The sequence below is a fragment of the Paenibacillus sp. 102 genome (assembly GCF_039549175.1).
In the GTDB taxonomy this organism is placed as follows: domain Bacteria; phylum Bacillota; class Bacilli; order Bacillales; family Bacillaceae_G; genus Bacillus_A.
Window position 1 is genome coordinate 115343 of the sequence record NZ_JBCGHT010000007.1, and the last position, 87033, is coordinate 202375.

The 87033-nt window shown below is 36.3% G+C and carries 74 protein-coding genes, 3 pseudogenes and 1 riboswitch (1 of these 78 running past the window's edge); of the genes and pseudogenes, 60 read left to right on the forward strand and 17 right to left on the reverse strand.

Going from position 1 to position 87033, the window contains the following annotated elements:
• From AAIE21_RS17080 to tagU, 32 genes and pseudogenes are all read left to right on the forward strand, one after another.
• Window positions 1-82, forward strand: the 3' portion of a protein-coding gene (locus tag AAIE21_RS17080; RefSeq protein ID WP_343267851.1) for a glycosyltransferase family 2 protein. 800 nt of this gene lie to the left of the window's left edge; 82 of the gene's 882 nt are visible here — the last part of the coding sequence; its start codon lies beyond the left edge, outside the window; its stop codon occupies window positions 80-82.
• A 1-nt stretch (window position 83) separates the two neighbouring features.
• Complete coding sequence (locus AAIE21_RS17085; RefSeq protein WP_343267852.1) at window positions 84-1631, forward strand: lipopolysaccharide biosynthesis protein; 1548 nt, start codon at window positions 84-86, stop codon at window positions 1629-1631.
• Between the two features lie 163 nt (window positions 1632-1794).
• Window positions 1795-4215 carry a right-handed parallel beta-helix repeat-containing protein gene (locus AAIE21_RS17090; protein WP_343267853.1) on the forward strand — a complete coding sequence of 807 codons (2421 nt, stop codon included), beginning with the start codon at window positions 1795-1797 and terminating at the stop codon, window positions 4213-4215.
• Window positions 4216-4474: 259 nt separating this feature from the next.
• Entirely contained in the window at window positions 4475-5071 is a 597-nt protein-coding gene (locus AAIE21_RS17095; RefSeq protein ID WP_343267854.1) for a sugar transferase, read from the forward strand.
• Window positions 5072-5084: 13 nt separating this feature from the next.
• Entirely contained in the window at window positions 5085-5720 is a 636-nt protein-coding gene (locus tag AAIE21_RS17100; RefSeq protein WP_343267855.1) for an acetyltransferase, read from the forward strand.
• A 13-nt stretch (window positions 5721-5733) separates the two neighbouring features.
• Window positions 5734-6903, forward strand: a complete 1170-nt coding sequence (locus AAIE21_RS17105) for a DegT/DnrJ/EryC1/StrS family aminotransferase (protein WP_343267856.1) — start codon at window positions 5734-5736, stop codon at window positions 6901-6903.
• A gap of 891 nt (window positions 6904-7794) precedes the next feature.
• Complete coding sequence (locus tag AAIE21_RS17110) at window positions 7795-9732, forward strand: lasso peptide isopeptide bond-forming cyclase (protein WP_343267857.1); 1938 nt, start codon at window positions 7795-7797, stop codon at window positions 9730-9732.
• Window positions 9733-9746: 14 nt separating this feature from the next.
• Window positions 9747-9878, forward strand: a complete 132-nt coding sequence (locus tag AAIE21_RS17115; protein ID WP_000808480.1) for a paeninodin family lasso peptide — start codon at window positions 9747-9749, stop codon at window positions 9876-9878.
• 110 nt (window positions 9879-9988) lie between these two features.
• The gene (locus AAIE21_RS17120; RefSeq protein WP_343267858.1) at window positions 9989-10918 is read left to right on the forward strand and encodes an aldolase; all 930 of its coding nucleotides are present in this window, start codon (window positions 9989-9991) and stop codon (window positions 10916-10918) included.
• Window positions 10918-11217: a lasso peptide biosynthesis PqqD family chaperone gene (locus AAIE21_RS17125; RefSeq protein WP_343267859.1), complete on the forward strand. Its 300-nt coding sequence runs from the start codon at window positions 10918-10920 to the stop codon at window positions 11215-11217. Before AAIE21_RS17120 ends, AAIE21_RS17125 begins: the two co-directional genes overlap by 1 nt.
• Before the next feature lie 45 nt (window positions 11218-11262).
• Window positions 11263-11727, forward strand: a complete 465-nt coding sequence (locus AAIE21_RS17130; protein WP_343267860.1) for a lasso peptide biosynthesis B2 protein — start codon at window positions 11263-11265, stop codon at window positions 11725-11727.
• An 11-nt stretch (window positions 11728-11738) separates the two neighbouring features.
• Window positions 11739-12923, forward strand: coding sequence for a nucleotidyltransferase domain-containing protein (locus tag AAIE21_RS17135; protein ID WP_343267861.1), 1185 nt, complete (start codon window positions 11739-11741; stop codon window positions 12921-12923).
• A 2-nt stretch (window positions 12924-12925) separates the two neighbouring features.
• A complete protein-coding gene (locus tag AAIE21_RS17140) occupies window positions 12926-14728 on the forward strand; it encodes an ABC transporter ATP-binding protein (RefSeq protein ID WP_343267862.1) in 1803 nt (600 codons plus the stop codon).
• A gap of 1389 nt (window positions 14729-16117) precedes the next feature.
• The gene (fabZ, locus tag AAIE21_RS17145) at window positions 16118-16552 is read left to right on the forward strand and encodes a 3-hydroxyacyl-ACP dehydratase FabZ (RefSeq protein WP_026591926.1); all 435 of its coding nucleotides are present in this window, start codon (window positions 16118-16120) and stop codon (window positions 16550-16552) included.
• A gap of 187 nt (window positions 16553-16739) precedes the next feature.
• Window positions 16740-17624, forward strand: a complete 885-nt coding sequence (galU, locus tag AAIE21_RS17150) for a UTP--glucose-1-phosphate uridylyltransferase GalU (protein WP_343267863.1) — start codon at window positions 16740-16742, stop codon at window positions 17622-17624.
• Window positions 17625-18088: 464 nt separating this feature from the next.
• Window positions 18089-18826 carry a YveK family protein gene (locus AAIE21_RS17155; RefSeq protein ID WP_343267864.1) on the forward strand — a complete coding sequence of 246 codons (738 nt, stop codon included), beginning with the start codon at window positions 18089-18091 and terminating at the stop codon, window positions 18824-18826.
• Complete coding sequence (locus AAIE21_RS17160) at window positions 18816-19505, forward strand: CpsD/CapB family tyrosine-protein kinase (protein ID WP_343267865.1); 690 nt, start codon at window positions 18816-18818, stop codon at window positions 19503-19505. Before AAIE21_RS17155 ends, AAIE21_RS17160 begins: the two co-directional genes overlap by 11 nt.
• Before the next feature lie 91 nt (window positions 19506-19596).
• On the forward strand, window positions 19597-20364 hold the full coding sequence (locus AAIE21_RS17165; protein WP_343267925.1) for a tyrosine-protein phosphatase: 768 nt from the start codon (window positions 19597-19599) through the stop codon (window positions 20362-20364).
• Between the two features lie 246 nt (window positions 20365-20610).
• Entirely contained in the window at window positions 20611-21492 is an 882-nt protein-coding gene (galU, locus tag AAIE21_RS17170) for a UTP--glucose-1-phosphate uridylyltransferase GalU (RefSeq protein WP_343267866.1), read from the forward strand.
• 126 nt (window positions 21493-21618) lie between these two features.
• Window positions 21619-23430 (forward strand): polysaccharide biosynthesis protein, encoded by a 1812-nt coding sequence (locus tag AAIE21_RS17175; RefSeq protein WP_343267867.1) that lies wholly within the window; start codon window positions 21619-21621, stop codon window positions 23428-23430.
• A 24-nt stretch (window positions 23431-23454) separates the two neighbouring features.
• Window positions 23455-24570: a DegT/DnrJ/EryC1/StrS family aminotransferase gene (locus AAIE21_RS17180; RefSeq protein ID WP_343267926.1), complete on the forward strand. Its 1116-nt coding sequence runs from the start codon at window positions 23455-23457 to the stop codon at window positions 24568-24570.
• Complete coding sequence (locus AAIE21_RS17185) at window positions 24570-25214, forward strand: sugar transferase (RefSeq protein ID WP_343267868.1); 645 nt, start codon at window positions 24570-24572, stop codon at window positions 25212-25214. Before AAIE21_RS17180 ends, AAIE21_RS17185 begins: the two co-directional genes overlap by 1 nt.
• Window positions 25211-25837: an acetyltransferase gene (locus AAIE21_RS17190; protein WP_343267869.1), complete on the forward strand. Its 627-nt coding sequence runs from the start codon at window positions 25211-25213 to the stop codon at window positions 25835-25837. Before AAIE21_RS17185 ends, AAIE21_RS17190 begins: the two co-directional genes overlap by 4 nt.
• An 81-nt stretch (window positions 25838-25918) precedes the next feature.
• The gene (locus tag AAIE21_RS17195) at window positions 25919-26740 is read left to right on the forward strand and encodes an aldolase/citrate lyase family protein (RefSeq protein ID WP_343267870.1); all 822 of its coding nucleotides are present in this window, start codon (window positions 25919-25921) and stop codon (window positions 26738-26740) included.
• Between the two features lie 3 nt (window positions 26741-26743).
• Window positions 26744-27889, forward strand: coding sequence for a glycosyltransferase (locus AAIE21_RS17200; RefSeq protein WP_343267871.1), 1146 nt, complete (start codon window positions 26744-26746; stop codon window positions 27887-27889).
• A 514-nt stretch (window positions 27890-28403) separates the two neighbouring features.
• On the forward strand, window positions 28404-29705 hold the full coding sequence (locus tag AAIE21_RS17205) for a hypothetical protein (RefSeq protein ID WP_343267872.1): 1302 nt from the start codon (window positions 28404-28406) through the stop codon (window positions 29703-29705).
• 54 nt (window positions 29706-29759) lie between these two features.
• Entirely contained in the window at window positions 29760-31283 is a 1524-nt protein-coding gene (gene murJ / locus AAIE21_RS17210; RefSeq protein ID WP_343267873.1) for a murein biosynthesis integral membrane protein MurJ, read from the forward strand.
• An 18-nt stretch (window positions 31284-31301) separates the two neighbouring features.
• Window positions 31302-31561 (forward strand): annotated as a pseudogene (locus AAIE21_RS17215) (NAD-dependent epimerase/dehydratase family protein); the annotation flags it as partial.
• Window positions 31562-31732: 171 nt separating this feature from the next.
• Window positions 31733-32434, forward strand: coding sequence for a cell wall anchor protein (locus tag AAIE21_RS17220; protein ID WP_343267875.1), 702 nt, complete (start codon window positions 31733-31735; stop codon window positions 32432-32434).
• 8 nt (window positions 32435-32442) lie between these two features.
• Window positions 32443-33078, forward strand: coding sequence for a class D sortase (locus AAIE21_RS17225; RefSeq protein ID WP_343267876.1), 636 nt, complete (start codon window positions 32443-32445; stop codon window positions 33076-33078).
• A gap of 98 nt (window positions 33079-33176) precedes the next feature.
• Window positions 33177-34205: a UDP-glucose 4-epimerase GalE gene (gene galE / locus AAIE21_RS17230; RefSeq protein WP_343267877.1), complete on the forward strand. Its 1029-nt coding sequence runs from the start codon at window positions 33177-33179 to the stop codon at window positions 34203-34205.
• Window positions 34206-34595: 390 nt separating this feature from the next.
• Window positions 34596-35504 (forward strand): polyisoprenyl-teichoic acid--peptidoglycan teichoic acid transferase TagU, encoded by a 909-nt coding sequence (gene tagU / locus AAIE21_RS17235; RefSeq protein ID WP_343267878.1) that lies wholly within the window; start codon window positions 34596-34598, stop codon window positions 35502-35504.
• 290 nt (window positions 35505-35794) lie between these two features.
• Here the strand turns inward: tagU and AAIE21_RS17240 are convergent, their stop codons facing one another.
• Window positions 35795-36556: a LicD family protein gene (locus AAIE21_RS17240; protein ID WP_343267879.1), complete on the reverse strand. Its 762-nt coding sequence runs from the start codon at window positions 36554-36556 to the stop codon at window positions 35795-35797.
• A gap of 271 nt (window positions 36557-36827) precedes the next feature.
• On the opposite strand from AAIE21_RS17240, the gene AAIE21_RS17245 reads away from it, so the two are divergent.
• From AAIE21_RS17245 to AAIE21_RS17295, 11 genes are all read left to right on the forward strand, one after another.
• Window positions 36828-38675 carry an NTP transferase domain-containing protein gene (locus AAIE21_RS17245; protein ID WP_343267880.1) on the forward strand — a complete coding sequence of 616 codons (1848 nt, stop codon included), beginning with the start codon at window positions 36828-36830 and terminating at the stop codon, window positions 38673-38675.
• Between the two features lie 14 nt (window positions 38676-38689).
• A complete protein-coding gene (locus AAIE21_RS17250; RefSeq protein ID WP_343267881.1) occupies window positions 38690-39664 on the forward strand; it encodes a DMT family transporter in 975 nt (324 codons plus the stop codon).
• Window positions 39661-40356, forward strand: coding sequence for a sugar phosphate nucleotidyltransferase (locus AAIE21_RS17255; RefSeq protein WP_343267882.1), 696 nt, complete (start codon window positions 39661-39663; stop codon window positions 40354-40356). The genes AAIE21_RS17250 and AAIE21_RS17255 overlap by 4 nt, the downstream gene beginning before the upstream one ends.
• 124 nt (window positions 40357-40480) lie before the next feature.
• Window positions 40481-41473: a UDP-glucose 4-epimerase GalE gene (gene galE / locus AAIE21_RS17260; RefSeq protein WP_343267883.1), complete on the forward strand. Its 993-nt coding sequence runs from the start codon at window positions 40481-40483 to the stop codon at window positions 41471-41473.
• Window positions 41474-41584: 111 nt separating this feature from the next.
• Window positions 41585-42256: a response regulator transcription factor gene (locus tag AAIE21_RS17265; protein WP_343267884.1), complete on the forward strand. Its 672-nt coding sequence runs from the start codon at window positions 41585-41587 to the stop codon at window positions 42254-42256.
• A gap of 8 nt (window positions 42257-42264) precedes the next feature.
• Window positions 42265-43695 carry a HAMP domain-containing sensor histidine kinase gene (locus AAIE21_RS17270; protein ID WP_343267885.1) on the forward strand — a complete coding sequence of 477 codons (1431 nt, stop codon included), beginning with the start codon at window positions 42265-42267 and terminating at the stop codon, window positions 43693-43695.
• A gap of 66 nt (window positions 43696-43761) precedes the next feature.
• The gene (locus AAIE21_RS17275; protein ID WP_343267886.1) at window positions 43762-44544 is read left to right on the forward strand and encodes a DUF3919 family protein; all 783 of its coding nucleotides are present in this window, start codon (window positions 43762-43764) and stop codon (window positions 44542-44544) included.
• Window positions 44541-45575, forward strand: a complete 1035-nt coding sequence (locus tag AAIE21_RS17280; protein WP_343267887.1) for an ABC transporter substrate-binding protein — start codon at window positions 44541-44543, stop codon at window positions 45573-45575. Before AAIE21_RS17275 ends, AAIE21_RS17280 begins: the two co-directional genes overlap by 4 nt.
• A gap of 19 nt (window positions 45576-45594) precedes the next feature.
• Entirely contained in the window at window positions 45595-46935 is a 1341-nt protein-coding gene (pgtP, locus tag AAIE21_RS17285; protein ID WP_343267888.1) for an MFS transporter, read from the forward strand.
• A 504-nt stretch (window positions 46936-47439) separates the two neighbouring features.
• Window positions 47440-47637: a DUF3311 domain-containing protein gene (locus AAIE21_RS17290; protein WP_343267889.1), complete on the forward strand. Its 198-nt coding sequence runs from the start codon at window positions 47440-47442 to the stop codon at window positions 47635-47637.
• Window positions 47637-49136, forward strand: a complete 1500-nt coding sequence (locus tag AAIE21_RS17295) for a sodium:solute symporter family protein (protein ID WP_343267890.1) — start codon at window positions 47637-47639, stop codon at window positions 49134-49136. Before AAIE21_RS17290 ends, AAIE21_RS17295 begins: the two co-directional genes overlap by 1 nt.
• Before the next feature lie 215 nt (window positions 49137-49351).
• Here the strand turns inward: AAIE21_RS17295 and AAIE21_RS17300 are convergent, their stop codons facing one another.
• Window positions 49352-49747 carry a hypothetical protein gene (locus AAIE21_RS17300; RefSeq protein ID WP_343267891.1) on the reverse strand — a complete coding sequence of 132 codons (396 nt, stop codon included), beginning with the start codon at window positions 49745-49747 and terminating at the stop codon, window positions 49352-49354.
• Window positions 49748-50135: 388 nt separating this feature from the next.
• On the opposite strand from AAIE21_RS17300, the gene AAIE21_RS17305 reads away from it, so the two are divergent.
• The 5 genes from AAIE21_RS17305 to AAIE21_RS17325 all read left to right on the forward strand — a co-directional run bounded on the left by AAIE21_RS17305 (window position 50136) and on the right by AAIE21_RS17325 (window position 54697).
• Complete coding sequence (locus tag AAIE21_RS17305) at window positions 50136-51329, forward strand: efflux RND transporter periplasmic adaptor subunit (protein ID WP_343267892.1); 1194 nt, start codon at window positions 50136-50138, stop codon at window positions 51327-51329.
• Window positions 51326-52006, forward strand: a complete 681-nt coding sequence (locus tag AAIE21_RS17310) for an ABC transporter ATP-binding protein (protein ID WP_343267893.1) — start codon at window positions 51326-51328, stop codon at window positions 52004-52006. The genes AAIE21_RS17305 and AAIE21_RS17310 overlap by 4 nt, the downstream gene beginning before the upstream one ends.
• A complete protein-coding gene (locus AAIE21_RS17315; RefSeq protein WP_343267894.1) occupies window positions 52003-53202 on the forward strand; it encodes an ABC transporter permease in 1200 nt (399 codons plus the stop codon). The genes AAIE21_RS17310 and AAIE21_RS17315 overlap by 4 nt, the downstream gene beginning before the upstream one ends.
• 133 nt (window positions 53203-53335) lie before the next feature.
• Window positions 53336-54010: a YknW family membrane protein gene (gene yknW / locus AAIE21_RS17320; RefSeq protein ID WP_343267895.1), complete on the forward strand. Its 675-nt coding sequence runs from the start codon at window positions 53336-53338 to the stop codon at window positions 54008-54010.
• Between the two features lie 219 nt (window positions 54011-54229).
• Window positions 54230-54697, forward strand: a complete 468-nt coding sequence (locus tag AAIE21_RS17325) for a sigma-70 family RNA polymerase sigma factor (protein WP_343267896.1) — start codon at window positions 54230-54232, stop codon at window positions 54695-54697.
• A gap of 49 nt (window positions 54698-54746) precedes the next feature.
• On the opposite strand, the gene AAIE21_RS17330 is transcribed toward AAIE21_RS17325, so the two are convergent.
• Window positions 54747-55226: a competence protein ComK gene (locus AAIE21_RS17330; RefSeq protein WP_343267897.1), complete on the reverse strand. Its 480-nt coding sequence runs from the start codon at window positions 55224-55226 to the stop codon at window positions 54747-54749.
• A gap of 192 nt (window positions 55227-55418) precedes the next feature.
• Here AAIE21_RS17330 and AAIE21_RS17335 point away from each other — a divergent pair, with 192 nt between their 5' ends.
• On the forward strand, window positions 55419-55817 hold the full coding sequence (locus AAIE21_RS17335; RefSeq protein WP_343267898.1) for a DUF4359 domain-containing protein: 399 nt from the start codon (window positions 55419-55421) through the stop codon (window positions 55815-55817).
• Between the two features lie 20 nt (window positions 55818-55837).
• Here AAIE21_RS17335 and AAIE21_RS17340 read toward each other — a convergent pair whose 3' ends face one another.
• Entirely contained in the window at window positions 55838-56053 is a 216-nt protein-coding gene (locus tag AAIE21_RS17340; RefSeq protein WP_243525195.1) for a DUF2922 domain-containing protein, read from the reverse strand.
• A gap of 27 nt (window positions 56054-56080) precedes the next feature.
• A complete protein-coding gene (locus AAIE21_RS17345) occupies window positions 56081-56305 on the reverse strand; it encodes a DUF1659 domain-containing protein (protein WP_343267899.1) in 225 nt (74 codons plus the stop codon).
• A gap of 110 nt (window positions 56306-56415) precedes the next feature.
• Here AAIE21_RS17345 and AAIE21_RS17350 point away from each other — a divergent pair, with 110 nt between their 5' ends.
• The gene (locus AAIE21_RS17350) at window positions 56416-56901 is read left to right on the forward strand and encodes a VanZ family protein (protein WP_343267900.1); all 486 of its coding nucleotides are present in this window, start codon (window positions 56416-56418) and stop codon (window positions 56899-56901) included.
• A gap of 291 nt (window positions 56902-57192) precedes the next feature.
• On the opposite strand, the gene AAIE21_RS17355 is transcribed toward AAIE21_RS17350, so the two are convergent.
• The 4 genes from AAIE21_RS17355 to AAIE21_RS17370 all read right to left on the reverse strand — a co-directional run bounded on the left by AAIE21_RS17355 (window position 57193) and on the right by AAIE21_RS17370 (window position 63138).
• Window positions 57193-59949 carry a DEAD/DEAH box helicase gene (locus AAIE21_RS17355; protein WP_343267901.1) on the reverse strand — a complete coding sequence of 919 codons (2757 nt, stop codon included), beginning with the start codon at window positions 59947-59949 and terminating at the stop codon, window positions 57193-57195.
• A complete protein-coding gene (locus tag AAIE21_RS17360) occupies window positions 59933-61552 on the reverse strand; it encodes an SWIM zinc finger family protein (protein ID WP_343267902.1) in 1620 nt (539 codons plus the stop codon). The genes AAIE21_RS17355 and AAIE21_RS17360 overlap by 17 nt, the downstream gene beginning before the upstream one ends.
• Window positions 61553-61704: 152 nt before the next feature.
• Window positions 61705-61977 carry a DUF3910 family protein gene (locus AAIE21_RS17365; RefSeq protein ID WP_343267903.1) on the reverse strand — a complete coding sequence of 91 codons (273 nt, stop codon included), beginning with the start codon at window positions 61975-61977 and terminating at the stop codon, window positions 61705-61707.
• Window positions 61978-62253: 276 nt separating this feature from the next.
• Window positions 62254-63138, reverse strand: coding sequence for a cell wall-binding protein EntA (locus tag AAIE21_RS17370; RefSeq protein WP_343267904.1), 885 nt, complete (start codon window positions 63136-63138; stop codon window positions 62254-62256).
• Between the two features lie 667 nt (window positions 63139-63805).
• Here AAIE21_RS17370 and opuD point away from each other — a divergent pair.
• Window positions 63806-65323, forward strand: coding sequence for a glycine betaine transporter OpuD (gene opuD / locus AAIE21_RS17375; protein WP_343267905.1), 1518 nt, complete (start codon window positions 63806-63808; stop codon window positions 65321-65323).
• A gap of 306 nt (window positions 65324-65629) precedes the next feature.
• On the forward strand, window positions 65630-65764 hold the full coding sequence (locus AAIE21_RS17380) for a hypothetical protein (protein WP_003205060.1): 135 nt from the start codon (window positions 65630-65632) through the stop codon (window positions 65762-65764).
• 690 nt (window positions 65765-66454) lie between these two features.
• Here AAIE21_RS17380 and AAIE21_RS17385 read toward each other — a convergent pair.
• The 6 genes from AAIE21_RS17385 to AAIE21_RS17410 form a co-directional block, all read right to left on the reverse strand.
• Window positions 66455-67750 carry a glycosyltransferase family 2 protein gene (locus AAIE21_RS17385; RefSeq protein ID WP_343267906.1) on the reverse strand — a complete coding sequence of 432 codons (1296 nt, stop codon included), beginning with the start codon at window positions 67748-67750 and terminating at the stop codon, window positions 66455-66457.
• Complete coding sequence (locus AAIE21_RS17390) at window positions 67747-68499, reverse strand: dGTP triphosphohydrolase (protein ID WP_343267907.1); 753 nt, start codon at window positions 68497-68499, stop codon at window positions 67747-67749. The genes AAIE21_RS17385 and AAIE21_RS17390 overlap by 4 nt, the downstream gene beginning before the upstream one ends.
• 107 nt (window positions 68500-68606) lie before the next feature.
• Window positions 68607-69818 carry a NupC/NupG family nucleoside CNT transporter gene (locus tag AAIE21_RS17395; RefSeq protein WP_343267908.1) on the reverse strand — a complete coding sequence of 404 codons (1212 nt, stop codon included), beginning with the start codon at window positions 69816-69818 and terminating at the stop codon, window positions 68607-68609.
• 507 nt (window positions 69819-70325) lie between these two features.
• Entirely contained in the window at window positions 70326-72011 is a 1686-nt protein-coding gene (locus AAIE21_RS17400) for a C40 family peptidase (protein ID WP_343267909.1), read from the reverse strand.
• Between the two features lie 210 nt (window positions 72012-72221).
• Window positions 72222-73106 carry a D-amino-acid transaminase gene (locus AAIE21_RS17405; protein WP_343267910.1) on the reverse strand — a complete coding sequence of 295 codons (885 nt, stop codon included), beginning with the start codon at window positions 73104-73106 and terminating at the stop codon, window positions 72222-72224.
• Between the two features lie 473 nt (window positions 73107-73579).
• Complete coding sequence (locus AAIE21_RS17410) at window positions 73580-75508, reverse strand: LTA synthase family protein (protein WP_343267911.1); 1929 nt, start codon at window positions 75506-75508, stop codon at window positions 73580-73582.
• A 721-nt stretch (window positions 75509-76229) separates the two neighbouring features.
• Here AAIE21_RS17410 and AAIE21_RS17415 point away from each other — a divergent pair.
• The 4 genes from AAIE21_RS17415 to thiC all read left to right on the forward strand — a co-directional run bounded on the left by AAIE21_RS17415 (window position 76230) and on the right by thiC (window position 81664).
• Window positions 76230-76595 carry a YkvA family protein gene (locus AAIE21_RS17415; protein WP_343267912.1) on the forward strand — a complete coding sequence of 122 codons (366 nt, stop codon included), beginning with the start codon at window positions 76230-76232 and terminating at the stop codon, window positions 76593-76595.
• Window positions 76596-76644: 49 nt separating this feature from the next.
• Window positions 76645-77139: a metal-binding protein gene (locus tag AAIE21_RS17420; RefSeq protein ID WP_343267913.1), complete on the forward strand. Its 495-nt coding sequence runs from the start codon at window positions 76645-76647 to the stop codon at window positions 77137-77139.
• A 389-nt stretch (window positions 77140-77528) separates the two neighbouring features.
• Window positions 77529-79190: an L-lactate permease gene (gene lldP / locus AAIE21_RS17425; protein WP_343267914.1), complete on the forward strand. Its 1662-nt coding sequence runs from the start codon at window positions 77529-77531 to the stop codon at window positions 79188-79190.
• 380 nt (window positions 79191-79570) lie between these two features.
• A riboswitch (TPP riboswitch) is annotated at window positions 79571-79685 on the forward strand.
• 218 nt (window positions 79686-79903) lie between these two features.
• Entirely contained in the window at window positions 79904-81664 is a 1761-nt protein-coding gene (thiC, locus tag AAIE21_RS17430) for a phosphomethylpyrimidine synthase ThiC (protein WP_343267915.1), read from the forward strand.
• 192 nt (window positions 81665-81856) lie between these two features.
• Here the strand turns inward: thiC and AAIE21_RS17435 are convergent, their stop codons facing one another.
• Both AAIE21_RS17435 and AAIE21_RS17440 read right to left on the reverse strand, forming a co-directional pair.
• Window positions 81857-82882 (reverse strand): cytochrome d ubiquinol oxidase subunit II, encoded by a 1026-nt coding sequence (locus tag AAIE21_RS17435; protein WP_343267916.1) that lies wholly within the window; start codon window positions 82880-82882, stop codon window positions 81857-81859.
• On the reverse strand, window positions 82875-84230 hold the full coding sequence (locus AAIE21_RS17440; protein WP_343267917.1) for a cytochrome ubiquinol oxidase subunit I: 1356 nt from the start codon (window positions 84228-84230) through the stop codon (window positions 82875-82877). The genes AAIE21_RS17435 and AAIE21_RS17440 overlap by 8 nt, the downstream gene beginning before the upstream one ends.
• 254 nt (window positions 84231-84484) lie before the next feature.
• On the opposite strand from AAIE21_RS17440, the gene AAIE21_RS17445 reads away from it, so the two are divergent.
• The 4 genes and pseudogenes from AAIE21_RS17445 to AAIE21_RS17460 all read left to right on the forward strand — a co-directional run.
• A complete protein-coding gene (locus tag AAIE21_RS17445) occupies window positions 84485-84628 on the forward strand; it encodes a hypothetical protein (RefSeq protein WP_033664840.1) in 144 nt (47 codons plus the stop codon).
• A 107-nt stretch (window positions 84629-84735) separates the two neighbouring features.
• Window positions 84736-85821: a transcriptional regulator gene (locus tag AAIE21_RS17450; RefSeq protein WP_343267918.1), complete on the forward strand. Its 1086-nt coding sequence runs from the start codon at window positions 84736-84738 to the stop codon at window positions 85819-85821.
• Window positions 85822-85951: 130 nt separating this feature from the next.
• A pseudogene (locus tag AAIE21_RS17455) lies at window positions 85952-86173 on the forward strand (hypothetical protein); the annotation flags it as partial.
• Window positions 86174-86263: 90 nt separating this feature from the next.
• A pseudogene (locus AAIE21_RS17460) lies at window positions 86264-86911 on the forward strand (class C sortase); the annotation flags it as partial.
• Window positions 86912-87033 lie beyond the last annotated feature (122 nt).

The following is an 87033-nucleotide window of genomic DNA, read 5'->3' on the forward strand; positions in this document are numbered from 1 at the left end:
GTATTTGGGGATTCATTCGTTTACTTTAATATCAGCTATCTTGTTGGCTACATGTAAAAAATTTATATCAAGAAGGTTTTAATATGAGAGTAAAAAATTCCATAATTAATATATCTGCTGGAATCGGAAATCAAATCATTGTCACATCTTTAAGCTTTATTTCACGAACCGTATTTATCAATACTCTGGGCATTGAATATCTAGGTATAAATGGATTTCTTACTAATATATTGTCTATGCTTTCGTTAGCGGAGGCAGGAATAGGCGCTAGTATAATGTACAGTCTTTATAAGCCAGTCGCAGAAAATGATCAAGAAAAAATTAACATACTTATGAGATTGTATCGGAAAGCATATATGGTAATCGCCTTGATTGTTTTGTTACTCGGGTTATCCTTGATGCCATTTCTTGGATACTTTATTAAAGATTCAAATGTTGAAAATATTCATTGGATTTACCTTATATTTTTATTCAATACAGTTGCACCCTATTTGTACATGCATAAGAATTCGTTTTTAAGTGTTTCTCAGAAGGGTTATATCGTAACGGGAATATATTCCATATCTTCAATTACATCTACTTGTCTCAAAATTGGAATACTTCACTTTACAAAAAATTATATTTTATATTTAGTTATCGACAGTATGATAACAGTTACGACTAGCATTGCTTTGGCAATCATAGTCAACAGGATGTACCCGTTTTTAAAAAATAAAGTTTCGGGTGTATTAGATGCTGAAACTAAAGAGAAAATTGTTAAGAATGTGAAAGCAATTGTGTTGCAAAACATAGGAAATTACCTAGTATTAGGTACCGATAACATTATCATATCTTCATTTATTAGTGTAGCGGCAGTTGGACTGTATTCTAACTACAATATGTTAATAGACATTTGTAGGAATTTTACTTATCAAATTTTTAATAATACATACCATAGTGTAGGGAATTTAGTAGCAGAAGAAAGTATAGAGAGGGTTTATAGTGTGTATAAAGTCTATATGCTTTTGAATTTTTGGTTATACTCATTCTTCTCTATATTGTTATGTATTATAATGGAGCCCTTTATCACTTTATGGATTGGATCAGATTATCTTATGAGTAAAAGTGTGTTGTTTGTATTAGTAATTATTTTTTATGAAAGAGGTATGAGGAACTCCATAACAACTGTGAAAACTACAGCGGGTGTTTTCCATGAGGATAGATATGCACCTTTGGTTCAAGCTGCTGTCAACCTAGCTGTTTCTATTGTGCTAGTTAAATATATGGGGATAATGGGTGTATTTCTTGGTACCCTTGTAAGTGTGATTACTGTTCCTTTCTGGCTTACTCCTTATTTAGTATACAAAAATGTATTTAATAGGCCTGTAATGGATTATTTCTTAAAATACTCCTACTACGCAGCAATAGGTATAGGAACGTATTTTATTACAAGTTTTGTGAGCAATTTCACGTTATCAAGTAATTTCTTGGAGTTATTATTAAAGGGAATCATATGTATCATAGTTCCTAATGTGATTTATATATTGATTTTCCATAAAACAACTGAATTTAAATATTTATTTGGGATTATTAGAGGGATTTCACAAAAGTTATTAAAAAAATTTAAGTTAAATAAGGGGATTCCCTACTAATTCGAATCAAAGTGTTGTTACATGCTAATAACACGTGTTTTAAGGAAAAAATTCAAGAGCTATAAGCTATGGAATGAAAGACTCCGTTTTATTGTTAGAGTTCATATACCCAATCTATTCAATCTATAGAAGCATAATATATAGAAAAAAAGGAAGTGGGAATATGGACGTAAACTTAAATGCGAATCTTGGGGACCTTAATGATGTGGATGTAACAACAGCATCACCTACTCATGGTGATGTATTAACTTATGATGGCCCCACAGCGCACTGGTCTCCAAAAAAGGTGCCGGTTTCAAATGTAAAGGACGTTTCAAATTCATATATATTAGAATTGGTTAGATGGAATATTAAAAATGATGGTACCAATTCTGTTGCTACTACAAAGGGGATAAGTGATGCTTTAGTTTGGGCTAAGTCCCAAGGATACAATCATGTTATACTACCGAGCGGCATATATAAGTTGAAAATTGACAATACATCGTTTTCATGTATTGCCATACCAAGCGGCCTACATTTTGAAATGTCAGGGGAGTGTGTCTTACAACTGGAAACTAATTCGTCACCTTGGTATCGAGTATTTGATATTAAGGGAGTCAAAAATGTGAAAATTTCTGGTGGGAAAATAGTCGGAGATAAAAAAACACATATTTACGAAATAGGTGTGAAGTTTGTAAGAGGAGGAGTCAATACTGACGGTTCATTGAATAATAATCCTAATTTTATCCGTAGTGAAATAGTAGACAGATATGAGAATCCTGGGCTCCTTAAAGCTTTTAGACTGTGGTCTATTCCTGGAATAAACACCACAGCATACAGTTTTTATCAATATAAAGATACTGTTGCAGTTGGCACGCTAGTCGGTTCTAGAACAAATGGTCAATTTGCTCCGGCGTCTTCGACTGGAAGGGGTTGGTTCGCGCCAATAGAAGATGCTAATAAAATGATTTTTGTTATTGATATTACGTCTTCGCCTTTAAGTGATGCCCAAATTGCAAAAATAAATGCAAAAGTGGACAGCCAGAATTACACCCATGAGTGGGGACAAGGAATAGAAATAAGGGGCTCAAACTTTGTGGAGATAGATTGTGTAGAAATAAGCAATTGTACAGGGGATGCTATTTCAACAGGTTGGTTAGAATATAAGATTAATCCAGCTGATTATACACAGGAACAGATGGGATCGCATATTTACATTCATAACTGTGATATTCATCACTGCAGAAGGCAAGGGATTACTCTCGGTAGTTCAAATGACACTTATATTTTTGAAAATAAAATTTATTCGATTGGTAAAGCTGATGACGGCGTTACAACCGATGGCATCGCCCCGATGTTCGGAATAGACATCGAATCCATGTGGTCTGAAAGTAACATACCGACATGGCGACCTGAACTGAATCAATCGGGGTTTGAACTGAATACTAGAATTTATATATATAATAACTATATTTCTAATAATGCTCGCGGACATTTTGTAAATGCAGACGGCATTCATATAGTTTTGGAAAATAATATATTTGAAGGATATAACATAGGGGGAATTAGTTCTTATCAGAATAACTGGTATGTCAAATACATTAACAACACTTTCATTGGATGTGAACTCGTTGTTAAAGGAGACAATTTTGTCAACGGGGCAATATGTAATAACGGTAATATCAAACTGCAGGATATCCGAGGGGCTGTCATTCAAAATTGCCAGATAAAAAATGGTTTATTTTACGGTTCGAGCATCTATGGATACTTTGGCAGCCCTACTGTAAATGTCGCCAGTGGAATGTTTTCCTATAGTACTCCACATGGAATGGGAAATGGTGCGAAAATATGTTTTGAACAATGGGTTGGCAAAGTGCCTACTGGAATTAGTGTGGATAAACTCTACTATACGATTAACGTAACGGCAACAAGTTTTCGAGTATCTGAAACATTGAATGGACCACCAGTGGTGATAACTGACGCTGGAAAAGTCGGATTTAATATAAGCAGGTATGATTATGGCAGATGCTATATTTCGGACATCACAGTTGAAAGAGAGTGGCGAAGTGATAATACGGTAACACAAAACTTTTCAGTGCTTTTAACAGGTGGAGTCATTAAGAATATTACCGTCAAGAATTATGATATTAATATTAAGCCACCTGCTAATTATGGTGGTCGCCCCATTGCTATAGAAGGCCTCATTTTAATAGAGGGGGCCGCAGATTTGGAATGTTGTAACCTTAGTAACAGTAAATTTATAAGAGCAAAAACAAGCAGAATAGGTGGGGATATATCTTTTGGTTCCAATAACACCCAATATACGAGAAAAATTAATGCGGATAATTGTTTGTTTCAAAATGTTGGTATAAATTTCGAAGGGAATATTGTTCATAGTTGTAACACATTCCTAAATTCTATTATTAGGAAGACGGATAATCCTGCTGTTTCTATCATTACGCACAGCTATTTAGAAGACACTCTTCTTAGTTTACATTGGTTAACTAGGGAAAAGGCGATGACTGTAGTCAAATGTGTATTCAATAATGTATCTACTGATATAAGCACAGCCACTAGATTGATAGATAATACTATCATTAACTGAATATGGAAAGAAAAAACCGCTATATTTTTATAAAAATATAGCGGTTTTATTATTGAGTTTAGGCGCCTGATCTTCAGGGAACGAGGAAATGTATTTATAACATACTGAATGAAATTTATAGCAGAATGTAAGTTGCGAATTGATTTCATTTTATGCGAGAGTATGGTTGAATTGGAACCCCCCTAAAGGTGGTTGGAAGATTATAACCTCGTTCTGTGGGAAGCGCCTCAAAAAATTTTCGATTGGAGTATAATTACTTATGAAAAGGCTTTTTGATTTGTTCATTTCTTTGTCATTATCGGTGTTGTTTTCATTTCTTATTATAATAGTAGCAGTTTTAGTTAGATTTAAGTTAGGTTCCCCTATCCTATTTAAGCAGCAACGTCCAGGATTACATGGTAAACCTTTTTTTCTATATAAGTTTAGAACTATGACTGATGAGACAGATAGCGAGGGGAATATGCTTCCTGATAATGTAAGACTTACTAAGTTCGGTAAATTTCTTAGAAAATATAGTTTGGATGAATTGCCACAGTTAGTTAATGTTATAAAAGGGGATTTAAGTTTGGTGGGTCCTAGACCATTATTGATGGAATATTTGGAGTTATATACAGAAGAACAGGCTAAGCGGCACAATGTAAGACCAGGAATTACAGGGTGGGCTCAAGTGAATGGAAGAAACGCAATCTCATGGGAAGAAAAATTCGATTTTGATGTGTGGTATGTGAAAAATCGGACTTTTTTTCTTGATATGAAAATTTTGTTATTGACAGTGAAGAAAGTATTTAAATCGGAAGGCATTAACCAAGTTGGGCATGCAACTATTGAGAAATTTACTGGTACCAAGGGCTTTTGAGGAGGTGAAATGAATGCAAATAATCATGATTGGGGCAGGTGGCCATAGTAAGGTTATCCGCGATATTATACTATCATCATATGGGGATTATGAAATTATAGGTCGATTAGATGATATGTATGAACAATTAAGAGTTGAGGATGGCGTTTATTTTGGACCTATTTCTGCAGCTGAAAAGTTAATGAGTGAACATACAGATGTAAGGTTCGTGGTAGCTATAGGAAATAACAGAACACGAAAACTAATTATGGAGCAGTTAGAGATTCCCAGTCATCGTTATGTAACGCTTATACATAAACAAGCTATCGTTAGTTTAAGTGCAAAGATTGGAACTGGTACGGTTATTATGCCAGGTGCAATTGTTAATGCAGATGTTGAAATTGGGAATCACGTTATTGTCAATTCAGGTGCTATTATTGAACATGATAATAAGGTAAAAGATTTTGCACATATTTCCCCCAATGCTGTGCTTACGGGATCTGTTACTGTGGGGCCAGGCGTACATATAGGAGCAGGAGCTAATGTAATTCCCAATATTACAATTGGTGCTTGGTCCGTTATCGGTGCCGGAGCAACAGTGATCGGTGATATTGCAGCAAATTGTACAGCAGTGGGCGTTCCAGCCAGAGTAATAAAAAAAGAAATGTAGGATGGTGTTTAAAGTGGTATATTCACAGGGAAAAACAAGAATCTATCTCTCCGCCCCACATATGAGCGGTAATGAACAAAAATATATAAAAGAAGCATTTGATATGAATTGGATCGCTCCACTTGGTCCGAATGTGGATGCATTTGAAAGCGAGATTTCATCCCACGTGGGAGTTCGTGATGCAGCTGCAGTTAGTTCAGGAACCTCTGCTATTCATTTAGCGCTGAGTTTACTGGATGTAAAAGATGGCGATACGGTATTTTGTTCAAGTCTTACTTTTATAGCAAGCGCAAATCCAATTTTATATTTAGGGGCTACACCGGTGTTCATTGATTCAGAGCCTGAAACATGGAATATGTCACCACAAGCTTTAGAATGTGCATTGCATGATGCAGACGAAAAGGGAATGCTGCCAAAAGCAGTAATTGTTGTAAATCTATATGGACAAAGTGCTAAAATGGATGAAATTCTATCATTATGTAATAAATATGAAGTTCCAGTAATTGAGGATGCAGCAGAATCACTTGGTTCTTACTACAAAGGTAAAGCGAGCGGAACATTTGGGAAGTTTGGGATTTATTCGTTTAATGGAAATAAAATCATTACAACCTCAAGTGGAGGAATGCTTGTATCTAATGATATTGAGGCATTAAGAAGAGCAAGATTTTTAGCTACTCAGGCAAGAGATCCTGCTCCACATTATCAACACAGTGTAATAGGATATAACTATCGAATGAGTAATGTTTTGGCAGGTATAGGTAGAGCACAGTTACAAATCCTCCAAGATAGGGTACAGGCAAGAAGAAAAATATTTGATAGATACTATCAAGAATTATCCCATATTCCAGGTATACAGTTTATGCCTGAGTTAGAGGATACATATTCGAATCGATGGCTTACAGTTCTTACTATAGATGAAGAAAAAACAGGAGTATCGATTCAGGAATTACTGAAACACCTGGAAAATGAAAATATTGAGGCACGACCTGTTTGGAAGCCTCTTCACATGCAACCCCTATTTAAGGGAATAGCTTATTACTCTCATAGTGATGGCGAAGATATTGCTAGAAACTTATTTGAAACGGGCATGTGTCTTCCATCTGGATCAGGTATGACAGAACAAGATCAGACAAGAGTTATTACATGTATCAAAAATACGTTGACAGCAAATATTGGTATATAAAGAGAAAAAATAAGAGAATTTTAATAGAATATATGTTAATGGACTAGGAGGATTCAATATCTAATTCAGTTCGGTTTTTGTGAAATTTCATTTTTTGGAAATAAATCTCTTTTGAATGAAAGTCAAGGCAATCCCTATAGAGAGCGAAATAGTAAGCGTACATAATTTTGTGGTGAATGCGAATTATGTTTTTGGCTAGCATTATCAACGGTGAACGCATATTATATGACCTCCTTAGTAAAAATGGTATAACTATAAAAAGTTACTTGCCTTTTGTTCAATTATAAAGGAGCAGCTATGTTAAATAACATGGCTGCTGCTATTAAAGTGGCAGGGGAATATAAAATATGGTTTTTAATTAGTATGTTTATAATAAACTATATAAAATATCATAGCACAAAAAATATTTTAATTTCAAAGATATGAAAAAACATGGAAATAAAACCATTTATTTGTAAGATATAATTTTATTATTTATTTTTGGTTATCCAAAAAAGAGGAGTTAATATTTGTTATTTAGAGTATATAGATACTTGACAATGTAATAGTGAAATGATAATCTGAGTTTATATTCTTTATAAAGAATATAAACGTTTTATTAATATATTAAATTTATCTATTTTTAGTTGAATCAACAAACAAATACATAATAATTTTTATTGAAAATAAGGAAATTACACCCTTGTTCTTTTTTGAATATCAAAATTAGAATGCGAGGGTTTACTTATAGGATAGATAGCCTGAAAATTTCAACTTTAAAATCTGTTATGCGGAAACACGGTAGTTTGAGAAAGGATTTTTCTGGTATATAAATAACGTTTTATTGATATATCTGGTAATTATCTTATTCATCGGGTTTGCCCTTACTTGTTTCGTAGCGGGAGGAAAGAAATGAGCGCAATAACTGGAATTTATCATTTAAATAGGGAACCCATACCGTTGGAGCATAGCATTGGAATCATGTCAGCTTTATCTCGTTATCCAGCCGATAGTACCAATACGTGGCACAAGGAAAATGTTTTTTTTGGTGCCCATATGAAATGGATAACATCCCAATCTATCAACGAACAATTACCTTATTATGATTATGAAAAGCAATTGGTCATAACGGCTGATGCTATTATTGATAATCGCGATGAATTATTTGATAGATTACAAGTGGAACAGGAATTTAGAAGAGAAATGCCTGACAGTAAGCTAATTTTATTGGCTTATCAAAAGTGGGGAGAAGATGCGCCGAAGTATTTGATTGGCGATTTTGCTTTTATGATTTGGGATGAAAGAAAACGTTTACTTTTTGGGGCGCGTGATTTTTCGGGAAGCCGAACGTTTTACTTTTTCCATAATCAAAATCAATTTGCCTTTTGTACGAGCATAGGACCACTATTTTCCTTACCTTACGTCGGAAAGGATTTAAATGAGCAGTGGTTAGCTGAATATTTAGCGATACCTAATATGCTTGATACGATAGATGCATTTTCTACAGTCCATAAAAATATAGAACAAGTACCTTCTTCTCATACTATCTCTGTAATTGATGGAAAAGTTAGCATTTCGAAATACGACGCGTTATTTGTAGGAGAGAAGTTGCAGCTCAAATCAAATCAAGAGTATGAAGAGGCATTTCAAGACGTATTTAAAAGTGCAGTAACATCAAGATTGCGTACTCACCGTAATGTTGGTTCCCATTTAAGTGGGGGATTAGATTCAGGTGCTGTTGCTAGCTTTGCTGCAAGGGCCTTGCAAAAGGAAGATAAAAAATTATATACATACAGCTCTGTACCTGCAGAAGGATTTATTGATTGGACTCGTAGTCATACGATTGCGGATGAGAAGCCGTTTATCCAATCTACAGTACAGCATGTAGGAAATATTACAGACCATTATTTAAATTTTCCGGGGGAAAATTCATACTCCGAAATTGATGACTGGCTTGATATTATGGAAATGCCCTATAAATTCTTTGAAAACTCTATTTGGGTAAAGGGAATTTATGAAAAAGCCCAGCAACAAGGAGTTGGAGTGCTCTTAAATGGGGCGAGGGGGAATTTTACCATCTCTTGGGGACCAGCTTTAGATTATTATGCAACTTTACTTAAAAAGTTCAAATGGTTCCAACTTTATCATGAAATCGACTTATACGGTAAAAATGTTGGAGTCAAAAAGTCGCGAATACTGAAAGTTGTAGGAAAGAAGGCGTACCCATCTATAAACAACATGTTCTCTCCACAACAGCAATATGAGTTGCCGACGTTAGTCAATCCAGAACTTGCAAAACGTACTGATGTATTCAACAAACTTGAGGAACATGGTGTTAAAGTAACGGGGGCTTCTATACCTAACATATATGAAATAAGACAGAAACATTTTGAGCAGTTAAATTTATGGAATACCACTGGTACAAGTGGTACAAAACTTTCCTTGCGCTATGGCTTGCAGGGGCATGATCCGACGAATGACTTACGGGTAATTCGATTTTGTTTATCTCTACCACTCGAACAATTTGTTCAAAATGGCTTAAATCGGGCACTTATCCGAAGATCTACAAAGGGATTGCTTCCTGATAAAGTAAGGTTGAATCAACGTGTGCGAGGGATACAGGCTGCCGATGTGGTTCATCGCATGATTCCTTCATGGAAAATGTTTATCGAGGAACTAAAACATCTTAGCACAGATCCTGTAGCTTCTAACTTTTTTAATATGGAAATCATTAAGAATGCGATTTTGAAAATTCAAGGGGAACCACAGCCAGAATACGTGTTTGATCCTGATTTTAGAATTTTAATGCGCAGTCTTATCGTTTATCGATTTATCAAGAAATTTATTTGAAGGGAGGTGAAACTATGAAACAAGAATGGCAATCACCAGTATTAGAAGTGCTTGATATCAATATGACAATGGCTGGACCTGGAAAACGACTTGTTGACCAAGTGTTTGAAGATGAGGATGAGCAAGGCGCACTTCACCACAGCTAATGCACTAATAATATTTAAATGAGATTTATATGCTTTACAGCCCTTATATAGTTTAACAACGGTATAAGGGTTTTTTCTAATCAATTTTTCAACTATTTGGAGTGAGAAAGATGATACATACTGTAAAGAAAGTGGTTTACAAAGCCTTCGGATTAACCCTATTAAGTGAGATTCCTCTGCCGGAATTGCCTCTAGTAAGCAATTATGAAAATGAAGTAGACGTTAGAATCGAAACTGCAGACTTGTCTAAGTTATGGGGGGAGTTGTCCTCTCCAAAATCAGTATTCGTAGTCGAAGAAGAATTAATTATGTTTCAAATCCCCGAAACTGCCACGTTTTGTATTCAAAATGGAGAAAAAATTATCGTTTCACCTATGGAAGGATCTGACCAAGATAAGATTAGGCTGTATATTCTTGGAACTTGTATGGGTGCATTATTGATGCAAAGAAAAATACTTCCCTTGCATGGAAGTGCAATAGCTATCAATGGGAAGGCATATGCTTTTGTAGGAAGATCGGGAGCTGGAAAGTCAACTCTTGCATCAGCTCTCTTGAGCAAGGGATATCAACTTTTAAGTGATGATGTAATTGCGGTATCTCTTTCTGAGGATAATATTCCTTTTGTTACTCCCTCTTATCCACAACAAAAGTTATGGAAAGAGAGCCTTGATCAATTTGGAATGGAAACAACGCATTATCAGCCTTTATTTGAAAGAGAGACCAAATATGCTGTACCGGTGTCGTCAAACTTTTTCAATGAGCCATTACCGCTCGCAGGTGTATTTGAATTGGTGAAAACGGAAAATGAGAATGTTGAAATTCAACGTATTGAAGGACTAGAAAGGTTACGTACATTGCTACGTCATACATATCGAAATTCATTAATCCCACGGTTGGGAATGATGGAATGGCATTTTATGAACTCTACAAATATCGTAAATAAGGTGGAGATGTTTCAATTAATGCGTCCTATTTCAAAGTTTACGGCGCATGATTTAGTATCCACAGTTTTAGAGTCTTTAAAAGAGGAGGAAAAATAATGATTATTAACAAAAAAATTTCATTAAACAGTTTTATCGTACAGGGTCAAGAAAATGTAGTGAGTGATATGGATGGAGAGAAAGTGATGATGAGTATCCATAATGGGAAATACTACAATTTAGGCGGAATAGGCGGTGAAATTTGGGAGTTAATAAATGAATTGATATCAGTTAATCAGTTGGTCGATATATTAATGTCCCGATATACGATTGAAGAGGCAGAGTGTAAAGAGCAAGTACTGTCTTTCTTGAACCACTTGCATGCAGAAGGATTAATCTTGGTCGATGATAAAAATTGATTTATAGCTGAATGTTTCAGATTTAATAGATTAGGAGTAGGATCGATGAATATCATAAATAAAGCAAAAGCTTTCTTATCGTTCGATACGAGAACAAAATTGTTACTAGTAGAAGCTTTCTTTTATTTAGGCTGGGCTCGTATTCTTAAAAGTATACCGTTTTCTAAAGCTGCTCCTATATTAGGAATTCACATGGATGAAACGTCTTTAAGCTATGATGAATCGGAAAAAATCATGTTAAGGAAAATTTCCCAAGCAGTACATATGATGAGTCGTTATACATTTTGGGAGAGCCAATGTCTTGTTAAAGCTATTGCTGCAATGAAAATGCTGGAAAAGCGTCGTATCGAGAGTACACTTTATTTAGGAACTGCGAAAGATGAGACAGGAAACATGATTGCCCATGCGTGGTTACGCAGCGGGCCCTTTTACATTACCGGTGCAGAGGAAATGAAGAGATTCACTGTTGTTGGTAAATTTGCAAAAAAGGATAGGGTAAAAAAATCTTGAAGGAGAATGAGATGGATACCGGTTGTAATCTTGATTTGAGCCATTTACCTAAAGAACTGAAACTGTTACTTGAAATTATAAAGAAGGAAGATAAAGAGATACAAACAATCTCGAAAGATTGGTTTATCGATATTGATTGGAACAAATTTTTGAAATTGGCACTGCATCATCGCATGTATGCCTTCATTTATACAAAAATGAAGAACATCGATAAACAACTCATTCCTTCACATGTTGTACAAGTGTTAAGTACATATTTTAAAAGGAATACATTCCATATGCTTCATTTAAGTGGAGAAATGGGAAAGATAAGCAAATTATTTGCCGAAAATCAGCTCCGGCTCCTATTCTTGAAGGGACCTATTCTTGGGGTAGATTTGTATGGAGATATTTCTCTTAGAACATCTGGGGATCTGGATGCTCTTGTTCCTATAGATGATCTTGAAAAAGTAAACGAATTACTTGTAAAGAATGGTTATGTCAAAGAGGAAGACTTTCCAACAGTTATGAATGAATGGAAGTGGAGACGTCACCATACAACTTATATGCATCCAATGAGTAAGGTGAAATTGGAGATTCATTGGCGACTACACCCAGGCCCTGGAAAGGAACCAAACTTTGATGAGTTGTGGGGACGAAAAAGAATAAGCCCTATTACAAATTATCCTGTCTATTTTCTAGGTAGAGAGGATTTACTTATGTTTCTTGTTTGCCATGGGGCTAGACATGGATGGTCAAGGCTTCGATGGATAACAGATATCGATCGTATTGTAAGGCAAGAGGTAAATTGGGAAGAGCTTAATGTTCTATTGAAAAAATATCAATGTAAACATTTGGTGGGCCAGGCCCTTATTTTATCCTCCCAGCTGTTAGATACTCCGATAACGGAAGAAACAAGAGTATTAACGTCAGAGAAACAGTTAACACAATTAGCGCAGCTTGCGATCTATTATTTGGAAAGTATGATTAATTTGCATACAGATCCCGTTCCCGAAGAGGTTTCAGAATATCATGAACGGTATTTATATTCGTTAAAGACAATCCCACAAAAGTTGCTGTTTCATCTTAGCTGGTTGTATCCTTATCCTCAGGATGTGGAAACTTTACCACTACCAAAACAATTGCATATTTTGTATTTTCCTTTGCGGCCAGTTTTATGGGCTTGGAGGAAAATGAGATACCATAAGGAGATGTAAAAATGAGAAATATTTTATACTTTACAAAGCAGTTATACTCTTTTACTGGAAACATTCTCATTATTAATCTCTTGGGAATGGTATCTGTCAGTCTTGTAGAAGGAATCGGTATTTTATTATTAATTCCTATGCTGAGTATTAGCGGGATTGCAAATATGAACGAAAAAGCAAGCCCACTTTCAGGGATTTTGGGATTTTTAAGTGATTTTCCGACAACTTTAGGGTTACCACTTGTATTAGGGATCTATATTGTATTGGTTGTGGGACAAGCTGTTTTGCAAAGAAATATAACGATTCGCAATGCGAAAATTCAGATACGTTTTATTAATCACTTGAGGTTGGAAACGTATCGCGGATTGTTGCAGGCCAATTGGAGTTTTTTTGTGAAAAAGAGAAAGTCGGACCTTATTAACTCTTTAACAACGGAATTAGGGCGTGTTAGTGCAGGTACTAACTTATTTTTACAATTGCTTACTTCATTGGTTTTCACATTCATACAGATTGGTTTTGCTTTTTGGTTATCCGCAGATATAACACTCTTTGTACTATGTTGCGGTGTAGTACTTGCCTTTTTTTCCCGAAGATTTATTAAGAAATCGAAACGGTTAGGTGGCCGTACCTCAGAGAATTCAAAAGCTTATCTTGCAGGCATAACAGACCATTTTAATGGGATTAAGGATATAAAGAGTAATCTCCTAGAACAATCTCGTTATATGTGGCTACGTAATTGGGCGGAAGATGTGGAACGTGAACAGTTTGCATATATTAAGGTGAGAAATAATTCCCAGCTTTTTTATAAAATTGCATCAGCGGTTTGCATAGCCTTTCTAATTCTGCTATCGGTTAAGTTGTTTCAGACACAAACTGAGCAATTATTATTAATTATTCTTATATTTTCTCGATTGTGGCCGCGATTTGCAGGTATACAATCAAATATGGAACAAATTGCAGCGAATCTGCCTGCTTTTAAAGCTTTGCTAGAATTACAGGAAGAATGTAAGAAAAGCGTGGAATTGCAAGATGTAGAACAAAATTATAATTTTGTGAAGCCTATTCAGATAGAACAATCTATTGAGTGCCGCAATATTTCTTTCCGTTACAATAAACAGGATTCTATATATGCCCTGAAAAATATCAATTTGAGTATTCCATCCAATTGTATGACGGCTATCTCAGGACGTTCTGGTGCTGGAAAGAGTACATTAATTGATATTGTAATGGGACTTATGCAGCCAGAAAGTGGCGAGTTATTAATAGATAATAAACCTTTAACAAGTAAGAATCTATTGTCATTGAGGAAGTCCATTAGCTATGTTCCTCAAGATCCATTTCTATTTAATGCTAGTATAAGGGATAATTTGAGAATGGTTGAGCCAGATGCGAGTGAAGAGCAAATTTGGGAGGCATTGGATTTTTCCGCTTCCGCTGAGTTTGTCAGCAGGCTTCCACAGGGATTGGATACACTTATCGGCGATAGGGGAGTTAAACTCTCAGGAGGGGAACGACAACGACTCGTTCTTGCGAGAGCGATACTTCGGAAACCTTCTATTTTAGTATTAGATGAGGCAACAAGTGCGTTGGATGCTGAAAATGAAGCGAAAATACAAGAAGCATTGGAAAGATTGAAAGGGAGCATGATAATTATTGTTATTGCACATAGATTATCTACTATACGTAAAGCTGATCAAGTAATTGTAATGGATCAAGGGCAAATTATTCAAAGTGGTGGTTTTACTCAATTAGCAAAAGATAAAAGTGGGTTGTTTAGTAGCCTACTTGGTCAACAGGCTAAGGTAAACATTTAAATATGACCAGTTACAATTATTTTTTATAAATTTAAGGAATACACTGCCTGGGCTGGTAACTTCAATTGTGTGGTCAGTAAAAAATGAGAAATACTCTTTGAAACTTATTAATATACCGTCTATATACATGTATAAATATCCATGTTATAATTTAACATGGAACCCGATTTTATTTATACCATATAATAAAAAGCAGCGTGACCCCTCGTTTTTAGGACTAGGGGTCTTTTCTATATAATTCTCTTTTAAGGATAACTAGATTTTATTTTTATGTAAAATTACATAAGAATCTTCATTATAATCTGTTTAAATGAAAGAATTGAATACACCTCTAGATCATGCGAAAAAACACCAATATTGGAGTGGAAAAGGCTGTCCGGCGATTATGATTAAACGTAATGGTTGGAATACTGTTTTTAATGGGACAAAGGTTTATTATAATAACAATAGTGGAAATCAGAATCAACTAAAGGGTAATAGTGAAATAGGTATTGCTACTACAAAGGTATATATCAATAATATTTTAATATACAAAAAAGGATATCGTGGAAATCGCAATGGCAACCTTAAAATTTGTAGGTGGCGTAATCCCATTAGTACAGGGGCTTGTAAAAGCGGTAATGTAATGTATTGATTTTGTAACTAATACTTATACAATTATCTATATGAGTAATGTGTAGAAAATAAAAAAGAATCCCAAAGGCATAAGGGATTCTTTTTTATTTCATTTGAGTTTATCTCTCAAATCCTTCAGGATGCCTTATTTAAGAGATAAACAAGGAAAAGCAACAATTTCTTATTAGTTATACTTTATTTTTATGTATTTTATTAAATAGATTTAAAAGAATGTATATGCAACATTGGATATTTCCATAAAATGCAGATATACCTTTTGTGATGCTATTTTATAGAACTCTTATTAAAGGCTAATCCACAAAGATTTATTTTTTATAAAGTATAGTGTTCTGGATTAAGAATCCTAATTTCTAGATATGTCATTTAAGATAATATAAGAAAAATGAAGAAATTTGTAGAAATTTGTAGAAAATTAAGGTCATAATGGTAAAAATCAGTAAATATTAAATTTTTCTTTCTTATTTTTGTCCTTTATAATGAGCTATGAATACGACACATGAGGCAAATAATGTATTTTGCCTCTCCCTAACTTGGATATACACCTTTTTTCCAACCTCCGTGTTAATTGCTATTATTTTGTTATACCGATTTTAGCGAAGGGAAAAGGGTGTATCTTTTTTTGTATGAATCGTTCTAATAGATACTTTTGATAGAAAGCATTTCTTGTTTTTCGTGACAAAAACAATAGAGAATGGGATAATAAGGATAGTATGCTGGTGGTATGACCAATTTGATATATGAGGAGAGAGTAATATGCTAGATATAGGGCAGATTAAAGAAATTATTCCACATCGTTATCCATTCCTACTTGTCGATCAAATTCTAGAAGTAGAAGAAGGAAAGCGTGCGGTTGGAATTAAAAATGTAACGGCAAATGAGGAATACTTTAATGGACACTTTCCAGATTATCCTGTGATGCCAGGTGTTCTAATTGTAGAAGCATTAGCGCAGGTAGGTGCTGTTGCGGTATTAAAAAAAGAGGAGAATCGTGGACGCCTCGCATTCTTCGCTGGTATTGATAACTGCCGCTTCAAGCGTCAAGTACGTCCGGGTGACCAACTTCGTTTAGAAGTGGAAATGACACGTGTACGTGGACCAATTGGAAAAGGGAAAGCAGTTGCAACTGTAAATGGTGAAATTGCTTGTGAAGCTGAGGTTACATTCGCGCTTGGTGATAAAAAAGAATAGATATTATTTATTCTAGGAGATGAATGAAAAGGACTACCCTCATTTGTCTCCTTTTCTAATGAACAAAGGGTGAGCTTATTTGTAACTTGAGTAATTAAAATTTTATTATTATACTATTAAGATGTTGAGTTTGTAACAGATGCATAATTAGAAATGAATTTTATAATTTAGGGTAGGGTGATTATTTTTGAAAAAGGTCAGAAAAGCGATTATTCCAGCTGCAGGTCTAGGTACACGATTCTTACCTGCAACAAAGGCGATGCCAAAAGAAATGCTACCGATTGTTGATAAACCAACGATTCAGTATATTGTCGAAGAGGCAATCGCATCTGGAATAGAAGATATTATTATTGTCACAGGAAAAGGGAAACGTGCGATTGAAGATCATTTCGATCATTCCTTTGAACTAGAAGAAAACTTGCTAGCAAAAGAGAAATTTGAGCTCCTTGCAAAAGTACAAGAATCATCAAAAATTAACATACATTATATTCGTCAAAAAGAACCAAAAGGCCTAGGGCATGCTGTTTGGTGTGCTCGTAAATTTATTGGTAACGAACCATTTGCCGTTTTACTAGGCGATGATATTGTACAAGCGGACAAGCCTTGTTTGCGTCAATTAATGGATGAGTATGATAAAACGAAAGCATCTGTAATTGGTGTTCAAACGGTACCAGAAAATGAAACGCATCGTTACGGTGTTATTGATCCGTTAGAGCAAAAGGATCGCCGTTACCAAGTAAGAACATTTGTGGAGAAGCCAGCACAAGGAACAGCACCATCAAATCTAGCAATTATGGGGCGTTACATTTTAACACCAGAAATTTTTGAGTTACTAGAAGAACAACAAATTGGAGCAGGTGGCGAAATTCAATTAACCGATGCTATTCAACGATTAAATGAAATGCAGCGTGTATTCGCATATGACTTTGAAGGTAAACGCTATGACGTTGGGGAAAAACTAGGATTTATTCAAACAACAATCGAAATGGCGATGCAACACAAAGAATTAAAAGAAGATCTTCTGAATTATATGCAGAAACTTGTAGAACATGAGCTTAGCGTTACGAAATAGAAGGAGAGTAAGAGAATTTGTCGGCGAGATGGATTCTCTTTTTTTTGATAAATATTTGACTAGAAATTGTATAAGTATGATTTTTAAGGTGTATGAAAAAAGATAAGAAGATGCAAAAAAAAATTGTAAATATCTTTTTTGAAAGGTATTATAATCGTAAAATATATTTATCTATTATTTATAAACAAATATATCGATATAATGATTTATTGTGAATAAAAGTCTATACATGCCGAAAAAAATCGAGATATGTCGAATCTAGTATTATTATATTTGTCAATTGTATAAATAATTTTCTCAAGTTTATTGCTATACTAATGTAAGTTATGTAATATAATAAATGATTCCCTATACCTAAACATTATAAGGAATAGGGCATAGATTTTTTAGTGTCAGATTAAAATCTGACATTTTGTTTATATTTGAAAGTTTTTATGACAAATTATTGAAAGCTGGAGGAAGGCATGGAAGAAACAATAAGTTTGAAAGAACTATTTACTATTTTAAGAAAACGTTTGATTATGATCCTCGCAATAACGATTGGAGCAACACTTGTAAGCGCGATCGTAAGTTTCTACTTTATGACACCCATTTATCAATCTTCGACACAAATTCTTGTTAACCAAAAGAAGCAAGAAGGTGTTTTCCAACCAGGCGAAGTGCAAACAAGCCTTCAATTAACAAATACATATAAAGTCATCGTTAAAAGCCCTGTTATTTTAGATCAGGTAAAAGAAAAGCTAAAACTGAACGTGTCAACTGGAGCATTAAATGACAAAATTAATGTAGTAAATGAAAAAGAATCACAGGTTATGACAGTTACAGTACAAGATAAAGACGCAAATTTAGCTCGTGATATTGCAAACACAACAGCGGAAGTATTTAAAAGTGAAATTCCAAAGATTATGAGTGTTGATAACGTAACAATTTTATCAAAAGCAGAAGGAATAGAAGGACAAGCTCCAATTAAGCCTAATAAATTGCTAAACGTAGCAATTGCCTTCGTTATTGGATTAATGGCTTCTGTCGGACTTGTATTCCTACTAGAGTATTTAGATAACACATTGAAAAAAGAGGAAGATATTGAAAAGTTGCTTGGAGTACCGGTTCTTGGGGTTGTTTCTCGTATGGAAGAAACGAGTTCAAATAGTGGTAGTTTATCACCGGCAAAAGGAGTAGGAGGGCATACAATTGGTTCTTAAGAAAAAAGCAATCCGTGGACGTCGTCAGCTTATTGCTTATGAACAACCGAAATCATCTGTTTCAGAGCAGTATCGTAACATTCGAACAAATATTGAATTTGCATCTGTCGATAAGAAGATACGCTCTCTTATCGTAACGTCTGCTAATTCAAGTGAAGGAAAGACAACAACAGCTGCTAACCTTGCAGTTGTCTTTGCACAACAAGGTAAAAAAGTATTACTTGTTGACTCGGACTTACGTAAACCAGCATTACACCAAATGCTACAAGTTGAGAATGTTTTTGGCTTAACAAGTGTATTAACACGTAGTAAAACACTTGAGACATGTGTGAAAAAGACGCAGATTGGAAGTTTAGACTTTTTACCATGTGGCCCAATCCCGCCAAACCCAGCTGAATTACTTGGAGCAAGCTCAATGAAAGAGTTACTTTCAGAAGCGTACGGTATGTATGATTTCGTTATTTTTGATACATCACCGATTTTACCAGTTACGGATGCACAAATTATGGCAAACCAATGCGATGCTTCTGTACTTGTGATTCGAAGCGGTTCAACAGAAAAAGAAGTAGCACTAAAAGCAAAACAAGCATTAGATAGCGCGAAGGGTACACTTCTTGGTGTTGTTTTAAATGATAAAGAACAAAATGGATCAGAGTATTACTATTACGGATCTAACTAAATATGTAAGAAGAAAAGATGGGGATTCGTCTTTTCTTCTTATTCTTATAACGTAAAAAACAAAAAAATAGATGAAGAGGGGATGTATGAGAATGATCGATTTGCATTGTCATATTTTACCGGGTGTTGATGACGGGGCACAATCAATCGAGGATAGTATTGAAATGGCAAAGGCGGCATGTAAAGAAGGCATTCATACCATCGTTGCCACTCCGCATCATCAAAATGGTATTTATATTAATCCAGCAGAAAGCATTCTTCATCAGGTAAAGCTGTTAAATGATAGATTGAAAGAAGAAGACATTAATTTAACCATTTTACCTGGTCAAGAAATCAGGTTATACGGAGAATTGTTAGAAGACTACGAATTGGGACAAATCGTTACATTGAATCGTACGGATAAATACATATTAATTGAATTCCCAGCAAACCATGTCCCGCGCTATGCAGAAAAAATGTTATACGAACTGCGTGTAAAAGGAATCACGCCGATTATTGTACATCCAGAGCGAAATGCAGAGATTATTGAACGCCCCGAGGTGTTGTATAAGCTCGTCAATCAAGGCGCATTAACACAAATTACTGCAGGAAGTGTAACAGGAAGATTCGGAAAGAAAATAAAAAAATTCACATTACAACTCATGGAACACCATTTAACACATGTCATATCATCAGATGCTCATAACACAACGACGCGCTCCTTTCACTTACAATCGGCGTATGAAACAGTAGAAAAAACATTTGGGAGTTCTACACTTTACTACTTCAAGGAAAATACATACTCACTAATAAGTGGAAAAATGATTTATCGAGAAGAGCCAGAGAAAATAAGACGTAAAAAAATATTTGGTCTTTTTTAAATAAGAAACATGTTGGTGATGCCTCCTAACCAATATCAACGGAGACACTCGGTTACGCTGTGGGTAGAGAAATCTCTACCTTAGACGCCTGTCGTCAAAAGCGTGGTGTGAGGTCGGGTTAGATGCCCGTTATTATTATAAATTTATTAGAAGTTCTAACCATGTCTTTTATGCATGCAGAAGATATGGTTAGAACTTTTATTATGTTCATATATAAATATAAAGTTAATTAGGGGGTTATAAAAGTTGAAACAAGTAAAAAAAGCGATTATTCCAGCAGCTGGAATGGGGACAAGATTTTTACCAGTGACAAAAGCAATGCCGAAAGAAATGTTACCAATCGTTGATAAACCGACGATTCAATACATTGTCGAAGAGGCAATTGCATCTGGAATTGAAGACATCATCATCGTAACGGGTAAAGGAAAACGTGCGATTGAAGATCATTTTGATCATTCATTTGAATTAGAACAAAACCTACTAGAAAAAGGGAAGTACGAAATGCTTGAAAAAGTACAAGCATCTTCCAAAATTAACATTCACTACATAAGACAAAAAGAACCAAAAGGACTCGGACATGCTGTATGGTGCGCACGTAAATTCATTGGGAACGAACCGTTTGCTGTATTGCTTGGTGATGATATTGTTCAAGCAGACACGCCTTGTCTACGCCAATTAATGAATCAATATGACACAAAAAAATCATCAGTAATCGGTGTGCAAACAGTACCAGAAAATGAAACGCATCGCTATGGAATTATTGATCCACTAGCACAAAATGGACGCAGTTATCAGGTGAGCAGGTTTGTTGAAAAACCAGAACAAGGAACAGCACCATCAAACTTAGCAATTATGGGCCGTTACGTATTAACACCAGAAATCTTTATGTTCCTAGAAGACCAACAAACAGGTGCGGGTGGGGAAATTCAGTTAACGGATGCGATTCAACGATTAAATGAAATTCAACGTGTATTTGCGTATGACTTTGAGGGTAAACGTTATGACGTTGGGGAGAAATTAGGGTTTATTCAGACGACGATTGAGATGGCGCTTCAGCATGATGAATTGAAGGATGAACTTGTGAAGTATATGAATGAGCTTGTACAGAAGGAGCTTTTAAACGTATAAACCTAGTTCACACCCTTGAAAATTGCACTAATTATTTTATAAGAAAATATTGAGGACGGTTTATAAAATTTCAGATGTGGGAAGAATCTTCATCTTAAAGTTATATAAAAGAGAGGAACATGTGTCTTGAGTTACCAAAAAAGGCTCGCATTTTTAGTATTATTAGATTCTTTTATTGTTTTAACTTCTGTTTATTTAAGTTATTGGTTTATCCATCCAGATGCATTGCATAATATTCCAATGGCACTTGTTATTAGTTCGATTACATTGCTTATTAGTCATCATATTTTTGCAGCAATTTATAAGCTCTATAAAAAAGCATGGGAATATGCAAGTATAGGGGAATTGGAAATTATTCTTAAAGCAGTTACATTTTCAATCATTGTTACTGCAATTGTTCAGCAAGTTATCAATCAGGATATCTATGTTCGTATTTTAGCGATTGCATGGATGTTCCATATGCTATTAATTGGTGGTTCACGCTTTGTATGGCGTATTTTTCGTGATACATATATTTCAAAGAAAACAAATAAAGCCCGTACATTAATTGTAGGAGCTGGTTCAGCTGGAGCGATGGTTGTACGTCAACTTCAAAAAAATCATGAGGCGCATTTAGAAGCGGTAGCATTTGTTGATGATAATCTAAAGAAACAAAGATTAGAAATGTATAATGTTCCTGTTGTAGGGACAACGGAAGATATTCAGCAAGTCGTCGATAAGCTTCAAATTGAACATATTATTATTGCTATTCCTTCACTAAGTCGTAAAGAAGTAAATGAAGTCTTTGAAAGGTGTACAAAAACGAAAGTAAAGACGCAAATTATACCAATGCTAGAAGATATTCTGGATGGGAAAGTTTCTGTGAATGAATTTCGTGATGTACAGGTGGAAGACTTATTAGGGCGTGAACCTATAAAGTTAGATGATACTGGTATTGGTGAAAAGATTACAGGGAAAACAATTTTAGTAACTGGTGCTGGTGGATCAATTGGTTCAGAGATTTGTCGTCAGGTAATGAAATACAAGCCAGCAAAAATAGTTCTCTTAGGACATGGTGAGAACAGTATTTATAATATTGAAATGGAAATGAGAGTTACTTATAAAGAGACGGTTGAAATTACGACAGAAATTGCTGATATACAGGATAGACATAAAATATTTGAAATAATGGAGAAGCACCATCCTTATATTGTGTACCATGCAGCAGCCCATAAACATGTACCTTTAATGGAACGAAATCCTGAAGAGGCTGTAAAGAATAATATTTTTGGTACAAAAAATGTTGCGGAAGCAGCTGATACATTTAAAGTAAATACGTTTGTAATGGTCTCCACTGATAAGGCGGTAAATCCTACGAATGTAATGGGGGCAACAAAACGCCTTGCGGAAATGATTGTCCAGCATATGGCAGCGACAAGTAATAGTACACGTTTCGTTGCTGTTAGATTTGGAAACGTTCTTGGAAGTAGAGGAAGTGTAATACCACTATTTAAGAAACAAATTCAAAAAGGCGGACCTGTAACAGTTACCCATCCTGACATGATTCGTTACTTTATGACAATACCAGAAGCTTCAAGATTAGTTATTCAAGCGGGTACCTTAGCTAAGGGTGGAGAATTATTTGTACTCGATATGGGTGATCCAGTGAAGATTGTTGATCTAGCAAAAAATCTTATTACCCTTTCAGGTTATTCTATTGAAGAAATCGGAATTGAGTTTACTGGATTAAGACCAGGAGAAAAAATGTACGAAGAGCTCTTAAATGAAGGTGAAATTCATCCTGAACAGATATTCCCAAAAATTCATATTGGTAAAGCTGTCTTAATGGATCAAGAAATCTTAAGAAAATTTATAAATGATTTTGGGAAAATGGGTAAGGAAGAAATAAGAGAAAGATTATTAGAGATTGCAAATAATAAAGTTGGTATTAAAAATTAATTCAAAGGAAGGAAGTCTTTGAAAATGGGAGAAAGAATATTCCTTTCATCACCACATATGAGTGATGAGGGCTATGAAATGCAATATGTTAAGGAAGCATTTGATACAAACTGGATTGCGCCTCTTGGGGAAAATGTGAATGGTTTTGAAAAAGAATTAGCTACGAAGGTTGGTTCCAAAGCTGCAGCGGCATTATCATCTGGAACAGCTGCAATTCATATGGCCCTTAGAGCAGCAGGAGTAGGGGAAGGCGATATTGTTTTTTGTCCAACACTTACTTTCTCAGCTACGGCTAATCCGATAATTTATCAAAATGCTATTCCTGTTTTTATAGATAGTGATTATGAGACTTGGAATATGTGCCCTAAAGCATTGGAAGAAGCTTTTGAGAAATATCCAAATGTAAAGGCAGTAATAGTAGTACACCTTTATGGTCTTTCTGCAGATATGGATAGAATCGTTGAAATTTGTAAGAAACATAATGTTACTTTAATAGAAGATGCTGCTGAATCTTTAGGAACTTATTACAAAGGTAAGCATACTGGTACTTTTGGAGATTATGGCATTTTTTCTTTTAATGGAAATAAAATTATCACTACTTCTGGCGGTGGTATGTTAGTTTCGGATAATGAAGAGTGTGTTGGAAAGGTAAGATTCTGGGCTACTCAGAGTAGAGATCAAGCGAGACATTATCAACATAGCGAATTAGGTTTTAATTATCGTATGAGCAATGTTGTTGCTGGAATTGGTAGAGGGCAGCTTAAGGTATTAGATCAGAGAGTTGCAAAGAAGAATCATATTTTTGAATTCTATAAAAGGGAATTAGGTTCACTGGATGGTGTCAAGTTTATGCCAAGTAATGAGTGGAATGAACCTAATTATTGGTTAAGTAGTATGACGTTGAATGGGAGAATAAGGCCTTTTGATGTTATGGTAGCTCTTGAGAACGAGAATATTGAATCAAGACCAGTTTGGAAGCCAATGCATATGCAGCCATTTTTTAAGAAGTATAATTTTATTGGTACGGATGTATCGGAAAAACTATTTGAGAATGGTGTTTGTTTACCAAGTGATACAAAAATGACAGATGAAGATTTGGCTAGAGTAGTAGAAATTATTAAAGGATTGTGGTTGAAATAATGAAAAATTCTAAAGATGGCATCTATAGAAGCTTTGTAAAAAGATTGATGGATTTTACATTATCTTTAATTGCTATTCTAATTCTCAGTCCAGTTCTTTTGATAGTTGCTGTCCTTGTAAGATTTAAGTTAGGTAGCCCAGTGTTATTTAAACAAGAAAGACCAGGGTTAAATGAGAAAGTTTTTTTGATGTATAAGTTTCGGACAATGACAGATGAAAGAAATGATAATAGGGAATTACTTCCAGATAGTGTGCGACTTACGAAGTTCGGTAAATTTTTGAGATCTACTTCACTGGATGAGTTACCTGAGCTTTTTAATATTCTTAAAGGTGATATGTCAATTATTGGACCTAGACCTTTGCTAGTTCAGTATCTGCCACTATATAATGAGCATCAAAAGCGTCGTCATGAGGTTCGCCCTGGATTATCTGGTCTAGCTCAAGTTAGTGGTAGAAACGCTATTAGTTGGGAAGAAAAATTCAATCGAGATGTAGAATATGTGGATAATGTAAGCTTCATTGGAGATTGGAAGATTATCCTTCTAACTATAAAAAAGGTTTTTGTTAGAGAAGGTATTAATTCAGATACCGCTGCAACTATGGAACCGTTTAGAGGAAATAAAGAAGGAAGCGTAGAGCTATGAAAAATAGACTTCTTATAATAGGTGCCAGTGGCCATGGAAAAGTCGTTGCTGATATTGCGTTAAAAATAAATAAATGGCAGAGCATTGCTTTTCTAGATGATAGTGAAAGTGTCAAATCACCAATGAGCATGGAAGTAATTGGTAAATCAGCTGATGCTTTTAACTATATAGATGACTATGACTTTTTTGTAGGTATTGGTAATAATTCTATACGAGAAAAAATACAGAGTAAGCTTGAAGCTGAAGGTGTAAGCTTACCTACTTTAATTCATCCGAGTGCTGTTATTGGAGAACAAGTTGAATTGGGAGAAGGTACTGTGGTCATGGCTGGAGCTGTGATTAACTGCTGTACTACAATTGGGAAAGGTTGCATCATTAATACGGGTTCTACAATAGATCATGATAATGTAATTGAAGATTATGTCCATATATCACCAGGTGCACATTTAGCTGGAACAGTGAAAGTTGGCCATGGATCGTGGTTAGGTATTGGTAGCGTAGTAAGCAATAACATAAACATTACCAGAGGCTGCAAAGTTGGTGCGGGTGCTGCGGTGGTTAGGGATATAACAGAGGAAGGAACTTATGCTGGAGTTCCGGCGAAAAGTATAAAAAAATTATAGAATTAATGGATAATTTTCAAGTAAAGTGAACTTAGTATATTAAATATTAGATTTATTTAAAAAGTTGTGAGGAGAAAAATAATGCCATTAACATTAATGTATATAACAAACAAACCAGATATAGCAAAAATAGCCGAGGCTGCAGGTGTTGATCGAATATGGGTTGATTTAGAGTACATGGGAAAGGAAGAACGTCAGGCTGGATTGAATACAGTTAAATCAAAGCATTCAATTGATGATGTTAGTCTAATAAAATCGGTTTTAAGTAGTTCAGAACTTCTGGTTCGCGTCAATCCAATTTTTGAAGGTTCAAAAATTGAGATTGAAAATGTAGTTAGAAATGGTGCCGATGCAATTATGTTACCAATGTTTAAAACGAAACAAGAAGTAGAACAGTTTATTGAATATGTGGATGGTCGTGCTAAAGTTGTACTTTTACTTGAAACAAAAGAGGCTGCAGAGAATATAGAAGAAATATTGGAAGCTCAGGGCATTGATGAAGTCCACATTGGATTAAATGATTTACATTTAGCATATAAAAAGAAATTTATGTTTGAACTTCTTATTGATGGAACTGTAGAACGTTTATGTAAAATACTTCAAGATAAAAATTATGTCTATGGGTTCGGAGGCATAGCAAGAGTTGGATTTGGTTCGGTTCCGGCAGAGTATATCATTACAGAACATTATCGATTAGGTTCAAGTTTGGCAATATTATCAAGAAGTTTTTGCGATGCAAATATAGTCGAGGATCCTTATAAGGTATCTGAGATTTTTAAAGAGGGGATAAAAAATATCCGTCAAAAAGAAAAAGAAGCATCTCTCTATTCACAAGTACAATTTGAAACAAATTATCAAATTTTAGAACAAAAAATAAATTTGGTCACGATGGTCAGTAGGTGAGTTATGATGAAAATTTGTTTCATTACAACAGTACCTATTACTCTTAAAACATTTGTCTTAGAAACAGCAAAATACCTTCATGATAACGAAGATGTAGATATTACATTTATATGTGACGAAGACGAGGATTTTGCTCAAAGTTTACCAGAATATATTCATTATATACCAATCAAAATGAAAAGAGGTGTTAATGCCTCTGGTATATTAGCAATTTTAAAGATGTATTTATTATTCAGGAAGGAAAAGTTTGATTTAGTCCAATATGCTACACCTAATGCGTCACTATATGCAAGTATTTCAAGTATCTTGGCTCATTCTCCAAGAAGATTATATTGTCAGTGGGGTATAAGGTATGTTGGTATGAGTGGTTTTTCTAGGGGAATTTTTAGATTAATAGAAAAGATAGTATGTATTTTGTCAACAGACATTCGTGCTGTAAGTAAAAAGAACCTTGAGTTTGCTTTAAATGAAAAATTATATATAAAGGAAAAAGTGAAAGTTATTGGTGAAGGTGGAACCATTGGGGTTGATTTAAGTCTATATGATTTATCAAAGAAAGAAGCATACCGAGAAGAGATAAGAAAGCAGTACAAAATAAACGACGAGTTTGTTTTTGGCTTTGTAGGTAGATTATCTAGAGATAAGGGGGCAAATGAAATATTAACTGCTTTTAAAAATATAGTTAATAATTCAAGAGCAAAGCTATTTATTATAGGAGATATGGAAATAGATAAAAATGTTTCTTTAGATTTACTTACATGGGCTAAAAAAAGTGAAAATGTCATTTTTACTGGACGTAAAAGTCAAAAAGAGTTAGTTAAATTCTATGCTGCATTTGACTGTTATGTACATCCAACATATAGAGAAGGTTTTGGCATGGTTTTACAAGAAGCTGCAGCTATGGAATGCCCAATCATTACAACGAACATACCAGGTGCTTCAGAAGTAATGGAAAATGGGGAATCCTGCTTGTTAGCAGAAGCTAGAGACGAAAAATCACTTTATAAAGTTATGGAGCAGGTTATGAGAGATAAATATTTATGTAATCAGCTAGGCTTAAATGCAAGAAAAAGAACTGAGACATACTTTGATAGACCGATAATGCTTGATAATCAGTGTAAGGATTATAAATTATTAATGAAAAAATAGGTTAGATATTGAGGGAGATTGAAATTTTGCTAGCATTATCAGAAGTTAAAATTGAACTATTACAACTCTAATAGAAGCTAAATAGTCCTAGAGGATAGAATAGTTTTTATTAAATATTTCAATAAGTATAGTTATTGAAATAAATAATCAGAAAGGAAATTCTGATATCCATACATAAATTGAGTTATTTGAGACTTGGGATAAGGTTAAGATAGCGAAGATTTATACTAAATCTTCGCTGCCAAGTAAACGAATAATTTTAATTTTTAAAAAAGGATTTAGCTAAGTTTTCAATTCGAAAAAAACTTAAAGGAAGTACAGTTTAGTTTTGATGAATGGCGATGTGAAGCTTCAGACAGAAGTAGATATTAAATTTGTTATTAAATCCTTTTTGTGGAAGTATATAAATTGTAGCATAATTTATGTAAAGATTTTTATAGTAGGAGGAAGTAATTTTATATTTCCTTGATTATTAAACAATATTTAGACTCATTAAAACAGCAGGTGAATAGTAATGGATGTAAGATTTAAAATTAAAGATTCAGTTAAAAGCCTCGCTATTGTAGGAATAATAGGACTATTAAACTACAGTATGTCAATAATTTGGGGAATACCCTTTTTAAACTTAATAATCCCATTTAGCTTGTTATTAATAGTATCATGCCTTGCATTAAATGAATTTAGTAACAAAGGGTCAAAAATAGTTTTTATTTTAATTTTCCTGTTTAAATTCCTCATGTTAGTTTATCAAGCTAAATATAGGGATCTTCCAATGGGTGGAAATGACTGGGTAGGATATAATAGACATGCAATTAATTTATTAGCTGAATCTAAAGGTATTTTTGATTTATTAATAATTCCAGAAGTAAATCTATTTAGTAGATTTATTTCATTAGTTTATTATTTATTTGGTACACATTTAGCTTTGATAAACTGTTTTGTATTAATTTTATCAATAATAATGATAAAGTATATATACAAAATTTCATATATACTTACTAAAAGTAAAAGGATTGCTGATATCTCAAGCCTTCTTATATTCGTTTGGCCAATAGATTTTATCTTTTCAATAACTGTTCTAAGAGAGATGCCTATTCAATGGTCTTTCGTAATGTCTTTATATTTTTTCCTGCTGTATTTAAATAAGAAAAAATATAGTTTTTTTATTTTATCAATTATTTTTTCTTTAATTGCTTCTGCATTTCATGCTGGGATGATTGGAGTAGTAATTATTTATATGGTTGTTAATTCTATCTATGATGTTAAAAGAAGTCTCATATCTGTATTTCCAGTTAAGTTAGTCAGTACTATTTTATTATTTTTATTTATATGGCTAACACCTTTATCAGATGTGGTTACTCAGAAGTTTTCAGGTATAGAAAATACTGAAGACTTAATTGATAAAGTTTCATATTCCGCTGGGGACACCGCTTATGTTTCTAGTACACCGGGTAGTATACCAGAAGTAATTGTACAAATGCCATATAGAGTATTAATGTTTACATTATCTCCTTTACCCTGGCAAATAAATGGGGCTCCTACTTTTATTGCTTGGCTTATTGATGGCTTACCTAGACTTTTATTGCTTATGGGAATTGGGTGTTGGATAAAGAGATATAAACCTAAAAATAATTATGAAATGATTATTAAATGGACATTTATTTCAATAATAGTAGTTACTTATTTAATCCATGCTGGAGGTACGGCTAATTATGGTACTGCAATGCGTCATAGAGCTAAGATGTTACCATTGGAAGTATTACTTTTAGTGTGGGGGATATTTCTAAAGAAAAAAGATTATAAAAAGGATTTATGAACAGATTCATAAATCCTTTAGATTTAAAAATATTAATTTATAGAAGGCTAAAATATGAAAAAAACTGTTTTGCTATTGATGATTATTACTATATTATCTAAACTATTGGGTTTCGCTAGAGATCTAACTTTATCTTATTTTTTCGGTGTTTCTAATATTACTGATGCATATTTCATATCTAATACAATTCCTACGGTAATATTCGGATTTATTGGAACTGCAATTGCAACAGGTTATATTCCTATATACCAAGAGATATTAAATAATGAAACTAAAGAAAGAGCACTAAAGTTTACTTCTAATCTTTTAAACTTTAGTCTATTAATGAGTACAATAATTATTTTATTTGGATTTTTATTTACTGAAGACTTGGTGAATATTTTTGCATCTGGTTTTGATAATAAAACTCAAGAAATTGCTAAGATGTTAACTAGAATTAATTTATTTTCAATATATTTTACCTCAGCTATATATATCTTTTCTGGATTTCTAAACATTAATAAAAATTTTATTACCACAGCTTTAAGGAGTATTCCATTTAATATTATTACTATAATATTTATTTTTATTAGTTATATCACTGATAATGTATTATTTTTAGCCTATGGTTTCATAATTGGTATGATTTCACAGTTAATTTTATTGTTCCCGCCTTTAAAAAAAGGGGGATTTAAATATAGTCTAGAACTAAATAGAAAAGATAAATATTTTAAAAAAATTATTCGCTTTTCGTTACCGGTATTAATTGGTGTATCGATAACCCAAATCAATACATTAGTTGATCGAACTATGGCTTCTCAGTTTGGATCAGGTGGAATATCTTCTCTTATGTATGCAAATATTGTCTATTTATTTATTGAAGGAATTATTGTAACTACAATTGTCACAGTAGTTTTTCCGTCTATGAGTAATGCTTTTGAAAAAAAAGATATGGATAATTTTAAAGACTTATTTTCTAAGTCAGTAATATATATATTAATTTTCATGATTCCTATCTCAGCAGGAGCATTGATATTTTCAAAACAGGTTATTTTATTATTATTTGGTAGAGGGGCATTTAATATGGCAGCAATAGAAATGACATCAAACGTATTATTTTATTATGCCATTGGTATGGTTGGGTTTGCACTAAGAGAAGTCATTTCAAGAGCTTTTTATGCACTTAAAGACACAAAATCTGTGTTATATAATGCTAGTTTAGCTCTAATTTTAAATATCATATTAAACATAATACTGTCAAGATACATAGGTATTAGTGGTCTTGCCTTGGCTACAAGTATATCAGGTTTTGTCGCCTCAATATTACTTGGAATTAGATTACAAAGTAAAACTAAAGGTTTATGGAATAAGCATCTTGTTAAAACCTTTCTTAAAATACTGATAGCTACTATTATAATGGCTATAGTCGTAAAAGGAATATTTTATAATCTTACTAACTTTGCAGGGGAATCAGGTGCTTTATTAATTTCTATTCTATTAGGAGCAATTGTATATGCTATATTAATAATTTTTATGAAAATAAAAGAGGTTAATGATCTTTTGGTTAACCTTAAAATGAAATTATTGGAAAGACAATGAATATCAAATTAAATAAACGAAGAAACAGATTTTGTAGATTAACCAGTATCATTTTATGCATCTACTAAGAGATCAATTGAATTGATGGCAGATACTTATATCCACTTAATTCCAGAGACAGGACTTCGGTTCTTTTGGTTTATGGACCGATAGGACGATCGGATATGGTCTATTCTGGATTTACTAATAATTATTTTGCTGGTAAGCCTATTAAGATATTTAACAATGGTGATTTTGAAAAGGACTTATATAGAGATTTCACCTACATTGATGATATTAAGAATTTTTTTGTAAAATATATAGATTGCAGAAAATTATGTTTATATAAATGGGGTTAATTATTTTAATGCGACACTAGTGTTATATTGAAAATAAAATATAAGTTATTTTCATTGAAGCTCTTATGGTATATTTAAATTGTTAAATTGTAATAAAAAGGAGAAACAACCATGAATTTCAAAGACGTTATGAAAAAGGGGTCATTAGTCGCTGCACTTGGTCTTGGGTTAACAGCATTTGCTGCCCCAGCTGCACATGCAGAGACAAGTGGTAAGGAAGCTTCACAAAAGTTGGTAAGTTCGTTGAAAGCTCTGCATGTAGATCAAGTAGATTATTTGTATGCTTATTTACAAAAGACAAGCTTAACAGATCAAGAGCAAAAGCAAATTAATGCAAATGTAGCAAGAGTGAGTGAAATTCTTGCAAGCACAAATGATGTGATGAGTTTAACAAATGCTCAGAAAGCAGAAGTGCTACGTTTGTTCCTTGATAGTGCAAAGCTTGCTCATTTACAAGTAGCAATCGTTGACGGAAAAGGCAAAGAGTTAGACATCTTGAACTACAAATTGAATGGTAATGTATTAGTTCAATTAAAAGATTTAAATGGTAAATTGTTAGCTACAATTAACCCAACACAAGAGATGTTAAAAGCAGCTAATTTCCAAAGCTTAGTGAACTCTTTAAAAGTTGCGATGGAAGCAAAGCGTGAACTAAACGCAACTGGTAAGTTCGTTCCAATGACAAATGCTGAAATGCCAAATACAGCATCTAATGAGCAAACTTATATGCTAATTGGTGGTTTAATTGTACTTTTAGGTGCAGCTGCATTAGTTCCAGCAGTACGATTAGCTCGTAAAACAGAGCAAGCATAATACGCCCTATGGAAAAGCGAAAGAAAGTACATAAGCGTAAGTCAAAATGGAGATGGGTAATCATTGGGATTCCCGTTTCCATTATTTTATTTGGTCTTGGTATTGTTGCGTTTTTTGGCTGGGAGTTAACGAAGCAAACAGCGTTGTTAGCTCATACGGTTATTACACCGTATAAGCCTGCGGAAGAAGAGAAAGAGTTTAAACAAATTTGGTCCAAGATTCCTGATCCAGGAGAGAAACTTGGTGAACTGAAGTTCCCTTCTCTTTCGTATGAAGTTCCTGTTGTAGAAGGGACGCATCCGAAAGAACTGAAATCAGGAGTTGGGCATTTTGCTGGGAGTACGTTGCCAGGACAAGGCGGGAATGTTGTGTTAAGTGGACACCGGAATACGAGTTTTCGTAAGCTGGAAGATGTGAAGAAAGGTGATCAAATTAAATTCGGAACGCCGTATGGTGAGTTTGTTTATGAGATAACAGATTTCAAAATTACGGGAGCGAATGATGAGACGATTATCGTTCCAACTGATTATGAGGCTATAACGTTAACAACATGTTATCCGTTCGATTATATCGGTGATGCGCCAGATCGCTTTATTGTGTATACGAAGCTTGTGTCTCAGCCGGATTTAAAGAAGCAATCTTAGTCGAAAGAAAGCACAATTGCCTTTTGGGCAATTGGTTTTTCTTTCGGTGAAATGAAAATCTTATAAATAAGAAGTAAATGACTCTGGGAGGTTTCATCATGGCAATACTTGTAACAGGTGGAGCAGGGTATATTGGTAGTCATACATGTGTAGAATTATTAAATAATGGTTATGAAATCGTAGTCGCTGATAACCTTTCTAATAGTTCAGTAGAATCATTAAATCGAGTGAAAGAAATAACAGGAAAACAATTTAATTTCTATAAAGAAGATCTTTTGAGTCGCGAAGCAATGGATATGATTTTTAAAGAAAATACGATTGAAGCAGTGATTCATTTCGCTGGTCTCAAAGCGGTGGGTGAGTCAGTAGCAATTCCGCTTAAGTATTATCACAACAACATTACAAGTACATTGGTATTATGTGATGTTATGCAGAAACATAATGTGAAGAAAATGATCTTTAGCTCGTCAGCAACGGTGTATGGTATTCCTGAGACATCACCAATTACGGAAGAATTTCCTTTAAGTGCAACGAATCCGTACGGTCAAACAAAATTGATGATTGAACAAATGATGCGTGACGTAGCTGTAGCTGATTCAGAGTGGAGCATTGCATTACTTCGTTACTTCAATCCATTTGGTGCACATGAAAGTGGATGTATTGGAGAAGATCCAAATGGAATTCCCAATAACTTAATGCCATATGTAACGCAAGTAGCAGTTGGTAAGTTAAAGGAATTAAGTGTATTTGGAAATGACTATCCAACAAAAGATGGTACAGGTGTTCGTGATTATATTCACGTGGTTGATCTTGCGAGTGGACATGTGAAGGCTCTTGAAAAAGTATTACATACAACAGGAGTGGATGCGTATAATCTTGGTACAGGTACTGGTTATAGTGTGCTAGAGATGGTGCGAGCATTCGAGAAAGTTTCAGGAAAGACAGTTCCATATAAAATTACTGAGCGCAGACCTGGGGATGTTGCTGTATGTTTTGCAGATGCATCTAAAGCAAAACGTGAATTAGGATGGGAAGCAAAGCGCGGGCTTGAGGAAATGTGTGCAGACTCATGGAAATGGCAGTCGAATAATAAGAATGGCTACCAAGAAGCGGAACTTATTCGATGAGTATGATCTTGTTAATGTTGCTGTTTTGAATATAAGAAAATGATAAGTCAGAAGAGATATGTTAGGTGATTTTTCCAAAAAGTATGTCATATTAATTACTTATACTTGATAAACGGATATATAAATAACGGAATTCTAAATTAATTTTTTCTTGATTATTGGCAAAAGAGATACATAATATATTTTTTGAGAAGCAATGTAAAACACCTCGTCTTATCCCGTCTAGGATAAGACGAGGTGTTTTTGTGTATAGGGAAGGTATCTAATGAGGAAATATATAATATATACGATAGTATAAGTTAGATATGGAAACTAATTCCATGTATAATAGGTGTAGTACTTTATCCCTTAGCAAACCTATAAAGCCGATTCAAGAAAGAAGGTTACATAATGAAGAAAATTCTATTTTGGATACTTGGTATTATTGTTGTTCTTCTAATTGCAGGAGGCGGTTATGCGTATTATATGTACTCATCTGTTACGGGCACATTAGATAAGGTTCATACGCCACTTGAGCGGGATCATTCTACGAAACGATCTACGGATGTTAAGCTTGGTAATAAGCAGCCTGTTTCTATCCTATTGTTAGGGGCAGATGAGCGTGGTGAAGATAAAGGCCGTTCGGATTCAATTATGTTGTTAACGTTAAATCCGAAGGAAGGTTCCATGAAGATGGTAAGTATTCCTCGTGATACATATACGGAGATTGTTGGTAAGGGGAAGAAAGATAAAATTAATCATGCGTATGCATTTGGCGGAATTAATATGTCTGTGAATACGGTTGAGAATTTCTTAGATATTCCGGTTGATTATTATATTGAAGTTAATATGGAAGGCTTCAGTGACATTGTTGATGCTGTTGGCGGAATTGATGTGAATAATGATTTAGCATTTACACTTGAAGGCATGTCATTTGAAAAAGGAAATATTCATCTAAATGGCGAGCAGGCACTGAAGTATACACGTATGCGTAAGGAAGATCCGCGCGGTGATTTCGGTCGTCAAATGCGCCAGCGTCAAGTGCTAGAAGCAGTTATTAGTAAAGGTGCGAATATATCGTCCGTTACAAAACTTGGCACGATGTTAGGTGCTGTTGAGAAAAACGTAAAAACAAATTTAAATCAGGATCAAATGTGGGATCTTCAAAGCAACTATAAAGCTGCGATGAATAAGAAAGAAGAGATTCAAATTCCTGGTGATGGTCGTAAGCAAGGTGGTGTTTGGTACTATTTCGTGCCAGATAAAGACCGTCAAGACTTGTCTAATAAGTTAAAAGCACATTTAGAGTTAACAAAATAGTAGTTGTATATAGATAAGAAGCCTAGTGACCCTGTTTTGGGGAATTAGGCTTTTTTGATGTTATGTATATAAATCCATTTTGATTTTTCACATATAAGTTGCGGCTATGGATAGAAAAGATGATCTGCACTCGTTTTCTCCGTCTGTTTTCACTTGGCATGGGGCAAGAAAAGGATCTGACCGCTTCTACGTGTGGCTGGATGCTCTCTCCTACCTAAAAAGAAGGGTTTAGTAATTTAAATAATAGGCGCTACGTATACTTTACGTAGCGCCTTATTTTTGTACTGTTTTTATATGTTTTTCTTTGTTACTTTTAAATTTTCCATATGAGCTTTTTGTTTGCTTTCTTCTGGTATTTGCATGTAGTCTCCATACATTCCCGATAAGTAGCGATCTGCATCGTTTGGAACAGGGAACATGTGTCCATCGAAAATACCTTCTTTTAATGGGAAGATTTCACTAAGCTCGAAGTTGTGCCATCTGTAATAGCCAGTTTCCAGTCCGTACGTTACAGCGTTTGTCTTCTTTAGGCCTTTTGCATATAGTTTAAAGAATTTCGATTTGTTTAGAATTCGTCTTGCTACATCTGCAGGGCCGTTTATTTTCGAAGGATAATTGATTGCGGCAAGTTTGCGTACAATTTTTTCTAATGGTGTAGCTGATTCTGAAACGTAGTCAAATGGGAAAATATCAATTGATATTCCTTTTCTATGCGTACCGTCGCTTTCTTCCCATTCAAAATCATCTAAGTAGAGAATTTTCGTCCAGTTATGTTTGCCGTGTGTGTTTACTTTTTCTGTTTCTAGTTTATATGGCTTTGGTAAATGGTTTGGAATAATACGTAAAAATTTCTCGTAGTCTTCTCTTAGCATCGCAAGGTCTGCATCATCATCCCAAGGGATAAATCCTTTATGTCTAACAGACCCTAGTAAAGTACCGTCTGTGATCCAAAATTTAATATTATGTTCTTTACAAATTTTATGAATTGTTATAAGCATATGCAGCATTACTTTTTGAGCTTGCTCTAACGGCGATAATTGTGTTGCATTCAAATCAAGTTCCTCCATTTTTTTAATCAATACGACAAATTCTGACATCATAAATAAGTATACATCAGTGATAAATTGATACGCAACCACCGTCTTTTTATATATTGTCCCTTATACGTTTATTGATGTTGTTTTTCGTAATATTATTCATAAAGGATGTTCTTTACAAAGGAAACATTAAATTTACAAAATATTTACGTTAGCGCCTATAAGTGATAAAATAATGACATGTTCAAAAAATGAACGGATGAATTGGGTGATGGAGGGAAGCTCTATGCAACAAGTACTAAATATATTAGAGGTTATTAATCAAAATCCACAGATGAACCAAAAAAAGATTGCAGAGCACTGCAATATATCTGTTGGTAAAGTGAATTATATTATGAATGATTTAACGAAGAATCAATATATCTATAGTGAAAAGTCAGGAAAGTACATGAATTATTATTTGTATAAGAAAGGCTTTGATTATATGCAGCAGGAGTTAGCTGCGTATCAAGGGAAGAAGCTTCGCATTCATCGCAAAGAGAGCAAGAAAGTTATGCAAGCTGTTGTTCTTGCGGCTGGAAAGCGTCATGAGTTTGGGAAGCCATCTGGTTTGTTAACAGTTGGGGAAAAGCTTTTGTTAGATCGTAGTTTAGAAATCCTTAAAAATAATGGGATTGAAAAAATCGTGGTAGTTGTTGGTTACAAGAAGGAGCAGTTTGAAGGTTGGACAGGTCGTCATAATGTGCACTTTGTAGAAAATCCGAAATATAAGTGGACGGGATCAATGGCATCGCTGGCAGAGGTTCAGGAACTTATTACAGATGATTTCTTATTAATTGAAGATGATATTTTAATCGAAGAGAAAGCTCTTATTCAAGTGTTAAATCATCCAGAACCGGATTGTGTATTAATTACAAACGAGAGTGGATCTGGTGATGAAGCGTTTGTTGAGATTCAAGATGGCTATCTTTATAAAATTTCAAAAGACATTCATCAGTTAAACCGCATTGATGGTGAGATGGTTGGGATTTCTAAAATCTCGTATGACGTGTTCATGAACATGTTAGCGACGTTCAGCCGCAATCAAAATCCATATGTGAACTATGAATATTTACTTCTGGATGCTGCAAGGTTGTATGATGTCGGTTATGCGAAGTTACCAGATGTTGTATGGGCAGAGATTGATACACCGAAGCAATATGAAGTGGTGAAAAATAAAATATATCCTCGCTTAGTGAAAAAAGAAGCAGAATTTAAAGAACGACAAATTAAAAAGTATGTTTCAGAAGCACTTTCTATTTCAAAAGATGAAATTACAGATATTCAGCCATTTGGTGGCATGACGAATACGAATTTCAAAGTAAGTGTTGGAACATCAGAATATGTGCTGCGTATTCCAGGAAGCGGTACAGAAGAGATGATTAGTCGTCGTGATGAAAGGGTAACTGCTAATTTAGCAAGCGAATTAGGAATTGATGCTGAACTTTTATACTTTAATGAAGAAACAGGTGTGAAATTAGCAGAATTAATTCCAAATGCAGAAACATTAAATCCGAAAACGGCAAAACGTATCGACAATATGAAGTTAACTACAAATGTATTAAAGGAATTACACAGTTCGGGTGCTAAGATGAATAATACCTTCAATGTATTTGAAAAAATAGAGCATTATGAAGGGCTATTAAATAAAGTAAACGGATCTAACTTTGATGATTATGGAGAAGTGAAGGACAAAGTAATGCGATTAAAGGATATGTATGAGGCAATGGATGTTACGCTTGTGCCTTGTCATAATGATACGGTTCCTGAAAACTTTGTTAAGAGTGGGGAAGACAAAATATACCTAATCGACTGGGAATATGGCGGTATGAATGATCCGATGTGGGATATCGCAGCACATAGTTTAGAGTGTGGTTTTTCTTCAGAAGATGAGGAGTTATTTTTAAATTACTATTTTAATGGACAAGTAGATGAATCTTATAAGGAAAGAATATTGATTAATAAAATTTTCCAAGATTTCTTATGGAGTACTTGGACAAAGATTAAAGAAGCTACTGGAAGCGACTTTGGGACATATGGACTGGATCGCTATAATCGTGCGAAGGGAAATTTACAGCTCTTCTTAGAGTTGTAATGGGGGATATTACGATGAGAAAAGTGCAAAGTAAAGGCATATTTTATGGAATCTTTTCTGGTTTTGCTTGGGCTGTAGATACGGTATTGATTGGAATTATCTTATCTTCGCAACTGATGTTAGCGACGGAACAAGTTGTGTTTCTTGCGCCGCTTGTAAGTACGTTTTTACATGACTTTATGTCCTCGCTGTGGATGATGCTATACATGGCGATAAAGGGTCAACTGAGAACGGCTCTTTCTAAGCTGAAAACGAGAAGTGGACGATTCGTTATGTTAGGAGCACTTATGGGTGGACCGATTGGGATGACGTTTTATGTATTAGCTGTAAAGTATATCGGGGCTTCTTATACAGCTGCGATTTCAGCTGTATATCCAGCGGTTGGTGCATTTTTTGCATTTGTGTTTTTGAAGGATCGCCTTCGTTCATGGAACTGGCTTGGCCTAGTCATTAGTATTACATTTATTATTATACTTGGATTTACAGGTGATGGTTTTGCAACTGAAAATTATATGTTAGGATTTATTTTTGTCCTGATTTGTATTGTTGGCTGGGGATTAGAATGTGTGATCTGTGCGTACGGTATGAAAGATGAAGAAGTATCTCCGGAAGAAGCATTACAAATTCGTCAGCTTGTTTCAGCGACAACATATGGACTTGTTATTTTACCTTCAGTTGGCGGACATTTCTTAACAAGAGAAGTTGTGATGAGCAGCGAGTTTATGTTAATTATTGTGATTGCGTTAGTTGGAACGGCTTCTTATGTGTTCTACTATAAGGCAATTCATGAAATTGGACCGACAAAAGCAATGGCACTTAACATTACGTATTCGGCATGGGCAGTTGTCATTTCTATGTTAGCATTAGGAGCACCTTTTTCATGGAAGTTAATTATTTGTTGTATTGCGATCCTTGTAGGGGCTATATTAACAGTTGCGGATATATCTGAATTTATGAAAGCGAAAAAATATAGAGGTGAAGTAACGTGAGAGCGATTTTATTAGCAGCAGGTATGGGAACACGTTTACGTCCATTAACGTTAACGACTCCAAAATCATTAGTAGAAGTAAACGGTAAGCCGATGCTAGAGCGTCAAATTGAATATTTACAAGAAATCGGCGTCCAAGAAATTATTGTTGTAACAGGCTACTTAGCAGAGAAATTCGATTATCTTATTGATAAGTATAATGTGAAGCTTGTACACAATGACAAATATAATGTGTACAACAACATCTATACAATGTATTTAGTTCGCGAATACTTACAAGATGCATATGTAATGGATGCAGATGTGTATTTACACCGTAATATTTTTATAGAGAATCCAGAGTCTTCTTTATACTTTAGTGCGAAGAAAGAAGATTTCCGTAACGAATGGATTATTAAGCATGACGAAAACCGTAAAGTATACGATATTGAGATCGGTGACGGTGATGATGACTACATCTTATGTGGTATTTCCTATTGGTCGAAAGAAGATGGCATTCATATTGTGAAAAAACTAGAAGAAGTAGTAAATCAAGAAGATTTCACTGAACTATACTGGGACAATATCGTCAAAGATAATATTCAAGATTTAAATGTTCATTTGTACAAAATCGATAGCAATGATAGTTTTGAAATTGATTCTATCGAGGACTTGAAGAAAGTAGAAGAAAAGTTAGCTGTTTTAGCGAAATAACAATTGTTGATGGTGTCATGAAATAATTGGAATTTTCCTTGCTATATAAAATAAAAGTAGATAAGCTATATTTTATAGGCTAAAAAGTTCTATAAAATAATTCAGTAAAAGTTGGGTGGAAAATATGGGTTCTATTTTAGTTTGTGGCGGAGCTGGTTATATTGGTTCTCACGCTGTAAAAAAGTTAGTTGACGAAGGACAATCTGTAATTGTAGTGGATAACTTGCAAACAGGTCATGAAGATGCAATTGCAGAAGGCGTGAAATTTTATAAAGGCGATCTTCGCGATAAAGGTTTCTTAAGAGACGTGTTCCAGCAAGAAACAATTGACGCAGTGATGCATTTTGCAGCGGACTCTTTAGTTGGCGTGAGTATGGAAAAACCACTTCAATACTATAATAACAACGTATATGGTGCACTATGCTTACTAGAGGTAATGGATGAGTTTAAAATTGATAAATTTATCTTCTCATCAACTGCCGCAACATATGGAGATGTAGATGTTGATTTAATTTCAGAAGAAACACCAACAAACCCTACGAACACATATGGTGAAACAAAATTAGCGATTGAAAAAATGTTACATTGGTATAGCCAAGCTTCTAATTTAAAATATAAGATCTTTAGATACTTTAACGTAGCTGGTGCAACGCCAAGCGGTATTATCGGTGAAGATCATCGTCCTGAAACGCATTTAATTCCGCTTGTACTGCAAGTAGCTTTAGGACAACGCGAGAAAATCATGATGTTTGGTGATGATTATAATACACCAGATGGTACATGTATTCGTGACTATATCCACGTTGATGACTTAGTAGCAGCTCATTTCCTTGGGCTGAAAGATTTACAAAATGGCGGAGACAGTGACTTTTATAACTTAGGAAACGGTAACGGATTTAGTGTAAAAGAAATTGTTGAAGCAGTTCGTGAAGTAACAAATCATGAGATTCCAGCAGAAGTTGCGCCAAGAAGAGCTGGAGACCCAGCGCGCCTTGTTGCATCTTCTCAAAAAGCAAAAGAAAAGCTAGGCTGGAATCCGCAATATACAGACGTGAAAACAATTATTGAACACGCATGGAATTGGCATCAAAGCAAGCCGGATGGATATGATAAGTAAAAATGATTGATAAAAGAGAGTGTACTGTCGTTCAATATATGTTCGACAATACACTCTTTTTTTGTATAAGATATTTGCTATACTAAAATGTACTGCGAAAGGAGGGGAATCATGAAAATACTCGTAGTCGATGATGAATCGAGCATTCGTAATTTGATTCGTATGCAGCTGGAGATGGAAGGATATGAAGTCCTCACTGCAGCTGATGGGAAAGAAGCTTTGCAAAGATGGAATGAAGAGCCGGATGTATTGATTTTAGATGTGATGCTTCCAGATACGGATGGTTATGAGCTGCTTCGCTTGTTCAGGGAGAAGGACCGGGATATTCCAGTACTCATGTTAACAGCGAAGAGTCAGATGAATGATAAGTTACTTGGGCTTCAGCTTGGCGCGGATGATTATGTGACGAAGCCGTTCAATCATGCAGAGCTGATTCTTCGGGTGAAAAATATGGCGCGGCGTGTAATGAAACAGGGGATACCTAAGAATAATGAGGTCATTCGAGCTGGTGAGCTCGTCATTTATCCGAAAGAAAGGAAAGTGCATGTGAATGGGGAAGAAATTGATTTAACGTATCGTGAGTTTAATTTATGTCAGTTGTTTGCTTCACATCCGCAGCGTGTGTTTATGCGTGATGAGCTATTAGAGAAAGTATGGGGGTTTGAGTACACAGGAAATACGAGAGCGGTGGATATTATGGTGCAGCGTCTTCGGAAGAAGCTAGGAGCAAGCGGTGAAAGTATTAAGACGATTTATGGCGTTGGATATAAGTTAGAGTGTTAGGTGATAAGATGTCGTTAAAACGAAATATGGTATTTGGTATAGTAGGGTTATTGATTCCGATTTTGTTTCTTCTTTATACGGTGATTTATATTACACTGGAAAAGAATATGTATCATAATGCGGCAGGCTCTTTAGAGAAATTAAGTGTAGAAGCACAAATTTATACGATGAACTATTTAGAGAAGGAAGCAGATATGGAGACACTTGGACCAAACTCACTGCTTATTGCTTCTTATTTAGCGAAGCGGATGGACGTTCGTGTGCAGATGATTGGGAAGAATGGAGATGTCGTTGCCGATACAGAAAAAGGGGCCTTGCTTCATAAGAATGTAGATATTGACCAGTCGTTACGTGGGAAGAAGGCATATGTGTTTGAAAATGGTGATCCAGCACCACTTCTTTTATTCTCGAGTCCGGTTTATTATGGAAGCGATGTCATCGGAGCGATTCGCTTTATTAATGAATTGCAAGATGAGAAAGAAGTGTTAACGAATGTGAGCTGGACATTTCTCATTACATCGATTTGTTTAGCAACTGGCGGGATTTTCTTTGCGATTCGTTTAGCGAAATCTCTTCATAAGCCAATTGATCAGTTAAGACAAATGGCAAAGCGGCTCGCAAATGGGGATTATAAAAGTAAAATCGAGCTAAATGAGTATGTAGAAATTGCTCAGTTATCAGCATCTTTCAATGCGATGGCTGATGCGATTGAACTGCATATAACGCAGCTAAAGGAAGAGAAGGAGAAGCAAAAGGATTTCTTAGACCGAATTACACATGAGCTGAAAACACCGCTTACTGCGATTATTGGCTATGTAGATTTAATTCCGAAACTTGAGTCCACGCGGGATGTAGAGGAAAGTCTTCATTATGTTTCGATTGAAAGTCATCGTCTATTATCACTCGTTGAGGAATTGTTACAATCTTCGAAGTACGGAACGAGTACGTTTGAAGTCTCTCCGACGATTGTCGATATAAAGAAAATTGCGGAAGAAGCCATTTCGATTGTGAAGCCTCGTCTAGAGCAATACGAGATAGAAGTGATAAATGAATTAACAGAGACACATGTTGTTGCTGATTTTGATAAGACGAAGCAGATTTTCTTAAATGTGTTTGATAATGCGATTAAATATAGTGATGCTACGCAAATGAGGATGAATGTTGTTGTAAATGAAGAGGAAGCAAAAGTTCTCATCCATGATGATGGGATTGGTATGGATGAAGCAGTACTTGCAGAATGGAATCGTTCTCCGAAAGGAAAAATACTCTCTTCTAGTTATGGAAATGGCTACGGTTTGTTCATTTGTCAGGAGATTATGAACAAGCAAGGCGGAAGCATGCGAATTGAAAGTAGTGAAGAAATGGGAACGATGATTGCGATCACATTTTTATTGCCAAGACGTATGGAAGATATAAAAAACTTGAAAGCGGTTAAATGATACATTTATGAAACAATTATGCGGTATTTTCGAAACAACGTTTTTTTATTGTGGAGGTAGGCAGAAATGAAAAGGCTATCATTTCAAATTCTCTTGTTTGTCTTTTGTACGATTGCTGCTCTTATTTTGTTTTATGTAATAGAGAAGCAATTGTATAACCGCGTTACAATTCTGGATGACAAACAGGTTGTTTTAGAAAGAGCAAGTGAATCTCTTCCTACTGAAGTGAGAGTAAGACATGAAAAGTGGGGAGAAGTAGTTGTAACAGATGAAGTCCGTCTACATGCAATTGTTTCATTCTTTGACAAGATTCGAATGAAGCAAACAGAAGCGAAGGCTCGCGAACAAGTATTTACTGGAGAAGTAACGTACTTAAATGGGCATAGGCGTACTTTTGCAGTAGGTGACTTGTTCCAGTACGAGGAAAACGTATACGGAAAGCAAGGACTGGATCCAATGATTTCCGCATTTCAAACGTATTTGCTGGGCCTGTATTATACGCCGGAGTCTATTAGCAATTTCTTTTCGGAGGCGAAGGAGGTCATAGTGCGGCAAGGCGATGCAGTGCGTACTACGAATCTTACGCCAATACTTGATTCTATTCGGCAAGCAAAACAAATTACAGACTACGGGGAAATTCAGAAATTGCTGCAATCGCAGAAAGATCCAGTCGTTTATATTACAGCTTATCAAAATGGTAAGCATGTGAAGAATGAACGCGAAGATATTTTAACGATTTCTGTATATCCTTCTTACTTTGTCGTTCAATATCTTGGCGATAATAATGGGAATGTAATGTATATGAAAGGCTCCCTAGCAACGTTATTTGTAAAGGAGAATGTTTCATGAGAAAGATAGCCTTTTTCTTCTTTTTGCTAGTAATTGGAGGAGCGATGTCTAGTTGCTCTCGAGATACTACCTCTATCAAATATAGTGAAAATGGTCTTCCAAATTTAAAAGATCGCCATCTTGTTGCGTATGTAGCAGCGCGTGAAGAAGTCGGTGAAGCGCTTTTATCATCTTTTTGTAAACCCCGCGGGTGCACGTATGAATTTATTCGTCTTTCTACAGAAGAGATTCTTAGGAGAGTAGAAGAGGAAGGGAGAAACCCGAAGGCGGATATCATCATCGGTGGCACAGTAGATGCACATCAAATGATGAAGCAAAAGGATTTATCGATTCCTGTTGCAAGTAAGCATGCAAGTAGCATTTCAAACGCCGTTAAAGACAAGGATGGCTTTTGGTATGGCTATGAAGTAGAGCAGCTTGCCATCGCCATTAATAAAGAGCGGTGGAAGCAGGAAATAGAGCCGCTTGGTCTTTCCTATCCATCGGAGTGGAAAGACTTATTAAACCCTGCATATGCCGGAAAGATTGTCATGCCCGACCCGAACATATCAGGAACAGCATATACGTTTTTCGGTTCGCTTATTGATATGTTCGGCGAAGAAGAGGCTGAAGGTTATGTAAAGAGCCTTGCTAGGCAAGTGACAGAAGTAACGATGAATGGTTATATGCCGGCTGAGTATGTAGCAAGCGGTGAATATATGATCGGTATTAATTTTATGGGAGATCAACGGATGATTCAAAAACAAGGCTTTCCGATTGTAAGCAAAGTTCCAGCGCAGACTGGATTATCTGTCAATGCGATTTCGAAACTAAAACATGCACCAAGTGGTATTATAGCGGATTTATTTATTGATTATTGTTTATCAGAAGAAGTAGGGCACATTTTAGAAAAGGTTTCGTTTGGCGTACCAACGATGCTTGCGAAGAATCAGACAGAAATAGAAGGTCAGCCTGTTAGAAGGACGAATAAAAATATATCAGATAGTGGAATCATCGAGATATGGAATAGACAACGTCTCTCTCAGGAATGAGAAAAGGAGAAGAGATGGTATGTTTAATTGGTTGAAACCAGCACCAATGGTAGAAAGATTACCAGCGAATATGATTGATAAAGTATACAGACTACTGCGTCTTCGTGTATTAATCGGTATTTCAGTTGGATATGCAGCGTATTATTTAGTTCGTAGTAACTTTACTTTATCAAGTACGTATTTAATGAAAGAATATGGTTTTAGTACAACGGAAATTGGTTTATTAGGTTCCGTTGTGGCGATTGTGTATGGATTAAGTAAGTTCTTTATGGGAAATTTATCAGATAAAGCGTATGCTCAGCGTTTTATTGCGGTTGGTTTATTCTTATCGGCAATTATAAATATTTGTTTTGGTTTTGCATCTTCATTTGGAATGATTTTAACATTATTAGTTTTCAATAATATTTTCCAAGGGATGGGAGCACCGCCTTGTAGTACCGTAATGGCAAAGTGGTTCTCGAAGAAAGAGCGCGGTACAAAAACAGGACTTTGGAATATTTCACATAATGTTGGTGCGATGCTTGTACCACCGCTTGTTGGAATTGGTGTTGGTATTTTTGGTGAAAGTCATTGGCAAGCCGGCGTGTTTATCTTCCCGGCGATAATTGCAATGGTAATTTCAGTTCTTATGTGGATAAATGCGAAGGACACACCAGAATCTGTCGGTCTTCCACCAATTGAAGAATACCGCAATGATTATGAAAATCTTGAGAAGGCAGACAATGTCAACAAAATGTCACCAAAAGAAATTTTGGTGAAATATGTATTGAAAAACAAATTTGTTTGGTATTTATGTATTGCAAATGCATTTGTATATTTAATTCGTTTCGGTGTAATTAACTGGGTACCAATCTATTTAACAACTGTTAAAGGATTTACAAAAGCAGAGGCACATGCAGCATTTTCTATCTTTGAAGCAGCTGCGATTCCAAGTTCATTAATCGTTGGTTTCTTAAGTGATAAATTATTTAAAGGTAAACGTATGCCGTTATGTATTATTAGTATGGCTGGTGTTGTTATTGGAACGTTTGTATATTGGCAAGCATCTAGCGTACTTGTTGTGAGTATTGCAGTTTCTATCATCGGTTGTTTAATTTACGTACCACAGTTCCTAATTGGTTTAAGTGCAATGGAATTAGTGCCGAAATTTGCAGTAGGTACAACAGTTGGTATGTGTGGTCTATTCGCTTATGTAGGAGGAAGTCTTACAGCAAACTTAGTCATTGGATTCATGGTTGATAGCTCTGGTTGGGACGGTTGCTTCATCTTACTATTAGCAGGCGGTATTTTATCAACATTATTCTTATTTATCGTTCAACGTGGACATGAGAGAAAAGGTCCTGAGAGCAAAATTGCATAAGCGTTTATGGAAGGAGAATCTATCAATTGATAGGTTCTCTTTTTTTAATCAAACGTTTGTTTAAAATTTTATATACATCCAAATTAAAAAAACGAAATAACCCTTTTTAGTTGGGAGAGAGCATCCGGCCATGTGTAGAAGCGGTCAGTGCCTTTTTTAGCCCCATGCCACGTGAGAACAAAGGACAAAATGAGTAGAGATTCCTTTTTGTTTTCATAGCCGCGACTTATATGTCGGAAAATCAAAGTGGATATATAGTAGTCAATCACTCCATAATATAAGATGAAATTCGAATTTGTTTTCCCTCTCCATTCGTGCTAATTCCGATGCGAGTTTTTACTTCATACGTATCCCTATTAGTTTTATATAATAACATTTTTAATATTTTATAAAAGAAAATTCTGTTAATTCTAAATTTTATCTTGTTCTAATAATTTAATACTGCTATAATGACCATTAAATTCATTTTTAGATTCATTATTTTAAGAAAGGGGGGTTATTACATTGAAAAAGTTCGCAATTTTCATTCTTTTTTTGATTCCTTTTCTACAGTTGGTATTATTACCATTCGCTAATCGAATTGAGCCATTTATAGTTGGCTTGCCTTTTTTGCACTTTTGGTTATTTTTATGGATTGTGTTAACACCATTATGTACATTTGGTATTTATTCTCTACATAAGTCACAAGGAGGTTCTCTGTAATGAAAGGAAACATAACAGCATTAAGTATCACTGCTTTCATTGTACTAACTGTCGTTCTAATTGGATTTCTAGCAGGACGGAATAAATCCGCACGAAGTTCTGTAGAAGAATGGTCTGTGGGAGGCAGACGATTTGGTGGACTGCTTGTCTGGTTTTTAGTTGGTGCAGATTTATATACCGCTTATACATTTTTAGGATTAACGAGTACTGCATATAAAGGTGGCAGTATCGCTTTCTTTGCGATTCCTTATTCTGTTTTAGCCTATTTTATCGCTTATTTTTTCCTTCCAAAGCTCTGGAAAGTTGCAAGTGTACATAAATTAACGACTCTTGCAGATTATGCGAGAGAACGCTTTAATAGTAAGTTCCTCTCTTCACTCATTGCCATTATCGGTGTATGTATGCTAATTCCTTATATTGATTTACAATTAAGCGGCATTCAAGATACGCTTCAAGTAGCTGGTGCAGGTTATATTAATGTAAAGGTAGTCGTCATTATTTCTTTTCTTCTTGTTGCCCTTTATACATTCTTTAGCGGTATTAAAGGACCGGCATATACTGCAATTATTAAAGATATTCTCGTTTGGGCCATTATGTTATTTATGGTTGTTTCACTTCCTATTATCCATTTTGGTGGTTGGAATCCTATGATACATACACTTGCCACTGAGGCACCACAACTGTTAACGATTCCAGATGCAGGACCAAAAGGGATTGTATGGTTTATAACAGCATCTCTCGTATCAGCTCTTGCATTATTTATGTGGGCACATGCAGCAACAGGTGTATTTACCGCTAAAAGTGCTGATGCTATTCGAAAAAATTCAATGTATCTACCTTTATACAATATCGTACTAATACTCGTTATTTTTCTTGGTTTTATTGCATTTCTTGTACTGCCAGAAGATACAAACCCACGCTTTGCTTTATTACATCTCATTCAAACTTCTTATGGTGGGGTAGCGCAAGGATTGGCATATTCGACAATTGCTTTAGCTTCTTTAATTCCTTGTTCCATCATGGCAATTGGTGCTTCCAATTTGTTTGCAAATAACATTTATCGTGATCTCATGAATCCAAGGGTAGATGGTAGTCGTTTAACACTTGTGAACCGGATGATGGTGTTTGTTGTCATCGGACTTGCTTTGCTATTTGGATTATTGTTCCCAACTGCCCTTGTATCACTGCAACTTTTAGGCGTATCTGGTATGGTACAAATCTTTCCAGCCATCGTTATTAGTTTGTTTTGGAGAAACCAATCAAAAGAAGCAACTATCATTGGTCTCATCATCGGTTTAGCTACTACTTTTACCGTATATACAACGGGGTATTCTTTCGGAGTCTATGAAGGTTTTTGGGGATTAACTGCAAACGTTCTATCTCTCGTTATTCTCAATCCTTTATTCGTAAAGAAAACAGCAGACAAATCAAACCTAGTGATTCAGCACCTATTTGACGAAAAAGAAACTGCACATCTACATGCAGAAAAAGGAGCATAATACGCATCTTCTATGAAAATTTTGGAGTGATCTAATAAAGTGAAACTTTAATCAGTGGAGTGGGGGTCTCCAACCTCCACTAATTAATAGCCCTCACAAATAGCGGGATAAAATAAGATAAGGAAAAACACCTCTTATACCATATTTGATTTTTAATATGAATATGTGGAGGGAGTCTTGTAGCAAACGCAGCGATTGGTGTTATCGTTGATCGTTCAACGTGGACATGAGGGAAAAGGTCCTGAAGGTAAAATTGCATAATCGTTTATGGAAGGAGAATCTATCAATTGATAGGTTCTCTTTTTAATCAAACGTTTGTTTAAAAAAAGGATAGATTTATATAAAATAAAAGATACGATTCCCCCTAGTATGGTGGATACTACATCTTTTATATCAAATACCATATTGAAGGATAATTGTTCAAATTCATAAAGTAGCGCCCCTGCTGTACCAAATACAATGACCTGAAGAGCTTTTTTAGCTGTTTTAGGATTAGAAAAAGAAAATATAATGAATATGACTCCGATTACATAAAAGAAGCTTGGTAAACTATCAGCTAATCCAAAATCAAAAATACTATTTTGATAATTGAAAGACCAACATAAAACCATCCCTTTTAAGGTGGAAAGAGGATCCGCCCATGTACAGAAGCGGTCAGTGCCTTTTTTAGCCCCATGCCATGTAAAAAACAGAAGGAGACAATGAGTGAAAGTCTCTTTCTGTTCTCCATAGCCACCGTTTATATGTTAGAAAATCAAATTGGATTTATATAGGTCTTTCTATAAGGGGTATAATCTGTTCGTATGTCTTTTAGGTTCCTTAAAACTTGCTTAAAAGATAAGTTGTCATATTTCTAAACATTGGTATTTTTGTTACAATATAAGTGATGGTGTAAAACTTTGTAAAGAAAGCGTAATAATGTAAAAATAAAGTTATCGTTTTCTGGAAGTTTTATATAATTATAGAACCACTATATAAAGATATAGAAGGAGCGAGAATATGTTACCAAATACCGTTCGTACTCCAAACAAAAAGAAGAAATGGATTATCATGGGGGTTATTGCATTAATTGTCGCCGTTGCAGCAATCAATATTTTTATGGTGCAAGGGAAGAAAAAGGGCGCAGCAAAAGGAGATGCTGGCGCTGTTAGCTTTGAGAAAGTAACAGAACGTACACTTAATAATACGAAGTTGATTTCTGGACAAGTAAAACCTGGAAATATTGAGAGTTTCTACGCAGATCCGACCAAAGGAAAAGTGAAGGATATTGCGGTGAAAGAAGGCCAAGAGGTAGAAAAAGGAACGAAATTATTCTCTTATGATAATGAAGAAATTAACTTACAGCTGAAGCAAGCTGAGCTTGATCAAAAAATGGCAACTATGCGCTATGATCAAGGGAAAAAGAAAATAGATTCATTAAAGAAAGAAATTAAAAAAGCGAAAGATAGCGGTGCTGGCAAAGAAGTAACAGATCCTATGGAAGAGCAAGTAAGTGAATTAGAAATGGGACAAAAAACAATTGATCTTGAGAAAGAAAAAGGACAATTACAATCCCAAGAGTTAAAGAAAAAACAAGGTGAACTCACAATTTATAGTAATTTCGCTGGTGTTGTACAAAAGTTAGATAAAGATGCAGCACAAAGTTCAGCGCAAGCAATGGGTGGACAAGGAAAATCATTTTTACAAATTGCCTCTAAAGATCCGTTCCAAATTCAAGGGACGTTAACAGAACTTCAAAAATCACAAATTCAAAAGGATCAAACATTTACTGCAACAGCGAAAGCAAATAATAAGAAGAAATGGACAGGAAAAATTACAGAAGTAAGTGAATTCCCGACAAGTGCAGAGATGGCGCAAGCAGCTGGTGCTGAGGGAACACAAAACATGTCTCAGTATACATATAAAGCAAGTCTTGATGGGCAAGAAGGATTATCTCCAGGTTATCACGTATCACTGCAAGTAAACTTAGAAAATAAGAAGATGATTGCTGTGCCTAGTAAGAGCATTGTAGAAAAGAATGATGATGCATTTGTTTATGTAGAAGAAAAAGGAAAACTTCGTAAACAAAACGTGAAAAAAGGTTCTACTGATGGAGACTGGACAGAAGTTCTTGAAGGCGTAACAGTGGGGCAAAAGGTGGTTAAAAATCCTTCCGACAATGTATATGACGGAATGGAAGTGAAAGAAAAATGATTACGTTAAACAATATTCATAAAACATATTATCAAGGGAAGCTAGCGGTACCGATTTTACATGGTATTAGCTTAACGATTCAAAGCGGTGAGTTTGTTTCGATTATGGGACCATCTGGTTCAGGGAAATCAACGCTTATGAATATTATCGGTTGTTTAGATCGTCCAACAGAGGGCGAATATATGTTAAACGATGTGAATATCTTAACAGCAGATGAGGCAAAACTAGCTCTTATTCGTAATGAATATATCGGCTTTGTATTCCAGCACTTTAATTTATTACCGCGTTTATCAGCGGTGGAAAATGTAGAGCTTCCACTTATCTATGGCGGAGTGAAGAAAGCGGAGCGTCGTCAGAGAGCTCTTGAAGCACTTGGGAAAGTCGGATTGTCCGACCGCGTGCATCACCTGCCAAGTGAACTTTCAGGTGGACAAAAGCAGCGTGTAGCGATTGCGCGCTCCATTGCGAATGACCCAACGTTCATTATGGCTGATGAGCCAACTGGTGCTCTTGATACAAAGTCTGGACAGCAGGTTATGGACATTTTCACAAAGTTAAATGAAGAAGGTACGACGATTGTTATGGTTACGCATGAAGAGGAAGTTGCTGCGTATTCTTCGCGCCGAATCGTGCTGCGAGACGGGAAAATTACAGAAGATAGAAGGTGGGCGGTATGAGTTTACTAGATAGTATCAAAATTGCACTATCTTCTATTCTAGCTCATAAACTGCGCTCAGCACTTACGATGCTCGGGATTATTATCGGCGTTGGTTCCATTATTACTGTTGTTGCGATTGGGCAAGGCGGGGAAGCGATGTTAAAGTCGCAAATTGCTGGCTCTGGTAATAATGTAATGCCAATTCAATTTGCTGCGGATATTAATGACCCGTATGGGATGGGAGCAACAGAAATACCAAAAATAACAGAGGAAGATATTTTTGAAGTAAAGAAAATCCCAGAAATTTCACATGTTATTACAACAAATAGTACGATGGAACCACTTGAGATTAATGATAAAAAAGAGATGGTTAATGTTATCGGATTAGATAATGAATATTTTGCAGTCAATAAAACGAAAGTAGTAAAAGGCCGCTTGCTAAATGAAAATGATATTTCGCAAGGAAATAATGTGGTCATGATTAGTACGAAAATGGAAGATGATTTGTTTAAGAAAGAAAATCCTGTTGGGAAAATTATTGAGATGAAAGGCCAACCGATGCAAATTATCGGTGTCTATAAATCAGAAAATTCGTTTATGGGAATGGGGCCTTCAGAAGCGTTAGTTCCTCTTACATTATGGCCAACTTTATATGGAACAGATGAAATTCAAAGTATCGCTGTGCAGTCAAAAAATGTAGATAGTTTGGAGACTGCTGGTAAAAAGGCAGTTGAAGTGTTAAATAGTCGTAAGCCGAGTGAGATTTCCGGCAAATATGAGATGGTGAATTTAAAAGAATTCCAAGAAGGTGTTTCGAAAGTAACAAATATCATGACGATGATCATCGGCGGTATCGCTGGAATTTCATTAGTCGTTGGTGGCATTGGTGTTATGAATATCATGCTTGTATCTGTAACGGAGCGTACGCGTGAAATTGGGGTACGTAAAGCGCTTGGAGCAACGCGCAGTAAAATCCTACTACAATTCTTAATTGAAGCTGTTATGTTAACACTTCTTGGTGGATTAATTGGAATTGGTCTTGGGTATGGCGGAGCTTATATTGTGTCCACATTTGCAAAATGGCCACCGCTCGTTTCATGGGAAGTTGTCGTTGGAGGCGTATTATTCTCGATGACACTCGGCATTATTTTCGGACTAATTCCAGCGAATAAAGCAGCGAAATTAGATCCAATTGAAGCACTTCGTTATGAATAGGTTACTAGTGTAGTAGCGAGACGCCTCTCTACTACACGTATATTTTGTTCTAACGGGCGGTTCACAGTCTCTAGAAAAGAGAAAGTGAACCGCCCGCTAGAACGGGTGATATAAATACAAGGAGGTTGTTAGAATGGAACCGAATGTTAATTCGCAAAAGGTTGGCGGGGAAAAACCATCGTTACTGGGAATGATTACATCTCCTGGCTTACAGTTTGAGAAAATGAAGAATAGTAATGTGGTATGGGGTGCATTTTGGTTAATGACCGTATTAGGCGGTATCATGGGGGCTCTTGCGTCATATCTATATTCTCAAGATCCTGCGTCTATAGCAACAAATAAAGAGCTTGGTATTGAAGTGCCATTGGCATTCACTTTAGGTGGCGGTTTTCTCTTTGCAGCGATTGTTATTATGATTACATTCTTTCTTGGTGCAGTTGTGTATAAAGTGTTAATGATGTTTATGAGCAATGATACTTCTTATAAAAAGTTATTAACAATCACTGTCTATTCTAGTATTATTACTATTTTTGGTGGCATTATAAATATAGCACTAGCATTTATTCTTGGTGGAAATGGACAAGAAATGTATACAGGTTTAGGGCCAGTGTTTGCTTCCACTGGTGGTGTTGTACATGGCGTCCTAAAACAGTTTGAGGTATTTGCAATTTGGGGATTAGTAGTAACAGGATTAGGATTACACATTACGGCTGGTTTAAGTAAGAAACAAGCAACAATTCTTGTTGTTGTTTTCTTCATTTTAACATTGGGATTCGGTGCAATCGGCGGTATGTTCCCGAAAGCATAATAAGATATATGGATGAAAGCGGCTCCTCATATGGAGCCGTTTTTTTATTGTATATGTACTTCAAATACTCATCTTATTATTTCAAATTCTCCTCAACTAAATTTGAAATTTCCCTATGCAGAATTTGAAATAACCTCCCATGAAATCTCCCTTATCTTCTTATATTGTAAAGGTACCGCGGAATAACAAAGAGGTATACCTTTTAGAAACAGGTATAATATGAAACCGGCTACTTTTACAGAGGCAGTTACATTGTATGAAAAGATGATTAAAAATCAAATGAAGAAGCTTTGTCTGTACCGGGATTATGAAGAATATTATCAATGCGGGTTAATTGGACTTTGGAAGGCGTATGAAAAATATGAGGAGGAGAAAGGTACTTTTTCAGCGTATGCATTTGTAACAGTGCGCGGCTATTTATTAGAGAAATTAAAGAAAGAAAATAGATTTCAAAAGCGTCATACTTTCGCCTCACAGGAAATTTTGCAAAATGTATGCGGTGCAGAAGTATCGTCAGAAGTTCAGGAGTATATGAGCTTATTAGATAAGAAAGAGAAATATATTATTTTGGAACATTTTTATGCAGGGAAGAAGATACATGAAATTGCCCAAAAGCTGGGGATGACGTATCATCAAGTGAGATGGATCTATCGGCAGGCAATAAAAAAGATGCGAGCTGAGATATAGGAAGCATAAAATGGAGACAAGATCCCTTGTCTCCATACTATCATGTATACTAGAAATCATTATGAAAATCATCGAGCATCATTTGAGCGATTAGATTACCAGCTTTTCTCCATTGCTGCTTCATTTTGTAGCAGGATATGGGGAGAGTTATTGTGTCTCCATTGCAAAAATTTAGTATAGCTTGATTATCCTTGCTGTTCGTGATACTTTTAATGCTTTTGTAGGAGACCCAGATGCAATCCCAAGCGGTAGGAGATTTTGTTGGAATCGTACAAAGAAATCGACGGTGATTAATTGGAATTGGTGTGTTTTGTCGTAAATCCCATTTCTTAATAATTGCTTTTCGTCTTCCTTCATATGTGGAATAATTGTGTAAGATGATAAGTTCTTTTATGAGTTCTAATGGTGTTTTCGGTGAACAGATAATTTCTTTGGTGGTATGAATTTGAGTACGATAAAAAGGATGTTCGTAAGGCAGCAGCATCATTACAATACTAGAAATAGCATGAAGATTAGCTGGAGCATCCAACGCAAAGGCCTCCTTTAAAAATTGTATTTTACATATTTTAGTATATAGATGGAATATAAAAATGATTTTAAAGTATTGTAAATATTTGTAAAGTTTTCAGAAGGATTTACTCTTTTTATAACGAGCAAGTTTTCTAATTTGCATCGCTTGTACATATATATGAAAATAGAAACAGTTAGGCGGTGATAGAGTATGAAACGAAAGTATATTATTATGGCACTTGTTGTCCTTCTTTTCGTATATTTAGCAAATAGCAACCCGAGTAAAGCGGAATATACAGAATGGGCGGCAAAGCAATTTATGAATCGCAACGATATTAGTAAAAAGTTAACAGAGGTTGAAAAAGAAGATCCAGAGGGGCTTGTTGGTGAACTTGCAACAATTGGTAAGAAGTTAGCGAAGAAATATGTAGAGCCACAAGTTGACGTGTTGATTAACCATTATACAAAGCGAAGCGATTATATTTTCTTCTCGACATATACGACAGAATTTACACTAGGGAAAGAAAAATACAAATATGTTTCAGTTGGATTCTCTCATATTTTTATTCCGATTGAGATGCCGAAGAAAAAAGACGAAGCTGCAAAGTGATGCAGCTTCGTCTTTTTGGTTTAAGGAGCAAGTGTTACTTCTGATACTGTCTTTTCAACAAGGCGTGCTCCTTTTTTACGAGTGTTCCCACTAAGCGATAAGAAAATTGCAGAGGAGAGAATCGTGTCCATCACTTGGCTAATAGTTTGTTCATTCACAGGTGTAATCGGATTGTCGATGGAAAAGACGACGGTTTTTCCATCCTCTTTTAAGAAAATCAGCTCGAGTACTGTCATTGTCGGTTACCTCCTTTTCATTAAAATTTACGGATTCGAGATATCAGATGTGCTTAAAAGCTGAACAGCATGCAGCTTTAATCCTTGTAATGAAGAAAGAGCAAGTCCCACTTCATGGACTTTTGCGGCATCAGCGTTTGGTTTTACTCGTTTAAACTGTTTGTTTTTTAAAATTGCTTTCCCGTTTTTGTCTGTGCCGCCGTTTAGGACAAGACGTAAGCTTAAATCAGTTACAATTGTTTCAATCGCCATGTTTTTCACCCCCTTTTCGTCATATATATAGGGGGCAACGGTCATATTTTGGCGTGAAATTTTTTCTTTTTTTTGGTACTCTTAGAAGAATAAGAGAGGAGTTTCTAAAGATGAATCGTAAATGGTTATTCTGGATTCCCGTTTTATTATGGATGGGGATTATTTTTTATTCTTCAGCACAGCCCTATAAGAAGCAGGATATGCGTTCAGATATTGAAAAGTATGTTCCGTCTCAATTTGTAGAAGAAAAATTCTCCGGTGTATCGATTGACTATGGCGGAGGAACACCAGTTAGTATTGAAAATAAAGGTGTTGGTGGTTTTGTTGAGTTTTTCCTTCGTAAAGGAGCTCATTTCACAGTATTCTTGATTCTTGGCCTACTTTCGTATTATGCATTGCATCGTTCTGGTTGTTCAAGAATGCGTTCCTTCGTATTCGCACTTCTTTTGGTCGCTGGATATGCAACATTCGATGAAATCCATCAATGGTTTACAGGTGACCGTACACCGATGTGGCAAGATTCTGTTTTAGATACGTCGGGCGGATTGACAGGAATTATAATAAGTAATTGGTTTTGGCATAGAAAAAGGAGCTAACCCTTCGGGATAGCTCCTTTTTCATATATAAATACAGATTGAAACACCAACATAAAACCATTTCTTTTAGGTGGGAGAGAGGATTCGCTCATATACAGAAGCGGTCAGTGCCTTTTTTCGCTCCATGCCATGTGAAAACAGAAGGAGAAAATGAGTGAAAGTCTCTTTCTGTTTTTCATAGCCACAATTTATATATTGGAGAATCAAGTTGGATATATATTGGTCGTATCTTGTCGCGTATATCGTTGGTTTTTGAAATATATTGACCGCTGGGCAATGTACGACGTGATGTTATACACCAAGTAATTCTTTCAATTCATCTGTTGATAGTTCGGTCATCCAGCTGTCACTTGTAATAATGGTGCTACTTAGTGACTGTTTCCGTTCTAGCATTTCATCGATTTTTTCTTCCAGTGTGCCTGTTGTAATGAGTTTATGGACGTGTACAAATCGTTTTTGACCGATTCGATAAGCACGGTCTGTTGCTTGATTTTCTACAGCTGGATTCCACCAACGATCATAGTGAATGACGTGGTTTGCGGCAGTTAAATTAAGACCAGTGCCGCCAGCTTTTAATGATAGGATGAAGATATCGTATGTTCCGTTTTGGAACTGATCGATCATCTTATCACGTTCTATCTTCGGTACACTACCGTTTAGGAAGAGAACACGCTGACCGAATTTCTCCTCTAATATTTTCTGTAACATATTGCCCATTCCGATATATTGGGTGAAAATTAAGCAACTTTCATTTTGATCTTTTATATTTTCAATGAGATCCATTAATGTTTGCGTCTTCATAGAACGCTGTACAATATCTTTTGGTTCTTCCTCTTTTAAGTAAAGAGCAGGATGATTACAAATTTGCTTTAGCTTACTGAGCATCATTAAAATAAAGCCGCGTCTTTCAATGCCTGTTAAGCCTTCAGCGTTTTGCAGCGTATCTTGTACGAGCTGTTCATATAGTGATGCTTGCTCACCTGTTAGCGGGCAGTATGCTTTCTGTTCTTGTTTGTCCGGTAAGTTTAATGCGACTGTTTGGTCTTGCTTTGTTCGGCGCAGTAAGAACGGTGAGATGAATCTTTGTACTTGCTGAATTTTCGCTTCATCACGATCTTTTTCAATCGGTGTTACGAAGCGGCGCTGAAACTGTCCTAGGCTACCAAGATATCCATGGTTCAAGAAGTCAAAAATAGACCATAGCTCTGCTAATCGGTTTTCCACTGGCGTACCTGTTAAAGCGATTTTGTGATTTGCTCGCAATTGTCGAACCGCTCTAGATTGTTTCGTTTGTGGGTTTTTTATATTCTGTGCCTCATCCAGGATGATCGCATCCCAGCACTGCGCGTTTAACTCTTCTTCATCAAGCTGCGCTAATGCATAAGAAGTTAACACAACATCTGCATTTTGAAGAAAGTCTTTAAACGAATCGCCTTTTGACCGGTTGCTTCCATAATGTAATTGAACCTGTAAATTCGGCGCAAAGCGTTCAAATTCTTTCTGCCAATTTCCAAGAACAGACGTCGGTGCTACGATTAACGCCGGTCCTGTTTGGAGTCGATTTTCTTTCACATATAATAAGTAAGTAATGGTTTGGATGCTTTTTCCAAGACCCATATCATCCGCTAGCAATGCTCCAAATCCGAGTTCTCGTAAATATAAGAGCCACTCTACACCATGGTTTTGGTATGGGCGAAGTGTGGCCTTTAAGGAGGATGGTATTGGAACTTTTGGAATGTCTCCGATATGGAGTAGCTTTTGGATGAGTTCCTCGTAATAGCCATCTAGCTCAATTTCAATATCTGTAAATGGATTGTCTTCTTCCACAACCTCTACTTCGGCAGAATTTGATAAGTGTTGCTGCAAGACATCTTTCATTTCAAGCCCATATTTATCTGCGCGTTTCATTAGTTTTTTCACTTCTTCAATAAAGGCAGGATCCAGTCTCATCCATTGTCCGTTTAAATTGAAGAGTCGTTTATTTTGTTCGACAAGGTCAAAAAATTCACTTTCTGATAGATCGATACCATCTGTAGAAACGCGCCAGTCGAAATCAACGAGAGTGTTCATCCCGAAAAAGGACTGCGCTTGATTTGTACTTTGCTTCAATTGAACACGTAACTTCGGTTTCGTTGCTTTTAAATTTTGCCACCAAGACGGAAGTAAGATATCAACGCCGGCGGCTAATAGTTCGTTGCTCGCTTCTGTTAAGAAGTTCCATGCTTCTGTTTCATAGAGCTCCGTTCGAAAGTGATCATCTTCACGAAGCCATGGGACTAGCTTGCCGAATCCTTCCTGCGTTTCTTTAATACGTTCTTCATAGCTATGCCATCTTTTTGGTAGTGAATCGATGCCATTATATACATATATTCGGTGAGTTCCACGCTTTGTCGTAATAATCGTTTCAAGTTTCCACATTTCAAAATCATCTTGTGGTTCTTGAAGACGAAGGCCAATTGTAAATGGAAGATCGTCTTCAATGTAACCAATCTTTCGAAACCAATCTTCCTCATGAAGTGCTGTTTCCAGTTGTCTTTTCGTAAAGTCATAGTGTTCATATAATCGTTTCGCATTTTCCCAGCCATCGCTAGAGCGAGCGTCTTGCCGAATCGTTTCATTAATCGCGTGGGAGAAAAGTGATACAAGCGTTTCATCCTGGATTGAAACATTGGTGGCTTTCCAGGATGGATAATCACTCCAACGCTTGATATCTGGTACAAAGTTTCCGGTTGTAAAGTGATCCCATAGCTCTTTGGCACCAGGCATAAGCGCAGTCACGGGGCCGTTTATTTGCAATCCAGCAAAGGAGTTCATCGGTTGTTTGGCAATATACTCAAACGATTGAACGTTTGTTAGCATGAAGCCGCTTCGTCCCTCATATGTAGCTTCTTTTAAAAAGGTACCGAAAAAGGACGTTGTGTGCCATGTGAAAGCATGTTGTTTCCAATCTTTTATAGGTAAGAGATTGCCGGTTTCATCTTCTCCCCAAAGGAACCAACCTTGACTTACATGCTGGAGCCGAATTGTTACTTCAGTTTGTATGATCATCGATTAACTTTCCTTTCCGCAGTTCTTCCTGTAGTGCTCGTAAGCGTGAATGTAAGTTAGCGATTTGGACAATAAAAATGTGCCACTCATCTGTTCGTTTAAGTCGTTTATAGAGCGTACGCAATTTCTTTAAGTAGCGAACTGCACGGCGATAGGACTTACGATTCCGTTCTTCAATTGCTTGCACAGCGGCGAGATGATAGAGCGGAAGAGCTGCTTCTGGTGCTTCTTTTTCGATTTCTTTTAGTGGTTCTTTTAGCAATTCAATTGCTTCAAATCCATATAAAAGATGAAGTTCTGTCCATGCATAATATTGTTTTTTTGCTAGTACATATTGCTCGTAGTTTGTGAAGCTGTATGGCAATAGTTCTTGCAAAATCATCTCAAGACCCGCTTGTTCATTTGTGTGTGTTGCGTATGTTTCATACATCATGACAAACAAACGAACGATATCTTTTACAAAAAGGGGATCGGCCTGATCATTCATCGTTTTCTTCACTTGTTTATAGGTGAAAGACAGCCAATTTTTGGCGCGCTCCCATTGCATTGTGCTCAGTAAGTCCTCAAGCCAGTCGAAATAAAGACCGACCACTTGGGCTGGTTGTGTTTCGAGCAAGTTCATAGCAGAATGATCCTCTTGTTTTAAAAAGAATAGGTGAGAAGAGGCAAGAGCTTTCGAAATTGGATTTATCTTGGCATCAATTCGTTTTTCTTCTTCTTGTATCCAAGATCCTTCTGCTAGTAGTTCTCCCCATATATGCCGGTAAATAAAGAATCTCTCCTGTGTATAGGAGTCGGTAGAGAAGAAAATATCGTGTACTTGTTGAGCTGTTTCTTGCAAAATTGGCTCACATTCAGCTGGAATTGATTCTGATTTCAAGTCACGTACAATTGATTCCACTTTATCGACAAATAGACGAACAACGTTAATTGGTTGGTGATAGGAATACGTTTTGTTTGTCTCAAAGTCCGTGATTTCTTCTAGTAACTTGCGAAAGCTAAAAAGTGCGCCATGTAACTTGAACAGTTCATGTATGGCAACGACGCGCGGCGCTTTACGTTCTAATTTCATATAAAAATCTGTAAAGATACTCATAAGAAAATACATTTGTTTATATGAGAGCCGTGCTTGTTCTTTTTTAAATACGCTATATTCAGATTCGAAATATGCATGCCAACTTTTAAAATCCGTTTCTTCAAACGCAGACGATTGTAATACTTGCCGTGCTGTTCGGATTGGGGGGAGTGATGGTTTCGTTTTATTCTTAAATAATGTTAATACTTCTCCCACTTGTCCAAAGCTAGAAGCAGCGGATAGTAAAACAGCGAGCATGTGCTCACACTGCGTCGGCGCAAAGCAATCACAATAGCTTTCTGCGATATTACGAATCGGAATATGAACGCTATACACATTTCCTTCAGCATCTACCGTACCTGATAACGTATAGCCATCAAAATCAACGTTGTAGACAAAGCCGCTGCGATACAAATGGCGAGCAGTGGCAACATGTTCTTGATCGGCTGCTTGCTGCGGATCGAGCCCTTGAACAAACTCACTGGCGATCATCATAATTTCATCTTTCGTAATTGAATGTTGCAGCATAAGTTTTCCTCCGTACAAAGATTTCTTTCCTTTACCATTATAAACAAAAAGATGGGAAAACAGAAAAAATGAATTATGGAAGAATGATTAAAATGCGAAAAGACTATCTCTTTAGAAGGAGGTAGTCTTTTTTGTGTGCAATATTGGTGCTTTTAGAAAATACGGTAAGCTTCTACATATGGATCTTGTAGAATTTTTTCTATTAATGGGAGCATTTCTTCTTGAAATGGTATATCAATTGGAAACGGTTTTTGTGAGCCAGGTTTTGTACCGTATTGCACAAGTTTATATTGAACGGATTGCTCGTGCTTGAGTACAATCAATTTATAGCGACTGTCATCATGTTCAAGGGAAAAATCAATTGTTGCCCCATCAGGATAAGGCTTTGGTGTACCAATCCAGTCTATTTTTGCATGTAGGTCCATTCTATAGCCTCCTTATCGTCATTATATATATATCCATTTCAATTTTCCAACATATAAGTCGCTGCTATGAAGAACAAAAGGAGATCTGCACTCATGTTCTCTCTTTGTTTGAAACAAGGCATGGGGCTAAAAAGGGTCCTAACCGCTTCTACCCATAGACGGACGCTCTCTTCTATCTAAAGAAAAAAAGAATCTTTTCAGTTATTATGTGTATATAAACAAGTAAAAGCCAGGTCTCAATATATGAGAACTGGCTGAATTTTTAGCAGTCATTGGTTATTTTAAAATTTTCACTTTAACAGTTTTACGTCCCCATTTGTTAGCAACTGCGTCAGAGCCAACAAGAACGTCGATACGGTTACCTTTAATTGCACCGCCAGTGTCACCAGCGATTGCTTCTCCATATCCTTCTACCCATACTTTTGATCCTAATGGAATCACTTTCGGGTCAACAGCAATCATCTTCATGTTTGGATTCGCTGTTAGGTCATGACCCATTGCAGTTAATACACGCCCACCGTATGTGCCGCCATTTTCGCTCGGATGAGCTGTATATGCTGTAGCTTCAACTGTTAGTTCACGACCACCAGAAGGAGCGTTTGTTTCTGCTGCTTTGACAGCAGGTTTAGCAGCTGGTCTTGCTTGTGCTACTGGTGCTTTTGCTTCTGCTTTCGCAGGTGCTTCAGCTTTAGCAGGAGCAGGCGTTTCTTGTTTTTCAATAACAGGTGCTGTACCTGTTAAGAAAGGAACATGAACGTAAGCCGTTTTCCCATTATATTCGAATTGTAACCACTCATTTTGTACTTGGTTCGTTGTTTCGATCATATCGTCTTTCTTAAGCGTACCAAGAATTTCTGAGTTTGTGTTCGCTTCAGCACGTACGTTTAATACGTTTGCTGTTACGTAATAGATGCTTTTTGTGAATTCTGCACTTACGAATACGTCTTTATCATTTAATTTGATTTGTGACCATCCGTTTGTTGTATTTGTAACATCTAATTTATGACCATTTAATAATTTTCCTACAACTTTTGATTCAGTAGTTGGGTTCTCTCGTACATTTAATACGTCTGTTGTTACAACAGTTTCTGCTTGAGCAGAAGTAGTGAAAATCCCAAGACCAAAAACTGCTGCTGTTGCTATACCAATTAATTTTTTCATGATAGCCTCCATTGCGTTTGTTTTCGTGTCCTCATTATAGCAACTGTTTTTTTCGGAATTTGGGAAAACACACAATTACAAACCATTCGTAACAAAGCATTAATACTCTGTAATATAGAAAAAAATGATAGAAAGCGTTTTTTATTCCATGCTTTCAGGATGTTTAGTAGATATCTCTATGATTTGTAACACAAAGGATATTTTTCAATGAAGATAATAATGTTACACAAATGTTACAAAAGGTTTACTATAGTGTTACACTCCTTGAGAATTTTACCGAATTATGCCTAAAATAGTTATATAAACATAAACATTTTGTTTATGAATTTATAAATACGTACGATATCCTGACAAAACAACCGCATAATTGTTACAAAAAGAAAGAGTGGCAATCGATATATTTGCCCTTTTTACAACTGTAACGCACCATTTTTTGGGAAAATATATTCCCATCCACATCTATCTCGCACGATTTGGCGGCCGCATCCCCATTTTATAATCTGAACGGTTATATGAAGGATGAACTGTCCATAAGAATTCTAATTGGTGAAGGTTGATTTTAGAGAGTTTGAAGAAAATCACCGCACAAAACATTTCACTTTATCCGATTTAACATATCGGAATTAGAGACATTTTACGAACAAGAAACCTACAAAAGGGGGATTTTATGAGGAAACTGACAAAAACATTTATTGTCTCATTAACATTATGTATCGCATTTACAATTTGGGGGATTATTCCCGAATCTATAATTGGAAAAGGTAGCTTAGGAAATGTAACCACTGTAATTCAAACTGCACTAGTTAGTAAGTTTGGCTGGTTTTATATTATTTCTGTTTCTATCTTTTTAGGGATTGCCATCTTTTTAATTGTTTCAAAGTACGGTTCTATCCGTTTAGGTAAAGATGATGATGAACCTGATTATAGTTATATGACATGGTTTGCTATGTTATTTAGTGCTGGTATGGGAATCGGTTTGATTTTCTGGGGAGTTGCGGAACCATTAAATCATTTATACGCGCCGCCATTTGGAGAAAGTGCAACCGAAGAGAGTGCACGTCTTGCACTTCGCTTTTCATTCTTCCACTGGGGATTACATCCATGGGGCTTATATGCGCTTGTAGCACTTTGTATCGCTTATTTTACGTTCCGAAAAGGAAAACCAAGTACAATTAGTGCGACAGTTGGTCCTTTATTTAAGAGTGGTGAACATGGCCGTATTGCACATGTATTTGATGTGTTAGCTGTATTTGCGACAGTATTTGGTGTTGCAACTTCATTAGGGCTTGGTGCAAAACAAATTGCAGGTGGCGTTAGCTACTTAACATCTATTCCAAACTCATTAACAACGCAGTTAGTTATTATTGCAATTGTAACGGTTTTATATATGTTATCTGCGCAAACAGGATTAGATAAAGGTATTAAATATTTAAGTAATACGAATATTATTTTAGCCTTTACCCTTATGGCCATTTTATTATTTGCAGGTCCAACAAACTTTATTATGAATTACTTTACTTCGACAATTGGTTCATATATTCAAGAACTACCAAGTATGAGTTTCCGTTTAAGCCCGCTAGATGAGGGTGGAAACCAGTGGATTCAATCATGGACGATTTTCTACTGGGCATGGTGGATTGCATGGTCCCCATTCGTTGGTACATTCATTGCGCGTGTATCACGCGGACGTACGATTCGTGAGTTTGTTATTGGTGTGTTACTTGTACCAACATTGATTGGTGCGCTTTGGTTCTCTGTATTTGGAGGAACGGGTATTCACATGGAGTTATTTGACGGAGCAAATATTCAAGCGCAAATTAAAGAGATGGGTACAGAAGTAGGCCTATTCGCTGTGTTAGATCATATGGGTAGCATGGGACCAGCTTTATCTGTTCTGGCGATTCTACTGATTTCAACATTCTTTATTACATCGGCAGATTCTGCGACATTTGTCCTTGGTATGTTAACGACACATGGTAGTTTAAATCCGCCAAATCGTATTAAAATGGTGTGGGGTCTTGTGCAGGCAGCATTAGCATCAATTTTATTATATGTAGGTGGATTAGAGGCTTTACAAACAGCTTCAATTATCGCAGCATTCCCGTTTGTATTTGTTATTTTCTTTATGATTGCAGCTTTATTTAAAGAATTGCAAAAGGAAGGTCGACATCACCATCATAAATAAATAATAATATAGAAGAAAAAGAGCTGATTCCAAATCAGCTCTTTTTCTTCTATATTATATATCCATTTGAACTTTCAACATATGGTTGTACTAATTTTTATTGATTAGCGGTTGTCGCAGGTTGATTAGTTGTGTCGAATCGCTGATATATTCGTACAAACGGTCGATATATTGTCAAAAGTAATCCAAATTATTGACAAAAATTTGTCGGAAATGTGTTGTCACTTTTTCGTATATGTGCTATATTATTTCCTGTAAGCGATTTCAAATAGTTTTTAAGCGTATTCAAGGGGGACAACTAGAATAATGAAGCGTTACGAAAGAAAGTGGAAGCATATTTGTTTGAAACGTGTGGCACATCGAAGTGTCCAAGAAAACACGGAACCAAAGACTGAAGTATCTAAAGAACAACAAGAGAAGCAATTGGTTTTACAAAAATAGCAGTCACTTTTTCGTATATAAATGAAAGTAGATCGTTCGTTGGGGGATGGACGTGAAAAATTACTTTCGACTAAGGGGTATTGTCCGATATATAGATTTAAAGTGAAAATAAGCACAGAGCATACGGCGCTCTGTGCTTATTTTTTTATAAACGTTTGTTTCATTCTGAGCGAGCCGCTTGCGCTTTTAAATGTATCCAGCTCCACCTCCTAGCCCCTCATGTCCTAGCCCCTCATGTCTAAGAACCTTCCCCACGAGAAGGTAAAAAGCACCTTCTGTGGGAAAGAACCTTAGTCAACGGGGCTGAACAGTCGGCTCGGCTTTTAAATATATCCAGCTCCAGCGGCTAGAATCTCCGGTCGTTTCGCCTCCTCGGACGAAGCAAAAAGCGCTTCTCTGTCGGTGGCTCCAACGCCCTGCGATTCTGAGCGAGCCGCTTTCGCTTTTAAATGTATCTAGCTGCGGTGGCAAGCTCTTCGTGTCTAAGAACCTTCCGCACAAAAGGCAAAGAGCGCCTTGTGTGCGAAAGAACCTTAGCCAGTCAGAGCTGGGCAAGCCACCTCCGCTTTTAAATATATCCAGCTCCAGCGGCTAGAATGGTCGGTGGCTTCGCGTCTTCCTGCGAGGCAAAGGGCGCCTCTACGTCAGAAGCTCCATCCCCCTCCCATTCTGAACGAGCCGCTTGCGCTTTTATTTTTTATATCTCACCGTCTTATCCCATCCGATAATTTGCTTTTTACTTTTTGCGCGTAAGTATAGGATGAGACTTCGGATAAATAGGTACGTAAAGAGCTGGGCGTATGTGAAATACATGATGATACTGATTAAGATGTTCGTTGGTGTAAACGTATTTTCGACGCTTTGTGCACTAAAGAGTTGCGATGTGTATGTGATATAGGCAACGTACCACATAAATAGTAATGGAATGGTATAGCTGATTTGAAAGAGACCTAGTAAACCAATGATAAACCATACATTTGAAATAATTAAGAACAGCCAAAAGACAACATATACTAATACTTGTTGTAATGAGTGAACGAGTAGTTTTCCTTTAAAGAAGCTGAAGGAGGAAAACATCTTTTCTAAAATGTATAAGTTGCCCTGAAGCCAGCGCGTTCGTTGTTTAATGAGAATTTTTAAATGTTCTGGTTCTTGTTCCCATGTAATGGATTCGGGTACGATTGGTAATAGATACCCCTTTTGTGTAATTCGCAATGTGAGTTCCGCATCTTCGGCAATGGCGTAAGGGTCATAGCCGCCAAGTTCTTCAAGTGCGGAGCGGCGAAGGAGCATATTTGTTCCTGTTAATGAGCCAGTTTGGAATAAGAGCCAACGGCCAGACTGCATGAGCAACTGGAAGATTTGAAATTCAAGAGAGATCATCCTTGTAAGCCAGTTTCGTTTTTCATTGACAGTGCGAACATGACCGACAGCACCAACAGCATCTTTTGTCGTTTCTGCGTATTCAACAAGCATGCGAAGAGCATGGGGTTCTGGTTGATTATCGGCATCATATACACAAAAATATTCTCCATTTGATATGCTGAGTCCATAGTTTAATACACGTGATTTTCCTTTCGGTTCTCCAGGCGGTACACGAATATGCTTTATATGAGCATATGCCTCATCATATTCATCGCCAATTTCCCCAGTTTCATCTTGGGAATTATCATTTAATAAATAAATGGTAAGCTTTCCCGGATATTCGATATTTGCCATCGCAGCTAACGTATCCATAATAACGACGCCTTCGTTATGTGCAGGAATCAGTATATCTACGCTTGGATAATGTTTTAATGTCCGCTTCTTTAGCTTACGATTTCGATGAACCAGGCCGGCAAGTGTTAGTAAGGAATAGTAGACGAGCAAGCCGGAAAATAAGAAAGCTGTAAAAATAAGCACATATTTAATAGAAAAAGTCACGCTAATCCAAAAAACAAGTAGGCAAAATAGAAGAAATAGCAGGAGAAGAATAAGTGTCATCATGTCGTTAACACCTGCTCTCCAAGTTTTTCTTGTTTGATTATGATTTTTGAAAGAGCCTCCTCCGTTAACCATTCTTCCCACTTATTTTCAAGGCGCATCAAAACAATATTTACACCAACTTCATTTGTATTTTGAAGTAAAATGACCAATGTATTGTCATCATATTTTCCAACTAAATCAAAATCACTCCGTACTGTATCGAGTAGGAGGGAAGCAACGCGATCCATGACACTTCGCTTTGTATAGCTGCTAAAAGAGGTGAACGAAAAATAAACGAGCATACCTGTTTCACTTCGTCTTTTCATAGCTGCTTCGAGTAATAAACCACGTCTTTCAAATTCCTGTCTTGTTAACAACTTTGTTTCTCCAATGTATTGTTCAAGTGTTTGGACTTGTTTTTGTAGGCGTCTATTTTCATTTAAGAGTTTTTTTAACATGTAGGTCGATATATAAATAAGAAAGAAATTAACGATTGCTAGGAAATGAATGATGATATAAGTAAGCTGTGTGGAAGTACTCCATAAATATAACCATGATTCATAGAATAAATAGAAGACGGAGAGGAGAGTTCCAGTAATAAACAAAGTGAAAGCAAATTTATTTGAAATGAGTAGAAATAGTAAGTTGATGAGTACATAAATAATTGTAAAGAAAAAAGCATAGGGAAATGAGCTTATATGAACTGTGGTGAAATAGAATAAAATTTGTACAATCCATAATAGTATAATTTGATTGGGCATTTGCTTCATCACGGTCCTCCTAGTACATAGGTTGTTATATGTAATATGTGCTAGAAGGGGGGATATACATTCATAAAAAAAGCTGACCCGAAAATTCGGATCAGCTTGATTTTGATTTATAAGAACATCATACCTGCAACTGCTGCGTTTAAGAAGTTCGCTAGTGTACCAGCGATTACCGCTTTAATCCCTAGCTGTGCAATTTGTTTACGGCGAGAAGGAGCAAGTGTCCCTGTTACACCTAATTGAATTGCGATAGAAGAGAAGTTTGCAAAGCCACAAATTGCGAATGTTAAGATCATATTTGTTTTATCAGAGAGCTCTGACATGTGTGGACCTAAGTTAGCATAGGCAACGAATTCGTTGATTGCAAGTTTTTGTCCAATAAAGCCAGCTGCTTGTATAGCTTCGTTTGGTGAAACACCGATTAGAATAGCGAATGGAGATAGAATATATCCCAAGATTAAATCAAGGCTAAGTTTAATATCGAACCAAGACCCAATCCATCCTAATAGACCGTTTAATACAGCGATTAACGCAATGAATGCCATTAGCATTGCTGCTACGTTAATAACAAGTTGCATCCCTTCAGAAGCACCTCGTGCTGCTGCGTCGATAACGTTAGCATCTTCACGCTCTGTTGAAAGTTTTACATCGTTATCTGGTGTTTCTGTTTCTGGCATAATTAGTTTTGCAATTAATAAGCTTGATGGTGCTGCCATAATTGCTGCTGCTAGTAAGTGCTCTAGCGGAATTCCCATAGCTGCATAACCGACAAGAACCGATCCGGCAACAGCCGTCATACCACTGACCATAACTGCGAAGAACTCACTGTTTGTTAAACGTGTTAAGTACGGTTTAATTAAAATTGGTGCTTCTGTTTGTCCTAAGAAAACAGTTGTTACTGCATTTAAGCTCTCTGCCTTAGAAGTTCCCAGAAGTTTACTTAATGCACCACCAACGATACTAACGAACCATTGCATAATACCTAAATAATATAATATTGCTACTAATGAACTAATAAATACAATTGGAAGTAGTGCTTGAATTACAAAAATAAATCCCCAAGGACCATCTTTATCTAATAAGTTACCAGAGATGAATTTAATTCCCTCATAAGAAAAGTTGATTAAGCCTTGAACCCCGTCAGAGGCAACTTTTAAGCCAGCTTTTCCAGCATCCCATCGTAATACGATGAAAGAAAACGTAATTTGTAATGCTAGCGCGATTAAAATTGTGCGCCAATTCACAGCTTTGCGGTTGGAAGATAGTAAAAAAGCAACTGCTAAAATTCCAATCACGCCGCCAATTCCCCATAAAACATTCATGCAGTGTAAATCTCCTCTCTCATAGTAAAAAAGTATAATTAATAGATGTCTATACTTCTACGAAAATAGCATCTTAAGTAACGTATCATACCGGACATCAGAGGTCAAACGTCTGTCTAAAAGTTTAAATAGAAAGAAAATTTTGTAAGAAAACACATATCAGTCTTATTTGAGCAAAATAGGTTATGTTTTTTAGAGGAAATATATTTATTATTGTAACGTTATGAACTGTTTTTATGGAATGTAGTGTATGAAATAAGAGGGTAGAAACATATTTGTAGGAATACGAATAGATAGAAACCCTTTCTTTTTAGTTGGGAGAGAGAATCCAGCCATGGATAGAAGCGGTCCGTGCCTTTTTTAGCTCCATGCCGAGTTTAAAAACAAAGGGAGAGCAGGCCACCTTTTGTTTTCATAGCAGGAACTTATATGTGAAAAATCAAAAAGGACTTATTTAAATCTATATAAAAAGCCTTCTAGTAATCTAGAAGGCTTTGAAACTATAACTTAAGGTGCTTTTGTGTATCCTAAGAAGTGCTTGCTCCAATAAGAGTTGCTTAATGAAGCTACTGCTACACCTTTATCTCCAGCTTGAATAAATGTTCCACCACCAAGGTAGATACCCATGTGAGAAGGACCTGGCTTATAAGTGTTTTGGAAATAGATTAAGTCACCTGGTTGTGGATTTGAAGTTTTTGATAGGCTGCTCCAATATCCTGCAACACTTTGACGGCTAATGTTGTGACCAAATTTGTTAAATACGTGGAAAATGTAACCACTGCAGTCAACGCCATTAGCAGAAGTGCCGCCCCATACATATGGTACACCTGCCATTGATTTTGCATATGCAAGGATAGATGATGTATCACCGCTGTTGTTGCCTGTATTATTATTATTGTTATTATTGTTATTATTATTGTTGTCTACAGCACCACCAACTGGTGTTTTAGATAGGAAACGAGTTCCTACATAGCCAGTGCGACCGTTGTAGTTAATTTTGCTCCATCCATAATGTTCAGAAATAACTTGTACTTTTTGACCTTGTGGAAGAGCACCGATTACGCTGTAATTTGTGCCTTCGCCGCTACGTACATTTAATGCAGATGCATTAATATAGTATTCGCCAGCAGTTGTTTGTGGTTGCTCAGGTTTTTCAGGTGTCGTTGTACCACCTTTAACGAATTTCACAAATTCACTGCTTACATAACCAGTTTTACCATGGTGATTAATTTTGTACCAACCATTTTCTACACCAACTACGTTTAATGTTTGACCATTTAATACGCCACCAAGTACACCGTGGTATGTAGCTGGGCCTGTACGAACGCGTAATGATGTTGTATTAACAACATAAGTACCACCAGTTTGAACGGTTGTATTGTTATTTTCTTGCTGATTGTTACCTTGGTTACCGTTGTTACTAGAACCACCTTTTGTTACGTAGTCCTTGCTAAGGTAAGCTGTTTGTCCTGCATAGTTAATTTTGAACCAATCTTGAACTTCACCAACAACTTGTACAACTTGTCCTTTATGAACAGAGCCTAAAGTTGTATGAGATGTGCTAGGACCTGTACGAACGCGAAGGGAAGATACATTTACTGTATAGTTTCCGCTTGCTGCTTGAACATTTGTGTCGTTATTTGAAGAACCAGCATTTGCAGAAACGCCAGATACGAATTGTCCACTAACGTAACCAGTTTTGCCGTTATGGTTAATTTTAACCCATCCGTTTTCTTCGCCAATAACTTGTAATGTTTGTCCTTCAAATACACGTCCCATAATGGAACTAGAAGTATTTGGGCTTGTGCGAACACGTAATACGTCAGCGGTAACTTTGTTTTTACCACTTGTGCTTACGCTTGTTTTTGCACCATTTTGTGATACGAATTGTCCACTAACGTAACCAGTTTTACCATTATGATTAATTTTAAACCAACCATTTTCTTCACCGATTACGTTTAATTTTTGGCCCTCATATACGCGAGAGATGATGTCGTGAGAAGTACTAGCTCCTGAGCGAACGTGTAATACGTCAGCAGTAACTGTGTAATTTGAATTGTTTTGTGGTGCAGCTTGAACAGCTTGTGCAGCAGGTTTTTGTGTGTTTTCAGGGGCAGCTTGAACGCTATCTAATGTCGGGGCTGCGCCTCCTGCTACAGACACTGCCGCAAGACCGGCAAGATATTTTTTCATGTTTTGTCGATTCCTTTCTGTCTGTAATGTAGTGATGAAATATTTACCAACTGTTAAAAATTCTAAAAGGCATGTCGATTACTGTCAAGGGTTATGCGGTAATCTGAATATGTCAAAAATATTACAAAAAAAAATCAAGGTGCATACTCCACCTTGATTTTAAATAAAAATACATATATTAAGAGGTGTTTTAGATAAAATCGTTCGCATTTAAGGGAATGAGATATTAGAAGTTGAGAAGCTTTGGACAAATGTTTTTTGTAGTAATTTGGTGATTCTCCCAACTTGACCATTTTGGATGGCGGTGCCATCAAGATGCGTCATCGGAAGCACTTCTACAGTTGTTCCGGTAAAAAAGCATTCATCAGCATGATAAACATCACGAATGCTGAATAGTTCTTCCTGAACAGGAATCTGTAGTTTATGGGCTAAAGAAAGAATATATTGGCGGATAATCCCGTTTAGGATTAGATGATTAGCGGGATGAGTATATAGAGTCCCGTTTTTCACAAGAAAAAAATTAGAATGACTTCCTTCTGTCACGATCCCATTACGAACGAGGAGGGCTTCTTTACATCCTTTGCGTTCTGCTTTTGTAGCAGCCAATACATTTGGCAATAAATTTAATGATTTAATATCACAGCGAAGCCAACGTGTATCAGGTTCTGATATAGCACGTACTCCATATTCAATCCATAAAGCTGGTCTTTCTTTTTTGGAGATATAAGCATAGATCGTTGGAGTTACATCAAAAGAGAGTGCGTGTGCACGATGCTGTACTCCTCGAGAAACTTGTAGGTAGATGGTACCATCTTCTTGGAAATTATTATTTTCGAGTAATTTGTAAAGCAGTGTAATGAGTTCTGCTTTAGAGGAAGATAGTGTTAATTCTATCTCATCCATGGAACGGTATAGCCGAGTTAAATGTGGATCTAATAAGTGGATGGTTCCTTTATAAATACGAATGACTTCGTAGACACCATCTCCAAACTGTAAACCACGTTCTTCTAATTGTATGTACGGCCCTGTTTTATTTGTATCAATAATTTTATCGTTCCATAATACAAATCTTTCGTATGCCATTTTATTTCCCATCCTTTCTTAATTGTTTGAATGATGAGCGTTGGGCTTCAACTTATTGTATTTCGCATATACAAATTCGCAAATGGGAAATGAGAATCCTGCTTTTTAGAAATAAAAAAAAGCAACATTCATATAGAACGTTGCTTGCAACAATGTTGCATAAGGAGGGTAGCTTGTTTCATAGGGATATTGCCTTGGTATAGCCTAGAAAAGTGACCAGTAAACCAATCGGCTTTACTAAGACAATCAATGTTACTCCTCAGTAACATCAAAGGCATTGTGATACAAATGATTCTGGTATTCCCCATGGGGACCTAACGCAAAGCTGTGAAATGATAGGTGGGGAATGGACAGAACATTGTTTACAAATTCTATTATAGAGATGTTTCATGAATTTCATGTAAATGTTTGGTGAAGATTGTGTAATTTTATCATGTTGTTGGCGAGCAGTAAGAACCTCCACTAGACAAAAAAAGACGCTGAGATTACTCAGCGCCTTTTTTGTCTTCTTTAATAATTGTTTTTACTTCGCCTGTTTTAATTTTGTTGCTTTCAGAGAAGCGAAGTAAGTCTCCCTCAATGAGTTTATCAGACATGCGCAGTTCATTTTGAGCACGATCAATCATTGCTTGAGCTTCTTCTTTTGGTACTTCTACGACTTCACCCGTTATACGGTCATAGAATGTACTGTTTGTATACATATACTTGTCTGTAATAAAACTACCGTCACGAAGAACAACGAATCCTTTATTATCTGGTGAGAATACGTCATGACCAAAACGAACGTCATTGCTTGAATCAACACCAAGTAAGTTTAGAATTGTTGGTTTAATATCAATTTCACCAGTTGGTTTTGAAATTGTTTTACCTTCTTTTTGACCAGGAACGTGAATAAACATAGGTGTTTTTTGTAAGTTAATATGATCAAATGTTGTAATTTCTTCTTTACCTAAGAATTGTGCCATCGCACGGTTATGGTTTTCAGAAATACCGTAGTGGTCACCGTAGAATACGATAACAGAGTTATCATAAATACCTTCTGCTTTTAGACGTTCAATAAAGTTTTTCATTGCTTCGTCTAAATAGCGAGCTGTTACCATGTAATCGTCAAATACGCGATCACCAGAGTTGTAAGGTTCAATTAATTTTGTATCATCATCGAAAGTAAATGGATAGTGATTGGTTAAACTAAGGAAACGAGTATAGAATGGTTGTTTCACTTTTTTCAACATATCCACTGATTGATTAAAGTATTCAATATCTTTTAATCCCCAGTTTAATTTTGTCTCTGGAGTAATTTTATAGTCAAGCTCGTTGTAGTAACGATCATAACCAAGTGCTGGATACATGATGTTACGGTTCCAGAATGTTGCGTTGTTTGCATGGAATACAGCTGTGTAATACCCTTGCTGACGCAGGATTTCTGGAGTTGCAGTATATTCGTTATTACCGTGTGTAAAGAATACGGCACCGCGGTCTAATGGATATAATGATGTATCCACTAAGAATTCAGCATCCGATGTTTTTCCTTGTCCCGTTTGGTGGAAAAAGTTATCGAAGTAATAACTTTCCTTTGTAAATTGGTTTAAGAATGGTGTAACTTCTTGCCCATTTACCTTTGCACCGATTAAGAATGTTTGCAGTGATTCAAGAGAAACGACAATTACGTTTTTCCCTTTTGCTGTGCCAAACATATTTGGATCTGGTTTACTTTGTATTGTTTTTACGTAGTTTTCTGTTTCTTGTAATTTGCTGCCATCAGCAAATGCTTTTTGTGAACTAGATTTTGCTTGTAAACCAAGATCATACACTTGATGAGCATATAAACCTAAGTTTTTCACAAGCATAACGCGGTCAAACGAACGTGTTAATAGTTCCGGGCGCTCAGTTTCTGCAAGACCTAAGTTTGCAAAGAAAATAGCAATCGTTGATACAAAGTATAAAGAACGCATTGGACGTGATACACGCTCAGTTTTTGCAAAGTCTTTCTTTTTCTTTAATAGAATAAAGAACAGAATAATATCAGCAAATGCAACGATGATTTTGTAATTAAATAGTTCTTTTACACTGGACCCTAGCTGTCCAAAGTTAGATGTTTGCCCAAGTACTGGTAAAGTAACGAAGTCATTATAGAATCCGTAGAACATTACGTTACCAACAAGAACGATTGTTAAAACAAAATCAATCCCAAGTGCTATATAATTACGTTTTTTTCCTTTTGCGAATAATGCAAGACCCACAAGCAGTAATGATGCTGCTAATGGACTAATGAATAAGATAAATTCTTGCATGAAAGATTCAAGTTTCAAATCAAAGCTCGTACGCGTTATGATGTAAGTCTTTAACCATAAAGCCAAAGCAACAAACAAAGTAAAGCGCACATTATAAAATTGTGATTTTAAAGATTCCTTCATCCATTTCCACCCTTTCTCTATCAGGCTTGGTCGATTTTGGAGCGAAAAATGCTAAAATAAAAAATACATAGTTTTCTTGGCCATGAGTAGAGTTTTCTATATCCCCCATATACGACTTTAACTATGCATACCCTTTTGGTTTCCTGCCAATTCTTTTGTTGATCCATAAGCATAACGTCATTTCTGTATTATACAACAAAATTCAATTCTTAGAAACACTATAACATTTTACAGTTTTTGTATTTTTTATTGTTGCTGCCAGAGAAAACTTTAACATTGGTTTATATGCTCGTCAACTAGAAAATATAACAAAGATAATAAAGAATAGTAAGAGAAATAGAACATTTTATGTTGAGAAATATTGATGAAAAAACAATCCAAACCCTTTTTTAGAGTGGAGAGAGCGTCCGCCGAAGCATAGAAGCGGTCAGATCCTTTTTTAGCCCCGTGCCGCGTTTAAAACAAAGGGAGAAAAAGAGAGCGGACCCTCTTTTGTTTGCATAGCTGTGATGTAGATGAGAAATGAAAAAGGAAATATAAGTGGGAAAACAATTGCGAACGCTTGTTCTTTATTCTTTTCTCTGTTACAATAAGATTTCATGGATCGGTTATGTGTATATTTGATGAACGTTTAATTAACTAATGGAGCTAGTTCCTTATTTTTGAAGGCACATCCACTTTTTTCGTATAATGAAAAAAACAAAACATGGAGGCTCTTTATATGGAACGAAAATTTTCAGTCGAAGCGTTTTGGAATAAGGTGAAACATGTAGCAAAACAAGCGGGACAATCGGTTGTTTATGCGAGCTTATTGCTGTTTTACGTTATGCAAAGACCGGATGTTCCAAAGCGAGTAAAGGCAACTATTATCGGAGCACTTGCTTACTTTATTGCTCCAATTGATGCGATTCCGGATTTTATAGCCGGAATTGGTTATACGGATGATTTAGGGGCATTAACAGCTGCCCTTTTGCAAGCATCCATGTATGTAAATGAAGATGTAAAAGAAAAAGCACGGATGAAATTAGCGGATTGGTTTGGTTCGGATATAGACACATCGTTTATCGATCAAAAATTAGATCAATAGGTGAGAGCTGCCAGAAGTGGCAGGGCAAACATAAGCGAGGAAGTGTACTATGCCATCAGGAAAAACACATACGAAAATAAACTTACTTTCTCTTCCGATTGTTTTGTTTATGCTTGTTTCGTATGGACTAACAAATTTTGATTTTTTACTCACTTTTGCGATAGGATTTTTAATCGGCACATTTTTCTTAACACCAGATTTAGATATTCATAGTAACGCCTATAATAAATGGGGCTTGCTTCGTATTTTTTGGTATCCGTATCAATGTGTGATGCCGCATCGTTCTTTTTTAACACATACGATTGTAATCGGTGACCTTATTCGTATATTGTATATGCTGCTCGTCTTTTCTCCATTCCTATATATATTAAATAAAACGGTACTAGATGGAAGATTACTCGAGATTGCAAAGGAACATGATGTTGCTTTAACAACATTTGTAATAGGAGTTATTGCTGCGAGTACACTCCATATTATCGCGGATCGATTAAATACACGCCGAAAAAAGCTTATGAGACGAAAGAAAAAAAGAAGAAGAAGGTAGGGCACTTGCGAATTGCGAGTGCTTTTTTCTTTTTTGTACTGAACGTTCATAAGATTTTTAATCAAACGTTTGTTTAAAGTGAAATAAGCTGAGGTGACAGGCTTTTCAGTTGTTAATCAAACGTTTGTTTAAAAGAATGAGGGAGAAATGAAATCGACTTTTTTCCTATATATAGGATTAATTCGAAAGTGCGATTTAACGAAAAAATTAGAAAATTAGATCAAAAAATCTTTTTAAATTAAAAATGATATGGTAAAGTAGAAATACAATCGTTGAAAACGTTTTCTTGAAACGTTTTTTATTTTAGACTTAAAGGTATGATGACCGGATAGTCTACTGATAAGATTATAAAGATTTTAAAACAGGGGATTACAGAAAGGGAGAGGACAATGGGGACATGGACACAAGTTTACGATCCGTTCGGTAACATTTGGATTTCCGCAGCGGTAGCACTTATTCCAATTATCTTTTTTTTCTTGGCGTTAGCAGTGTTTCGTATGAAGGGGTATGTGGCAGGCTTTATTACAGTTGTATTAACAATTTTAGTTGCGCTATTTGCGTATAAAATGCCGTTTACAATGGCGATGGCAGCAACGGGATATGGCTTCCTATATGGGTTATGGCCAATTGCATGGATTATTGTAATGTCGGTATTTTTATATAAAATTTCTGTCAAAACAGGACAGTTTGATGTGATTCGTGCATCGGTACTATCGATTACGAATGATCATCGTTTACTCGTTATTTTAATTGGTTTTTCATTTGGCGCATTTTTGGAAGGGGCAGCTGGGTTTGGTGCACCGGTAGCAATTACGGCAGCGCTTCTTGCTGGTCTTGGCTTAAATCCGTTATATGCAGCTGGACTTTGCTTAATTGCAAATACAGCGCCGGTAGCGTTCGGAGCAATGGGGATTCCAATTACAGTTGCGGGGCAAGTAACGGGTATTGATGCTCATAAAATCGGACAAATGGCAGGGCACCAATTACCGTTCTTATCATTATTTGTTCCATTCTTTATCGTATTTTTAATGGATGGCTTCAAAGGTATAAAACAAACATGGCCTGCATTATTTGTAGCAGGTAGTTCATTTGCAATTACACAGTTTATTACAGCTACGTTCTTAGGGCCAGAACTTCCGGATATTACATCAGCGCTTGTCAGCTTAGTATGTTTAGCATTATTCCTAAAAGTATGGCAACCGAAAGAAATTTATCAATCTAAGCAAGCAAACGACGAAGTGGCAGCGACAACAACGGCTTCATCCATGCCGAAATTAACGGCTGGAAAAGTCGTGAAAGCTTGGTCACCATTTATTATTTTGACAGTTATGGTTGTTATTTGGAGTCAAGGATTCTTCAAAGCATTATTTGCTCCGGGCGGGGCGTTAGAAAGTCTTGTCTTTAAGTTTCAAGTTCCAGGTCTGCACAATTTAGTAATGAAGGCAGAACCGATTGTAAATAAACCAACACCTTATGATGCAGTATTAAAATTTGATGTCTTATCAGCAACAGGAACAGCGATTTTAATCGCATGTATCATTTCAATCTTTATACTTAAAATGAGCGCAAAACAAGCGGTTGAAACATTTAAAGAAACATTACAAGAATTAAAAATGCCAATTCTATCTATCGGTTTCGTATTAGGATTCGCATTCATCGCAAACTATTCTGGTTTATCCTCAACACTCGCGTTAGCATTAGCAGGAACAGGGGGATTATTCCCATTCTTCTCACCATTCCTTGGCTGGATTGGTGTATTCTTAACAGGGTCAGATACATCGGCAAACGCATTATTCTCCAACTTGCAAGCTATTACGGCGCAGCAAGTTGGCGTATCAGAAGTATTACTTGTTGCTGCAAATACAACAGGCGGTGTAACGGGTAAAATGATTTCTCCGCAATCGATTGCAATTGCATGTGCGGCAGTAGGACTTGCTGGAAAAGAGTCCGATTTATTCCGATTTACAGTAAAGCATAGTTTATTCTTTGTAATCATTGTGGGCATTATGACCTATGTACAAGCCTACTATTTAACGTGGATGATACCGTAAATAAGAAAAAGATGCCCCGCGCGCGCGCGGGCATCTTTTTTTTGAGATATCGGCGATTTTTAAAATATGTAAATACACATTGAAAAGTTGACATAAAACCTAATTTTTCTAGGTGGAGAGAGCGTCTAGTCATGCATAGTAGCGGTCAGACCCTTTCTTAGCTCCATGCCGAGTGAAAACAAACGGAGAAAATGAGTGGAAATCTTTTTTTGTTTTCATAGCCGCAATGTAGATGTCAGCAAATCAAAATGGATATATATCGACCGTTCGACAGAAGATATCGATCAACAGACAAAAAAACAACATATAAAAATTAGAATTCATTCCTTTGCATTTTTCTGATTATCGTGTATGATGAGAAAGTATTGAAAATTAAATCAGTGATAAACTAGGGGTGCCCAGCAAAGCGTGGGCTGAGAGAGAAGCGCAAGAACTTCTTAACCCTTTGGACCTGATCTGGCTCGTACCAGCGTAGGGAAGTTAACGGCTTTACATAATGATGTCTTTATGAGCCAGGTCCTTTGTTTTACTATGGACCTGGCTCTTTTTATTTTGGCATGCGCTGGCCACTAGTTCTCTTCTCGTCCTAAAGCTGAACCGATCACTATGATCGGATGAAGTAAAAATCAAGATAACTGAAATTGCTCGGGGTTGGTTGGAGGTTCTGAGTAAGGGAGATTTCTTGAAATGATAAAGGGGAGGCAACACAAATTATGAAGCAATCTGTTTCAGCTGAGCAAATTGAATTGAAGTCGAGTTTACCAGGGAGTAAGAAAGTCTATGTTGATGGCCCGCGTGATGGTATGAAAGTACCGATGCGTGAGATTGCCCAAAGTGATACAAATGGTGTACCAAACCCACCAATTCGTGTGTATGATACGAGCGGACCTTATACAGATCCTGAGTACAAAGTAGAGTTGGAAAAGGGAATTCCAACACCACGTCACGGTTGGATTGTTAACCGCGGAGATGTAGAAGAGTATGAAGGACGCGAAATGAAACCGGAAGATGATGGTGTGAAAGTCGCATCTAATCATACACCTGTGTTCCCACAAATGGATCGCAAACCACTTCGTGCAAAAGAAGGTGCAAACGTAACGCAAATGCACTATGCGCGCAGGGGCATCATTACATCTGAGATGGAATATGTTGCGATTCGTGAAGGCGTAGAGCCAGAGTTTGTTTGTAAAGAGATTGCTGAAGGCCGCGCAATCCTACCAGCAAATATTAACCATCCAGAGGCAGAACCGATGATTATCGGACGCAATTTCCACGTGAAAGTAAATGCGAATATTGGGAACTCTGCGGTTTCCTCTTCTATCGCGGAAGAAGTTGAGAAGATGACATGGGCAACGCGCTGGGGCGCGGATACAATTATGGATCTATCAACAGGGAAAAACATTCATACAACTCGTGAATGGATCATCCGTAATGCTCCTGTACCAGTTGGAACAGTTCCGATTTATCAAGCGTTAGAAAAAGTAAATGGGATTGCTGAAGATTTAACGTGGGAAGTATACCGTGACACGTTAATTGAACAAGCAGAGCAAGGCGTTGACTACTTTACAATTCATGCTGGCGTACTACTTCGTTACATTCCAATTACAGCAAAACGTACAACAGGTATTGTTTCACGCGGTGGTTCGATTATGGCGCAGTGGTGTCTATTCCATCATAAAGAAAACTTCCTATATACGCACTTTGAAGAGATTTGTGAAATTATGAAACAGTACGATGTTTCCTTCTCTTTAGGAGATGGATTACGTCCAGGGTCGATTGCGGATGCAAATGATGAAGCGCAATTCTCTGAGCTTGAAACACTTGGTGAGTTAACAAAAATTGCTTGGAAGCATGATGTTCAAGTTATGATTGAAGGACCAGGGCATGTACCGATGCATTTAATTAAAGAAAATATGGATAAAGAACTTGATATTTGCCAAGGCGCACCGTTCTATACATTAGGGCCTTTAACAACGGATATTGCACCAGGTTATGATCATATTACATCGGCGATTGGTGCAGCGATGATCGGCTGGTTTGGTACCGCTATGCTTTGCTATGTAACACCGAAAGAGCATTTAGGTTTGCCAAACAAAGATGACGTTCGTGAAGGGGTTATTACGTATAAAATTGCGGCGCATGCGGCTGACCTTGCAAAGGGACATAAAACAGCGCAGCAACGTGATGATGCACTTTCAAAAGCTCGTTTTGAATTCCGTTGGCGCGATCAATTTAACTTATCTTTAGATCCTGAACGCGCAATGGACTTCCACGATGAAACATTACCAGCAGAAGGGGCAAAAACAGCTCATTTCTGTTCAATGTGTGGTCCAAAGTTCTGTAGTATGAGAATTTCACATGATATTCGTGAATATGCGAAAGAAAATGATTTAGAAACAACAGAAGCAATTGAAAAAGGTATGAAAGAGAAATCAGAAGAATTTAAAGAAGCTGGTAGTCATTTATATCAATAATTGAATTTGAGATTTTTCAGGGAGTTTGTCCCCCTTCTAACTTCTTTGTGTTTGGAGTGAGGGAACAAATACCCACAAATAGCGGGAGATATGTACTGCTTCCGAACACCTTGTTACTTGATTGATCACGTGTACCTAACTTAAATATAGAAGAAGCCCCCTTTGCTAAGACGGTAGCAAAGGGGGCTATTATTATTTTTCCTTTAGGAACGTTCGATCCTTTAAGAATAAATTCCAGAAGAAGATAAAGCCTGGAAGTAAAATCGCAATGCCGATTGCATAGAGGATGAGCAACGCATAGAATGTTTCTTTCGTTGTAAAGCTTGTATATACAGTAACATCCGGATAAATGATATACGGTAAATGCGCGACGCCATAAGCGTAGCTTGCAAATGCATACTGTGCAACAACTGCTAAAACAGCAATCCTTGGCCAACCGAGTGCGCTGTATTTTTTATTTGTCCACCAAAGCGAAGAATATCCAATGACAAATAAAATAATAGAGACAGTAAACCATGGAAATTGTTTAATTAAGCCTTGCATGAGCCAATGTGTTTCTGGATCCATCACAACAAGAGCGATGATGGCTGTAACGAGCGTTGCGGGGCCAAGTATGATGGCGTTGCGTCTGTAAAGACGATACGAATCCTCTGATCCTTGTTCTCTCGCAAAGTCAGCTAGAAATAGAGAAGATAAAAACAATTCAGAAGTTAATCCGAATAGCATATAGCAGTATATAACGGGACTGGACAAAAGCTTTCCGTATAGGAGAACTTCTTTTCCGCCAGTAGTTGTAATATAAGCGCCTTCTGTTACAGGTAAAACGGTGATTAATAAAGCTGGAATTAAGAGTCCGGTAACACCTGAAATAAGACGAAGCAGATGTTCATATTTCGGGACAGAATAGGCGAATACCATAAATGTACTACGAATGGCAACGAGCACTAAAATTAACATAACTGGTACGAACATAACTGTTGCAAGGGTGAAGGCCGCTTTTGGAAAGAAACCGAGAAAAGCGACAACAACAAAGACAAGAAATGTATTTGTTACTTCCCAAGTTGGTGATAAGTACCGATTGGCAAGCTTAGCAGCAAGTGTTGGATGTTTCGCATACGCCATGCCCCAAAAGCCGGCCCCGAAATCAATGGACCCTAAAATGCTATAAACGAAAATAAGAGCCCATAAAATGATAATCGCAATACTTGCCTCATGCACGAGAATCTCCTCCTTGTGGCCCTAGATCATTTTTCAAGGGATGTCTTTTAAAGAACGTCCGTAGTACGAAAATTGTTAAAACACCAAGACCGATATACAAAACGATAAATAAAACGAATAAAGGTCCAACAAAGTCAGCGCGTGTTGCGGCATCAACTGTACGTTGCATGCCATAAATTGTCCAAGGCTGACGTCCACTACAACTGAAAATCCAACCGAATTCAATACCGAGCATCATAATCGGTCCGCATGCAGCAGTTGCCCATAGTAGCCACTTCGGTAACTTTTCTCCTTTTTTTCGATAGATAAAGTACCAATATAAAAGGGCAATTGTTGCGACAGCGAATGTGAATGCAGCCGTACCTACCATTAAGTTAAACAATGTATGTGTATAAAATGGTGGCCACGTTTCCCTTGGGAATTCGTTGAGTCCTTTTACAACGGTATTAGGATCTAAACCAACGAGTAAACTAAGCATGTTTGGAATTTCAAGTGCATAGTTTAACTCAAGAGTTGCAGGGTCAACGACTCCGCCAATGGATAAGGGAGCGTGTGATGTCGTATCGAATAATGCTTCTGCTGATGCTAATTTTTCTGGAGAATGTTCGTGCAAGGCAATAGCTGATTCATGTCCAGAAAGCCACATAATTGCTCCGCTAATAAACGTGACGACAAGACCTAAAAATAGTCCTTTTTTATGATAAGCAATCTCTCGTGCGCTCACATTTCGTTTTAATAATTTGAATCCAGCAATAGAAGCAATGACGGCCGCTCCTGTTGCATAAGCAGTAATGACAACGTGGAAAGAGCTTGTGAAAAAGCTTGGATTAAAGAATGCTTTCCAAGGGTCAACGTTAAAAACAGAGCCATCAGGATTCATAGAAAAGCCTGCTGGTGTATTCATCCATGTATTTGCTGAGGTAATTAACACGGCGGATGCAGTAGCACCAAGCATGACAAAAAAAAGTGAGATTAATCTCATGAATGGTGGTAATTTATCTGCCGCATAGACGTAAATGGACATAAATAAAGCTTCTAAGAAGAAGGCAAAAATCTCAATCTGGAATGGAACAGAAATCACTTGACCAACAATTTTGGCGAACCCGGGCCAAAGAAGTGAAATTTGTACACCGACGATTGTTCCAGTAGGAATTGCTACACCAAGAAGGATGGCAAAAGCCTTTGTCCACCTTTTTGCCATAACAGCGTAATCTGAATCCTTCTTCCAGTGAAATAATACTTCGCTTATAAAAATCATTAAAGATAGTCCGATTCCAAGGGTTGCAAAAATAATATGGAATGCTAGTGATGACCCAAAGAAAGCCCGTGACAATGTAACAGTATCCATAACTCTACTCCTCTTCATTTTTGCCATTATTTTCTGATTGGACTGGAAAATTTATTCAAAAAGATACCAAAAATATATATGTATTTTAAAAAGTGAGTATGATATTATAATTTTGAAATCTTCAGAAAAAACATTTCATTTGTGTTTTAGAATAAAATCTTTTATAATTCTTATGCGAACGTTAGTTCTGTCTGGTGGATTCATTTGTAGAAGGCCAAGCCGGAAGTTCACGTGAAACGGAGGGGGATGTTTGTATGTATCCTGAAGTCATTAGAAAAATGGCGTTTTCGAAAGAGCATAAAGATTTGTTATTAAAGTTATACAATAAAGAAATTACACGGCGTGAGTATGATCACCTTGTGCAATCACTGTATCGCCCTACGAAAGAGGCTAATTAGTGTGTGTGAAGGATAGAGAGTGAGGGACAATCTAAAGGATTGTCTTTTTAATGTTTCTGTATGTTCTAATAAGATTACGGTTAGTCTTATTATAGAGGTGAGAAATTGTGCGGAAACGTTTGTATATATGGATTGCGTTTACTTTATTTATCGTGTTAGGTGGAATTGTTTTTTGGACTGCACTACAAGGAAACCGGACAGAATATTTTATTATGAGACATATGATGAACGAGAATGAGACGCTTGCAACATATCGAATAGCTGATTCAAAGGTAGGAACGAACGAGGCAACTGGCCGTGAAGCATTATCAGAATCAGCAGGGCTATGGCTACAATATACGCTTGATATGGACAAGCAATCATTGTTTGATGAACAAGTAAAGGTTATTCAAAATTATTTTATCCATCCAGATCATATTGTTTTGTGGAAGGTTTCGGAAACAGGGGAAAGACAGGCGGCTACGAATGCTCTTATTGATGACCTTCGTATTATCGAACAGCTATATCGTGCCTATGATATGTATAAAGAAGAGCGGTATAAACATTTTGCAGATCAAGTGAGTGATGCTGTACTTCGTTATAATAAGAAAGGAAAAGACTATGTTGATTATTATGACGCAGATAAGGGGATGCAAAACAACATATTAACGACATCTTACATAAATCCAAGTGCATTCTCTTATATGAAAAAGTACGGGAAAATTTCAGAAGCCCAGTATCAAGGAGTGATTCAATTTTTAGCGGACTATCCAAGAAAGGGCTGGGCATTTCCGAAAGAATATAAAGAAGATGGCACGTTCACATATGAAAAACAGGTGAATTTAATTGATCAATCGTATGTTGCCTATCATCGTAGTTTGGGAGGAATTTCCTCTGAAGCATATTTAGATTTTATAAAAAAGGCATTCCGTAACGATGGAAAGCTATACGGTCGGTATGATTTAGAAACAGGAAAACCAGTGGTAGATTTTGAATCACCAGCAGCATATGGCCTGACAATTCTATATGTGTTACAAACTGGAGATATAAAGTTTGCTAAGGAATTGTACGAGCGCATGAGTGAATTTCGGAATGACAATGTATTCAGCAGATTTTATGGCGGATATGTAACTGGGAAAGAGGATAACACACATATTTTTGATAATGTGTTGCCGCTGTTAGCTGAGACGGAATTGAAAATGGATAAGCAATAAAAATATAGCGGAAAGATTAGAGTCGTTACGTTTGAAAAAAGTGGCCATTCCAAAAGTATTGCTTTTGGAATGGCCACTTTTCTTATACAAGAAAAGGTTTTATTACCATTATGTTTAAAGGTGTTAAGTCGAAACAAAAGCACCAACTTATACAAAAGCTTCTTATCAAAAAGTAAGAGAGTTAATTGAAGTAACGATTGATGAGCAACATAAGGAAGTTAAATTAGAAGTAGGAAACAAAAAGAGCAGCTGGGTACTTTCTGTGACAGCTGGTATGGGTACAATTTTCTTCACCGTAGTAATGGCTGGGGCAGCATTTGTGTTCTTCAGAAAGAAACCAGCAAAAAACTAAGGTTATAGAGAAATATAGTGATATAATGTGAGAAGAGGAAGAGCAAATGCTTCCTCTTTTCGACATTTTGCAGACTTAAAGGGGCATATTATGAAGCGTAATATCATTTTTGGATGTATTTTTTTAGTAGGCCTTAGTATTTTTTTATACCCAACTGTAAGTAATTGGTTAGCGACAAGAGCGCATTATTCTGAAGTTAGCACGTATGATAAGAAAGTAATGGCGCTTCAGAGGGAAGAGATTGAACGCCGAGAAAGAGAAGCGAAGGAATATAATGAAAAGATTCAAAAAGAGAATCAAGCTTTTACAGATCCGTTTAGTGAAAATAAAAATGATGATTCGAAATCATATGTAGATGTTTTAAATTTAGGAGAAGTAATGGGGTATGTTGAGATACCTAAAATTGATGTAAAACTCCCGATTTATCATGGAACCTCTGAAGCGGTTTTAAGCCGCGGGGTAGGTCATATAGAGAAGTCATCTTTACCGGTAGGGGGAGAAAGCACTCATACGATTTTGACTGGTCATCGGGGATTACCTTCTGCAGTATTATTTACTGATTTAGATAAGTTAGTGGAATCTGATATTTTTTATATTCATTCACTGGATAAAGTTCTCGCTTATAAAGTCGACCAAATTAAAGTTGTGCTGCCAAATGAAATTGATGATTTAGCAGTTGTGAAAGATCAAGATTATGCTACATTAATTACATGTACGCCGTATGGGGTGAACACACACATCCATCAACTTAAGGTATATTTTCATACAAAATGCGGTCTTTTCATATAGTTTATTATTATCTTTTATAGATTTTATAAAAGTGGGCATATCAAATAAACCCTGACGGGTTTCAATTTTTT

Bases quoted from the DNA above. Each gene is read 5' to 3' on its own strand.
- AAIE21_RS17245 (WP_343267880.1), top strand. From the start codon at position 36,828: ATGCAACAAGTACTAAATATATTAGAGGTTATTAATCAAAATCCACAG.
- AAIE21_RS17155 (WP_343267864.1), top strand. From the start codon at position 18,089: ATGGAAGAAACAATAAGTTTGAAAGAACTATTTACTATTTTAAGAAAA.
- AAIE21_RS17115 (WP_000808480.1), top strand. From the start codon at position 9,747: ATGAAACAAGAATGGCAATCACCAGTATTAGAAGTGCTTGATATCAAT.
- AAIE21_RS17140 (WP_343267862.1), top strand. From the start codon at position 12,926: ATGAGAAATATTTTATACTTTACAAAGCAGTTATACTCTTTTACTGGA.
- AAIE21_RS17335 (WP_343267898.1), top strand. From the start codon at position 55,419: ATGAAACGAAAGTATATTATTATGGCACTTGTTGTCCTTCTTTTCGTA.
- AAIE21_RS17295 (WP_343267890.1), top strand. From the start codon at position 47,637: ATGAAAGGAAACATAACAGCATTAAGTATCACTGCTTTCATTGTACTA.
- AAIE21_RS17275 (WP_343267886.1), top strand. From the start codon at position 43,762: ATGAAAAGGCTATCATTTCAAATTCTCTTGTTTGTCTTTTGTACGATT.
- thiC (WP_343267915.1), top strand. From the start codon at position 79,904: ATGAAGCAATCTGTTTCAGCTGAGCAAATTGAATTGAAGTCGAGTTTA.
- AAIE21_RS17100 (WP_343267855.1), top strand. From the start codon at position 5,085: ATGCAAATAATCATGATTGGGGCAGGTGGCCATAGTAAGGTTATCCGC.
- AAIE21_RS17165 (WP_343267925.1), top strand. From the start codon at position 19,597: ATGATCGATTTGCATTGTCATATTTTACCGGGTGTTGATGACGGGGCA.
- AAIE21_RS17130 (WP_343267860.1), top strand. From the start codon at position 11,263: ATGAATATCATAAATAAAGCAAAAGCTTTCTTATCGTTCGATACGAGA.
- AAIE21_RS17095 (WP_343267854.1), top strand. From the start codon at position 4,475: ATGAAAAGGCTTTTTGATTTGTTCATTTCTTTGTCATTATCGGTGTTG.
- AAIE21_RS17355 (WP_343267901.1), bottom strand. From the start codon at position 59,949: ATGATCATACAAACTGAAGTAACAATTCGGCTCCAGCATGTAAGTCAA.
- AAIE21_RS17380 (WP_003205060.1), top strand. From the start codon at position 65,630: ATGAAGCGTTACGAAAGAAAGTGGAAGCATATTTGTTTGAAACGTGTG.
- AAIE21_RS17125 (WP_343267859.1), top strand. From the start codon at position 10,918: ATGATTATTAACAAAAAAATTTCATTAAACAGTTTTATCGTACAGGGT.
- opuD (WP_343267905.1), top strand. From the start codon at position 63,806: ATGAGGAAACTGACAAAAACATTTATTGTCTCATTAACATTATGTATC.
- AAIE21_RS17420 (WP_343267913.1), top strand. From the start codon at position 76,645: ATGCCATCAGGAAAAACACATACGAAAATAAACTTACTTTCTCTTCCG.
- AAIE21_RS17300 (WP_343267891.1), bottom strand. From the start codon at position 49,747: ATGGTTTTATGTTGGTCTTTCAATTATCAAAATAGTATTTTTGATTTT.
- AAIE21_RS17265 (WP_343267884.1), top strand. From the start codon at position 41,585: ATGAAAATACTCGTAGTCGATGATGAATCGAGCATTCGTAATTTGATT.
- AAIE21_RS17190 (WP_343267869.1), top strand. From the start codon at position 25,211: ATGAAAAATAGACTTCTTATAATAGGTGCCAGTGGCCATGGAAAAGTC.
- AAIE21_RS17270 (WP_343267885.1), top strand. From the start codon at position 42,265: ATGTCGTTAAAACGAAATATGGTATTTGGTATAGTAGGGTTATTGATT.
- yknW (WP_343267895.1), top strand. From the start codon at position 53,336: ATGGAACCGAATGTTAATTCGCAAAAGGTTGGCGGGGAAAAACCATCG.
- AAIE21_RS17180 (WP_343267926.1), top strand. From the start codon at position 23,455: ATGGGAGAAAGAATATTCCTTTCATCACCACATATGAGTGATGAGGGC.
- AAIE21_RS17280 (WP_343267887.1), top strand. From the start codon at position 44,541: ATGAGAAAGATAGCCTTTTTCTTCTTTTTGCTAGTAATTGGAGGAGCG.
- murJ (WP_343267873.1), top strand. From the start codon at position 29,760: ATGAAAAAAACTGTTTTGCTATTGATGATTATTACTATATTATCTAAA.
- AAIE21_RS17085 (WP_343267852.1), top strand. From the start codon at position 84: ATGAGAGTAAAAAATTCCATAATTAATATATCTGCTGGAATCGGAAAT.
- pgtP (WP_343267888.1), top strand. From the start codon at position 45,595: ATGTTTAATTGGTTGAAACCAGCACCAATGGTAGAAAGATTACCAGCG.
- AAIE21_RS17315 (WP_343267894.1), top strand. From the start codon at position 52,003: ATGAGTTTACTAGATAGTATCAAAATTGCACTATCTTCTATTCTAGCT.
- AAIE21_RS17410 (WP_343267911.1), bottom strand. From the start codon at position 75,508: ATGAAGGAATCTTTAAAATCACAATTTTATAATGTGCGCTTTACTTTG.
- AAIE21_RS17225 (WP_343267876.1), top strand. From the start codon at position 32,443: ATGGAAAAGCGAAAGAAAGTACATAAGCGTAAGTCAAAATGGAGATGG.
- galE (WP_343267883.1), top strand. From the start codon at position 40,481: ATGGGTTCTATTTTAGTTTGTGGCGGAGCTGGTTATATTGGTTCTCAC.
- AAIE21_RS17110 (WP_343267857.1), top strand. From the start codon at position 7,795: ATGAGCGCAATAACTGGAATTTATCATTTAAATAGGGAACCCATACCG.
- AAIE21_RS17400 (WP_343267909.1), bottom strand. From the start codon at position 72,011: ATGAAAAAATATCTTGCCGGTCTTGCGGCAGTGTCTGTAGCAGGAGGC.
- AAIE21_RS17345 (WP_343267899.1), bottom strand. From the start codon at position 56,305: ATGGCGATTGAAACAATTGTAACTGATTTAAGCTTACGTCTTGTCCTA.
- AAIE21_RS17090 (WP_343267853.1), top strand. From the start codon at position 1,795: ATGGACGTAAACTTAAATGCGAATCTTGGGGACCTTAATGATGTGGAT.
- AAIE21_RS17200 (WP_343267871.1), top strand. From the start codon at position 26,744: ATGATGAAAATTTGTTTCATTACAACAGTACCTATTACTCTTAAAACA.
- AAIE21_RS17340 (WP_243525195.1), bottom strand. From the start codon at position 56,053: ATGACAGTACTCGAGCTGATTTTCTTAAAAGAGGATGGAAAAACCGTC.
- AAIE21_RS17250 (WP_343267881.1), top strand. From the start codon at position 38,690: ATGAGAAAAGTGCAAAGTAAAGGCATATTTTATGGAATCTTTTCTGGT.
- tagU (WP_343267878.1), top strand. From the start codon at position 34,596: ATGAAGAAAATTCTATTTTGGATACTTGGTATTATTGTTGTTCTTCTA.
- AAIE21_RS17195 (WP_343267870.1), top strand. From the start codon at position 25,919: ATGCCATTAACATTAATGTATATAACAAACAAACCAGATATAGCAAAA.
- AAIE21_RS17405 (WP_343267910.1), bottom strand. From the start codon at position 73,106: ATGGGAAATAAAATGGCATACGAAAGATTTGTATTATGGAACGATAAA.
- AAIE21_RS17120 (WP_343267858.1), top strand. From the start codon at position 9,989: ATGATACATACTGTAAAGAAAGTGGTTTACAAAGCCTTCGGATTAACC.
- AAIE21_RS17360 (WP_343267902.1), bottom strand. From the start codon at position 61,552: ATGCTGCAACATTCAATTACGAAAGATGAAATTATGATGATCGCCAGT.
- AAIE21_RS17350 (WP_343267900.1), top strand. From the start codon at position 56,416: ATGAATCGTAAATGGTTATTCTGGATTCCCGTTTTATTATGGATGGGG.
- AAIE21_RS17445 (WP_033664840.1), top strand. From the start codon at position 84,485: ATGTATCCTGAAGTCATTAGAAAAATGGCGTTTTCGAAAGAGCATAAA.
- lldP (WP_343267914.1), top strand. From the start codon at position 77,529: ATGGGGACATGGACACAAGTTTACGATCCGTTCGGTAACATTTGGATT.
- AAIE21_RS17365 (WP_343267903.1), bottom strand. From the start codon at position 61,977: ATGGACCTACATGCAAAAATAGACTGGATTGGTACACCAAAGCCTTAT.
- AAIE21_RS17325 (WP_343267896.1), top strand. From the start codon at position 54,230: ATGAAACCGGCTACTTTTACAGAGGCAGTTACATTGTATGAAAAGATG.
- AAIE21_RS17415 (WP_343267912.1), top strand. From the start codon at position 76,230: ATGGAACGAAAATTTTCAGTCGAAGCGTTTTGGAATAAGGTGAAACAT.
- AAIE21_RS17185 (WP_343267868.1), top strand. From the start codon at position 24,570: ATGAAAAATTCTAAAGATGGCATCTATAGAAGCTTTGTAAAAAGATTG.
- AAIE21_RS17440 (WP_343267917.1), bottom strand. From the start codon at position 84,230: ATGGATACTGTTACATTGTCACGGGCTTTCTTTGGGTCATCACTAGCA.
- AAIE21_RS17305 (WP_343267892.1), top strand. From the start codon at position 50,136: ATGTTACCAAATACCGTTCGTACTCCAAACAAAAAGAAGAAATGGATT.
- fabZ (WP_026591926.1), top strand. From the start codon at position 16,118: ATGCTAGATATAGGGCAGATTAAAGAAATTATTCCACATCGTTATCCA.
- AAIE21_RS17220 (WP_343267875.1), top strand. From the start codon at position 31,733: ATGAATTTCAAAGACGTTATGAAAAAGGGGTCATTAGTCGCTGCACTT.
- AAIE21_RS17205 (WP_343267872.1), top strand. From the start codon at position 28,404: ATGGATGTAAGATTTAAAATTAAAGATTCAGTTAAAAGCCTCGCTATT.
- AAIE21_RS17310 (WP_343267893.1), top strand. From the start codon at position 51,326: ATGATTACGTTAAACAATATTCATAAAACATATTATCAAGGGAAGCTA.
- galE (WP_343267877.1), top strand. From the start codon at position 33,177: ATGGCAATACTTGTAACAGGTGGAGCAGGGTATATTGGTAGTCATACA.
- AAIE21_RS17390 (WP_343267907.1), bottom strand. From the start codon at position 68,499: ATGAAGCAAATGCCCAATCAAATTATACTATTATGGATTGTACAAATT.
- AAIE21_RS17370 (WP_343267904.1), bottom strand. From the start codon at position 63,138: ATGAAAAAATTAATTGGTATAGCAACAGCAGCAGTTTTTGGTCTTGGG.
- AAIE21_RS17135 (WP_343267861.1), top strand. From the start codon at position 11,739: ATGGATACCGGTTGTAATCTTGATTTGAGCCATTTACCTAAAGAACTG.
- AAIE21_RS17395 (WP_343267908.1), bottom strand. From the start codon at position 69,818: ATGAATGTTTTATGGGGAATTGGCGGCGTGATTGGAATTTTAGCAGTT.
- AAIE21_RS17385 (WP_343267906.1), bottom strand. From the start codon at position 67,750: ATGATGACACTTATTCTTCTCCTGCTATTTCTTCTATTTTGCCTACTT.